Source organism: Hyunsoonleella flava (assembly GCF_004310325.1).
In the GTDB taxonomy this organism is placed as follows: domain Bacteria; phylum Bacteroidota; class Bacteroidia; order Flavobacteriales; family Flavobacteriaceae; genus Jejuia; species Jejuia flava.
Genome location: NZ_SIRT01000007.1, coordinates 1 through 115,343, shown reverse-complemented (window position 1 = coordinate 115,343; position 115,343 = coordinate 1). Strand labels below are relative to the sequence as shown.

99 protein-coding genes and 2 tRNA genes (1 of these 101 running past the window's edge) are annotated in these 115,343 nt (G+C 35.6%); 43 read left to right on the top strand and 58 right to left on the bottom strand.

Features of this window, described 5'->3' with window-relative positions:
- On the bottom strand, positions 1–452 hold the beginning of the coding sequence (thiL, locus tag EYD45_RS09805) for a thiamine-phosphate kinase (RefSeq protein ID WP_130964367.1). Its footprint begins 595 nt before the window's first position; only the first 452 of its 1,047 coding nucleotides appear in the window; it begins with the start codon at positions 450–452; the stop codon falls past the left edge of the window.
- Positions 453–605: 153 nt separating this feature from the next.
- Between thiL and EYD45_RS09800 the strand changes: the two genes are divergently transcribed.
- The 18 genes from EYD45_RS09800 to EYD45_RS09715 all read left to right on the top strand — a co-directional run bounded on the left by EYD45_RS09800 (position 606) and on the right by EYD45_RS09715 (position 16,757).
- On the top strand, positions 606–1,964 hold the full coding sequence (locus EYD45_RS09800; protein ID WP_130964366.1) for a choice-of-anchor B family protein: 1,359 nt from the start codon (positions 606–608) through the stop codon (positions 1,962–1,964).
- Between the two features lie 19 nt (positions 1,965–1,983).
- Positions 1,984–3,327 (top strand): hypothetical protein, encoded by a 1,344-nt coding sequence (locus EYD45_RS09795; RefSeq protein WP_130964365.1) that lies wholly within the window; start codon positions 1,984–1,986, stop codon positions 3,325–3,327.
- Positions 3,328–3,333: 6 nt separating this feature from the next.
- Complete coding sequence (locus tag EYD45_RS09790) at positions 3,334–4,098, top strand: MbnP family protein (protein WP_130964364.1); 765 nt, start codon at positions 3,334–3,336, stop codon at positions 4,096–4,098.
- 6 nt (positions 4,099–4,104) lie between these two features.
- Positions 4,105–5,172 (top strand): cytochrome-c peroxidase, encoded by a 1,068-nt coding sequence (locus EYD45_RS09785; protein WP_130964363.1) that lies wholly within the window; start codon positions 4,105–4,107, stop codon positions 5,170–5,172.
- A 130-nt stretch (positions 5,173–5,302) separates the two neighbouring features.
- On the top strand, positions 5,303–5,545 hold the full coding sequence (locus EYD45_RS09780) for a hypothetical protein (RefSeq protein WP_130964362.1): 243 nt from the start codon (positions 5,303–5,305) through the stop codon (positions 5,543–5,545).
- A gap of 255 nt (positions 5,546–5,800) precedes the next feature.
- Complete coding sequence (locus EYD45_RS09775) at positions 5,801–6,130, top strand: HesB/IscA family protein (RefSeq protein WP_130964361.1); 330 nt, start codon at positions 5,801–5,803, stop codon at positions 6,128–6,130.
- Positions 6,131–6,181: 51 nt separating this feature from the next.
- Positions 6,182–7,630 carry a Fe-S cluster assembly protein SufB gene (sufB, locus tag EYD45_RS09770; RefSeq protein WP_130964360.1) on the top strand — a complete coding sequence of 483 codons (1,449 nt, stop codon included), beginning with the start codon at positions 6,182–6,184 and terminating at the stop codon, positions 7,628–7,630.
- Between the two features lie 10 nt (positions 7,631–7,640).
- Entirely contained in the window at positions 7,641–8,060 is a 420-nt protein-coding gene (locus tag EYD45_RS09765) for a hypothetical protein (RefSeq protein ID WP_130964359.1), read from the top strand.
- Between the two features lie 94 nt (positions 8,061–8,154).
- Positions 8,155–8,907: a Fe-S cluster assembly ATPase SufC gene (gene sufC / locus EYD45_RS09760; RefSeq protein ID WP_130964358.1), complete on the top strand. Its 753-nt coding sequence runs from the start codon at positions 8,155–8,157 to the stop codon at positions 8,905–8,907.
- A gap of 80 nt (positions 8,908–8,987) precedes the next feature.
- Positions 8,988–10,301 (top strand): Fe-S cluster assembly protein SufD, encoded by a 1,314-nt coding sequence (gene sufD, locus EYD45_RS09755; protein WP_130964357.1) that lies wholly within the window; start codon positions 8,988–8,990, stop codon positions 10,299–10,301.
- A gap of 94 nt (positions 10,302–10,395) precedes the next feature.
- Positions 10,396–11,610, top strand: coding sequence for an aminotransferase class V-fold PLP-dependent enzyme (locus EYD45_RS09750; protein WP_130964356.1), 1,215 nt, complete (start codon positions 10,396–10,398; stop codon positions 11,608–11,610).
- Between the two features lie 155 nt (positions 11,611–11,765).
- Entirely contained in the window at positions 11,766–12,848 is a 1,083-nt protein-coding gene (locus EYD45_RS09745; RefSeq protein WP_130964355.1) for a zinc metalloprotease, read from the top strand.
- Between the two features lie 87 nt (positions 12,849–12,935).
- Complete coding sequence (locus tag EYD45_RS09740) at positions 12,936–13,730, top strand: META domain-containing protein (protein WP_130964354.1); 795 nt, start codon at positions 12,936–12,938, stop codon at positions 13,728–13,730.
- Positions 13,731–13,768: 38 nt separating this feature from the next.
- On the top strand, positions 13,769–14,191 hold the full coding sequence (locus EYD45_RS09735) for a SufE family protein (RefSeq protein WP_130964353.1): 423 nt from the start codon (positions 13,769–13,771) through the stop codon (positions 14,189–14,191).
- 66 nt (positions 14,192–14,257) lie between these two features.
- Positions 14,258–14,584 carry an SUF system Fe-S cluster assembly protein gene (locus tag EYD45_RS09730; RefSeq protein ID WP_130964352.1) on the top strand — a complete coding sequence of 109 codons (327 nt, stop codon included), beginning with the start codon at positions 14,258–14,260 and terminating at the stop codon, positions 14,582–14,584.
- A 35-nt stretch (positions 14,585–14,619) separates the two neighbouring features.
- Entirely contained in the window at positions 14,620–15,186 is a 567-nt protein-coding gene (locus tag EYD45_RS09725; protein WP_130964351.1) for a class I SAM-dependent methyltransferase, read from the top strand.
- Position 15,187: 1 nt separating this feature from the next.
- Positions 15,188–15,694, top strand: coding sequence for a DUF2480 family protein (locus EYD45_RS09720; RefSeq protein ID WP_130964350.1), 507 nt, complete (start codon positions 15,188–15,190; stop codon positions 15,692–15,694).
- A gap of 136 nt (positions 15,695–15,830) precedes the next feature.
- Positions 15,831–16,757 carry a DUF3078 domain-containing protein gene (locus tag EYD45_RS09715; RefSeq protein WP_130964439.1) on the top strand — a complete coding sequence of 309 codons (927 nt, stop codon included), beginning with the start codon at positions 15,831–15,833 and terminating at the stop codon, positions 16,755–16,757.
- Between the two features lie 259 nt (positions 16,758–17,016).
- On the opposite strand, the gene hflX is transcribed toward EYD45_RS09715, so the two are convergent.
- Positions 17,017–18,234, bottom strand: coding sequence for a GTPase HflX (gene hflX / locus EYD45_RS09710; RefSeq protein WP_130964349.1), 1,218 nt, complete (start codon positions 18,232–18,234; stop codon positions 17,017–17,019).
- Between the two features lie 50 nt (positions 18,235–18,284).
- Here hflX and EYD45_RS09705 point away from each other — a divergent pair, with 50 nt between their 5' ends.
- Positions 18,285–19,253 (top strand): endonuclease/exonuclease/phosphatase family protein, encoded by a 969-nt coding sequence (locus EYD45_RS09705; protein ID WP_130964348.1) that lies wholly within the window; start codon positions 18,285–18,287, stop codon positions 19,251–19,253.
- Here EYD45_RS09705 and EYD45_RS09700 read toward each other — a convergent pair whose 3' ends face one another.
- The 3 genes from EYD45_RS09700 to EYD45_RS09690 form a co-directional block, all read right to left on the bottom strand.
- Positions 19,254–19,631: a hypothetical protein gene (locus EYD45_RS09700; RefSeq protein ID WP_130964347.1), complete on the bottom strand. Its 378-nt coding sequence runs from the start codon at positions 19,629–19,631 to the stop codon at positions 19,254–19,256. It abuts the gene before it with no gap.
- Positions 19,632–19,675: 44 nt separating this feature from the next.
- On the bottom strand, positions 19,676–21,103 hold the full coding sequence (locus tag EYD45_RS09695) for a DUF5689 domain-containing protein (RefSeq protein ID WP_130964346.1): 1,428 nt from the start codon (positions 21,101–21,103) through the stop codon (positions 19,676–19,678).
- Positions 21,104–21,164: 61 nt separating this feature from the next.
- A complete protein-coding gene (locus EYD45_RS09690; RefSeq protein ID WP_130964345.1) occupies positions 21,165–23,966 on the bottom strand; it encodes a carboxypeptidase-like regulatory domain-containing protein in 2,802 nt (933 codons plus the stop codon).
- Positions 23,967–24,081: 115 nt separating this feature from the next.
- Here EYD45_RS09690 and EYD45_RS09685 point away from each other — a divergent pair, with 115 nt between their 5' ends.
- Positions 24,082–25,131, top strand: coding sequence for an endonuclease/exonuclease/phosphatase family protein (locus EYD45_RS09685; RefSeq protein WP_130964344.1), 1,050 nt, complete (start codon positions 24,082–24,084; stop codon positions 25,129–25,131).
- A gap of 4 nt (positions 25,132–25,135) precedes the next feature.
- Here EYD45_RS09685 and EYD45_RS09680 read toward each other — a convergent pair whose 3' ends face one another.
- From EYD45_RS09680 to EYD45_RS09645, 8 genes are all read right to left on the bottom strand, one after another.
- Complete coding sequence (locus EYD45_RS09680; RefSeq protein WP_130964343.1) at positions 25,136–25,576, bottom strand: hypothetical protein; 441 nt, start codon at positions 25,574–25,576, stop codon at positions 25,136–25,138.
- Positions 25,577–25,672: 96 nt separating this feature from the next.
- On the bottom strand, positions 25,673–27,022 hold the full coding sequence (locus EYD45_RS16750) for an endonuclease (protein ID WP_165453919.1): 1,350 nt from the start codon (positions 27,020–27,022) through the stop codon (positions 25,673–25,675).
- A gap of 81 nt (positions 27,023–27,103) precedes the next feature.
- On the bottom strand, positions 27,104–28,273 hold the full coding sequence (locus tag EYD45_RS09670) for a hypothetical protein (RefSeq protein ID WP_130964342.1): 1,170 nt from the start codon (positions 28,271–28,273) through the stop codon (positions 27,104–27,106).
- A 12-nt stretch (positions 28,274–28,285) separates the two neighbouring features.
- Positions 28,286–30,835 carry a TonB-dependent receptor gene (locus EYD45_RS09665; protein WP_130964341.1) on the bottom strand — a complete coding sequence of 850 codons (2,550 nt, stop codon included), beginning with the start codon at positions 30,833–30,835 and terminating at the stop codon, positions 28,286–28,288.
- Positions 30,836–30,998: 163 nt separating this feature from the next.
- Positions 30,999–32,618, bottom strand: coding sequence for a glucose-6-phosphate isomerase (gene pgi, locus EYD45_RS09660; RefSeq protein ID WP_130964340.1), 1,620 nt, complete (start codon positions 32,616–32,618; stop codon positions 30,999–31,001).
- Between the two features lies 1 nt (position 32,619).
- Complete coding sequence (locus tag EYD45_RS09655; RefSeq protein ID WP_130964339.1) at positions 32,620–33,936, bottom strand: M23 family metallopeptidase; 1,317 nt, start codon at positions 33,934–33,936, stop codon at positions 32,620–32,622.
- Positions 33,894–34,823 (bottom strand): tryptophan 2,3-dioxygenase family protein, encoded by a 930-nt coding sequence (locus tag EYD45_RS09650; RefSeq protein ID WP_130964338.1) that lies wholly within the window; start codon positions 34,821–34,823, stop codon positions 33,894–33,896. The genes EYD45_RS09655 and EYD45_RS09650 overlap by 43 nt, the downstream gene beginning before the upstream one ends.
- Positions 34,823–35,605 carry a DUF3108 domain-containing protein gene (locus EYD45_RS09645; RefSeq protein ID WP_130964437.1) on the bottom strand — a complete coding sequence of 261 codons (783 nt, stop codon included), beginning with the start codon at positions 35,603–35,605 and terminating at the stop codon, positions 34,823–34,825. The genes EYD45_RS09650 and EYD45_RS09645 overlap by 1 nt, the downstream gene beginning before the upstream one ends.
- 337 nt (positions 35,606–35,942) lie before the next feature.
- Between EYD45_RS09645 and EYD45_RS09640 the strand changes: the two genes are divergently transcribed.
- Positions 35,943–36,461, top strand: a complete 519-nt coding sequence (locus EYD45_RS09640) for a porin family protein (RefSeq protein WP_130964337.1) — start codon at positions 35,943–35,945, stop codon at positions 36,459–36,461.
- A 68-nt stretch (positions 36,462–36,529) separates the two neighbouring features.
- Here EYD45_RS09640 and hppD read toward each other — a convergent pair whose 3' ends face one another.
- The 5 genes from hppD to uvrC form a co-directional block, all read right to left on the bottom strand.
- Complete coding sequence (gene hppD / locus EYD45_RS09635; protein ID WP_130964336.1) at positions 36,530–37,687, bottom strand: 4-hydroxyphenylpyruvate dioxygenase; 1,158 nt, start codon at positions 37,685–37,687, stop codon at positions 36,530–36,532.
- A gap of 141 nt (positions 37,688–37,828) precedes the next feature.
- Positions 37,829–38,983, bottom strand: a complete 1,155-nt coding sequence (locus EYD45_RS09630; protein WP_130964335.1) for a homogentisate 1,2-dioxygenase — start codon at positions 38,981–38,983, stop codon at positions 37,829–37,831.
- Positions 38,984–39,364: 381 nt separating this feature from the next.
- Positions 39,365–41,605 (bottom strand): patatin-like phospholipase family protein, encoded by a 2,241-nt coding sequence (locus EYD45_RS09625; RefSeq protein ID WP_317127935.1) that lies wholly within the window; start codon positions 41,603–41,605, stop codon positions 39,365–39,367.
- Between the two features lie 45 nt (positions 41,606–41,650).
- On the bottom strand, positions 41,651–42,214 hold the full coding sequence (locus EYD45_RS09620; RefSeq protein WP_165453918.1) for a barstar family protein: 564 nt from the start codon (positions 42,212–42,214) through the stop codon (positions 41,651–41,653).
- Between the two features lie 42 nt (positions 42,215–42,256).
- A complete protein-coding gene (gene uvrC / locus EYD45_RS09615) occupies positions 42,257–44,050 on the bottom strand; it encodes an excinuclease ABC subunit UvrC (protein ID WP_130964333.1) in 1,794 nt (597 codons plus the stop codon).
- Between the two features lie 166 nt (positions 44,051–44,216).
- On the opposite strand from uvrC, the gene rimK reads away from it, so the two are divergent.
- From rimK to EYD45_RS09600, 3 genes are read left to right on the top strand one after another with little or no spacing between them, the layout of a single operon-like run.
- Positions 44,217–45,092, top strand: coding sequence for a 30S ribosomal protein S6--L-glutamate ligase (gene rimK / locus EYD45_RS09610; RefSeq protein WP_130964332.1), 876 nt, complete (start codon positions 44,217–44,219; stop codon positions 45,090–45,092).
- Positions 45,093–45,104: 12 nt separating this feature from the next.
- On the top strand, positions 45,105–46,076 hold the full coding sequence (locus tag EYD45_RS09605; protein WP_130964331.1) for a succinylglutamate desuccinylase/aspartoacylase family protein: 972 nt from the start codon (positions 45,105–45,107) through the stop codon (positions 46,074–46,076).
- Positions 46,077–46,082: 6 nt separating this feature from the next.
- Complete coding sequence (locus EYD45_RS09600; RefSeq protein ID WP_130964330.1) at positions 46,083–46,646, top strand: 5-formyltetrahydrofolate cyclo-ligase; 564 nt, start codon at positions 46,083–46,085, stop codon at positions 46,644–46,646.
- On the opposite strand, the gene EYD45_RS09595 is transcribed toward EYD45_RS09600, so the two are convergent.
- From EYD45_RS09595 to panC, 10 genes are all read right to left on the bottom strand, one after another.
- Positions 46,643–47,266, bottom strand: coding sequence for a lipoprotein signal peptidase (locus tag EYD45_RS09595; protein WP_130964329.1), 624 nt, complete (start codon positions 47,264–47,266; stop codon positions 46,643–46,645). The genes EYD45_RS09600 and EYD45_RS09595 overlap by 4 nt on opposite strands.
- Before the next feature lie 65 nt (positions 47,267–47,331).
- Entirely contained in the window at positions 47,332–47,715 is a 384-nt protein-coding gene (locus EYD45_RS09590) for a TraR/DksA family transcriptional regulator (protein ID WP_130964328.1), read from the bottom strand.
- Positions 47,716–47,719: 4 nt separating this feature from the next.
- On the bottom strand, positions 47,720–51,124 hold the full coding sequence (gene ileS / locus EYD45_RS09585; protein WP_130964327.1) for an isoleucine--tRNA ligase: 3,405 nt from the start codon (positions 51,122–51,124) through the stop codon (positions 47,720–47,722).
- Positions 51,125–51,248: 124 nt separating this feature from the next.
- Positions 51,249–55,484 (bottom strand): LamG domain-containing protein, encoded by a 4,236-nt coding sequence (locus tag EYD45_RS09580; RefSeq protein WP_130964326.1) that lies wholly within the window; start codon positions 55,482–55,484, stop codon positions 51,249–51,251.
- Between the two features lie 136 nt (positions 55,485–55,620).
- Positions 55,621–59,688, bottom strand: a complete 4,068-nt coding sequence (locus tag EYD45_RS09575; RefSeq protein WP_130964325.1) for a LamG domain-containing protein — start codon at positions 59,686–59,688, stop codon at positions 55,621–55,623.
- 307 nt (positions 59,689–59,995) lie between these two features.
- On the bottom strand, positions 59,996–61,354 hold the full coding sequence (radA, locus tag EYD45_RS09570) for a DNA repair protein RadA (RefSeq protein WP_130964324.1): 1,359 nt from the start codon (positions 61,352–61,354) through the stop codon (positions 59,996–59,998).
- A 2-nt stretch (positions 61,355–61,356) separates the two neighbouring features.
- A complete protein-coding gene (locus EYD45_RS09565) occupies positions 61,357–62,505 on the bottom strand; it encodes an alpha/beta hydrolase (RefSeq protein WP_130964435.1) in 1,149 nt (382 codons plus the stop codon).
- 72 nt (positions 62,506–62,577) lie between these two features.
- On the bottom strand, positions 62,578–63,537 hold the full coding sequence (locus EYD45_RS09560) for a lysylphosphatidylglycerol synthase transmembrane domain-containing protein (RefSeq protein WP_130964323.1): 960 nt from the start codon (positions 63,535–63,537) through the stop codon (positions 62,578–62,580).
- 4 nt (positions 63,538–63,541) lie between these two features.
- Entirely contained in the window at positions 63,542–63,892 is a 351-nt protein-coding gene (gene panD, locus EYD45_RS09555; RefSeq protein ID WP_130964322.1) for an aspartate 1-decarboxylase, read from the bottom strand.
- A gap of 13 nt (positions 63,893–63,905) precedes the next feature.
- Positions 63,906–64,757 carry a pantoate--beta-alanine ligase gene (panC, locus tag EYD45_RS09550; RefSeq protein ID WP_130964321.1) on the bottom strand — a complete coding sequence of 284 codons (852 nt, stop codon included), beginning with the start codon at positions 64,755–64,757 and terminating at the stop codon, positions 63,906–63,908.
- Positions 64,758–64,865: 108 nt separating this feature from the next.
- On the opposite strand from panC, the gene EYD45_RS09545 reads away from it, so the two are divergent.
- The 7 genes from EYD45_RS09545 to odhB all read left to right on the top strand — a co-directional run bounded on the left by EYD45_RS09545 (position 64,866) and on the right by odhB (position 78,283).
- A complete protein-coding gene (locus EYD45_RS09545) occupies positions 64,866–65,675 on the top strand; it encodes a glycogen/starch synthase (RefSeq protein ID WP_130964320.1) in 810 nt (269 codons plus the stop codon).
- A 27-nt stretch (positions 65,676–65,702) separates the two neighbouring features.
- On the top strand, positions 65,703–67,451 hold the full coding sequence (locus EYD45_RS09540; RefSeq protein WP_130964319.1) for a DUF4270 domain-containing protein: 1,749 nt from the start codon (positions 65,703–65,705) through the stop codon (positions 67,449–67,451).
- Positions 67,452–67,609: 158 nt separating this feature from the next.
- Positions 67,610–69,457 carry a glutamine--fructose-6-phosphate transaminase (isomerizing) gene (gene glmS, locus EYD45_RS09535; protein ID WP_130964318.1) on the top strand — a complete coding sequence of 616 codons (1,848 nt, stop codon included), beginning with the start codon at positions 67,610–67,612 and terminating at the stop codon, positions 69,455–69,457.
- 205 nt (positions 69,458–69,662) lie between these two features.
- Positions 69,663–72,506: a TonB-dependent receptor gene (locus tag EYD45_RS09530; RefSeq protein WP_130964317.1), complete on the top strand. Its 2,844-nt coding sequence runs from the start codon at positions 69,663–69,665 to the stop codon at positions 72,504–72,506.
- Positions 72,507–72,517: 11 nt separating this feature from the next.
- Positions 72,518–74,062 carry a G-D-S-L family lipolytic protein gene (locus tag EYD45_RS09525; protein ID WP_130964316.1) on the top strand — a complete coding sequence of 515 codons (1,545 nt, stop codon included), beginning with the start codon at positions 72,518–72,520 and terminating at the stop codon, positions 74,060–74,062.
- A 227-nt stretch (positions 74,063–74,289) separates the two neighbouring features.
- Positions 74,290–77,031 (top strand): 2-oxoglutarate dehydrogenase E1 component, encoded by a 2,742-nt coding sequence (locus tag EYD45_RS09520; protein WP_130964315.1) that lies wholly within the window; start codon positions 74,290–74,292, stop codon positions 77,029–77,031.
- A gap of 34 nt (positions 77,032–77,065) precedes the next feature.
- Positions 77,066–78,283, top strand: a complete 1,218-nt coding sequence (gene odhB / locus EYD45_RS09515; RefSeq protein ID WP_130964314.1) for a 2-oxoglutarate dehydrogenase complex dihydrolipoyllysine-residue succinyltransferase — start codon at positions 77,066–77,068, stop codon at positions 78,281–78,283.
- Positions 78,284–78,351: 68 nt separating this feature from the next.
- Here the strand turns inward: odhB and EYD45_RS09510 are convergent, their stop codons facing one another.
- From EYD45_RS09510 to EYD45_RS09475, 8 genes are all read right to left on the bottom strand, one after another.
- Positions 78,352–78,792, bottom strand: a complete 441-nt coding sequence (locus EYD45_RS09510; RefSeq protein ID WP_130964313.1) for a LexA family protein — start codon at positions 78,790–78,792, stop codon at positions 78,352–78,354.
- 138 nt (positions 78,793–78,930) lie between these two features.
- Entirely contained in the window at positions 78,931–79,410 is a 480-nt protein-coding gene (locus EYD45_RS09505) for an ExbD/TolR family protein (RefSeq protein ID WP_130964312.1), read from the bottom strand.
- A gap of 21 nt (positions 79,411–79,431) precedes the next feature.
- Entirely contained in the window at positions 79,432–80,037 is a 606-nt protein-coding gene (locus tag EYD45_RS09500; protein WP_130964311.1) for an ExbD/TolR family protein, read from the bottom strand.
- 2 nt (positions 80,038–80,039) lie between these two features.
- Positions 80,040–80,474 carry a hypothetical protein gene (locus tag EYD45_RS09495; protein ID WP_130964310.1) on the bottom strand — a complete coding sequence of 145 codons (435 nt, stop codon included), beginning with the start codon at positions 80,472–80,474 and terminating at the stop codon, positions 80,040–80,042.
- A gap of 21 nt (positions 80,475–80,495) precedes the next feature.
- On the bottom strand, positions 80,496–81,272 hold the full coding sequence (locus EYD45_RS09490; RefSeq protein ID WP_130964309.1) for a MotA/TolQ/ExbB proton channel family protein: 777 nt from the start codon (positions 81,270–81,272) through the stop codon (positions 80,496–80,498).
- A gap of 74 nt (positions 81,273–81,346) precedes the next feature.
- Positions 81,347–81,434 (bottom strand) — tRNA-Ser (locus EYD45_RS09485).
- A 75-nt stretch (positions 81,435–81,509) separates the two neighbouring features.
- Positions 81,510–82,541 (bottom strand): asparaginase, encoded by a 1,032-nt coding sequence (locus tag EYD45_RS09480; RefSeq protein WP_130964308.1) that lies wholly within the window; start codon positions 82,539–82,541, stop codon positions 81,510–81,512.
- Positions 82,538–83,305, bottom strand: coding sequence for a TatD family hydrolase (locus EYD45_RS09475; protein ID WP_130964307.1), 768 nt, complete (start codon positions 83,303–83,305; stop codon positions 82,538–82,540). Before EYD45_RS09475 ends, EYD45_RS09480 begins: the two co-directional genes overlap by 4 nt.
- Positions 83,306–83,388: 83 nt before the next feature.
- Between EYD45_RS09475 and EYD45_RS09470 the strand changes: the two genes are divergently transcribed.
- The gene (locus EYD45_RS09470; RefSeq protein ID WP_130964306.1) at positions 83,389–83,832 is read left to right on the top strand and encodes a retropepsin-like aspartic protease family protein; all 444 of its coding nucleotides are present in this window, start codon (positions 83,389–83,391) and stop codon (positions 83,830–83,832) included.
- Positions 83,833–83,885: 53 nt separating this feature from the next.
- The gene (locus EYD45_RS09465; protein WP_130964305.1) at positions 83,886–84,515 is read left to right on the top strand and encodes a response regulator; all 630 of its coding nucleotides are present in this window, start codon (positions 83,886–83,888) and stop codon (positions 84,513–84,515) included.
- A gap of 501 nt (positions 84,516–85,016) precedes the next feature.
- Here EYD45_RS09465 and EYD45_RS09460 read toward each other — a convergent pair.
- From EYD45_RS09460 to EYD45_RS09445, 4 genes are all read right to left on the bottom strand, one after another.
- Positions 85,017–85,292, bottom strand: coding sequence for a F0F1 ATP synthase subunit epsilon (locus EYD45_RS09460; protein WP_130964304.1), 276 nt, complete (start codon positions 85,290–85,292; stop codon positions 85,017–85,019).
- Between the two features lie 81 nt (positions 85,293–85,373).
- Entirely contained in the window at positions 85,374–86,882 is a 1,509-nt protein-coding gene (gene atpD / locus EYD45_RS09455) for a F0F1 ATP synthase subunit beta (protein WP_130964303.1), read from the bottom strand.
- A 167-nt stretch (positions 86,883–87,049) separates the two neighbouring features.
- The gene (locus tag EYD45_RS09450; RefSeq protein ID WP_130964302.1) at positions 87,050–87,715 is read right to left on the bottom strand and encodes a 50S ribosomal protein L25/general stress protein Ctc; all 666 of its coding nucleotides are present in this window, start codon (positions 87,713–87,715) and stop codon (positions 87,050–87,052) included.
- 27 nt (positions 87,716–87,742) lie between these two features.
- Entirely contained in the window at positions 87,743–88,684 is a 942-nt protein-coding gene (locus tag EYD45_RS09445) for a ribose-phosphate pyrophosphokinase (protein ID WP_130964301.1), read from the bottom strand.
- A gap of 146 nt (positions 88,685–88,830) precedes the next feature.
- Between EYD45_RS09445 and EYD45_RS09440 the strand changes: the two genes are divergently transcribed.
- Positions 88,831–88,912: transfer RNA gene (locus EYD45_RS09440), tRNA-Leu, on the top strand.
- Positions 88,913–89,408: 496 nt separating this feature from the next.
- A complete protein-coding gene (locus EYD45_RS09435) occupies positions 89,409–92,645 on the top strand; it encodes an Eco57I restriction-modification methylase domain-containing protein (protein WP_130964300.1) in 3,237 nt (1,078 codons plus the stop codon).
- A 403-nt stretch (positions 92,646–93,048) separates the two neighbouring features.
- Here EYD45_RS09435 and EYD45_RS09430 read toward each other — a convergent pair whose 3' ends face one another.
- From EYD45_RS09430 to EYD45_RS09375, 12 genes are all read right to left on the bottom strand, one after another.
- Positions 93,049–93,300, bottom strand: a complete 252-nt coding sequence (locus EYD45_RS09430; protein ID WP_130964299.1) for a hypothetical protein — start codon at positions 93,298–93,300, stop codon at positions 93,049–93,051.
- A gap of 28 nt (positions 93,301–93,328) precedes the next feature.
- Positions 93,329–94,321 carry a DUF3871 family protein gene (locus EYD45_RS09425; protein ID WP_130964298.1) on the bottom strand — a complete coding sequence of 331 codons (993 nt, stop codon included), beginning with the start codon at positions 94,319–94,321 and terminating at the stop codon, positions 93,329–93,331.
- Positions 94,284–95,192 carry an AAA family ATPase gene (locus EYD45_RS09420; protein WP_130964297.1) on the bottom strand — a complete coding sequence of 303 codons (909 nt, stop codon included), beginning with the start codon at positions 95,190–95,192 and terminating at the stop codon, positions 94,284–94,286. Before EYD45_RS09420 ends, EYD45_RS09425 begins: the two co-directional genes overlap by 38 nt.
- 98 nt (positions 95,193–95,290) lie before the next feature.
- Positions 95,291–95,632 (bottom strand): hypothetical protein, encoded by a 342-nt coding sequence (locus EYD45_RS09415; protein WP_130964296.1) that lies wholly within the window; start codon positions 95,630–95,632, stop codon positions 95,291–95,293.
- A gap of 189 nt (positions 95,633–95,821) precedes the next feature.
- Positions 95,822–96,931 carry a hypothetical protein gene (locus EYD45_RS09410; protein ID WP_130964295.1) on the bottom strand — a complete coding sequence of 370 codons (1,110 nt, stop codon included), beginning with the start codon at positions 96,929–96,931 and terminating at the stop codon, positions 95,822–95,824.
- A 19-nt stretch (positions 96,932–96,950) separates the two neighbouring features.
- On the bottom strand, positions 96,951–98,021 hold the full coding sequence (locus EYD45_RS09405; RefSeq protein WP_130964294.1) for a GYF domain-containing protein: 1,071 nt from the start codon (positions 98,019–98,021) through the stop codon (positions 96,951–96,953).
- Between the two features lie 100 nt (positions 98,022–98,121).
- The gene (locus EYD45_RS09400; protein WP_130964293.1) at positions 98,122–98,514 is read right to left on the bottom strand and encodes a hypothetical protein; all 393 of its coding nucleotides are present in this window, start codon (positions 98,512–98,514) and stop codon (positions 98,122–98,124) included.
- 373 nt (positions 98,515–98,887) lie between these two features.
- Complete coding sequence (locus EYD45_RS09395) at positions 98,888–99,718, bottom strand: DUF5131 family protein (protein ID WP_130964292.1); 831 nt, start codon at positions 99,716–99,718, stop codon at positions 98,888–98,890.
- 139 nt (positions 99,719–99,857) lie between these two features.
- Positions 99,858–100,913 (bottom strand): AAA family ATPase, encoded by a 1,056-nt coding sequence (locus EYD45_RS09390; protein ID WP_130964291.1) that lies wholly within the window; start codon positions 100,911–100,913, stop codon positions 99,858–99,860.
- Between the two features lie 4 nt (positions 100,914–100,917).
- Positions 100,918–101,202, bottom strand: a complete 285-nt coding sequence (locus tag EYD45_RS09385) for a helix-turn-helix domain-containing protein (RefSeq protein ID WP_130964290.1) — start codon at positions 101,200–101,202, stop codon at positions 100,918–100,920.
- A gap of 97 nt (positions 101,203–101,299) precedes the next feature.
- The gene (locus tag EYD45_RS09380) at positions 101,300–102,076 is read right to left on the bottom strand and encodes a hypothetical protein (protein WP_130964289.1); all 777 of its coding nucleotides are present in this window, start codon (positions 102,074–102,076) and stop codon (positions 101,300–101,302) included.
- A 9-nt stretch (positions 102,077–102,085) separates the two neighbouring features.
- Positions 102,086–103,342 carry a tyrosine-type recombinase/integrase gene (locus tag EYD45_RS09375; RefSeq protein ID WP_130964288.1) on the bottom strand — a complete coding sequence of 419 codons (1,257 nt, stop codon included), beginning with the start codon at positions 103,340–103,342 and terminating at the stop codon, positions 102,086–102,088.
- Positions 103,343–103,613: 271 nt separating this feature from the next.
- On the opposite strand from EYD45_RS09375, the gene EYD45_RS09370 reads away from it, so the two are divergent.
- The 4 genes from EYD45_RS09370 (at position 103,614) to EYD45_RS09355 (ending at position 106,650) form a co-directional block, all read left to right on the top strand.
- On the top strand, positions 103,614–104,471 hold the full coding sequence (locus EYD45_RS09370) for a YicC/YloC family endoribonuclease (RefSeq protein WP_130964287.1): 858 nt from the start codon (positions 103,614–103,616) through the stop codon (positions 104,469–104,471).
- Positions 104,472–104,513: 42 nt separating this feature from the next.
- Positions 104,514–105,098: a guanylate kinase gene (gene gmk / locus EYD45_RS09365; RefSeq protein WP_130964286.1), complete on the top strand. Its 585-nt coding sequence runs from the start codon at positions 104,514–104,516 to the stop codon at positions 105,096–105,098.
- 9 nt (positions 105,099–105,107) lie between these two features.
- Complete coding sequence (nadD, locus tag EYD45_RS09360) at positions 105,108–105,686, top strand: nicotinate (nicotinamide) nucleotide adenylyltransferase (RefSeq protein ID WP_130964285.1); 579 nt, start codon at positions 105,108–105,110, stop codon at positions 105,684–105,686.
- A gap of 67 nt (positions 105,687–105,753) precedes the next feature.
- Entirely contained in the window at positions 105,754–106,650 is an 897-nt protein-coding gene (locus tag EYD45_RS09355; RefSeq protein WP_130964284.1) for a sugar phosphate isomerase/epimerase family protein, read from the top strand.
- 97 nt (positions 106,651–106,747) lie between these two features.
- Here EYD45_RS09355 and lysM read toward each other — a convergent pair whose 3' ends face one another.
- Both lysM and EYD45_RS09345 read right to left on the bottom strand, forming a co-directional pair.
- Positions 106,748–107,233, bottom strand: coding sequence for a peptidoglycan-binding protein LysM (gene lysM, locus EYD45_RS09350; RefSeq protein ID WP_130964283.1), 486 nt, complete (start codon positions 107,231–107,233; stop codon positions 106,748–106,750).
- Positions 107,234–107,413: 180 nt separating this feature from the next.
- On the bottom strand, positions 107,414–108,355 hold the full coding sequence (locus tag EYD45_RS09345; RefSeq protein WP_130964282.1) for a nicotinic acid mononucleotide adenyltransferase: 942 nt from the start codon (positions 108,353–108,355) through the stop codon (positions 107,414–107,416).
- Between the two features lie 130 nt (positions 108,356–108,485).
- Between EYD45_RS09345 and EYD45_RS09340 the strand changes: the two genes are divergently transcribed.
- Positions 108,486–109,487: an NAD(P)H-dependent glycerol-3-phosphate dehydrogenase gene (locus EYD45_RS09340; protein WP_130964281.1), complete on the top strand. Its 1,002-nt coding sequence runs from the start codon at positions 108,486–108,488 to the stop codon at positions 109,485–109,487.
- Positions 109,488–110,046: 559 nt separating this feature from the next.
- Here the strand turns inward: EYD45_RS09340 and EYD45_RS09335 are convergent.
- Positions 110,047–110,442, bottom strand: coding sequence for a hypothetical protein (locus EYD45_RS09335; RefSeq protein ID WP_130964280.1), 396 nt, complete (start codon positions 110,440–110,442; stop codon positions 110,047–110,049).
- A 78-nt stretch (positions 110,443–110,520) separates the two neighbouring features.
- Here EYD45_RS09335 and EYD45_RS09330 point away from each other — a divergent pair, with 78 nt between their 5' ends.
- Both EYD45_RS09330 and EYD45_RS09325 read left to right on the top strand, forming a co-directional pair.
- Positions 110,521–111,243: a hypothetical protein gene (locus tag EYD45_RS09330; RefSeq protein WP_130964279.1), complete on the top strand. Its 723-nt coding sequence runs from the start codon at positions 110,521–110,523 to the stop codon at positions 111,241–111,243.
- Positions 111,236–111,679 carry a pyridoxamine 5'-phosphate oxidase family protein gene (locus EYD45_RS09325; RefSeq protein WP_130964278.1) on the top strand — a complete coding sequence of 148 codons (444 nt, stop codon included), beginning with the start codon at positions 111,236–111,238 and terminating at the stop codon, positions 111,677–111,679. Before EYD45_RS09330 ends, EYD45_RS09325 begins: the two co-directional genes overlap by 8 nt.
- 72 nt (positions 111,680–111,751) lie before the next feature.
- Here EYD45_RS09325 and EYD45_RS17020 read toward each other — a convergent pair whose 3' ends face one another.
- The 3 genes from EYD45_RS17020 to EYD45_RS09315 all read right to left on the bottom strand — a co-directional run bounded on the left by EYD45_RS17020 (position 111,752) and on the right by EYD45_RS09315 (position 114,555).
- On the bottom strand, positions 111,752–111,883 hold the full coding sequence (locus EYD45_RS17020) for a hypothetical protein (protein WP_262708606.1): 132 nt from the start codon (positions 111,881–111,883) through the stop codon (positions 111,752–111,754).
- Between the two features lie 165 nt (positions 111,884–112,048).
- Positions 112,049–113,068 carry a phenylalanine--tRNA ligase subunit alpha gene (gene pheS, locus EYD45_RS09320; protein ID WP_130964277.1) on the bottom strand — a complete coding sequence of 340 codons (1,020 nt, stop codon included), beginning with the start codon at positions 113,066–113,068 and terminating at the stop codon, positions 112,049–112,051.
- A 146-nt stretch (positions 113,069–113,214) separates the two neighbouring features.
- Entirely contained in the window at positions 113,215–114,555 is a 1,341-nt protein-coding gene (locus EYD45_RS09315) for a deoxyguanosinetriphosphate triphosphohydrolase (protein WP_130964276.1), read from the bottom strand.
- A gap of 162 nt (positions 114,556–114,717) precedes the next feature.
- Between EYD45_RS09315 and EYD45_RS09310 the strand changes: the two genes are divergently transcribed.
- Complete coding sequence (locus tag EYD45_RS09310) at positions 114,718–115,098, top strand: carboxypeptidase-like regulatory domain-containing protein (RefSeq protein ID WP_130964275.1); 381 nt, start codon at positions 114,718–114,720, stop codon at positions 115,096–115,098.
- The last annotated feature ends 245 nt before the right edge of the window (positions 115,099–115,343 follow it).

Below are 115,343 nucleotides of genomic sequence, written 5' to 3'. Positions count from 1 at the left end.
CCCAATGCCGTAACTGAAATTAGCAATCCAGTTGTCGAGGAGGTTGTGTCTCCGCCAACTACATCAATATCATAAATCTTAGCTGCTGTTTCTATACCTGCATATAGCTCTTCCAACGCTTCTAAAGGAAACCGATTGGATACGGCAATTGATACGGTAATTTGTGTTGCCTGCCCATTCATAGCATAAACATCAGATAAGTTTACCATTACCGCCTTGTACCCAAGGTGTTTTAATGGCATATAACTTAAATCAAAATGCACACCTTCCACCAACAAATCAGTTGTAACTATTACCCGTTTATCCTCAAAATTCAATACTGCCGCATCATCCCCTATACCTTTAACAGTTGATTTCTGGTTTATTTTGAAGTTTTTAGTGAGGTGTTCTATAAGTCCGAATTCCCCAAGATTACTTAATTCTGTTCGTTGCTGATTTTTATCTTCTATCATGTTGCAAAAATAAGAAGGCTTTTTAATTTTACTTCAGATTTAAACCATTTAATTTTAATACGTTAAATTTGTTTAGACCGAAATTGAACATTGCAATATTTAATGTGTATTCAACGTTTTATTTAGGTTTTGAAAAAGAAAAAATTGCTCCTTATGCCTATTTTAAAAAAGATAAAAAAAGTCTATGCTTTTGCCTTTGTTGTTTCTTTAGTGTTCTACTCTTGTAACACTGAAACTGTAGAACCCGTGATTATCATTGACACAGACAACGACGGGATTGCCGATAATATTGACAATTGTGTTAGCACACCTAATCCAAATCAAGAAGACGTTAACAACAATGGTATTGGAGACGTTTGTGACACTACAGAAACAACCGCTGTTGTAAAATGTGAAGGAGGTTTTGCTGGTATTTACCCCTGTAATGGATATGATTTAGTACTTAATATCCCTCTTGAAACATTTGGTGCCGCTGCGGCCAACGATTCTTGGGGTTGGACAGACTCTGATACCGGTAAGGAATATGCCCTTATTGCCACAGACCGAAACACTGCTTTTGTGGATATTTCGGATGTAGAAAATCCTGTCTATTTAGGTAATGTTCCAACAGCTACTACGGCTAGTCCATGGCGTGATGTAAAGGTTTATAATAATCACGCATTTATTGTTGCCGATAACAATCAAGGGGAAGACAGCCATGGTTTGCAAGTATTTGATTTAACCCGATTGAGAAACGTAAGTAATCCTCCCGAAACTTTTGCTGCAGATGCACGCCTTGAAGAAATAGGACGAGCACACAACGTTGTTATCAATGAGGAAAGCGGTTATGCTTATACCGTTGGCGGAAACAGAAACTCTACTTATGCTGGTGGGCCTATTTTTATCAATATCCAAAACCCTAAATCTCCTGTTATTGAAGGTGGATTCGCTGAAGGTGGTTATTCTCATGATGCTCAAGTTGTAACTTATAATGGACCGGACAGCGACTACACCGGAAGAGAAATATTAATTGGAAGCAATGAAAACGAAGTAGTTATAGCTGATGTTACCGATAAAAATAATCCAGTGAAAATTTCAACCATATCGTATGCAAATGTAAGGTACGCACACCAAGGGTGGTTCACCGAAGATATGAGGTATTTTATTTTGGGTGATGAGCTAGATGAAATTAGAGTTGGAAACAATACCAGAATTATCACTTTTGATTTTACCGATTTAGATAACCCATTATACCATTTTGATTATCTGGCATCCAACCCCTCAATAGACCATAATGGCTACATTAAAGGCAACTCTTATTTTCAAGCAAGTTACAGAGCTGGTTTGCGGGTATTAGACATCAGTAACATAGACAACAAATCATACGTCGAGACCGGTTACTTTGACACCTACCCCGAAGATGATGCTACTGCCTTTGATGGCGCTTGGAATGTATATCCTTATTTTGAAAGCGGAAATATTGTTATTAGCGATATTAACCGAGGGCTCTTTGTAGTTAGAAAAAGTGAATAACCACTTGATTCAGCTTCAAATGAAAATCAATAACCCATATCAATTTTATTCAGTTCTAGCATTTTTTGCTTTGCTGCTCAATTGCTCAAATAATGATGACAATGCCTCGGAATCTCCTATTTTAAAAACCACAGAATTTGTCAAAACCCTCGGTGGGAGTTTAAATGAAAGTGCGCAATCTGTCGTTAAAACTTCAGATGGTGGATACGCCATTTTAGGTTATGTACAAAGTATGGACGGCGATGTTGTAAACAAAACAAATTCATCCTTTGATTTTTGGGTTTTGAAATTTGGCCCGCATGATGCTTTGCAATGGCAAAAAACCTATGGAGGAACAGATGACGACAGGGGCCATGATATTATTCAAACAACAGACGGAGGATACGCCATTTTAGGTTACAGCAAAAGCACAGATGGAAATCTTTCTGACAATGCTGGAGCCAACGATTTTTGGTTATGCAAACTGGATGCCTCTGGCAATATATCTTGGCAAAAATCCTTTGGTTTTTTAGGTGCGGATATCGGATATGCCTTAATCGAAACCAACGATAATGGTTATTTAATAACGGGAGTTTTGGATGTATCTGCTTCAGGCGGCCAGGGCAATAGTAAAACCTCAGGAATCTTACATGCCGGAGGTGATTATTGGGCCATAAAGCTTGATGCAAACGGCAATAAACAATGGAGTAAATTTTTTGGAGGCACTTTTACCGACACCCCTTACGGTGTAGTACAGACCACAAATAACAACTACATCATTGTTGGGTCTTCTGATAGTGATGATGTGGACATAAAAAACAATAAAGGTACGTATGACTTTTGGGTAGTAAGTATTTCCGAAACTGGAGATTTACTTTGGGAAAAATCCTTTGGAGGCTCCGAAATTGATGAAGCATGGGGCATTGTTGCTTCTAATGATGGGAATTTCATTGTTGCTGGTGATACAAGAAGTAAGGATAAAGATGTATCCAACAACAATGGTGCAGCCGACATTTTTATGATTAAAATAACCCCCAACGGAGACCTAGTTTGGGAAAAATCCTTTGGAGGCACAAGCTTTGACACGGCAAGAGCCATTTCAAAAACTTCAGACGGAGGCTATCTTATCTCCGGAAGTTCGCGCAGTTCAGATGAAGACATCTCCAATAACAACGGTCAAAATGATGCCTTGGTCTTAAAACTGGACGGTAATGGCAATCTGAAATGGCAAAAAAGTATCGGTGGCTCAAATATCGATTTGGCCTTTGACGTTACAGAATTAAACGACGGTTCTGTTATTGCTGTTGGAGAATCCAGCAGTTCAGATATAGATATTTCAGAAAACAAAGGGTTTTCAGATCTTTTAATTTTCAAAATAAAATAAGCTTCTATGAAAAGATTTGTTTTAATAATTTTAATCACAATTGCATTTTTGTCGTGCGATGACACCGGCAATGAAATAATCCCAAGCACAAACATTGTTTTCAATTTTACGCATAGTTGGGATGGCACCGAAGTAACAAATGCAGATTTCAATACCATCAAATTTACTAATGAAAAAGGGGATAATTTAAGCATCACCAAATTACGTTATTTAATATCAAGAATAACATTTATTGGGGCTGCTGGAGAAGAACTAAAGCTATCTGGATACAATTTAGTAGACGTAACAAACAACTCTGGATTAACCTACGATTTGCAAAATGCAGTGCCTTCAGGAAGTTATAAAAATGTAAAATTTACCTTTGGCTTTAATAACAGTGATAATTACAATAACAATTATCAAGACTTAAACTCTGCCTCTTGGAATGTACCTGAAATGCTTGGTGGAGGCTATCATTACATGCAGTTAGAAGGAAAATTTGAGAATAACACAAATGCAGAACAAGGCTATGCTTATCATGCGATTAGAGCCGTTGATAATTCTGGAAGCTCTCCGGTGTTTCAGGATACTTTTTTTGAGGTAAACTTAGGAGCTGTAGATCTTACAAACAACTCAACTATTACCATTGAAATGAATATTGCCGAATGGTTTAAAAATCCATATACTTGGGATTTAAGTCAACTCAATAGTGCATTGATGCCAAATTTTGATGCGCAAGTTTTAATGTTTGAAAACGGACAAAATGTATTTAGCCTAAAATCTATAGATTAACATTTTTTGAAAAAAAAGGTTTTAAATATTATCGTTATTGTTAGCTTCATATGTGCTTCTTGTACAGATGAAAGTGTGGAAAGTTATGCGCCTACACCAAGTGCATTAGATACTCCTAAGCTATTTGATGACAATATTATTGCACCGGTTATTCCAAATGATAATGCGCAAACCCTTGAAGGTATAGCATTAGGCAAAAAGCTATTCTTCGATCCTATGTTATCAGGAAATAATACTCAGGCTTGTGCTGATTGTCATGCACCACAAAATGCCTTCAGCGATGCCGCAAGATTTAGTGATGGCATTGACGGTAGCTTAGGCAAAAGAAATTCAATGCCTTTGTTTAATCTTGCGTGGAATTATGATGAAAAATTCTTTTGGGATGGCAACACCTTTAGTTTAGAACACCAAGCCTTTGTGCCAGTAACCGATCCGTTAGAAATGAAAAGCTCTTGGAGCGATGTTACCCAAAAACTACAAAATCATCAAGAATACCCATCACTTTTTGAACAAGCTTTTGGTACTTCAGAAATTGATTCTACTTTAGTTACCAAAGCGATTGCCCAATTTGAACGCACATTAATTTCAGCTAACTCAAAATTTGATAAGTTTCTTTTGGGTGAAACCGAACTAACTCCTGAAGAAACTAACGGATTTAATGTGTTTATGGATGAAGCCAGGGGCGACTGTTTTCATTGTCACGGTAGCGATAAAAACCCACTTTGGACAGACAATGCATTTCACAACAATGGTTTAGATGAAACCTTTACTGATTTAGGATTAGGAGCCGTTACCGGAGATCCGGCAGACAATGGTAAATTCCGCACTCCGTCACTTAGAAATCTGGCATTTACAGCACCGTATATGCATGATGGTCGTTTTTCAACCTTAGAAGACGTTATCAATCATTACAGCGAAGGATTAAAAAGCTCTCCAACCATTGATCCATTGATGAAAAAAGTAGCTCAAGGCGGTGTTGGTTTAACCGAAAAAGACAAAGCTGATTTAAAAGCATTTTTGCTTACCCTTACCGATTACGACTTCATCAATAACCCAGATTTCAATCAAAATTAAAATCGAAATAAAGTCTTACTTTGAAAGATTCTCTTAAACTATAATGTATTTCGTCGAAAAAATATACATTTTATCGGTTTTATGCATTCGTTTTACGATATTGCAAGTCCCCAAATCTATTATTTTAAAAATGTTTGATGAACCTATAAATAAGTTTTGTGCCATGTTTGGGCATAATTTCAAGCATGTATCAAATATTGATGATGAGACAACAGAATTAGTCTGCAAATGTTGCAATAATCATTTTATTTCTACTGATGGTGGTAACATCATGAATCTTTCGGTGGCTAGCGACACACAATCTTTTGCTAATTACTTCAAAACCAAAAGAACATCTAGATTACATCAATTTTTAGGTTTCAAATTAAAATAAGCTTCATTTCTCAATTTTGGCTTTTGTAATTTACCTTGTAAAGAATGCATTTCTTGTTATTACATTGATTTCAAAAGCACTAGAAATAAAAAAACTCCCCCTTTACATATCATAACAAAAACCTATAAAACTATATGCTAATATAATGTTAGGATATATTAGTTTGCGGGACTTATATCGTATATTTGTCCTCTATTTAGAAACTGTCTTAATAAAAATTGTTAAACCAGTACTAAATTTAAATAGTAAAACGAAATGATAAAAGTCTCAGATACAGCTAAAAAAAAGGTGGTTGAACTTATGACAGATGATGGTTATAATGCGACTACTGACTACATACGTGTGGGTGTGAAAAGTGGTGGTTGTTCTGGTTTATCTTATGATTTAAAATTTGATAAGGAGCAACAAGAAGGCGATAAGGTTTTTGAAGATAATGGTGTTAAAATAATCGTTGATAAGAAAAGTTTTTTATACCTAATTGGTACAACCCTAGAATATTCAGGAGGTTTGAATGGCACTGGGTTTGTTTTCAACAATCCAAATGCTAATAGAACTTGTGGTTGTGGTGAATCGTTTTCGCTATAAAACCCCGTCCAAACCTTCCCAAAGGGAAGGCTTTAAAAGAACTAGAAAAATATGTCAAAATATACAGAAGACGACTTAAGAGAAGAATTAAAAACCAAGGAATACGAGTACGGTTTTTATACGGATATTGAATCGGATACCTTTCCTAATGGATTGAACGAAGATATTGTTCGTGCCATTTCACAAAAAAAGGAAGAGCCAGAATGGATGACCGAGTGGCGCTTGGAAGCGTTTCGTGTTTGGCAAGCCATGGAAGAGCCAGAATGGGCAAATGTTAATTATGAAAAGCCCGATTTTCAAGGAATTTCATACTATTCTGCGCCAAACAGTAAGCCAAAATACGATAGTATAGATGAAGTAGATCCAGAACTTTTGGCCACATTTGACAAGCTTGGTATTTCTTTAGATGAACAGAAAAAATTAGCTGGCGTAGCAATGGATGTGGTTGTTGATTCTGTATCTGTTGCAACGACGTTTAAGAAAACTTTAGCTGAACAAGGCATCATATTTATGAGTATTTCAGAAGCTATCAAAGAGCATCCGGAGCTTGTAAAAAAATATATAGGTACTGTTGTACCACAGAAAGATAATTTCTATGCAGCTTTAAATTCTGCTGTGTTTAGCGATGGTTCATTTTGTTACATTCCAAAAGGTGTGCGTTGCCCAATGGAATTATCTACATATTTTAGAATCAACCAAGCGGGAACTGGGCAGTTTGAAAGAACGCTTGTAATTGCCGATGAAGGCAGTTATGTAAGTTATCTTGAAGGTTGTACTGCTCCAAGTCGTGATGAAAACCAGTTACACGCCGCAGTTGTTGAATTGATTGCATTGGACGATGCCGAAATAAAATATTCTACAGTACAAAACTGGTTTCCAGGAAATGCAGAAGGAAAAGGTGGTGTTTACAATTTTGTGACCAAACGAGGGTTGTGTGAAAATAACGCTAAAATTTCATGGACTCAGGTAGAGACAGGTTCTGCCGTAACGTGGAAATACCCTTCTTGTGTTTTAAAAGGTGATAATTCGGTTGGTGAGTTTTATTCTATTGCCGTTACCAATAATTACCAGCAGGCAGATACAGGAACTAAAATGATTCACTTGGGAAATAATACCAAATCAACCATTATTTCTAAAGGAATTTCAGCTGGAAAATCACAGAACAGTTACCGCGGATTGGTTCAGGTTAACTCCCGTGCTGAAAATGCACGTAACTTTTCGCAATGCGACAGTTTATTGATGGGTAATGAATGTGGTGCACACACATTCCCTTATATAGAAGCCAAAAATAAATCAGCAAAAATAGAACATGAAGCCACAACCAGTAAAATCGGTGAGGATCAAATTTTCTATTGCAACCAACGCGGAATAGATACCGAAAAGGCAATTGCATTAATCGTAAATGGTTTCAGTAAAGAGGTGTTGAATAAGCTACCAATGGAATTTGCTGTTGAAGCTCAAAAATTATTAGAAATAAGTTTAGAAGGAAGCGTAGGTTAAATTATCAATTATGAAAAAGACATTCATTTTATTGATTTGTTTCTCTGCATTTTTAAGTTGTAAAAAGGATATGAAATCTGAGAAAGCAGACGATACAATTTCTACTGAAAGCGAAGAAAGAACGGCCAAACAAAGTGATGGCTTAACACTTTTAAAAGGAGATTATGTTTATCATGGTGGTGCAGCAGTTTTGCAAACGCATGCTGAAATTTATGGCGTACTACCCACGCACAACTTTGACCAACTTAATAAGAAAGCTGAGAAATTGAAAACAGAGCCAACCGATATGGTTCAGGTTGAAATACGTGGTAAAATTAGCAACGAAAAACACGAAACGATTCTTTGGGAAAACAAGGTGGAAGTTGTTGAAATTTTAAGCGTAAAACCAAATACTGAAGAAAAAAATAATATTATAAAATTAGGAAGCTAACAACAATATTCAAACAACAAATTCCAAATCGCAAAAAACAAATTGTTTCGTTTTTTGGAATTTAGAGTTTTAATTTTTGGAATTTTAAATAACTATGTTAAAAATAAATAATTTACACGCAAGTGTTGAAGACAAAGGTATCTTAAGAGGTATTAATCTTGAAGTGAAACCAGGTGAAGTACATGCTATTATGGGACCAAATGGTTCTGGAAAAAGCACCTTGGCCTCGGTAATTGCCGGTAGAGAAGATTACGAAGTAACTGAAGGAAACATCGTTTTTGAAGGTGAGGACATAGAAGAATTGGCTGCTGAAGAGCGTGCTCATAAAGGTATGTTTTTATCATTCCAGTATCCAGTGGAAATCCCAGGGGTTTCTGTTACCAACTTCATGAAAACCGCTATCAATGAGTCCCGTAAAGCCAGAGGTTTGGACGAAATGCCTGCAAAAGACATGTTGAAATTGATTCGTGAAAAATCCGAAATGCTAGAAATCGATAGAAAATTCTTGTCACGTTCTCTAAACGAAGGGTTTTCAGGAGGAGAAAAGAAACGCAATGAAATTTTTCAAATGGCAATGCTAGAGCCTAAACTGGCTATTCTTGATGAAACCGATTCAGGATTAGATATCGATGCACTGCGCATAGTAGCAAATGGTGTAAATAAATTAAAAAGTAAGGATAATGCAGTGGTCGTGATTACACACTACCAACGTTTGCTAGACCATATTGTTCCAGATTATGTACATGTTTTACACAACGGTAAAATCGTTAAATCTGGTCCAAAAGAGTTAGCTCACGAACTTGAAGAGAAAGGTTACGACTGGATTAAAGAAGAAGTTGGCGCATAGCGCCAGTAACCAGTAAGCAGTTGCGGTTGACAGTCATGGAACACTGAATACTGAATACTGAATACTGAATACTGAAACACATGGATTTAAAAGAAAAATTAGTTTCATCATTTTTAGCCTTTGAAAACAGCGTTGATGTAGATACATACGCTCATGACGTTAGATCAAATGCTATAAAAATTTTTGAAGAAAAAGGGTTTCCCTCCAAAAAGGAAGAAGCTTGGAAATACACGTCTTTAAATAGTATTTTAAAGGAGGATTACAGCGTATTCCCGAAACAGGAAAATGCGTTGGAATATCCACAGGTGAAAAAATACTTCATCCACGATATTGATACCTACAAAATTATCTTTATCGACGGAAAGTATTCATCACATTTATCCCAAACCACGCATGACGGCATAGATGTATGCTTGATGTCTGCTGCATTAAGCAAACCAAAGTATCAGTTAATAATTGAAAACTATTTCAATAAAGCTGCTGAAAAAGATAGCTTATCAGCACTAAACACAGCGTTCTCTCAAGAAGGTGCATACATTCATATTCCAAAAAACAAAGTAGTAGAAAAACCAATTCAAATCATCCATTTTTCTACTGGAAATGAGTCGGCTACCATGTTACAACCTCGCAATTTAATTGTAGTTGACGAGAATTCTCATGTGCAAATTATCGAGCGTCACCAAAGCTTAACAGACAATCCTGTTTTAACTAATAGCGTTACCGAAATATTTGCAAATAAACGTGCCATTGTAGATTATTACAAAATTCAAAACGATAAAGAAACCGCTTCTCTGATAGATAACACGTTCATCAAACAAAAGCGCGAAAGTTTGGTATCAGTGCACACTTTTGCTTTTGGCGGAAAATTAACCCGTAATAATTTGAATTTTTACCAAAACGGAGAGCGTATCGATTCTACCCTAAAAGGCATCACTATTATTGGAAACAAGCAACATGTAGATCATAACACTTTGGTGCATCACATTGAACCAAACTGTGAGAGCCACCAAGATTACAAAGGTATATTTGGTGACCGTTCTACAGGTGTGTTCAATGGAAAGGTGGTTGTAGAAAAAGAAGCCCAAAAAACCAATGCGTTTCAGGCCAATAACAATATTTTAGTAAGCGACAAAGCTGCTATAAACACCAAACCACAACTAGAGATTTTTGCCGACGACGTAAAATGTTCACATGGTTGTACCATAGGTCAGCTAGACGAAAGCGCCATGTTTTACATGCGCTCTCGTGGTATTCCTGAGAAAGAAGCCCGAGCGCTTTTAATGTTCGCATTTAGCAATAATGTACTCGAATCTGTTAAAATACCCGAGTTAAAACAGCGTATCACAAAGATTATCGCCAATAAATTGGGTGTAAATATCGGGTTCGATTTGTAAAATTTTTATTTGAAGCTATTTCCCGCTATCCGCTATATCTTTTTCTCGTACCTCAAAAAAGGATGCCGCTGCTATCGGGGCTAAATTATCTGCCATGTTCAATGTAGAAACCATACGACAAGACTTCCCGATACTTTCTCGAAAAGTAAACGGAAAACCTTTGGTGTATTTTGATAATGCTGCAACCTCGCAAACACCACAGCAGGTAATTGATGCTATTGTAGATTATTATTCAAATTACAACGCAAACATACATCGTGGTGTACATACGTTGAGCCAAGAGGCAACCGACTTATACGAAACTTCGCGCCAAAAAATACAAGCGCATTTTAACGCAAAGTTCTCACACGAAATTATTTTTACATCAGGCACTACCCATGGCATCAATCTCGTGGCCAATGGGTTTTCGTCCTTCCTAAAAAAAGGCGACCAAATTATGGTCTCAGCCTTAGAGCATCACAGCAATATTGTGCCTTGGCAAATGCTATGCGAGCGCACAGGAGCTAACTTGAAAGTAATTCCCATGAATGAAGATGGGGAATTAATCCTTTCAGAATTTGATGCGCTACTATCAAAACATACTAAACTGGTATTCGTTAATCATATTTCAAACGCTTTAGGTACAATCAATCCTATTGAATATATTATTGAAAAATCGCACGACGTTGGCGCAGCTGTTTTAATTGATGGTGCGCAATCTGCACCACACTTAGCACCTGATGTTCAAGCTTTGGATGTTGACTTTTACGTTACTTCGGCTCATAAAATGTGCGGTCCAACGGGCATGGGCATGCTTTATGGAAAAGAGGAATGGCTCAAAAAATTGCCACCCTATCAAGGTGGTGGCGAGATGATTGCAGAAGTTACTTTTGAAAAAACAACCTACGCAGATTTGCCACATAAATTTGAAGCTGGCACACCTAATATTTGTGGTGGTATCGCTTTTGGCGCTGCCATAGATTATATGAATAGTGTTGGTTTTGAAAATATTGCCAATTACGAAAATGAGTTACTAGAATACGCCACAGAAAAACTTCTTGCAATTGATGGCTTAAAAATATATGGGACTTCAAAACATAAAACCTCAGTCATTTCCTTTAATTTGGAAGGTATTCATCCATACGATGTTGGTACCATTTTAGACAAATTGGGAATTGCCGTTAGAACAGGCCACCATTGTGCGCAACCCATAATGGACTTCTACAAAATCCCAGGAACTATTCGCGCTTCATTTGCGTTCTACAATACCAAAACTGAGATTGATGCCTTGGTAGAAGGTGTAAAAAAAGCTAAAATGATGCTTTCTTAACTTAAGGCATTACACTTTTTATGCATTTCATCGGTGTATTATAACATTCTTTTAAAAAAAAACTATTAGCTATGATAATTTTTCAAAAAAAACGTTAATAACATAACAGAAAATAATTATATTCACCATCGACTAATTCAAATAATTATTTTTAAATGAGAAAAATTCTTTTAAGTATGGCTGCCATAGCCTTACTATTCACATCATGTGAAAATGACAAAAATGAAATTAACGAGGAACAATCTGTAGAAGTTGACATGAGCGACTTCTATCTATATACAGATACAGGTGACGACTTACTTTCAAAATCTTCCAACAACAAAGACAAGGTAAAACAATGTTACACCATGAATGTTTTGAACAGGCAACTTGATGCTAACCCTGGTCTAGCAAAAAAAATGTACGATATAGAGTATCATACTCGTGCTTTTATTGCTGGAAAGAAAGGAGGTAATGGTAACGGCAACGGTGGTGGAAACAACGGTGGCGGTGGCGGAGAACCAGAACCGCCTATTGATGATGGACTGGGAGTTATTAACATCCCTGTTTATGTTCATGTGGTTTACAGCAATTCTAATGAGAATATTGGTAATGCACAAATTGCTTCTCAGATTTCAATTTTAAATGATGATTTCAGGAAAACAAATAATGATGCTAACCAAGTGCCAAATGAATTTGCTGGTGTCGCAGCTGACGCTGAATTCACATTTACATTAGCAAACACCTTTAGATATGCTGATTCTAGAACTTCTTGGGGAACGAATAACGCTGTGAAAAGTGCTTATCCTCCAGTAACTCCAGAAACACACCTTAACATCTGGGTGTGTAATATTGGCGGTGGTATTTTAGGCTATGCACAATTTCCTGGAGGAAACTTAGCCACTGACGGTGTAGTTTGCTCACCTCAATATTTTGGAAACGTAGGATTTGTCTCTGCTCCTTTTGATGGCGGTAGAACCATGACCCATGAAGTTGGGCATTATTTAAACCTTCGCCATATTTGGGGAGATGGAAGATGCAGACAAGATGATTTTGTTGCTGATACTCCTTCATCTGACAGACCAAATTATGGTTGTCCATCTTATCCAACAGCACACTGCAGAAGCAATGATATGACAATGAATTACATGGACTATGTTAATGATGATTGTATGTACATGTTCTCTGAAGGACAAAAAGCTAGAATGCGTGCAATTTTCGCGACTGGTGGTCCTAGAGCATCTTTCGCTGGTAACTAATTGTAAATAATATATATTTATATTTAATTAAAGACGTCAATTTTTGGCGTCTTTTTTGTATGTTAATGTTTAAATAAACATCAATACATGAAACATATAACAATACTAATTAGTATAGTAGTTTTACGATGTTGTTGGGGACCAACAGAATATCAGTTAATGCAAGATTTACAAAACAGTGATACAATTTTGAAACAACTTAACGGTAAATATAACATTACCAACTTAAACCAAGAAGAGGTATCTTCTTTTAAGCTTAGTATATCATTTGACGATAGCACTAAAAAAGTCTCTGGCTTTTCAGGCTGCAATCGCTTTTTTGGCTCATACACCTTAAATGAAAATTCACTAAAGTTTAGTCCTTTAGGAACTACTAGAATGTTATGCTCTGAAGATGAAAATGACATTGAAAACAAACTTTTAAAGGCTTTTGAAAAAGCAGATAATGTATTTTTTTTAGAAAATGGGTTTTCACTTTTTAATAAAAAGAAACCATTGCTTTCCGCAACAAAAATTCCTGAAAAAAGCACACTAAGTCTTGAATATTCTGCCGTTTCACGAGGTTCTTACAAGCATATCAAAATAGATAAAGACACTATTAGCTTTTCTAAAAAAAGAAAATCAAAATCTTTAAAGATTGCTTGTGATGCAATTTACTGGAACACCTTAACAAAGCTCTGTGATGATTTAGATATTGAAAACATTTCAAATCTAGAAGCGCCAAGTAAAGCATTTCAATATGATGGTGCTGCTCTTGCGCATCTTAAAATTATTTCCAATGGAGAAAGTTATGAATCTGCACCTTTTGATCATGGTAATCCCCCAAAAGAAATAGTAGCCTTAGTTAAAGAAATCTTATCATCAGCCGAAAACATTGAATAGCAATATTTCTTGTTGTATTTTTGCATAAAATTGAACGTATGAGTATTGAAGACATTCAAAACGAAATTATAGACGAATTCTCAATGTTTGAAGATTGGGAAGAACGCTATCAATACATGATTGATTTAGGGAAAGATTTACCCTTAATTGACGACCAATACAAAACCGATAACAACATCATAAAAGGGTGCCAAAGTAAGGTTTGGGTTCACGCCGAAATGAATGACGATAAAGTAGCGTTTACAGCAGATAGTGATGCTATTATCACTAAAGGTATTATTGCCATTTTAATCAGAGTGTTTTCCAATCAGCATCCAAAGGATATTATTGATGCCGACACTAGTTTTATTGATAAAATTGGTTTAAAAGAACATTTATCACCAACACGAGCTAATGGTTTAGTAAGTATGGTGAAGCAATTAAAAATGTATGCCATAGCATACCAAACACAATTAAACTAAGTTTAATCGTTGATGCGTTTAACCGTTTAAACGATTCAACAAATAAACGTTTAAACATTTAAAAAAATGAGTGAAACAACAATAGATACAGCCGAATTAGGTGAAAAAATAGTAAATGTTTTAAAAACAATTTACGACCCAGAAATCCCAGTAGACATTTACGAATTAGGATTAATTTATGACGTTTTTGTTAACGAAGACTATGATGTAAAAATCTTAATGACTTTGACAACTCCTAATTGCCCCGTAGCAGAAACTTTACCCTTAGAGGTTGAAGAAAAAGTAAAGTCATTAAATGATGTAAATGATGCCGAAGTTGAAATCACTTTTGATCCACCATGGACTCAGGATTTAATGAGTGAAGAGGCGAAATTAGAGTTGGGGATGCTTTAAATCAGAGTTGTTTTCAATCTCAGTATATATGAACTATGAAGACCGAGTACTACCATACGACAGAATCTGTTGCTGAATACATCCAAGCAGCCAAAGGATTTGATGGTAAAGCCTTAATTGAAAAGTTAAAAAAAGTCTTGCCAGAAAAGGCTACAGTACTTGAAATAGGCTCCGGTCCTGGAAAAGATTGGGAAATACTTAGTAATACATTCACAGTAACTGGTTCTGATAATTCTGATGCGTTTCTAAACTATCTGAAACAACAACATCCAGCTGGTGAGTTTATAAATGTAGATGCTAGTAAACTGATAATAGATAAAACTTTCGACGGTATTTACTCTAATAAAGTAATGCATCATTTAAAAGACGATGAATTAGAACGATCAATTAAACGACAATTGGATATTTTAAATCCAAATGGGATTATTTGTCATTCCTTTTGGAAAGGCGAAGGGTCTGAAATATTTAAAGGGTTCGTAAATTATCATGATGAAAGTAGTTTGAATACAGCTTTTACTAATCATTTTGACATCATATATCTTGAATCATATGCAGAATTTGAAGAAAATGATTCACTATTACTAATTGCAAAGAAAAAGTAAAATGGCAGATGATATTATAAATCGCGTAGCAAACAGTAAATTAGTTACTATAGACCTTGAGGATTTTTATCCTGAAGGGAAACGCATACTATTTGATATTAAAGACTGGCTATTTGAAGGTTTCGTGCTCAGAGAAAAAGATTTTAGACAGCAAGTTTCTGAATTTGATTGGAGTCAATATCAAGATACTTATATTGCATTAACTTGCAGTACAGATGCCATTATTCCAGGTTGGGCTTACATGCTTTTAAGCATTAATTTAGAACCTTACACAAACAAAGTGATTGTTGGGGATTTAGAACAATTAGAAACTTCTATCTACCAAGATATCATCAATAACCTTGATATTTCTGCATATGAAGGCAAACCAATAATTGTAAAAGGCTGCTCTAACAAACCTGTACCACAAAATGCATATATCATGCTGAGTAATAAATTAAAAACTGTTGTAAAATCAATCATGTATGGAGAAGCTTGTTCTTCTGTACCTCTTTACAAAAAGAAATAATAAAGTGACTTCTTTACTTTAAAAGCGTCTAATGTTATAGAAAACAATGATTTTTATGTATTTCAAATCATAAAAAATCAACTTAACATTTGTTAAAATTAATTTATATTTGCCCACATTTTAAAAACTAACAATGATGAAAAAATTAATCTTTTTCGCAGTATTATGTCTTAGCGTTTCTGTTATAAGCGCACAAACAAAAGAAGAACTAGAAACCCAAAAAGCTGAAAAACAAGCGGAAGCTGATGCAGCTCAAGCGGAAGCTAATGCTCTACAAGCAAAAATTGACGCACTTCCAGGATGGAGAAAAGGTGCTTTTGGTACTATTGGTGGTAGCTTATCTAACTTTAATAATTGGTATGCACAAGGTGCTCCAAACAACAGTTCTGGTAATATTGGTTTTACAGTAAATGGTTTTGCTAACTTAATTCAAGAGAAATTCTTTTGGAGAAATGCATTAACTACCAATTTAAACTGGACCAAACTAGATAATAAAGATATTAGTACTGACAGTGACAGTTTTGAGCCAACTACCGATGTATTTAACATATCTTCATTATATGGTAGAAACTTAAGTAAAACTTTAGCTGCTTCTGGTTTAATGGAATACAGAACTACCATTCTAAATAACTTTAACGATCCTGGTTATTTAGATGTTGGTATTGGTGCTACATGGACTCCAATAGAGAATTTAATAGTTGTTGTACACCCATTAAACTACAACTTTGTTTTTGCTGATGACGATACTATTTTTAATTCATCTTTAGGTGCTAAGATTGTAGCAGACTATACACGCCAAATTGGTGCTATTGGGTTTAAGACTAACTTATCTGCATTCCAAAGTTATGAATCTGGCGATTTGTCTAACTGGACATGGACCAACTCTTTTAGCTATACACTTTGGAAAATGATTGGTGTTGGTTTTGATTTTGGATTAAGAAACAACAAACAAGAAGCTTTAAACTACGCGATTAATACTTTGGGTAATACTGGTGAAACTTTTGATACTGTTGATAACGATTTACAGACTTACTACACCTTTGGTTTGAGCTACAAATTCTAACACTAATTTACACTTAAAGATTTTAAAAAAAACTATAAGTTATACTTTATAAAAAATGCGCTTCTCTTTTCCGGGAAGCGCATTTTTTGCGTTAGGGATTGCAGTGACAGCTTTTGGCGAGGCGCGCATCGAGCCAAAACTATTAACGGAAAGCCCGACCCGACGACGTATATATCAGTAATTGTAAGACATTAACATCTCGGGGAACGCCCAACTTCTCTTTATATTTCGAAACAAATTTGAAATACTCGAAGTACCATTACTTCATATCCTCATAGTTATAATCAGGGTACAAAAAGTGATTGTATGGAAAACGTGTAATGTGAATTTCTCTAACTTCATCATAAACACGCTTTTTGAAATCTTCTAAATTACTTTTATTGATGGCAGAAATAAATAGTGCATTGTTGCCTACTTTACCCATCCAAGTACTTTTCCACTCTTCTAAAGTATAGTGTTTCTTGGTTTTTTCGGCTTCTAATTCATCTTCATCAATAGGCTCTGGCTCGTAAGCATCAATCTTGTTAAACACCATAATGGTTGGCTTATCACTACTTTTAATTTCACCTAAAATCTTATTGACTGAGTCGATATGTTCCTCAAAATTAGGGTGTGAAATATCCACCACATGCAATAACAAATCGGCTTCGCGAACCTCATCAAGTGTGCTTTTAAAACTTTCCACCAATTGTGTAGGCAGCTTTCTAATAAAACCTACCGTATCACTCAATAAAAATGGTAAATTTTGAATAACCACTTTCCTCACCGTAGTATCAAGTGTTGCAAACAACTTGTTTTCTGCAAATACCTGGCTTTTACTAATGGTATTCATAAGGGTGGATTTCCCAACATTGGTGTATCCAACTAGAGCCACACGTACCATTTTTCCTCGGTTACCACGCTGTACCGACATTTGCTTGTCAATGGTTTTAATCCGTTCCTTTAACAAAGCTATTTTATCACGAACAATACGTCTATCTGTTTCAATTTCTGTTTCCCCTGGACCACGCATACCTATACCACCTCGTTGACGTTCCAAGTGCGTCCACATCCCTCTCAGTCGTGGCAACAAATACTCGTATTGTGCCAATTCTACTTGGGTTCTGGCATAACTGGTTTGGGCACGTTGGGCAAAAATATCAAGGATTAAATTGGTTCTATCTAATACTTTACAGCCTAAAATTTTACTGATGTTACGTTCCTGAGTTGCCGATAATTCGTCATCAAAAATGGCAGTGCTAATTTTGTTTTCCTCCACAAAATGCTTCACCTGATCCATTTTCCCGGAGCCAATAAAAGTTTTAGGATTGGGCATATCCATTTTTTGGGTAAAGCGCTTTATGGCATGTCCACCAGCTGTAAATGTTAAAAACTCCAGTTCGTCTAAATATTCCTTTAGTTTTTCTTCATCTTGGTCTTTTGTAATAATACCTATTAAAACCGCCTTTTCTAAACTAACCTCTTTCTTTTCAATCATGCTACAAAGTTACATAATTGTACTCATTATTATTTTTATATTTTTGGCACATGACAGACGACTTTGATGATATTCCCGTTCGCCACGACATGCAGACCGTAGCATTTTACAACATTGAAAATTTATTCGACTTAAGAGATAGCAGATATACCAATGATGGCGACTTTTTACCAGACGCCGTAAAACGATGGACACCTAAACGCTACAAGAACAAACTGCGTAAAATTGGCTTTGCCATTTCGAATATTGGACGAAAGGAAACAGGAAAACCTCCTGCCATTGTTGGGTTAGCAGAAGTTGAAAACTCTAAAGTCCTTAAAGACTTATTGGAGTCTAAGCATTTAGATGATTTAGATTATGACTATGTGCATTTTGATTCTTTAGACGAACGCGGTATTGACGTTGCTATGCTCTATGACACTAATGTTTTTAAGCCATTACACACCGAAACTTTTTCAGTGAGTTTAATCGATGAAGATAATATGCCCGATTACACGCGTGATATCCTGCTTGTTGGAGGAATTTTGGATGGAGAAAACGTGTATTTCATTGTAAACCACTGGTCATCCAGACGTGAAGGACAGAAAGAAACCGAATATAAACGTTTGGCGGCCTCTGAAAAGGTTAGCGAAATTATTTCTACTATAACACAAGAGGATAAAGATTCTAAAATTATGATTTTAGGAGATTTTAATGATAATCCGCAGAATGAAAGTTTAAAGCGATTAGTGGAAGACCATAGTATATTTAATCCTTTTGAAACTTTGCGTTCCTTTTCTCGTGGTACTGTAAAGCATAAACGGCAATGGTTTTTGTTTGATCAAATTTTGATTTCCACCAACTTTTTTAAGAGTTCAAAGGACGAATTTGAATTCTTTAAAGCTAATATTTTTGATGAGGAATTTTTAAAGTTGTTTAGAGGTCCTTTTAAAGGATCTCCCTTTAGAACCTATGTTGGTAAAAAGTATAAAGGTGGTTATAGCGACCATTTTCCTGTTTATGCCATTTTGAAGAAGTGATTAGGCTGCTTGAGAAAGTACGTAGCCTAAACCTAAAATAAAAACAGGTAGTAGCCATAGTACCCAGATATTGTATGTCTGTTTTTTTCGTTTTAACATTTTTGCGTTAAGTAAATTTCTTTTTTTTCCGCTGTATTGCATCCAATTTTTGAAAAACACAACTATTACAATCAAAACAAATAAAATCCAAGCTTTGGAAGAGGACATAGTATTTACATGCATCTGCCTAAAAAAACCAGCAAAGAAAATACCTAAAAGCAGTAATAAACTACATTGTAAGAATGACACATAAAACGTAGCAACTTTAATGGCCTTTTTATACTTTTTAGCCTTATAATATTGGAATATGTTTATAAATAGGATATCGAATATCGTCATAAAAAATTTTACAGTGTCAAAGGTAAGACTAAAGGTGAACTACCTTATTCCACAAAATCCACACTAACATCATCTAGTTCATAAATACCATCAAAACTGTCCTGTCCACCACCAGTATACTTAAAGGCGATATGAATCGTCCCTGAAAGGCAGGATAAATCTACCGTTCTAGAAAGTAACCATTCTACAAAAGAATCGGAATCTTTTACAACATAAGCATCACTCAAAATCTTCCATGTGGCATCTGCAACACCATCTTCGGTACCATCCCAATCATCAGCATAAAACACTTCCATGTAGCTGCTATCTGCACGACTGTTTGACGTTTTAAAACGTAATGTTTCTCCGTCTTGGGCATCCAAATCAAATTCTGGTGTAATGAGCCAACCAATATTACTGGTGTCTCCAGAACCACCAGATTGAAATCGACATGAACGACCCAAAGAGGCATTTGTAGAAGTCGACGACCAGCCTTCCCACGCCTCTGAACCCGCTTCAATATAATTCGTCCAACCATTGCCTTCAATCGGGCGGTTGTTACGTTGGGATTCAAAATCTTCAAAAAATAGATTTCCTGTACCGAAGCTTGACGCTATACCACACGAAAACTCCTCTGGGTCACAACGTTCAGTGCTTTCAAAATTAATATCAGCCGAACTTTTAGGAAGTATCACACTAAAATCATCCCTAAAATCGCGACTGTAAACACCTATCATACTCCCATTACCCTGAGGCACTAAAAGAGATTTAAAATCTGAAAACGTACTGGTTTGCATAATAATTTGAGCACCAGAATTACAGCTTTCCATCAAACGTAAACCATCAAACTCATCAAACGATTCACTAGCAAAAGTGGCGCCTAGTTCAAATCTATTGAGTTGCATATTATTTAGCTGAATTAGCGTGCTTTCATCAGCTTCGGTTAATTCTGGGATACTCACTACCTTAGGCTGAATTTCATTAATCTCATTGGTTCTTAGTACAATATCACGATACTCTGCAGGTTGAATTTGCCCTACATTTACCCCGTCTTCTCGCCCAATAGTTACCACACCATTCGATGCGCCAACCGCTAAACCTTGTAATTTCACTATAACTTTTTGCCCAAACTGGTAGGTATCCGACAAACTGCTTTGGTTAATATCAATTTTGAACCCTAATCTGGGGTCATTATCAGGGTTACTATCATCTGTTTTATTTTGGATAATGAGTTCTTCAAAAAAGTTTCCACCTTTATCTGAGGATACTACGTAGCCTTCAATATAAATATCATCTTCAATAACTGCCAGTGCATTACCACCATTAACAGCTTGTTCATAAAGCGATGTGATAGCTTTAAAAGTTGTCAGCTTTTCTACTGGAACCATTGGGTCCTCACTTGTGATATTTGGCACTCCAAAATCATCATCTTGAACGCAAGACCATGCTAACAAAACTAGCACTCCAACTAAAAGGTTATTAAATTTTTTCATAATATTATAATTAAACCTCAAGCCCCTCCTAACCCCTCCTCTGGAGGGGGTTAAAGGATGCCTAGAATCTATAATTCACATTTAAAAAATACGTAGCGCCCCGACCATACCAATATTTTGAACCAAAAACTGGCGTGTCCAGAGCTTGGTCATCTCGTAATTGTCTAAAATTTGCATTTCTCCCTTGCTCAAAACCACCTGTTTTAAACACCTCATCCAAAAGGTTATTCACACTTGCAAAAACACTAATGTATTTACTACCAATTTTCCAAGATTTACCACCTATAAGATTCACCACCATATAGTCATCAAAACGTTCTTGTTGCAATAATTCCCTAGCCAAATCTTCATCATAATCATTAAATACATTGCCATCAAAATCTGTGGTAAAGTTTGAAGAACGCGTTAACGGACTTATATCGATATATGTATTTGTAAAAAAGTTTGCCGTAGCTCCAAACCACCAAAAATCTGGATCGCGATATTCAAACCCAACAGAATACGCACGATGCGGTCCCGCTGCAATTTTATAATCTTTTAAATTTGATGTTCCAAAATCTTTAAACCCATCTACAAAACCAGCAGCAACAGATTCGTCATCCGCCTCGGTGGTTAAAAATAAATTGGGGTTGTTGGCATAAGTAAATTGTCCTACAGAAGCTACACCTTTCAACTTGATGGTAGGTGTTACTTGTGCCTCAACACCTAACTCCCCACCAATATGTTGTTTATCAATACCCTGTAATATTTCCTGGATAAAAGCTACATTATCGCCGCCAATACCATCTGCAAAGAAGAATGAAATCTCATTTGCATCTCGAATCTTAGTATAGTAGCCAGTTATTTTAGCTTTTATAATTGGTGAACGGAAAATATAACTCGCATCCGCAGACACTATTTTTTCCTCCGTAATATCTGGCACTACATTATGGTTTTCTCTTGAATTGGAAAACGTGTTTCTTAATGATGGTGCTCTAGTAATGTATCCACTGTTTACATTCACTAAATGTTTTCCTGAAATTTTATAAGTTAATCCGCCTTTAGCACCAAAACCGGTGAAGGTTAACTTATCGCCTTTACCTAAAGAGTTATCTGGAAAAGCGCCATTTTGGTATAGACCTTCTCTTTGATATTGGGTATTTGCTACGCTTCCTGACAGAAAAAAATCTAATTTATTATATCTAAACTGCGCTTGGGCAAACCCACTGACGACATTGGCAAATAAGTTATAGTTATATTTAAACTTATCACCCACTCCTACAAGTCGGTTTCGGTTTTGCAAATCGTTTTGTGCTTCATCAACATCATCAGCAAACTGATCGATATCCAAATAGGTGTCTGCCCCTAGCAAATCCAAAACCTCAGCAAAATTTTCTGATTTAAGGGTTTGAAGACTCAAACCTGCGTTCAAAATTATATTGTCATTCAATTCAGAATTTAAAATAGAATTGAATGTAAACTGGGTATCATCAACGCGATCTTCGTAAAGTGCATATCTAGCATTTCCGCCAGTTTGCGCATTCGAAATATTAGCTTCGTATAAAGTATTCCAGTCTATTTGACCATTATCCTGAAATTCCTGTAATGCCAAATAGGCAAACTGTAAATCGTCAGGAAAATTACGCTCAAAATAACTTGGGAGCTTTTGATAATAAGTAGGACTAGGATTGGCACCACCACCTTCTGGAACGCCATTTACCAAGTCGGTTCCATTATTATCCAAGCGGCTATTTCCTAGTTTTCCAAATTGGTATGCAACGTTAGTATTTAATCTAGTTTTTGAAGATAAATCCCAATAGTGGTTTAGCATAAAAATGGGTTCCTCCACCTCTTTTATGCGCGAATTTCGTTTTTCACCATCTTGCCAGCCCCAATATTCATTATACTTGATACCTTTTAAATCGAAAACTTCCTGTGTATTTGGTGACGATTTCCCTCTTCGATTTGGCGCATAAATACCTGTAAAACTCAAACTATGGTTATCATTCAACTTCTTTTCAACAGAGAGGAAAAAGGAATTTGCATCATATATCGTGGCATCCTGATAGCCTTCATTTCCCCAGCGCCTTCCAATGGAAACGGTATATGCCCAATTGTTTTTTAATAATCCAGAAGCATAGGTCGCCATTAAGCGGTTGGTATAACTCCTATTTGAAGACGAGTAGGTTAAGCGGCCACCTTGTCTTGCCTGGGATGCTCTTACGTTGATGTTTGTAGTTCCTAAAATCCCACCAAAGTTATAATCGGATGGTGCTAAACCTGTAGTTAATTCCTGATTTCGCATAACATCGTTCAATCCGCCCCAATTACTCCATTGGGGTCTGCCATTGAATAACTTGTTCATGGGAATACCGTTAATAAGTACACTTCCATTTTCAGAATCCAATCCTCTTAACCTGAAAAACGACTGACTAAACTCAAAAGCTGCTGTTCTTTGAAACACATCGAGAGAGGATGATAAAAGCCCAGTAATATTGTCCGCTCCTACGGCATCATTATCCAACTCATCATCAGAAAGCGTGATGGTAAATAAATCTTGACTTTGCGATAAGTCGCGTTCCAAAGTCATATCACTAATATCCACCGTTCGTCCTTCATTTACAATAATCGGAAAACGTTTGGTAGTATATCCTGTCTTAGAAATTTTAAGAATTTGCTCCCCAAAAGGTACATTCACATTAAAAAGAAATTCACCTTGAACATCCGTGAGTACTGCTAATTCAGTACCTTCTAATTCTACAGTAACATTCAAAATAGGTTGAAATGACACTGCATCCTTTACACTACCTTTAACAGCAGTCTCCTGAGAAAAAAGGGAAATTGAAAAAAATCCGAATAAAAAAATGAGGGTTATTTTATTCATAATTACCTTTAAGACACCAATAATATGAAAAAGTAACTGATTGATTCTAAAAAATTTAAATCATTAAGCTAACTTTGGCTTGGGTTTTGCACTAAACAAACTGCAATTTTTAAGAATGAATTTTTTTAAACTTACCTTATCTGTTATTTTTTTGAGTGTCGTCATTAATTTGAATGCTCAAGATAAAAAATTCAAAATACACACCATTGCGTTTTACAATTTAGAAAACTTATTCGACACTATAAATGATCCCCTAAAGTTTGATGAGTATAGCCCAATAATGGGATTAAAAACGAAACGTGAGGAAGCCTACCTACAAAAAACAAGAAATATGGCCCGTGTGATTTCTGAAATTGGAAAAGATGTTACACAAAATACTCCTGCTATCCTTGGTGTTTGCGAGGTTGAAAACAGAGACGTTTTGGAAGACATTGTAAATGACGCACTTTTAGTTGAAAAAGATTATGGTATTGTGCATCATGATTCGCCCGATGCAAGAGGAATTGATGTAGCGTTACTATATCAAAAAAGCCTGTTTACTCCAATTCACACCTCTACCTATGAATTGAAAATTTATGATGATCAAGACGGAAAACGCATCACTACAAGAGACCAACTGGTAGTAAGCGGTCAATTGGAAGATGACGTTGTTCATATTATTGTGAATCATTGGCCTTCACGACGCGGAGGTGAAGCAAGAAGTAGGCCTAAACGTGTAGCTGCCGCAAAACTGAACAGACGTATTGTGGATTCACTTCAAACTCAAGATCCGTATGCTAAAATATTTATCATGGGCGACATGAATGATAATCCGAATAACCCGAGTTTAAAAGATGCATTAAAAACCCAAAGAAAACGTAAAAAAGTAGGCTTCAAAGGGCTGTATAATCCTTATGAAAACTTTTTTCGAGATGGTTTAGGCACAACAGCTTATCGTGACAATTGGAGCTTATTTGACCAAATTATCATATCAAAACCTCTAATTGAAAAAGACTATTCATCATTTAGATATTACAAAGCAGGTATCTTCAACAAAAACTATTTAATTACAACCAACGGAAAATATAAAGGCTATCCCTTTAGAAGTTGGAATGATGCTGGATTCAGCAATGGCTTTAGCGATCATTTTCCTGTGTATATGTACGTGATTAAAGAGTTAGACTAACATCTTAACCCAACCATGTGCTCCAAGGAATTCTTGATAAGAACAATACTAAAGCAATGGTATAGAAAATCGCAATTGTTTTTAATTTAGGAGCAGATGTTAGCTTCTTCTTGTGCTTAGAATAACCTATAGTTATCAGTGCTACGCCAATAATATTAATTAATGGATGCTCTACTAAATACAAACGATTTATTGCATCTTTCATAACACCTCCCATTCCCAATTCACTAAAAAGAGCTAGTTTTGGCGATACAAAATATAAAATTAAACCTATGAGTAGTTGAATGTGTGAAACAATGAGTGCAAACAATGAAATCCTAAAATCTGTAGCACTGTACTCTTTACCTGTAATTGATTTAAACAACGCGTTACCTGTTGCAAGAATTAAAATTAAAAGCACTAAATATGCCCAATAGGAATGTAATACTTGAATAGTTTCGTACATGATTCTTAAATTTTAGAAGTTCAAAAATAATGATTTTAATCCATAAAAAACCGCTTCCTTATAAGAAGCGGTCCGATTATTTCTATGGCATATCACTTATTGCCATTTGTTTTCTGCAGCTGCACCGCCCCATATAAGCGTTGCTAAATATGGGTTATCGATAAATGCGTTTCTGTTACCTTGAGCGGCATAAATAACGTTATTTCGTTGCATCTCAAAATCAGAAACAGGATCTTCTCTATTCCATTTTAGAAATAGTTCAACAGAACCTACTTTTTCAAACGTTTCGCCATACCTCACATTCAAATATAATATCATTCGAGCTACATCTCCTTTCCACTCATCTCCAGGATACCAAGTTTCTCCAATTAGCTTATAATTACCACTAGAGTCTGCGAAAGGATAATTTAATCTATCGCTGTTTACGGTAGCATCACAAGATCTTAAGTGGTGTAAATCGGTTACAGCATCAGCTGCAACTAATCGAGATTGTGGATATACATGCTCTGTATTAAACGTTTGAGGTGAATATGAATTTGAGCCAGATGTATACTCTTCCCAGTATCTACTTTCTCCCGAGTACATTAGAATAACGTTATTAGCGTTCGCCAAATCTTCATCGGCGTTATATAAATATTGATGTCTTTGACCATAAGATAGTATTGTAGTATGATTTGAAACTGTATGAGATTCCAAATTGTCAAACATAATATCTGACACGTCTGTAAACGTGAGGCCAGAATAATAGGATTGCAGATTGGAAGGAATATTAAAACTTAAAGCTTGTACAACAGTGATGGTAACGGTTGCCGTTGAGCATGAATTGTCTGGAGTATCATCATCACAAATGGTATAAGTAAATGAATCTTCCCCTAGGAACCCACTTCCAGGTGTATATGTTACTGTTTTGTCTGCATTTAGAATAACACTTCCTTGCGTGCTAGTATTATCTATAGATATTAAAACGGCATTATCAGTAGTATCGTCATTTATTAGAAGTTCATCAAATATGGTTGTAGAGCTTTCAACCACACTGAATGCGTCATTATTAGCGATGGGGTTTCCTTCGTCTGTAACTGTAATCGTTACTGTAGCAGTTGAACAGTTTGCAGGACTATCATCATCACACAATGTATAGGTAAATGTATCTTCACCTACAAAACCTGTTTTTGGCGTGTAAACATATCTTGTTCTTTCATCTACCACAGTTCCTCCAGCAGTTGTTGTGGCATCAAAAACAGTTACCCGAGCGTTATCTACTACTGTATCATTATTCAATAAAGTAGTCAGAAATAACTCTGTATCTTCTTGTGTTGTTGCAGTGTCATTTACTGCAACGGGCACACCATCATCTTTAGGTTCTTCTTTTGGAGGCGTAGTATCATCTCCACCACTACTGCAAGCAAAAAAAAGAGCACTTGCAAACAATAAAATATACTTTTTCATAACAACAATAAAGATATTGAATTTTGAGGAAAAAAAACCACCTCGGAATGAGGTGGCTTTATATGTTTTTGAAATATCAGTCTATTGGTATACCCAAACACCGCCTTTTTTTATAACGGCTTTTGATTCGTTACCTGTAGAACCTGTAAAGACCACATAAGTTAGTATGTACTTTTGACCTTCTTCTGCATTAGGATCTCTTGTGTCTAAAACTACATTGAATGCTTCTAATAGCATTGCATCAGTCCAGTAATTTGAACTACTAGATCTTCTATCAAAACTACCAAAGAAACCGACGTTATCGGCCGGACCTTCATAGATAGACGCAAATTCACTAGAAATTAATGCAATATCATCTCCTGTTAGCGTGTACTTAATAGTGTTATCTGGTATCCATGTAGTCCCATCGTGACCAAATTGTAATTGCTGACTAATAACATTATTATACTCAGACCAAACTGCTCCATCGTAAATAAAGTATTTTACATAGCTATATGTTGTTCTATCATCTGTACGTCCATCTCCATCTACATCATCAACATCAGTAACAAATAGCTTGTACATAGTACCAACGATATCGCCTGCAGCGTTATCTACAAACTTTAACTTCTCTTTCAACAAAGCTGGTATTTTTTCAACTGCTTCATCTTCGCTTGAAAAGTTTGGAAATCTAAACCCTAAAGCTCTGTATTCATCATCGGTAAAGCCCATCATTTTTTGCCACTCACCCTCAATATATAAATATCCATCATTAAATGTATCTGTTTGGCCTACTGCAAAATAATCGTAGGTTAAGGACACAAGAGTTCTATCTTCTGGATTTGGAAACCTAAGTTCCAAAAGTTCAATCATTTCTGACTGACTATCAAAATTTGAAAATCTGTGACCTAAATCATCATAATCTTGGTCTGTAACTTCATATACTATTAAACTTCTTTCATCTCTTTTAGGAAAGAACAAATCATATGTTACCAACGCACTAGAATTATCTTTTAATGCTGGAAACCTATCGGATAACAAACCTGGAATTAATTCCTTCGCTTGATCTTCTGAACTAAAGTTAGGAAAACGTAGCCCTAAACCACCATCATCTTCATCATCAGTATAATCATCCTCTGTAAGGGTATATTCTATATCACCAGAAATAGGTACTGCATTAGCATCTATGTCTTCATAAAGCTCATCTAACGGCTCACACCCTACAAAGGTAACCGCTAGAATTAATGTCATTGAATAAATTATTTTTTTCATTTTCAAAGTTTTTTAGAAATTAAGTTTTGCACCTAAATTGAAGGTTCTACCAAATCCAATCCAAACCAACGCCGTATCAGCAGTAGATCCTGATCCATCTTGGGCATCTGGAATGTATTCTGTATCAAATACGTTATTCATTCTGGCTGTTAAAGTAGCATCAAAAGGTCCAAATTTGAAACCATGTTGCATTGCAACATCAAACAATCCAAAAGAAGGCATTTTCCAAGCATCAGGACCCGGTTCATTTCTATCGCTTGGATCGAAACGTGCATAAATATCAGCATTGTATACATAATCTACAATAAGTCTTGTATCTAAATTAAACTTGTAATTAGTACCCAAACCAAATGTTGTTTGTGCGGCATCAGAAACATGTACGTCTTTAATAAAAAGATTAACTGTTTCAATAAGCTCTTGCTCTTCATTAAACACTTGTACATCAGTAACATTTTTAGCCCATCTCCAGTCTCCTAAAGATGCCATACCGTTTATTTCTAGCCTATCTGTTGCTTTGTAAACAAAATCAACCTCTATCCCTTGATGGATTGCGTTAACACCTAAAATATTTGCCGAAGCTCTAGTACCATCTGGCTGCTGGAAAGAAAATATCTCTGTTCTATCATTCCAAAGCGTTCTATACAAATTCACATTGGCAGCTAATTTTTCACTTCTATAACCATAACCCAATTCATAACTTGTGATTTTTTGGTTTGGTGCATCCTCATTGATATTGTCATTACTGAAATTCAGGAATACATTATCAAACTCTGGAGCTCTTTCGAAATAGCCTATGTTAGCAAATACATTATGATTACCATCTATTCTGTAGTTCGCACCACCTTTAATACTTCCCCCAAGGAAGTTATAACGATCTGTTTCTTGTAGAGGATCTGAATCCAAGTAATTAAATCTATCTACTCTTTTGTAAGAGGTATTTGAAACTGCGGCAGCAACAAACGCATTGAAGTTTTCAGTTATATCATATTCCAACTGTCCAAAAGCTCCAACCCATCCTACATGACCATCGTTGTCATAATTTATTTTATCACCAACTCTTGCAGCATTATTTGGGTTATTTGCATCATTGTTATCTAAAAAGTATTGACCGCCTAATAAATTAGTTACCTCTTGGAAGTGAATCCCTTTATAAGACCTAAAGTCTAAACCAACCTGTAATACCATTTGATCATTTAGGTTAGTTTTTAAGTTTGATAACAATCCATACCAATTGTGGTCGTTACGTGAAGCTCTTAAAATAGTTTCAGAACCTAAAGCTCCAAGAGCCTCATTCTCGTCCGCTATTTTATCAAAATTAATTGGTCCATAAAGTCCATCTCTATATTCGCTGCTTCCGTCGGCATTAAATGTGAATTTGTTTACACCTCTAATACCACCACCACCTCCGGTTCCGAAGGATACATAAGCCGATGAGTTAATAGACGTATTGTCATTCAAATTCCAATAGTGGTTTAACGAAATTTGTGGCTTATGGTAAAAGTTATCTTCTTGGAATGTTACCTGACCATTGTAGTAACCCCAATCTGCATTAAACTTTCTGCCTCTTTCACTATTTCTATAGGTTTCAATAAGCTGTCTGTTCTGTCTTTGACCATGTTGCTGTTTTGCACCAAAAGCAGAAAACGCTAACTTGTGTTGGTCATTAAACTCTTTTGAAATGTTTACAAAATAAGACACACCCGAAAACTGAGTTCCATCCACATAACCATCTCCAGTGGTGCTCGCAGCGGATACCGTAGCAGCAAAACCATTATCCATTAAACCAGTAGAGTACGTTACGCCATATTTGGTGTAACCGTCATTACCTACTGATGTCATTACATTACCTCCTTCTTCAACATCTGTAGTTTTAGTAATGATGTTAATCGTACCACCAATAGAAGGTACTGCAATTTTAGCTGCACCTAAACCTCTTTGCGTTTGCATTGTACTAGTTACATCACCTAAACCAGCCCAGTTACTCCAGAAAACACGACCGTTTTCCATGTCGTTTACTGGAATACCATTTATCATTACCGCAACGTTTACAGAGCCAAAGCCTCTCATTCTAACTTGACCGTCTCCAAAACCACCACCAGCTTTTGTTACATAAATACCTGGAGTAGATTTTAAAATTTCAGGAAATTCTTGTGATCCTAGTTTTAATTCAATGTCTGCTGCTTTTACAGTAGATACCGCTACAGGTGTCTTTCTATCTACTGCAACAGATGCAATAATTTGAATTTCTTCAAGCCCTACTTGGCTTGATGCCATTTCAACTTTTCCTAAGGCAGCATTACCAGAAAAAGAAATTGTTTTAGAATTGTAACCAATGTATGATATTACAATTTCACCAGAGTTTGATTGTGTGGTAATTGAAAAATTACCATCAAAATCTGTAGTAACTCCGTTTGAAGTACCTTTTTCAATAACATTAGCACCAGGAAGCGGTAAATTGGTTCCAGCTTCCACAACAGTACCCGTTATAGTACTTTGAGCTATAGCAACAGTCGTAAATAACGAAACTATTACCATAATCAGTAAATTAGTCGTTTTTTTCATAATTTTTGAAAAATTATTTAATAATTTGAAATTAGTCGAGGCAAAAATACTGATAATTAGAAGATAAACATTAATCAAATGTTAAGAAATTTAACAGTTGTTATTAACAAAAAAGCACCGATATTCACAATATCAGTGCTTTTATTAACAATTTTACAGTGATTTAAGAATTTTGCCGATAATAGTTCAAAAGATTAGAAGTTGAGCTATCATGTTCATTTTGTGCTTCTCCACTAAATTCTTTTAGTATTTTGCTTGCCAGTTGCTTACCTAACTCTACACCAAACTGATCGTAACTAAAAATATTCCAAATCACGCCTTGTACAAATATTTTATGCTCGTACATGGCAATGAGTTTACCTAAACTTTCAGGTGTTAACTTATTGATGAATATGGTATTTGTTGGTTTATTGCCTTCAAAAATTTTAAAGGGTATGATCACCTCTTTTGTGCCTTCTGCTATAACTTCAGCTTCAGTTTTCCCGTTAAGAAGAGCCTCCGTTTGTGCTAAAAAATTTGATGTGAGTTTGTCATGGTGGTCTTGATTTCCATGAAGTGATTTTACAAACCCAATAAAATCTGCCGGAATCAATTTGGTACCTTGATGTATCAATTGAAAAAAGGCATGTTGGGAGTTGGTTCCTGGCTCTCCCCATATCAATGTTCCAGTTTGATAATCAATTGGGTTGCCATTTCTATCAACGCTTTTCCCATTACTTTCCATAATACCTTGCTGTAGATAGGTGGCAAACTGATTTAAATACTGAGAATAAGGAATAACTGCCTCACTTTCGGCTTTAAAAAAGTTATTGTACCAAACACTTATCAACCCCAAAACAACAGGGATATTCTTATCAAAATCTTCATTTTTAAAATGCTCATCCATTTTGTTAGCTCCGTTCAAAAGGCTTGCGTAATTATCGTAACCAACGGCCAGACTTATGGACAACCCAACGGCACTCCACAAAGAGAAACGCCCACCAACCCAGTCCCACATTGGGAAAATATTGCTACTATCTATTCCAAAGCTAGATACGGCATCTAGATTTGTTGACACCGCTACAAAATGTTTTGCTATATCTGCTTCACTAGCAGATTCTAAAAACCACGATTTTATAGTATTGGCATTTGAAATCGTTTCTTGTGTAGTAAATGTTTTTGAAACGATAACAAACAGTGTCGTTTCAGGGTCTAGCTTCTTAATCACTTCATTTACATGATCGCCATCTACATTACTTACAAAATAGGTGGTTAAATGATTTTTGTAAAATTGCAATGCATCTACTACCATGGCTGGTCCTAAATCTGAACCACCAATACCGATATTCACTATATGGGTAAATGGTTTACCTGTGTAGCCTTTTCGTTCTCCATTTACCACTTCATTCGTAAAGCCCTCTATTTTTTGCTTTACCTTATGAACTTCAGGCATTACATTTTTACCGTCAACACTTACAACTGAAGATTCTGGAGCTCTTAAGGCGGTGTGTAATACCGCTCTCCCTTCAGTTTGGTTTATAATTTCTCCTGAAAATTGACGTTCAATTGCTTCTTTTAGCTTTACATCATCTGCCAATTCCAATAGATATTTAAACGTTTCTTCGGTAATTCTGTTTTTTGAAACGTCAACATAAAAATCGTCCCATTTGATAGTAAATTTATTTGCCCTGTCTTCATCCTTAGCAAACAAATCTTTCATTTTTATATATTGAGCCTCAGCAAAATGATGTTCTAATTTCTTCCACGAAGGGGTTTTAGTTGGGTTTACACTTGGTAATGCCATGTTATGAATTGGATTGGTAAATTACAGTTTGAGGTTCCTCTTCTGTAATCTGAGGTTTAAAATTTATATTATCTAGCTTGTATTTTATTGGTTGAATAAACTCCAAATACTTTATTTTTAAAGAATCTGAAATAGGTTTAGCTTCTGGTAGCTTCTGTTTAAACGGATCAACCTGTTTCCCGTTTTTCCAAAACCGATAGCAAACGTGCGGACCACCAGTATTTCCTGTCATTCCAACTTTTCCGATGATATCTCCCTGTTTCACAAATTGTCCTACCTTTACAAGACGTTTGCTCATGTGCAAATATTGCGTTTCGTAAGTAGCATTGTGCCTAATCTTTACATAATTCCCATTACCTCCTCTACGTTCAGATTTTGTAACTGTTCCATTAGCCGTTGCCATAATAGGCGTGCCAATGGGCGCCGCAAAATCGGTGCCTCTATGTGCTCTAACACGATAGCCGTAAACCGCTATGCGTCGCCTTAAATTATATCGTGATGAAATTCTACTAAACTTTACGGGAGCTTTTAAAAAGGCTCTTCTCAAATTTTTGGCTTCTTCATTAAAGTAATCTACGATACCTTTTGTGGTATCCGTCATAAATTCAAAGGCATAAAATGGTTCATGGTTATGCTCAAAATATGCAGCTTTTACTCGATCAACACCTGTGTAAATCGTATCGTCAATATATTTGTCGGTGTAAATCACTTTAAACCTATCACCTTTTTGTAATCTTCTAAAATCAATAGTCCATGCATAAATCTCATCGGCCATTTTATAGGCTAAACGCGGACTTAAACCTTGTTCTTCCAAAGTTAGCGATATATTGTCCTCAATAACCCCTGTGGCTACTTTTTCAACATATTTAATAGGCTTTCTACTTCTGTAGGCTTGAATAGAATCTTTAAAATTTATCACTACATAATCTTCCAAATTAGGCTGATAAATAAAACAAGTTGCTGTTTCCAGAGAATCCTTAGCACACAATAGCGTGTATGGCTTACCTACTTGTAAACCCCTTCTAATATCAAAGGTATCCTTTGCTTTTTCAGCTATATTGAAGATTTTTGGATAGCCTACATTGTTGCGCTCCAGAATAATTCCGAAGGTATCACCATTTTTTATGGTATCGCGCTTCACAATATAATCGTCCATGTTAAATCCAAATTCTATTACAGGTTCGGGTTCCTCCACAATGGCCACCTCTTCTTCTGTAATTTTTGGAGCAGGGTCGTCCTTACATCCTAAAATTAGAATCGCTAATAAAAAAAGTATTAAATATTTGTTCCCCAATCTTCTATTTCTTTTGCAGTCCATAAATCTGGAAAAAATATTCGTTTTTGATATTTTGGGTGCATATACTTTACCCATTCACTACCGCCAGTAGCTTCGGCTGTTTTGCCCCCTATATTTAAATAATGATTTGCTGTATTATAATGTGCCATTACCCATTTTACATTCACGGTATAATCGTAATGCCTCATGGCCTCTATTAAACTTTTATCCTCTTGAGATGCCTTTGGCAACTCCTTAAACTTACTCCACAAATTATTCTTGTGATAAAATTTTGTGAATGTAATAAATTCGGCTTTGTAGCGCTCCTCAAAAGCAGATAAAGTGTACGTTTTTTTACCGGTTTTAAAATCTTTACCTGCAGCTTGCCAGTACAAATGCTCAAAAGCGTTTTCATAAGACGAATTTCTATCTATAGTAGCTCTAAATCGCTTATCTATCAAATTAATCAACTCGGTTGAGGCAAACTCCACTTTTCTATATTGCGCACTTTGAAAACCACTAGCTGGCGTTAATGTAGTTCTGAACTGATTGTACTGATCCACATCCATTCCATCTTTCATAATACTAAATGAGGACGTTAGCACATCAAAATAACGACTAATTCGCATTATTTTTTCTGTAAAGATTTTTGTGTCTAAATCATCAATATCATTTTCCGCAACCTGTTTAATCTCAGAAAGTATCATCTTAAATAGCAATTCGCTAATTTGATGATACATAATAAACACCATTTCGTCCGGAAAATCAGTTCTTGGGTTTTGAAGATTTAATAATACATCCGTTTGGATATAGTCCCAATAACTAATGGGCTTACTATGCAGCAAACCTTCTAAATGAACGTCCAAATCTTGATCTATAGACTCGTATTTTTTTTTAAGCTGGTTGGTTATGTCTGAGTCTGGATTCATTAATTATTAACAACTATTTGAAACGGATGCTTAAGCCCTTTAAAGGCTTCCAGATCTGCTCTAAGCGACCCCACAGCCAAATCTGCCTTAATGCGCAAAGGTAATTTATTTTTGTCTTTTGAGACCCATAGCGTCAAACTTTCTTCCTCCTTAAAAACGCGGCCCGCCATTACATAAGGTCTAAATTTTAAACACCTTACATCCCCAAAATCTGTATCAATAACTTCTTCTCCTAAATACTGCAACTTAAAACCATAATTTTCCTCATCAAAAAACATATCTACCTTAAACTCATCACCAACTTTCAGTGTGCTAATATCAATGCTGTTTCTTAAATAATAATATGTCGATACCATATCTTGAATATTCGGTTTGGTATCAATTACTTTTTTTGTTTTGTGCTTCTTGTTATTTACATGGGCCTTTTGGTTCTCATGGTCAAAATCTATCTCAATATCTTTTGTATGCCCACCCTCGTCAATGTTGCGCACAAATTTATAAGGCATAATAGTTTCTTTGTCAAAATAACTTTCATATCTATCCTTCACCTTAAAAAACCATTTTATCATACCCGTTGTCCAGCCTTTACCAACAACATGGTACACGTCTTTCTCTCCAATTTTAGAATCCTTAACCGTAAGCGTTGCATTTCCAGCCTTTAAAAAACCACTATAGCTCATCTTGAATTTAAACCATTCGCCGTCTCCAAAAGCGGATTCTTGCTGTGCAACCAAAACTTGCATAGTTCCAAAAGCAATTATTATAAGTAGTACCTTTTTCATCATTATTTGGGTAATTATAATGTAACTTCTTCAAGCACATTTTATTGTTTTTACGTAAGAAATTACAATTACTATTCCAAAAATAGAAATTTTATCCAAAACCCGCGGTTCACAACTGTTATAGTTATGTTAGAAAACACGTCATCGATTATTTTTTTGGGCGTTCCCCTGCGGGTCGGGCTTTCCGTTTCAAGTCCTTGCACCTCCTGCGTCGGGCTGTGGGCTTTACTCTACAATCCCTAACGCACATATCCGCAAACGTCTCTTTTTTACACCAACATGCTCACATTTTTGCTTTGGTTCGATGTACTAGTGTAATTAATTAAAACCAAAACTTATGAGACGACACACATTAACAATTTGTCTAGTGCTTTTAACAACATTTACGTTTGCGCAAGATTTCAATCTTTCGGCAACAGCAGGGTACTTAAACATCAATTCCATTTTTAAGGTAGATAGCGAAAAACGCGATTTAGACTTTAAAAGCAACGGCTTTTATTTTGGCGCACAGAGCGAAATAAACCTAGCCGATAAAATTGATTTACAACCCGAAATAGCTTTGGCTCTTAATGCTGAAGGAGATGCCATATACATTGGCGCATTGGGTAGCTACCAAGCAACCCAAGAATTTAGTGTATTATTTGGCCCAACCCTAAACGTTATTCTAGAAGATGTAGCCAACGGCTACCAAACACTAGGTATTTTTCTTGGCTTTGGAGGTAGCTACGATATTACAGAAAAAATATATGCACAAGCCAAATACAATGTACAACTAAATGATTATTATACTGGAAGTGCCGATGTAAGCTCTAAAGTAAACTTCCTGATGATAGGTATTGGGTATAGATTTTTATAATTAGTTTGAGTTAGTTTGTTGAAAACGGCACGATGAAATTAGTCATAAAATCGTGCCGTTTTGTTATCCTATAACGTACCTCTTTTGGCCTGCTCCCGTTCAATCGATTCAAAAAGTGCTTTAAAGTTGCCAGCTCCAAAACCTCTAGCGCCCATACGCTGGATGATTTCAAAAAACAAAGTTGGTCTATCTTCAACAGGTTTTGTGAAAATCTGTAACAAGTAGCCTTCCTCATCAGCATCTATCATAATGCCTAAACTTTTTAGGGTTTCGATATCTTCTCGCAATTCATGACTAAATTCTTCCAAACGTCCAGGTACTGCTCTATAGTATTCATCTGGCGGAATGGATAAAAACTCCACACCTCTACTTCTTAATTGCGAAACCGTATTGATTATATCATCTGTGGCTACAGCGATGTGCTGCACGCCAGCGCCTTCATAAAAATCTAAATACTCCTCAATTTGCGACTTCTTTTTACCCTCAGCAGGCTCGTTTATTGGGAATTTTATGCGTCCATTACCATTGCTCATCACCTTACTCATCAATGCTGAATATTCGGTATGGATTTGCTTATCATCAAAGGATAAAAAGTTCTCAAAACCCATCACATCTTCATACCATTTTACCCATGTATTCATTTGCCCCCAACCTACATTGCCAACCATATGGTCTATATACTTTAACCCAACAGGCTCTGGGTTGTAATCTGACTCCCATTTTACAAACCCAGGCATAAAGGCGCCATTATAGTTTTTACGCTCCACAAACATATGCACCGTCTCCCCATAGGTATAAATACCAGCACGCACAACTTCACCATCTTTATCGGTTTCCACAGTGGGTTGCATGTATGATTTTGCCCCTCTACTGGTGGTTTCTTTATAGGCTTTTCTTGCATCCTCTACCCAAAGCGCTATCACTTTTACACCGTCGCCATGTTTTACAAGATGGTCGTTTATGGGCGATTTACTGTTTAACGGTGTAGTTAACACCAATCTAATTTTGTCCTGCTTCAACACATAGCTCACCTCATCTCTGGATCCTGTTTCCAAACCTTTATACGCATAGGATTGAAACCCAAAGGCTGTTTTGTAAAAGTGTGCTGCTTGTTTTGCATTCCCAACGTAGAATTCCACGTAGTCTGTTCCAAGAAGTGGCAAGAAATCCTGTGCCCCTTCAAATATTTTTTCTAAACCGTAGTTTACTGATTTTATGTCTTTCATGTCAAAAGCCCCTCTTAATCTCCCCATAAGGGGAGAAACTCAAAACGGGAATTTGAGTGTTTGTTTTAAAATTATTTTTTATGTTTCATTTCACTTCTAAGAGCTCAGTTCCCCTCCTTTTGGAGGGGTTAGGGGAGGCCTCTATAACCACGACGTATGGTATGTGTCATCTGCAATTTTCATTGCATCTTCGGTTACCATCAATGGCTTGAATGTATCTACCATCACTGCTAACTCTTCTGTTTCGGTTTTTCCAATGCTACGCTCCGTAGCTCCTGGGTGTGGGCCATGTGGAATACCTGCCGGATGCAATGAAATATGACCTGCCTCTATATCATTTCTACTCATGAAATCGCCATCCACGTAATATAGCACCTCGTCACTATCAATATTACTATGATTGTAAGGCGCTGGAATAGATTGTGGGTGATAATCATATAACCTGGGTACAAAGCTGCATACCACAAAAGCATCCGTTTCAAATGTTTGATGTACTGGCGGTGGTTGATGAATGCGCCCTGTAATCGGTTCAAAATCATGAATTGAAAAGGCATACGGATAGTTATACCCATCATACCCAATCACATCAAAGGGATGCGATGCGTAAACCATTTCAATAATATCATCTTGCTTTTTTACTTTAATTAAAAAGTCCCCAGACTCATTATTGGTTTCCAGCTCTTCTGGCCTTCTAATATCGCGTTCGCAAAATGGCGAATGTTCCAACAATTGCCCAAACCAATTTCTGTAGCGTTTTGGCGTATAAATGGGTCGTCTGGATTCTACAATAAAAAGGCGATTGTCCTCTGTATCGAAATCAATCTTGTAAATAATACCTCTTGGGATTAACAAATAATCGCCATATTTAAAATCGAGATTTCCGAGCATGGTTCGTAATTTTCCTGTGCCTTTGTGTACAAAAATCAACTCATCGGCATCGGTATTTTTATAGAAATAATCTGATGTGGACTGTTTTGGCGCTGCCAGCTGAATGGCACAATCGCTATTGATAAGTACCGTTTTTCTACTTTCTAGAAAATCGTTCTCTGGTTTTATTTGAAACCCTTTTAATCGGTAGGATTTTATATTATTGGCTTTTGCAATTTTTGGCGCAACACTGAATTGGTTTTTTATTTCCTTTACCTGTGTTGGCCGTTGTTCGTGGTAACTGTTGGTAGACATACCATCAAAACCTATGGTGCCAAATAATTGCTCGTAATACAAACTTCCGTCTGGTTTTCTAAATTGTGTGTGTCGCTTGGGAGGAATACTCCCTAATTTATGATAAAATGGCATTGTTTTAATTTTTAACTGTTGTCCTCGATTAAAGGCTAACTGAATGTTACTAAAGATAATAAATTAAAAGCATTCCTTTCCGGTAGGAATCGTGATTCTTGGGAATGACAAAAACGCCTGCTTATTCAGGATTTCTCTTGATAAGATAGTGAAGAAACTGTAATAAATCTTTGAATAAAAGCATCATACGTATACAAATATCGTAAAAAAATAGGAATACTTGAATTACTAAAAACAGCAAAGATGCTACTGTGCTTTTTGCATAATACTAAATTAGCAGATTTGCCCGCGTTAGGGATTGAGGGATTTGTTGAAGCTCCCCGACACAGGAGGGAGCGACTCCCGAAAGCCCGACCCCTTGCGGGTAACGCCCAAATAACATTAAAACCAAAACCCTACATTAAAATACCAAACGCTATCGCGCTGCTCTGGTGAATAACTATATTTTATTTGAATTGGTCCGATAAAGCTTTCTAAAGCATAGCCCAAAGCGTAGCCCCTATAATCTGGCAATGTAAACCACTCGCCTGTTTCAAAAATATCGTCGTCAACATTGGCCCAATTGCCTTCTAAAGTAATGTGATGCTTATTAAACACCTCATAATCCATACTAAAATAAGCTTTTACATAACTGTTCCCCGTAAGCGAAATGAAATCGTAGCCATAAAACGGAATGAAGTTATTTATGAGATTATTTCCATAACCACCAAGTGCAAAATCCAAAGTTGTAGTAGATTTATCACCCAACTTAAACCCGCCTCCTGTTTGCAAATTGAAAGACACTTTTGGAGATACGCTAAACGCATATCCCATTGTAGCACTGGCAATGGAAAAGCTTTCGAAATCTTCGTTAAAACGTGATGCAAATAAATAGGTATGGAAATCGCCATTAAAAAACACACCTCTTTTTGGAAAATATTTATTATCGTAAGTGTCTAATTTTAATTTTCCAAATGCACTGAAATAATCGGTACTTTCAAAAACAAATTCGTCCTGATTGGTGTTGGCAATCGTTTCAGAAGTTACTTCCAAACGCTTGTGTTCTGCCCCAAGACTTAATGCAAAATCCTTTCTAAAAAGCGTTTGAAGATAAAACTGATTGGTTTGGTCATGAAGTGATGCATTCACTTTATTTAAGCCCGTACTTGTAATTTGAGTATCGTCCAACAACAACTCTGCATTTACATCTTTTTTAAAGGCGTTATACCTTGAACGTAAACCCACACTCCAATAAAACCCTTTATCGATTAAATAATTAAAATCGTAACGCACATTGTCCCCAAAAACCATATCTAGCGAGATAACATCATTACCAAACAATAGGCTCTTTTTTGTAAGATTTATCAAAGCACCGCTTTTGTACAAATCGTCATAATGAACGCCTAACTTTAAAAAGGTAGTCGTCTCAGTTTCATTAACCTCGGCCAATAAATCATAAGTGTCCTTTTCATCTGTTGGTTCTAAATCGTAGTAAAAGGAATCAAAATTATTGGTGGCTATCAAACTGTTTAAGCCTTTTACAACGTTTTTGTAAGATACTTTTTCACCACCTTTCAGTTTTAATTTTCCCAAAATATAAGAGCGTGTATATTTGCTGTTTCCTTTTACTTTGATGTTTCTTATTTTGATACTATCTCTTACTACTTTTTTAACAACGCTATTTATATTTGAGTTTTTAGCTTTAGGCAGTTGTTTTAAAGCTTCTATATTTTCAATTGCTGCCTTCGCACCATTGGCAATAATGTTATTCCCTTGATTAAAAGATACCACATTAAAATCCTTAATATCGGGTTTGATGTAAATGTCTGTTTTCGGTGCCTTTAACTTCATATCATTTATAGTTCTGAAGTTATTAATTTGAATGAGTACATCAGGAGCAGACGTTAATTCCTCAATATTTAACAACCCATCCTGAACATCCACCCCAATAATGATATCCATTCCTTTTGCTCTCAATTCATCAATGGGATAATTATTTACCACACCGCCATCAATTAGTATTTGATTATCAATTTTTACAGGTTGAAAAAGCGAAGGCAATGCGCCACTTGCCATAACAGCATGCGTTAAGTTCCCTTTGTTGAGTAGCACTTGTTTACCTGTTTCTATATTGGTTGCAATGCAGAAAAAAGGAATTGGTAGATTTTCAAAATCATTAATATCACTTACATGTAACATTAATTTAGATAAGAGATTATAGGTGTTTTGGCCTCGGGATAATGCCGATGGCAATTTTAAATTGAAATTATCAAACGGAAGTGTGATGGCATACCGCTCAGCATTATTACGTTCATAAAATGCTTTGGAAGCTCTCGGTAAATCGTCGCTTATGATTTTATCAAAATCGATACTATTAAAAATAGAATCTAGCTCTTTACCCGTATACCCCGAAGCGTAAAGTGACCCTATAATAGCACCCATGCTCGTTCCTGCCACATAATCTACTTTTACCCCTAATGTATCTAGCACCTTTAAAGCCCCAATATGCGCTAACCCTTTTGCACCACCACCACTTAGCACTAAACCGACTTTGGGTCTGGAGTTGTCTTCTACTTGATTTTGCGCATTCGCGGAAAACGTTATGAGTAGCAATAGGGTTAATATTGTGGTTTTAATTTTCAAATTTTGATTTTCATTTCTATATTTTGAATTCTAGAATTGATGTTTTTAGATGGCTTTCATACGCTCGATAAAAACTGCGATTAGGAGAGAGGTTTCATTATTTTTTCTATCAGCGTTAAACCATTCAGATGGATTCCAAATTGGACTTGTCCCCCCGAGTTCAGGAAAGTCTAAATCAGGATTGTCTGATTGTATAAGCCCGATTAATTTTTGTCCTGTCAAAAGCCAAATTCTAGATTCTCTTGCTATGATATCAAGAATAGCTTCAGCAAACTTCACATCCTCTTCTACAAAACTATCATAACTTCTAAAAACTAAAACTAATCCTCTGTGTTTTTTGTTGTACATATCAGTCAAACAATCAGCAAACGCATTCATATTCTCTCCATAATAATCAGGAAAATTAAGCGCGTCTTTCAATTTACGATGAGCGTTTTTTCGATTCCAATTTCGGCAATTCATTTCTATAACCTCGAAATTTTTATTGTTAAACCAATTCAAATCTTTATCAAGAATTCCATTTTTGAAATACTTACATATTGGTCCGTCTTTAAGAATTTCTATGTCTTTCCCTATTTTATCTTCTTTCAATTCCATTAATCGTTTCAAATTCAAGAGTTTTGTCATTTTGAAGTATAACCAAAACCAAACTCACTTCCCATGATAATAATTATAAACCTTTTCAGCCCTAGACACCCCAACAACACCCTCCAATTCATCTAACTTTGCATGCGCCACTCGTTTTGCCGATTTAAAATACTTTAACAACTCCACAACTGTTTTTTCGCCAATTCCTGGAATGGTTTCCAACTCTGTATTTAACGCACTTTTACTGCGCTTGTTGCGGTGGTGCTCAATTCCAAAACGATGTGCTTCATTTCTTAATTGCTGAATGATCTTTAGCGTCTCGCTTTTCTTATCTAAATATAGTGGAATTGGGTCATTTGGATAAAATAATTCTTCCAAACGTTTTGCAATGCCGATAATGGCAATTTTACCTCTCAATCCTAAAACATCTAAACTTTTTAGTGCTGATGACAACTGCCCTTTACCTCCATCAATAATAATTAACTGCGGTAAAGGCTGGTCTTCTTCCAGCAAACGCTTATAACGCCGATGCACTACTTCTTCCATAGTAGCAAAATCGTCCGGTCCTTCCACCGTTTTTATGTTAAAATGACGGTAATCCTTTTTACTTGGTTTTCCGTTTTTAAATACTACGCATGCCGCAACTGGGTGTGTTCCTTGTATGTTGGAGTTATCAAAACACTCAATATGCCGTGGCTCTTCACTTAAACGTAAATCCGCTTTCATTTGTGCCATAATACGATTGGCATGTCGATCTGGATCTACAATTTTCATCTGTTTAAAACGCTCCATCCTGTAATACTTAGCGTTTCTTAAGGACAAATCCACAATATGTTTTTTATCACCCAATTTAGGTACGGTTACCTTCACATCCTCACCCAAATCCACTTTAAAAGGCACGTAAATTTCTTTTGAATTGGAGTTGAAGCGTTGACGAATTTCCGTTATTGCCAATTCTAAAAGTGCTTTATCGGTTTCATCCAGCTTTTTCTTCACTTCTAAGGTATGCGAACGAATGATAGAACCATAGGACAGTTGTAAAAAGTTAACATAACCATAACTTTCATCACTCATAATTGAGAACACATCCACATTGCTGATTTTTGGGTTTACAATGGTGGATTTGGCTTGATAATTCTCTAAAACCTCAATTTTCTCCTTTATTTTTTGTGCTTCCTCAAACTGCATATTTTCAGCAAGTGCTTTCATCTGAACCCGAAACTGCGATAAAGAATCCTTGAAGTTCCCTTTAATAATTTCCTTTATGGTCTTGATATTATTATGATATTCTTCCTCGGTTTCCAAGCCTTCACAAGGCCCTTTGCAATTTCCCAAATGATATTCTAAACACACTTTGTATTTCCCTGCCTCTACTTTTTCCTTGCTTAAATTGTAATTGCAAGTTCGTAATGAATACAAGCCCTTTATCAAATCTAGCAGGGTTCTAACCGTTTTCATACTAGTGTAGGGTCCAAAATATTCGCTACCATCTTTAAATACGCGTCGCGTGGAAAACACTCTTGGAAAACGTTCATTTTTAATACAAATCCATGGGTAGGATTTGTCGTCTTTCAACATCACATTATAACGCGGTTGGTACTTTTTTATCAGGTTATTTTCAAGAAGTAATGCATCTGTTTCAGTCTCTACAACTATATGCTTAATTCTAACAATCTTTTTAACCAGAACCCTAGTCTTGCCATATTCATGATTCTTAGTAAAGTAAGAACTTACCCGTTTTTTTAAATTTTTGGCTTTACCAACGTAAATGAGTGTATCATCTTTATCATAATACTGATAAACTCCAGGTTGATTTGGTAGGGTTTTTAGCTGTATCTCTAAGTCCGGGGTATCCATTACCGTAAAGGTATATTAAATAGAGAAAACCTAAAAAATTCCTTACTGTTTTTGTTATATTGCACATAGAATGCAAGTGCCTAGAGTTTTAAGTGTGCTAAAACGCTTAAAGTTATCCCCAATTAACTTGAAAAAACTTTTAACTTAAGACACTTTAAGTGCTTTTATGAACATAGTTATCCTCTCAAGAAACTCAAATTTGTACTCTACCAACCGACTCGTGGAAGAGGGCGAACATCGTGGACATCAAATGGAAGTGATTGACCCATTGAAGTGCGATATTATTATCGAAAAAGAAAAGCCCACTATATTTTACAAGGATCGGTATTTAGATTATGTTGATGCCATTATCCCAAGAATTGGGGCGTCGGTTACTTTTTTTGGATGCGCTGTGGTACGCCAGTTTGAAATGATGAATGTGTTTACTTCGGTAACATCTGATGCCATTATTCGTTCGCGTGATAAACTGCGTAGTTTCCAAAGACTGTCTAAGGCAGGTATCGGTATGCCAAAAACCGTTTTTACGAACTATTCCCGTGATGTTGAAAAAGTACTATCGCATGTTGGTGGCACACCAGTAATTATAAAGCTTTTGGAAGGCACACAGGGCTTAGGCGTAGTTTTAGCTGAAACTAGAAATGCTGCAGAATCTGTTTTGGAAGCGTTTAATGGTTTGCAGGCTCGAGCCTTGGTTCAAGAATATATTGGAGAAGCCAAAGGCGCAGATTTAAGGGCTTTAGTTGTAGATGGACATGTTGTTGGTGCCATGAAACGCCAAGGAAAGGAAGGCGAATTTCGGTCTAACTTACATCGTGGCGGTTCTGCAGAAATTGTCCGACTTACAGAAGCTGAAATAAAGGTAGCAATGAAAGCTTCACGTGCATTAAAACTGCCTGTTTGCGGGGTTGACATGCTACAATCTAATCGAGGGCCGCTACTTTTAGAAGTCAATTCCACACCTGGATTAGAAGGTATTGAAGGCGCCACAGGAAAAAACATTGCAAGAAGTATCATAACCTATATTGAAAGAAATAGACATTAAAGTTTAATTTGAATGACTGCTGAAAAGAAACCCCTTATCATTCTAGGTACTGAAGTACACCCTGGAGAGACTAAAGAAGTAAATTTTGATGTTGCTAACCTGCATACGGCATCCCCCATAGATGTTCCCGTAATTATTAGTCGATCAAAAAAAGAAGGCCCTACCGTTTTGTTTACCGCAGGTATCCATGGTGATGAAGTAAACGGTGTTGAAATTATAAGGCAACTGATTGCTAAAGGCATCAACCAACCGAAGTGTGGTACAATAATTTGTATGCCAGTGATTAATATTTTTGGCTTTATCAATTTGAAGCGCGAGTTTCCTGATGGCCGCGACTTAAATCGAGTATTTCCTGGAAGCACTGGAGGCTCTCTGGCTAGTCGTGTTGCAAATAAACTTATAAAAGAGGTCGTGCCTCATGCCGATTTAATTATTGATTTTCACACGGGAGGCTCAGGGCGGTTTAATGCGCCACAATTACGTTATACAAGAGACCAAAAAAACCTTGACAAACTAGCCGAAGTTTTTGGAGCCCCTTTCGTACTATATTCCAAAAATTTAACAAAATCCTTTAGAACATCATGTACAAAACTCGGTAAGGATTTATTGCTTTTTGAAGGTGGAAAATCATTTCATATTGATGATGTCGTAACCAATTCAGGTGTTAACGGCTCAAAACGTATTTTGAAACATCTGGGCATGCTAAAAACGGTTTTTAAATCCTCCAAACCTAAAAAGAAATGTGTGTTTATTACTAAAAGTAAATGGCAACGCGCTAAATATTCTGGCATGTTCAAAGCTTCAGTACCCGTGGGTTCAAAAGTTGAAAAAGAAGAAATTATAGGTAATATTACCGACCCTTATGGTAAGTTCAACTTTTTTGTAAGAGCCCAAAATTCTGGTTATGTAATTAATGTGAATGAGCTACCTATAGTATATCAAGGCGATGCCCTATTTCATATTTCTACTGAAGTTAAATCATAATCAAAGATGCTAAAAAAAGAACTTCGTAAAAGATATAAAGCACTACGGAACAAGCTTACGGATGAACAGATTGAAGATTACAGTATTGCTATTGCGAATCAGTTTTTAAAGTTACCCATTTGGGACTATTCATTCTATCATATTTTCTTATCCATTGAAGAACAAAAGGAAATCAACACCGACTTTATTTTGAATATTCTATCAGGAAAAGACAAAAATATTCTTGTTTCGAAAAGTGATTTTAAAACCCGAGAAATGACTCATTTTCTCTTGACTGATAATACGGTTATCAAAAAGAATAACTACAATATTCCTGAGCCCGTTGAGGGTATTGAAATCTCCAATGATAAAATTGAAGTAGTTTTTATTCCTCTTTTAGCGTTTGATAAACATGGTAACCGTGTTGGTTACGGCAAAGGGTTTTATGACAAATTTTTAAGCCAATGTAAACCTGAAACAATCAAAATTGGTTTGTCCTTTTTTGAAGCTGAAGATGAGATTAGTGATGTTTTTGTGGATGATGTTGGGTTGGATTATTGTGTATCACCAAATAAATTCTATCAATTCTAATCCTTATTAGAAAAAGCCCGCTTATTAAACACAATCAACATAATAAACCCTGTACTTATTGCCATATCTGCAATATTAAAAACAGGTTCAAAAAAAGTAAAGAATTTACCTCCGTATTTTGGTATCCACTCAGGCAAGTAGCCTTTATACATAGGGAAGTAAAGCATATCAACTACTTTACCGTGTAGCAAGGTATCATAACCGCCTTCTTCAGGTAAAAAGGTTGCAATTTGTCCGATACTATCATTAAAAAAAATACCATAAAATACTGAATCTATAATGTTACCCATGGCGCCTGCAAAAATTAGGGCTACTGCAATTATCAAAACTCTAGAACTTCTCTTTTTGGTAGCACTATATAACCAATACCCTATCCCAACGATAGCAAACACACGAAATAAGGTTAAAAACGTTTTTGCAGTTCTATCAGACATAAAAGGTAAAATATCACTAATACGAGTTCCCCAAGCCATCCCTTCGTTTTCAATGAAATAGATTTTAAACCAACTTAATACTTCAACACTATCATGAAGTGCGAAATGCGTTTTTACATACACTTTACTTATCTGGTCGATAAGTAAAATGATGATGATTAAAATAATGGATTTTTTAAGAGACATTTTATTAAAAAAGAAACGTCTCGTTTTAAAAAGCGAGACGTCTTTGATTTTATCGTTGAATCAGACTACTTCTGCATATTCTTAGCCTCAATACTTAAGGTAGCATGCGGTACTAATTCTAATCTTTTTTTATTGATTAGTTTGCCTGTAACGCGACACACTCCATAGGTTTTATTCTCTATTCTTATTAAAGCATTTTTTAGATCGCGAATAAATTTTTCTTGACGAATAGCCAATTGCGAGTTAGATTCTTTACTCATCACAGCACTGCCTTCATCAAATGCCTTGAACGTGGGTGATGTGTCATCGGTACCGTTGTTGTGGTCGTTCATGTAAGCACTTTTAATCAATTCTAAATCATGTTGTGCTTTTTCAATTTTTTCTTGAATCAATTTTTTGAATTCTGCCAATTCACTATCAGAATATCTAACGTTTGTATTTGAAGCCATAATGTTAATGTTTTGTAATAAATAGTTTGGTATTTACATCATCAAAAGCAATTTCGATACCATTATTTATTTGGTCAATAATTTCAAGTTCTTCGGTTAATGTTTCGGTTTTTATATATTCTATATTGGAGTCTACAGCTTGTTTAATCTGCTCGTCCTTTTGTAATTTTACATCAATTCTGTCGGTTACTTCAAACCCAGAATCTTTTCTTAAATTTTGAATACGGTTTACCAGCTCTCTTGCAATTCCTTCTTTCCTTAACTCATCTGTAATAGTTACATCCAAAGCTACGGTAAGGCTACCTTCATTTGCTACCAGCCATCCTTCAATATCCTGAGAGGTAATCTCAACATCATTGCGTTCTAAAGTAATGTTTTTTCCGTTTATTTCAACGTCAAAATTTCCATTTTGCTCGATTTTGTTAATATCTTCAGATGAAAAGTTCATTACTACACCTGCAATAGCTTTCATATCCTTTCCAAAACGAGGCCCAAGCACTTTAAAATTTGGTTTTATTTTTTTGACCAAAATATCAGAAGCATCTTCCAACAGCTCAATTTCCTTCACATTAACTTCGTGCTTTATTAGATTTGATACCGCCAAAATCTCTTCCCTTTGCTGATTACTATCAATTGGAATCATTATTTTTTGCAGCGGTTGGCGCACTTTAATCTTCTCTTTAGCTCTCAACGATAATACTAAGGAAGATATTGTTTGCGCCGCTTCCATTTTGCGCTCTAAACTTTTATCAACATAAGATGCGTCATATACAGGGAAGTTTGCCAAATGTACACTCTCAAAATCCTCTTTTTTGGTAACCGTATTTAAATCCAAATACAACCTATCCATAAAGAACGGTGCAATTGGCGCGCCTAATTTCGCAATCGTGATCATACAAGTATACAAGGTTTGATACGCTGAAATTTTATCTGTTTGGTAATCGCCTTTCCAAAAACGCCTTCTACTTAATCGCACATACCAATTACTTAAATAATCTTGTGTAAAGTCTGAAATTGCCCTTGCAGCTTTTGTAGGCTCATAATCTGCATAATAGGCATCTACTTTCTGAATTAAGGTATGTAATTCAGATAGAATCCAACGGTCTAATTCTGGACGTTCTTCTAAAGGAATATCAGCTTCAGCATAACTAAATTTATCTAAATTGGTATATAAACTGAAGAACGAATACGTATTATAAAGTGTACCGAAAAATTTACGTTTTACTTCTTCTACACCATCCAAATCAAACTTTAAATTATCCCAAGGATTAGCATTACTAATCATGTACCAACGTGTAGCATCCGCACCGTAAGTACTTAATGTTTCAAATGGGTCTACAGCATTTCCTAAACGTTTGGACATTTTTTGTCCGTTCTTATCCAATACCAATCCGTTAGATACTACATTTCTATATGCAATAGAATCGAATACCATAGTTCCTATAGCATGTAACGTGTAGAACCATCCGCGTGTTTGATCAACACCTTCCGCAATAAAATTTGCTGGGAATGTAACACCATCATCTATAAATTCTTTATTTTCAAAAGGATAATGCCATTGTGCGTAAGGCATAGAACCAGAATCGAACCAAACATCAATTAAATCGCTTTCGCGTTTCATAGGTTGTCCTGACGGAGAAACTAATGTAATCTCATCAACAATATTCTTATGTAAATCTAACTTCGCATAGTTGTCTTCAGCATTGTTTCCTACTTCAAAATCATCAAAAATATCTTTTTCTAGGACTCCAGCTTCCACTGCTTTAGCCATTTCTGATTTTAATTCTTCTACAGAACCTACGCATAATTCTTCTTTACCATCTTCGGTTCTCCAAATTGGTAGTGGAATTCCCCAGTAACGCGAACGTGATAAATTCCAATCGTTTGCGTTGGCTAGCCAATTACCAAAACGTCCTTCTCCTGTACTTTTTGGTTTCCAGTTGATGGTCTGGTTTAATTCGTGCATACGATCTTTAACATCGGTTACTTTGATAAACCAAGAATCTAATGGATAATACAAAATAGGTTTATCAGTACGCCAACAGTTAGGGTAACTGTGCTTATATTTTTCAACCTTGAAGGCTTTGTTTTCTGTTTTTAATTTGATTGCAAGCTCAACATCAACTGATTTTTCAGGTGCTTCACCATCAGTGTAATATTCATTCTTTACATACTTGCCTGCAAGTTCTTTTAATTCTGGCCTAAAACGCCCTTGTAAATCTACAAGTGGCACTAAATTTCCATTATCATCCTTCACTAACATTGGTGGCACCTCAGGAGTAGCTTGTTTTGCCACCAAGGCATCATCTGCACCAAAAGTAGGCGCTGTATGCACAATTCCTGTCCCATCTTCAGTAGTTACGAAATCCCCAGAAATGACTCTAAATGCATTTTCAGGATTATCATTTGGAAGTGCATAGGGCAACAATTGTTCATAAGTTATACCGACTAAATCTTTACCCAGAAATTCTTTAACTACGAAAAACGGAATTTTTTTATCTCCAGATGTATAGTTTAATAATTCTGATTTTTCTTCAACCTTATTGAATTTTCCTGAAAATTGATAGTTCACTAATTTTTTCGCCAAAATCACATTAATCGGCTCAAAAGTGTATTGGTTGTAAGTTTCAACTAAAACATAATCAATTTTAGGACCGACAGTTAAGGCAGTGTTACTAGGTAAAGTCCAGGGTGTAGTGGTCCAAGCTAAAAAGTGAATATCACCTTCATTTTGTAAAAATTCTGGAAGCGAATCTGGTTTTGCTTTAAATTGAGCTACTACCGTGGTGTCAGTTACATCTTGATATGTTCCAGGTTGATTCAACTCGTGGGAACTTAAACCTGTTCCTGCTTTTGGTGAATACGGTTGAATGGTATAGCCTTTATACAACAATTTCTTATCGTATATTTGTTTTAACAACCACCAAACCGATTCCATATATTTAGGCTCATAGGTGATATAAGGGTCGTCCATATCTACCCAATACCCCATTTTCTCCGTAAGATCATTCCACACATCGGTATATTTCATTACCGCCTTTCTACAAGCAGCGTTATAATCTTCAACCGAAATTGTTTTGCCGATATCCTCTTTACTGATGCCTAATTCTTTTTCCACGCCCAATTCAATAGGCAAACCGTGCGTATCCCAACCAGCTTTTCGCTTTACTTGGTACCCTTTCATAGTTTTATAACGTGGAAAAATATCTTTAATAGCTCGGGCTAAAACGTGGTGCACTCCTGGAAGTCCGTTTGCGGATGGCGGCCCTTCGTAAAACACATAAGGTTCGTTGCCTTCTCTTGTGGTTACACTTTTTTCAAAAACATTGTTTTCTTTCCAATAGGTTAGAATGTCGCTAGCCAATTTTGGTAAGTCAAGTCCTTTATATTCAGCAAATTTCGTGCTCATTTATGTGCAATTCTTATAAGTTCGCGAATTTAATGAATTATCACGAAATTGATTTATTTAAAAGAAAAAAAAGCTAAACAAATTGTTTAGCTTTTTTCATCAGTAGTTGGTTATATAGGGTTAATTAATTCTTCACTAATTTTTTAGTAATCACCTCATTACTGTCCATCCTCATCACTGCAATATATGTACCGCTTGTGGTGTTGGGCAGTTCCAGTCCGTTGCCCAGGGCTGTACCGTCCACATCCTGAAGCTCCATGATGGACTGCCCCCTGATGTTGTACAGGGTGAACCGCGTCACATCCCCATTGAGCTGTTTTGCATATAGCCTGTTCTCATCCCTGTCATAGTACACATAGTTCTCCTTTGCTGTTGCCTCATCGGTACCCAGTGTCGTAGATTCCGACTGGAACACGATCTCTAGCCTATCGTTGAACATGCCCTGTGCAGAGATAAAACTATAGGGCTGGCCGTTCCTTAGGTCGAAGTAATCGCCCGTGAGGTTGTCCCTTAGGTAAATTTCCTGATCCTCAGGCATGTTCTCCATATCCGATATCTCTATCTCAAACCCGTGGTCCCCCGATGACCTGAAGTTCAGCGGCACAACCTTGTCCGCCGTTATTTCGCCATAGGCCTGTATGTTCATGTTCTTGCCTTCCATGGAAAGGTTAAGGTCGTTGTTGCTCGCATCGTGGGTCTCCGCATCGTAGCCGTAGTCATAACCGTCCGTGGTCTCTTTACTGAAGCCCAGCAGTAGCTCCCGTTTCGTATCCGGGCCAGTTACCGATCTGAACTCCAAGCGTATCTTCTGGATGCTGTCTTTTAAAGTTTCTGATTTGGATTGATTTGATTTCCCTTTCTTGTTGCCGCCCTTCATGAACACCGAACCATTGCTGTAACTGCCATCGGCATCGGATTCCTTGATGAAGATGCGCTGTCCGTTGTTGAACTCCACATCGCCATCGGCTATGATCTCCGTGATGAAGCCCTGGCCAACCGGTAAATATCGCGTTGGCACCTTGGTGCCCTCAAGTCCACCTGTAGATGCGCCCTCAAGCCCAATGAACTGTGATGCCCTTACGGCCCCAGTTTTGTTTATCTGTGCGTAACCGCCATTGTAGGCATCCAAATTATGAGAATTACCGCTCCATTGCTGCCATAGCTGCAACGTGCCGTCTATCACCCCTACATTATCGTCTATAAACTCATGTACGTCCAGTGCCGATGGGTATGGGTTGCCTAAAAGGAACTCCGTCTTGCTCGTGCCCGCTACCGATCCCGCTCCACCACGGTCCTCAACGGTCACAAGGATGGTCCCGTTGTTGGGCTTGCCCTCAAAAATGTACTGCTGCTCAGACAATGGTACGTCCGTACCCTTCTGCGTGTAGCCCACTCCAGGGCTTATGTTACTGTTCTGGGTAATCTGCGCCCAGTCGTAATAAGTTATACCGTTTATATAGGTGTAAAGCCAATACGTGCTGATGCGGCCACTTGCACCGTAGGACGGCGTAAAGCTAAAGTTGAAACCGGACTCGTCCTTCAGCATGCGTATATTGAACGGTGAGTTGTTTGTGTTGTTGGCAGAGGTATTGTTGTCCCTGTAGCTCGTGGCACGCAAGGTGCCTATCGGCGAGGACCAATAGTTGTACCAATAGGCACTAGGCGTACCTTCTTGCCTTCGTAATATCTTGCCCTGGGATGAGGTCACCAAATCACTTGTCTCCGTCTGTACCAACTGACTGTCTCCCAATAAATCTATAGTGCCGCTTAAACTTAAATACCATGTATTTTCAATAGAATGGTCACTTGCAATTGTTAAAGTTGCTCCAGAATCTACAAGTAAACTTGAAAATGTTATGTCTTCATCAACTGTAACGTCATTTGCTATTTGTACAATACCATGTTCATTAATGGCTGTCTGGTCTTCAATATCCCAAACATCGCCATGTGCCCATGTAGACTGAGAAGACCATGACCCTGAATTTGAAGCCAAATAAGGCATAGGTGCTGTTTGCTCCTGAGCTGTTTCAATATAATTGATATAGAGTAGATTTCCATAGCTTGAATAATCCTCTGTTCTTCCAGTGACAATATTAGTCATCGGGTAATAGGCAATCAAATTGCTCCATGGTATGGTATTACTTGTACTGGTGTCGTGTATTGGCTTAATAACCATTTTACCTCTCACAACTCCTCCACTTTGTTCTATTTCTTGATATACCATTTGACTGATTTGACTGGATACAAGTGCTATATCAAACACCCTTATCTCATCAATATCACCTTTGAAATACAATTGGTCGGCAACACCCTCCGTAGAAAGTCTACCTACTTCAAAATTACCATTTGAATTTTCTGTATTTTCGATTACAGCCCCTGTATTGCTAACATTTGCAGAATTAAGTGCTTTACCATCAACATAAATTTGAACCAGACCAGTTGAACTATCATATGTCCCTGTAACATGATGCCACTCATTGAGATTAATAGCACTACATGAAACCGTTACCTCTGTATTTCCCTGGGTTTTTACAGTAAATTTTGGAGTGTTTCCATTTTCTAACCATAGTTTACATCCTGAGTCCTCTCCAACTATGACCATATCTGTTGTGTTACCTGTATCTGACTTTACCCAAGCCATTATGGTAACTGCACTTAATCCATCAATAAAAGCATCTCTGGATAAATAATCATCAACACCGTCAAAATCTATAGATGCAATTGGGGGTGGGTTAGGGCTAAATAAGTCTCTATAATCTAAATCTCCTCCAGACATTAAATCTCCATCGTTATCAGGTAGAATGGATAAATCTGTTGGATCTTCAATATCTTCGTTTACATCCCAATTTACGTCATTAACAACTGTTGTTTCAAATGCATCATCCAATCCATCATTATCTGTATCAGTACCAGTAGTAGTATTTGCCATACCATTTTCCTGTATATCATTATAGTTGTCATTATCAGAGTTTAAATCAATAAAATCTGGCACTTTATCATTATCTGTGTCTTCTGGATATATTCCAGCTCCATATGCTAAATCTATCCCCGTTACGGGATCAATAGTTCCAGTAGGTAAAATGTAGCCAATAGTTGGTTGCCCTTCAACATTATCAGGAATACCATCATCATCTGCATCTAAATCTAAATGATTAAAAAGTCCGTCATTGTCTGTATCCTCTCCTCGAACAATATTTAAAGAATTAGCATTGAAATCTAAAAATTGACATTGTGTAAATGACATACCAAATTGTCTTGTTGAGCCATATGTTCCTGTTTTTATAGCTTGCATGCGCATGGTAAAGGAATTACCAACAAATTGATAATAAGCTCTTAATACTCTTAACGTAGAAAAACCAGGTCCTTCTTGTAAACCTGATGCACTTATCTGTATATCTCCTGCACCTAAATCCAACACCTCTAAAGATGAAGGGTTATCGATACCATAAGCAGCCGCATCATGATAAACCACTGATTCTTTTAACCCACCGCTTCCGTCGCAGTCCCAGGTTATTCCATTAACTCGAAAAATCTCAGATGATGGTGTGGTGGTTCCAGCATCTACAATTGTAAACCTAAAAGTCGCACCTGGTTTTCCAGTTGCTGCTGCGGCAAATGTTAATTCCGTTTGTAAATAGGTTGGGTTGTCTACTGTATCATTATCTATGTTTGAAATAGAAGTACCCGTTAATTCCGTAATTTCCATTAATACATCGTACCCTTGAATGGAATTACCAAACCTATAAACTGCTCCAACAGTATCTATTGGCCCAGAACTCGCTGCAGCATCATAAACACCATTTTCAAATGCCAATTCTGGCAATGTACATTCAAATCTGTTTTCTCCCAGGTTTTCAATAGAATCTGGAATACCATCGTTATCATCATCATAATCCAAATTGTCTATTATACTGTCGCCATCTGTATCTGGCTGTGCACTACAAGTAGCATCCCCCCCAGACACATTAAAGTATATATTTTGCCCTGTAGTATTTGCGCCGCTACCGTTATTGTTTATAACCTCGGTACCAGCTACTGAAACTGAAACATAACTGGAACTATCCCACCCGTCGTTTGCTATATCATATAATTTGATGTAGTAGTTATTACCATTTGCAACACAGCCTAAATCATATTTGGACCCATAATCTCCTGTTGGTCCTTGTTGAGAAGTTACATAGCATTGATTGTCATCACATATGGTAGCAATTAAGTCGTTTGAAGTATTATATACCTCAAGTTTATTTTCGTAGGCATCATTATCCCACACCACAATTATTTGCACATCGGAATATTGCGAGAAACAAAAGTTAAACGCAAAACATACCAAAAACAGACTGAAAAGTAGTTTTAGTTTCATAATTAATAGATTTGGGCAAATCAAAATTACCTTATTACCAAGTAGTTATACGTTTTTTTCGTTTAACTTTTAAAAAAATCTTTTAACTACAGTTTTATCGTTGAAATGCATAATAATTTGCATTGTTATTCTTTTTTTATGGTTTCACTAATTTTTTAGTAATCACCTCATTACTGTCCATCCTCATCACTGCAATATATGTACCGCTTGTGGTGTTGGGCAGTTCCAGTCCGTTGCCCAGGGCTGTACCGTCCACATCCTGAAGCTCCATGATGGACTGCCCCCTGATGTTGTACAGGGTGAACCGCGTCACATCCCCATTGAGCTGTTTTGCATATAGCCTGTTCTCATCCCTGTCATAGTACACATAGTTCTCCTTTGCTGTTGCCTCATCGGTACCCAGTGTCGTAGATTCCGACTGGAACACGATCTCTAGCCTATCGTTGAACATGCCCTGTGCAGAGATAAAACTATAGGGCTGGCCGTTCCTTAGGTCGAAGTAATCGCCCGTGAGGTTGTCCCTTAGGTAAATTTCCTGATCCTCAGGCATGTTCTCCATATCCGATATCTCTATCTCAAACCCGTGGTCCCCCGATGACCTGAAGTTCAGCGGCACAACCTTGTCCGCCGTTATTTCGCCATAGGCCTGTATGTTCATGTTCTTGCCTTCCATGGAAAGGTTAAGGTCGTTGTTGCTCGCATCGTGGGTCTCCGCATCGTAGCCGTAGTCATAACCGTCCGTGGTCTCTTTACTGAAGCCCAGCAGTAGCTCCCGTTTCGTATCCGGGCCAGTTACCGATCTGAACTCCAAGCGTATCTTCTGGATGCTGTCTTTTAAAGTTTCTGATTTGGATTGATTTGATTTCCCTTTCTTGTTGCCGCCCTTCATGAACACCGAACCATTGCTGTAACTGCCATCGGCATCGGATTCCTTGATGAAGATGCGCTGTCCGTTGTTGAACTCCACATCGCCATCGGCTATGATCTCCGTGATGAAGCCCTGGCCAACCGGTAAATATCGCGTTGGCACCTTGGTGCCCTCAAGTCCACCTGTAGATGCGCCCTCAAGCCCAATGAACTGTGATGCCCTTACGGCCCCAGTTTTGTTTATCTGTGCGTAACCGCCATTGTAGGCATCCAAATTATGAGAATTACCGCTCCATTGCTGCCATAGCTGCAACGTGCCGTCTATCACCCCTACATTATCGTCTATAAACTCATGTACGTCCAGTGCCGATGGGTATGGGTTGCCTAAAAGGAACTCCGTCTTGCTCGTGCCCGCTACCGATCCCGCTCCACCACGGTCCTCAACGGTCACAAGGATGGTCCCGTTGTTGGGCTTGCCCTCAAAAATGTACTGCTGCTCAGACAATGGTACGTCCGTACCCTTCTGCGTGTAGCCCACTCCAGGGCTTATGTTACTGTTCTGGGTAATCTGCGCCCAGTCGTAATAAGTTATACCGTTTATATAGGTGTAAAGCCAATACGTGCTGATGCGGCCACTTGCACCGTAGGACGGCGTAAAGCTAAAGTTGAAACCGGACTCGTCCTTCAGCATGCGTATATTGAACGGTGAGTTGTTTGTGTTGTTGGCAGAGGTATTGTTGTCCCTGTAGCTCGTGGCACGCAAGGTGCCTATCGGCGAGGACCAATAGTTGTACCAATAGGCACTAGGCGTACCTTCTTGCCTTCGTAATATCTTGCCCTGGGATGAGGTCACCAAATCACTTGTCTCCGTCTGTACCAACTGACTGTCTCCCAATAAATCTATAGTGCCGTTTAGCTCAAGGTAGTTAGATACATTCAGCTGTAAATCTTCTGTCCCATTACCAACGGTAAAGATAATATCTGAGTTATCTGACCAGTCTTTTTCATCAACAATTACCGTCAATGCATGTATTCCTTCCAGAGCACCAGGGCTACTGGGCTGACTTAAAGATGTAGTAAGCGTTACGCTGTTTCTTAGATGATATATGCCCCATGTATAATTTTCATCTGAATTGGAAGTATTTTGAGATAATTCGTCTCCAGGTAACGCCCATACGTTTCCATGCAACCATGTACTCTTGTCATGCCAGTTTCCAGCTTGTACTGTTGTAAATGGCATTGGAGCTGTTTGGTCTTGCAAAGTAGTAATATTATGCAGCATCGCTGAATTATTGTTACCTGAAACATCAGGTAATGTAGCACTTACAACATCTGTCATAGGGTAGTATAACTCTAAATCGCTCCAATTACGTGAGCATACCTGACCAGGAGTGACCGCCCCTTTCAAAACACCTCCGTCATTCTCAATTTCTTGAAATACTATTTCTTGAATCTCTTCTTCAGAAAGCAATGTATTAAAAACACGTACTTCATCAATACATCCATCATAGTAAACAGAGCTACTTTCGTTTTCTCTACCTAACATAAATTTTTCAGATTGTCCAGTTAACTCACTATAAAACCCTACTATGTCGTGTCCTCCAGGATATCCTAGGTTGCGTGTATGTACCCATTTTCCATCAATAAACATGCTCGCCTCATCATTAACAAAATCAACAGTAGCAGTTACATGTCTCCATATGCCTTGTTTTAATCCGTTTGATCTTGAAAAATTTGATGTATGCGAGCCTCCTACTGAAGTTTTAAACCTTCCTGAAAACTCTAATTTAGACCCTGTTGCTTTTAATTCTAAAGCATTATCTTCTCCAAAAAGAAAAACTGTAGAGGTGTCTCCGTCACTTAAATCGTTCTTTATCCACCCCATTACAGTAACACCATTAGTATTACTCTCGCTAAAGTTCGACATCAATTCTGTACCAACTACGTAATCATCAACGCCGTCAAAATCTATGGTAGCTATTGACGGTGGATTTACATTGAATATATCTCGATAATCTAAATCACCGCCTGTTGTTAAATCGCCATTAGTATCTGGTAAAATACTTAAATCTGTAGGGTCGTCAATATCTTCGTTTACATCTAAATTAACATCATTAATCCCATTTGTTTCAAAAGCATTATCTAATCCATCATTATCTGAATCAGTACCTATAACTGAATTAGCCATACCGTTCTCTTGTATATCTGGAATACCATCATTATCACTATCAGTATCTAAATAATCTGGTGTTCCATCACCATCTGTATCTTCAGGAGTCATTCCTGTTCCATAATTATCCCACAATCCAGCATAAGGACCAGATGTATTAACTGTTCCACTTGGTTCCAAATACCCTGAAGTTGTTTGAATTTCTATATTATTAGGAATACCATCATTATCAGAATCAATATCTATTGGGGGCACACATACTAAACTATACGCAAACGTGTCTAAACCATGCGGCTCATGAGTACTAATTATTAATTGTCCAGAAATAACTATATGTCTAATTGAAACTTTACTCATTCCAGAATTCGATGTAATACCAAAAGTATTTTCAATATTTTGTCCAGCTATTACAGAAGTTTTTAAAACCCCATCAGCATCATATAAATTTATTGCCCCAACTGCATCATCTCCTATAAAATTATCATTAAAATAACCTACTAAATTACCATCAACATAAATCTCATAACTATTAACAGTTCCATTACCTGTAGTATCGAAAATATCAATCATATCAAAACTAAAAGAGCGGACTGGTGTTGTGAAATTAATATTTACAGTGTAGTAATCCCCTGCTTGAGCTCCAGTTTCTGGGTACACATAAACACCTTGACCAGAATTACCTGATATAAACCCTCCAGAGGTTGTTGTCCTCAAAACTGCTATTCTTGGAGAAGTGGTTCTACGATAGTAATTAGACTCAAAGTCTATTGTACCATTTGCAAATGTTCCAACACTTGTATTAGCACTTCCTGCTGTCCATGAACTACCTGGGAAACTATAGTCACTTGAACCATTTAGAACAATTAAAGCCTCTCCTTTAGAATAAACCTCTTGTTGAAAACCAGATTCTTGATACCCCAAACCATTAGTATTATTACCAATAGTAAAAATATTTAAACCATTTTTAGACCAAGTTACAGCATCTCCTTGTGGTGAAGCAGCTCCAGATAAAGGGGGACAAGTTGAAGTATCAATAATACCATCATTATTGTTATCTACATCAAAAGCATCTGCCACTCCATCATTATCGACGTCTTGTCCTTTTGCAATTTGAGGAAGAGATAATAATCCTATAAGCAGAATTATTAATTGTAATTTTAATTTCATAATTAATAGATTTGGGGCAAATCGAATTAATTTTATTTTAAATACTTAAACAGTTCAATATTAAGTACTAGATAACAAGCCAAAACTCGCCACATAATTTTATATAAAATGGATTAACGTGTGAAATAATACCTTGAGGGAAGAGTGTAAAATTATTTCACATATAAGTATAGCAATACCTATACCAGCGACAAATCTAGATTAAATTATCGACAAAAGCAACAAAAAATCGGACAAAAAGCGTGTTTTTGTCGATAAACAATGAATGATACGTTAATTTCTGAAAGATAAATTCAAACCTTATTCTTTAGATTATGATATCTACTAAATCCTCAATTTTAGAAATTAATTGAATTTTTATAGATGTATTTTTAAGTGAAATCTTATTGTATTTAGAAACAAAAATAGTAGAAAACCCTAATTTTTCTGCCTCTAAAATACGTTGTTCAACACGTTGTACTGGACGAATTTCTCCCGATAAACCAACCTCAGCGGCAAAACAAAAATCGTTCTGTAATGCTTCATCTTCATTTGAAGAAAGAATGGCCGCAACCACTGCTAAATCTATGGCGGGATCGTCAACAGTAATGCCACCCGTAATATTCAAAAACACATCTTTTGCTCCTAGACGAAAACCAGCGCGTTTTTCTAAAACCGCCAATAGCATATTTAACCGTTTTGCATTAAATCCTGTGGCACTACGCTGCGGAGTACCGTAAACCGCAGTACTTACCAGTGCTTGGATTTCTATCATTAACGGACGCATGCCTTCCAAAGTAGCTGCAATGGCGTTACCCGATAGTTCTTCATCTTTTTTAGAAATTAAAATTTCTGATGGGTTTGAGACCTCTCTAAGCCCTGACCCTTGCATTTCGTAAATACCCAATTCGTTTGTAGATCCAAATCGGTTTTTATGCGCTCTTAAAATCCTAAATACATAGTTCCTATCACCTTCAAATTGTAGCACCGTATCTACCATGTGTTCTAAAATCTTAGGTCCAGCAATATTTCCGTCTTTAGTAATATGCCCAATTAAAATAACAGGTGTAGCCGTTTCTTTAGCAAACTTTATCAGTTCGGTAGTACATTCCTTTATTTGTGAAATACTTCCAGAAGAGGATTCCACATAATCACTATGTAATGTTTGAATAGAATCAACGATAACGATATCTGGTTCTAATGCCTCTATTTGTTTGAATATATTTTGAGTTTTGGTCTCAGTGAGAATGTAGCAATTATTGTTTTCAGGATTAATACGTTCGGCACGCATCTTAATTTGTTTCTGACTTTCTTCTCCAGAAACGTAAAGTGTTTTATACGGTAGTTTTAATGAAATTTGAAGCAATAAAGTACTTTTGCCTATTCCAGGTTCACCTCCTAATAATGTTAACGAACCTGGGACAATCCCTCCGCCTAAAACTCTATTAAACTCATTATCTAAACTGTTTAATCGCGCTTCTTCAGAAACATCAATCTCTTTTATTCGCAATGGTTTAGAAACTCTTTTTTTAGCATTAGATGTTGTCTTCCAATCACTTTTTTCTGGTTTTTGCAATACCTCTTCGGCAATGGTGTTCCATTCTTTGCAGGCATTGCACTGCCCTTGCCATTTCCCATATTGCGCACCACAATTCTGACAAAAAAATGTTGTTTTTACTTTTGCCATAGCTAGTACCCGAAATCTTCTTTTATGGCATCGGCCAACTCCAAAACTTTATCTTTTGTTATTCCGGCAATTTCATCTAAAGTATATGCAGACTGGTAGGTTTTCATTGCTTTTTTTGGCTCTCCATTTTCTTCGTAAAATCGTCCTATATAATAATTTCCAAGTAAAGTTTTAGGGTATTGCTTTCTCGCCAGTTTTCCAAGAGCTTCATAATATTCAAATAATTCATTCTTTTCAATAGCAGCTGCAATCGCTCTAAAATCGTTTATAAGAATTGGTTTTTCTATGCCAAACAACTCGTTTATGGCTTGATACTTTTCTTCTAAATATAACACAGGAGAGATTTCCAATTCTAAAATTTCATCTTTATACTCTTTTTTGCTGATGGGTTGAAATACCTTAAAAATATTTTGAAGTGCATTTGGGATAGCATGTGCGGGCGCAGAATAATGTGTAGCATTTTCAAAGCTGTTGAAACTGTATGATACATTGTCATTTTCTAATGCGGATAAATCCGTGTGCAACGCTTCAGACATTTGCTTTAACGATTTGCTGTCTCCTTCAGCATTGGCCAAATAATAAAATAATTTAGACTCTAACTTAGATAAACTTTCAGGAATATATTCAAGCATATTAGGAGCTAATTCTGGACTAACCACGATATAACCTTGAAACAATGGCTTAGATTTTAAAAGATAGTAATTGATAAAATTTGCTGTATTACCATGACCAACGGCTACCCTAAAATTTGCAGTTCTGTAATTGGTTTCAATGTAAGGCACAAGCTCCATCCCTAAAAATTCAAAAAAGGCAGCTCCAGTTTCTACTGGAAGCGAATTTTGCTCTGAATACAAGCAGTCATCGTAACGCGTATCAACCTGATTAACCCCAACAACAATAGCTTCTGGCATATCTTCCCAATAGGAGTAATAATCTACATTGCCAGCTACTGCTTCAAATAAATAATCACCATCCAGCACAATAAAGATGGGATAACTCTTTTCTTCATTCGAGTTATATCCTCTAGGTAATTGAATTTTGATTTGTCTTTCTTCCCCTAATTTTGAAGACTGAATAGTTTCATATTTTACCTGTGCATTTATTGTGAAACAGAACAACAATAAAAAAACAAGACCAAGAGTTTTTTTCATCATGATAGCGTTTGAGATTTACAAGGGCAAGGTAATAAATTAAGATAGAGATTAAAAGCAAATATAAAATACCTATGCTGTCTTTTTTCTATTGAAAATGGGAAGGTAAATTAAAGACAGTCCTCCAAAAATGATAATCAACAAGGTTTGAGAACCCCACATAATCCAACCAAAGGCACGACTAGGGTCGTCCGGAAGATTAAATAGAGAGAACGCCAACACTATAGCTTCAGGATAAGAACCTATACCGCCATTAGTTGCCGCAATACTGAAACTTGCTGCTATAAAACCTATTAAAATAGCTGCAAAAGGAACATTGCTTGTTTCATCTAAAGCAAAAGATGTCACATAAAACATAAGGACGTACATCCCCCAAATAAAGAGTGTATGAAAAATAAATGCCCATTTCTTCTTCATTTTAAAAATACTTAGAGCGCCTTCAACCAAACCATTTACAAAGCTTTTGATTTTTAAAGCAATTTTTGATGCGCTTTTTTTAACGTATCTGAAAAAGAAAACGAGAAGTACCAAAACTCCTATCGCAGCTATTGCAATTTTTGAGGGGTCAAATTTTTCAACTAAAAAGCCATAGATAAAATCGAATTGCAGAAATAATGTTACGGCAATAATCCCCAGCATTACAATCATATCTGCGATACGTTCTGCCACTATGGTTCCAAAACCCTTTTCAAACGGCACCCCTTCATAATTTGTTAAAATTGATGCCCGTGCCACCTCTCCTGCTCTGGGAATTGTATAATTAATTAAATAGGTTGCAAAGACAGCCATGATACTGTTGCCTAATTTGATATTATAGCCCATAGGTTCTAACTGAAACCGCCAACGGTAAGCTCTTGATAAATGACTGAGCAAACCAAAGAAAACGCCTAAGAGAATATAGGTATAGTCGGCTTCTTCAAAATACTCAATAAGCTTTTCAATTGAAATTTGAGACAATGAATACCAAACCAAAAACACTCCCAATAATAGTGGGAGTGCAATAGTTAATATTCTTTTTATTTTAGGGTTCAACCTTTTATTTTAACAAGTTTGTGGTTTCATCAGGAAATACCAAAGATGGTTTAAACACTTTTGCATCTTCAATGTCCATGAACGCATAGGTTATCAGTATTAAAGTATCTCCAACCGAAACCTTCCTAGCAGCAGCGCCGTTTAAGGTAATCTCTCCACTTTTTCGTGGCCCTGGAATACAGTAGGTTTCTAAGCGCTCTCCGTTATCGTTATTAACAATTTGAACTTTTTCACCTTGTATAATATTAGCAGCATCCATTAAATCTTCATCAATAGTGATACTACCTATATAGTTGAGTTCTGCACCCGTGCATTTAACTCTATGAATTTTAGATTTTACTACTTGAATTTGCATGTGGCAAAGGTAATTAATTTAATGCGATATTATCAATAAGTCTAATCTCGCCAGCATATGCAGCTATAAATGCTCTATACTTTTTTTTGTTTGATTTTCGTTTCACTGGTTTTAGGGTTGATGTGTTGGCTATTATAAAATATTCTAACTCCAACAAATCGTGCTTTTTAAACTGATAATCAACCCATTCCGTTACTTTACTAGCACTTTTTGTGCCAAATTTTGTTTTGGCAGTTTTTAACGTTTTATAGATAAAAGGTGCAGCAGCCAAATACTCAGGTTTTAGTCTTGTATTTCGCGAGCTCATGGCTAAACCATTGGCTTCTCGGTGAATTTTACAACCAATAATTTTTACAGGTAATCGGGCCTTTTCAACAAGTTTTCTAATAATTTGGAGTTGTTGAAAATCCTTTTCTCCAAAATAGGCTTTATTTGGTTTTACGATTTCGAAAAAGCGCTTCACAATGGTACCAACACCATCAAAATGCCCGTGGCGAAATTTACCTTCCATTTCAAATTCCAAGCCATCAAAATCAAACGCTTCTGATTCAGTCTTGCCTTCATAAATATCATCCACTGTTGGTGCATAAACAATTATGGCATCCTTACTCACCGTTTTCAGTAATTCTACATCTTTTTCTAGGGTTCTTGGGTACTTATCTAAATCGGTTTTATTGTCAAACTGAGTTGGGTTCACAAAAATACTAACTACCACTAGATCGTTTTCCTTTAAAGCCCTAATTACCAGTTGTAAATGGCCTTCGTGTAGCGCTCCCATAGTCGGCACCATCCCAACAGATAATGCCTCGGATTTTAATGCTTCAATCGCACTACTGATTTTATTTTTTTCAGTGTAAATCTTCACTTTTTTACAAAAATTAATGCGTGCAAACTTAAGATTTTACGGGGACTTTGCATAAAATTTTGTACTTTTGCGTGTTTTTATTTTTGAATCTTCAAAAGCAAACCATATATGAAAGATAAGAGGATATTGTATGTATCATCTGAAGTAGTGCCTTATTTACCTGAAACTGAAATTTCTTCAATGTCATTCGAGGCTCCGAGAATGGTTAACCAACAAGGTGGTCAAATTAGAATTTTTATGCCAAGATATGGCAATATTAATGAAAGAAGACATCAATTACATGAGGTTATTAGATTATCAGGAATCAATCTTATAATTAATGATTTGGATATGCCTCTAATTATAAAAGTAGCATCCATACCAAAAGAACGTATTCAGGTTTATTTTATTGATAATGATGAATATTTTAAGAGAAAAGCAACCTTGACCGACGAAAACGGAGAGTTGTTTTCGGATAATGATGAACGTGCCATTTTCTTTGCAAAAGGTGTAATAGAAACAGTGAAGAAACTTAATTGGTCTCCAGATATTATACACATACATGGATGGTTAGCGTCATTATTACCTCTATACTTAAGAGAATATTATAAAGATGAGCCTCTTTTTAATGAGAGTAAAATAGTTACTTCAGTATACAATCAAAGTTTTAACAATACGTTAAACAAAGATATGGTCAATAAGATTAAATTTGACAACATAAATGAAGAAGCTATAAAGCCGTTAGAAGAGCCAACATACAATAATCTTATGCAAGTTGCTGTGGATTACTCTGATGCTTTAATTATGGGTTCTGAAGTTTTACCAGAAAATTTAGAAAAGTATATTAAAGATTCCAACAAACCAGTATTGGAATACAAAAGTAAAGATGAATTTGGGGAAGCCTACACACAGTTTTTTAACACTGAAGTCCTAGGTTAGTACACCAAATCGTCTCTGTAGAGATTTATGAAGAAGATATTTAAAGCCCCAAGCTGTGCTATTACCCTGTTTGTTTTTATACTAGCCGCAGTAAGTTGTGATAGCGAATACAGCTCTATTGAAAGTGATGTTTTAGGAGAGAATAATTTTAATTTTGATGCAAATCAGCTAGAAATACCTATCAAAACCTACAATAAAAATTTGTCAGGGCAACAAATTAATGGTTTAACTGGTTACTTACTTGGTTATTTTAATGACCCTATTTACGGAGAAACCACCGCAAGTATTGTTACACAGGTATTGCCATCAAGTTTTCAAACAAATACGGCAACCATGTTTGGCACAAACCCTGTGATTGAGTCTGTTACGTTAACCATACCTTATTTCAGTTCGCAAATAAGTGTAGATGCAGATGGAAAACCTTCATACCGTTTAGATTCCCTGTTTGTTAAGAACAATGATCCAGAAAATATTAAGCCTATAAATATTAAGGTTTATGAGAACACTTATTTCTTACGAAACTTTAATCCAAACGATCCAGAAAGCAATTCTCAAAACTATTTCTCTAAAGCTGATGCATCCATAAACAATACTGATAATTTTGCTAAAATTGAAAGTTCAACAATTAATTTTGATGAGCACTTAGGTCAATTGTTTTATAGTAGCACTTTTACCATATCTCCCGCTGCTAGGGAATTAAAAACTGGTACAGGTACAGATGCTACAACTTCTTATTTACCACCGGCTTTGGAACTTGAATTAGCTACCTCTCCAGAAAGCAAAACACGGTGGAAGTCATTAATATTAGATCAAGCAGGTTTGCCTACACTAAGTAATTCAAACAATTTTCTAAACCATTTTAGAGGTTTGTATTTAAAAGCCCAATCCATAGGAGCTGATGGAAGCATGATACTATTGAATTTTTTGGATAGTGGAGCTACTATAACAATAAACTATTCCAGTGAAGATGGAGATGATGCTGACAACGAACGAGATACTGGAAGCTATGTTTTAAATTTTAATGGTAATAGATTGAATACATTTATAAATAACTATAATTCCTTATTACCTACTACACCAAACACTACAGAAGGCGACGAAAACCTATATTTAAAGGGTACCGAAGGCTCTATGGCTGTTATTGAACTATTTAATGGTGCCGGTAATTGCGGTAGTAGCGCTCTTGAATGTTTTAAAGAGTTTTTTAGAAAAACAGATGAAAACGGCAATGTTTTAGACCCAGTAAATGAGCAATACCAACTTAAAAGACTCATTAACGAAGCGCATCTTGTTATTTATGAGGATGAATCTTTCATAAAACCAGATGATCCCAAAGACCCTAATGGTGAAGATTATCATAGACACGACAGATTATACCTGTATAATTTAGAAAACAACGCCCCTATTTTAGATTATAATACGGATGTTACAGCAGATGCCAGCAATCCTTTAGGTTCTAGAGTCTTTAGCTTAGGTCAGAGAATCACTGACGATAATGGTGCGTCTAGATACAAATTGAAAATTACAGATTTATTAAATACAATCTTGATAAGAGATATTGATGTTACTAAACTAGGACTAGTACTTACTAATAATGTTAATGTTAATTTAAATTCTGAGTTACTAAACAGTACAGATGATGTTACTGGTATTCCTTCCACAGCTGTTATTACACCAAGAGGAAGCGTACTACATGGCAGCAATACCACAGCTACCACAACTGATGGTACTAGTAAAAAATTACGCTTAGAAGTATTTTATACAGAATCTCAGTAACGCAACAAGTCCTAGAAAGACTAATTTTAGAATCTAATTGCAAGCTGAATCGGTTTTTATCGTGTAAAATAACACGTTTATATAAATATTACAGGTTATCAGTATTTATTTTTCATATTTGTAATCAATTAAATAACCCTAAAATCAAATAAGAAACTATGTGTGGAATTGTTGGATATATAGGACACAGAGAAGCATACCCAATTGTTATAGAAGGACTAAAAAGATTAGAATACCGGGGATACGACAGTGCAGGCATTGCCCTATTCGATGGTACGGATTTAAAAGTATCCAAAACCAAAGGTAAAGTTTCTGACTTAGAGGAGCGCGTGGAAACCCAAATTTCCAAATCTGGAAACCTAGGTATTGGGCATACGCGTTGGGCTACCCATGGTGTGCCAAATGATGTGAACTCACATCCTCATGTTTCTAATTCGGGTGACCTTGTAATTATCCACAATGGTATTATTGAGAATTACGAGTCTCTAAAAAAAGAGCTTATCAAAAGAGGATACACGTTTAAATCAGATACAGATACTGAAGTACTTATAAATCTTATAGAAGAAGTTAAGACTATAGAAGGAGTTAAATTAGGTAAAGCAGTTCAAATTGCTTTAAATCAAGTTGTTGGAGCATATGCAATTGCCGTATTTGACAAAAACAAACCAGAAGAAGTTGTGGTGGCACGCCTAGGAAGTCCACTTGCGGTTGGTATAGGCGAGGATGAATTCTTTATTGCGAGTGATGCTTCTCCGTTTATAGAATATACTAAAAATGCGATTTATCTTGAGGATGAAGAAATGGCTATTATTAGATTCCATAAAGGTATTAAGGTCAGAAAAATAAAGGACGATTCTTTAGTTGACCCATACATCCAAGAACTTCAGTTAAACTTGGAGCAAATTGAAAAGGGAGGCTATGAACATTTCATGCTAAAAGAAATCCATGAGCAGCCAAAAGCTATAACTGATACATTTAGAGGGCGATTGTTAAGAGATGAAGCCATCATAAAAATGGGCGGAATTGAAGACAACATGAAAAAGTTCCTCAATGCTAATCGCATCATAATTGTAGCCTGTGGAACGTCATGGCATGCAGGACTAGTGGCTGAGTACATTTTTGAAGATTTAGCACGAATTCCTGTGGAAGTGGAGTATGCATCAGAATTCAGGTATAGAAACCCAGTTATTACAGAAAATGATGTACTTATAGCAATCTCACAATCTGGAGAAACTGCAGACACGTTAGCCGCAATTAAAATGGCAAAGTCCAAAGGTGCATTTGTATTTGGCGTATGTAACGTTGTGGGATCCTCAATTGCCAGAGAAAGTGATGCAGGAGCTTATACGCACGCTGGTCCTGAAATAGGGGTTGCATCTACCAAAGCATTTACAACACAAATTACAGTTTTATCACTAATTGCATTACGTCTTGCTAGAGCAAAAGGCACTATTTCAAGTTCTGATTTCCGTCGCTATTTATTAGAAATGGAAATGATTCCTGAAAAAGTAGAAAAAGCTTTAGAATCTGATGCACATATCCAAGAAGTTTCTGAAATTTATAAAGACGCCGCTAACTTCTTATATCTAGGTAGGGGCTATAATTTCCCTGTTGCACTTGAAGGCGCATTAAAATTAAAGGAGATATCATATATTCATGCTGAGGGCTATCCTGCAGCAGAAATGAAACACGGACCAATAGCACTAATTGACGAAAATATGCCAATAGTAGTTATAGCTACTAAGGCAGAACACTATGACAAAGTAATTAGTAATATTCAAGAAATTAAATCTAGAAAAGGTAAAATCATAGGAGTAATAACCGAAGGGGACACCATAGTTAGAGATCTTGCAGACCATGTAATTGAGGTACCTGATACGATCGAAGCTTTATCTCCATTATTAACAACTATTCCGCTGCAATTATTATCATACCATATTGCAGTAATGTTAGATAAAAATGTGGATCAGCCACGTAATCTCGCAAAATCTGTTACTGTAGAGTAATATTTTTCTGAATGAAGTGATAAATCAAAACCTTTATTCTATTTTATTTATCCTTATTTTTCGCACTATTTTTTTATTAAAAGTGTAAATTTTAATGCATTTTTTTATTAAAATGTACTATGCGCGCATAATTTTTTCATATTTTTAGCGCGAACTTGCTTATTTATAATAGTAGGCTAACTCCTAAAAAAACTAATTTTAATAGATGAAAACAATTCTAAAACTTACTTTGTTTTTGTTTTGTGCTGTATCATACACACAAACAACAATCTCGGGAACCGTTAAAGATGATAGCGGTCAACCCATCCCAGGCGCCAACGTTATAATAGTTGGCACCACTACTGGAACAGTTACAGATTTTGATGGTGGTTTTACTTTAACTACAAATCAAAACCCACCCTTTACTGTTCAAGTGAGTAGTGTTGGCTTTGAATCATTTTCACAAGAAATAACGTCCAATAGTCAAAATATTGATGTTATTCTTAATGAAGGAACAGCTCTAGATGAAGTTGTTATTTCAGCCTCAAGAACTCCAGAGCGAATTTTTGAATCTCCAGTCACCATTGAAAGGTATGGTCTCAAAGCAATTAAAAATACTGCCTCGGCTGAATTCTACGACGGACTGGAAAACCTAAAAGGCGTTGATATCAACACTAACAGTTTAACGTTTAAATCTATCAACACAAGGGGTTTTGCAACTTTCGCAAATACACGTTTTATGCAACGTGTGGATGGAATGGATAATGCCGCTCCTGCACTAAACTTCCCCCTTGGTAATTTGCTTGGTATGGTTGAGACGGATGTACAAAGCGTAGAGTTACTCCCTGGAGCAGCCTCTGCTTTATACGGTGCCAATGCGTTTAACGGTATTTTATTTATGACAAGTAAAAACCCTTTTGACCACACAGGGATTAGCGGTTATATTAAAGGAGGCGTTACATCACAAGAAGCTGCTGGAAATAATGAGTATAAAGACTATGGCATAAGAGCCGCACATAAGTTTAGTGATAAATTTGCGGCAAAAGTAAACTTTAGCTACTTACAAGGTACGGATTGGGTTGCAAATGACACCAGAGGTAAAGATAGAAGCAACACATTTATCAAGCCAAATAGTACTCGTGAGAATGATATTGATTATGATGGTGTTAATGTTTACGGGGATTTGGTAAGCACTAACCTAAGGAATGTTAAAGAGAGTCCTACATTTTTAGCTAATTTACCTAATCCTGCTTTGGCTAATTTGATCCCTGATGTTAATGTAAGTAGAACTGGATATGACGAAGCAGACCTTACAAATTACGATGCAAAAAGTATAAAGGCCGATTGGGGATTATTCTACCGCCCTTGGGAAAACGATTTTGAAATTCAATACGTGGGTAAGATAGGTTCTGGTTCTACTATCTATCAAGGTTCAAATAGATATTCTATTAAAAATTTCTTTCTACAACAGCATAAAATCGAAGTAAAGAATGACAATTTCTTCATTAGAGGATATGTAACAGCAGATAATGCTGGGGATTCTTACGATATGGTTTTTACTGGTGTAAACATCAATAGACAATGGAAAAGTGATGACCAATGGTTTGGAGAGTATGCAGGGGCTTTTATACAAGGTACTTTAGCTGGTTTAAATGCAGACCAAGCCCATGCTGCTGCAAGACAGGCAGCAGATACTGGGAGATTTGAACCTGGAACTCCAGAATTTCAACGTGCTTTTGAAACTGTAACTAACGATCCTGATATTTTAACAGGAAGCCAATTAAAAGATGAATCTAAAATTTATCATTCAGATGCTAATTATAATTTTAGCCACTTAATTGATTTTGCTGAAATTCAAGTAGGTGGGTCTTACAGAAAATATGTTTTAAATTCATTCGGATCTATATATACTGATGCTGAAAGTGAAATCCCATACTCTGAAGTTGGTCTCTACACTCAAATTCAAAAGAAATTTTTAGAAGATGATCGTCTTAAAGTAACAGCATCATTACGCTATGATAAATCAGAGCTTTTTGATGCGTTCTTTTCGCCAAGGCTTTCATTAGGGTATAACATTGGTGAAGATAACAACCATAATATTAGGGCTTCTTTCCAAACTGGTTTTAGAAACCCAGATACTCAAGCCTTGTATATAGGTTTCAATGTAGGTCCAATAACATTAATTGGTAGTGCATTTGATAATCCAGAGCGTTTTACTAGAACAGTAAGTGGAACGCAGATATCACCTACAGGTCAAGCAATTTTGGGTACCGATACATTTACATATAATGGTACAGGAGCTTACAACAACTCCTTTACAAGAAGCTCTGTAACTGCCTTTGCAGCCTCACAAAACCCAGCAGATTTGCAAATTGCCAATCCAGAATTGGTTAACCCTGAGCAAGTGAGCTCTTTTGAAGTAGGGTATCGTGGTAAAATAGATAGAGTTATTGTTGATTTCAGTGCTTACTATAATCAATATCAAGACTTTATTACTACTGTAGATGTGGTTAATCCGTTTTATGGTGATGTAGAATTATCTCAGACTTTTCCCGTTGGTGGCAACCCAACACCTCTTGCTGTTATAGCATTAGCTAATAATGATTTCCAAGCTTACAGAGCATATACGAACACTACGGAAGAAGTTAATTCTTATGGAGCTTCATTAGGTGTGTCTACAAAAATATTTGGTGATTACGATTTAGGCATGAATTATACATATGCTAAACTAGACTTCGACAGACAGGCTAATTCTGATTTTCAAACAAACTTTAACACACCAGAGCATAAGTTTAAAGCTACTTTTGGTAATACAGATTTATTCAAAAACTTTGGTTTTAATGTAGCTTGGAGATGGAGCGACAATTATGTTTGGGAAGCCTCTTTTTTAACTGCAGATGTACCAGCATATCATGTTCTTGATGCACAAATAAACTTTAGAGTACCAAGTCTCAAATCATCTTTCAAGGCTGGAGCTACAAACCTTTTAGGAGATGAATACTTTACAGCCGCTGGAACTGGATTTATTGGATCGCAGTACTATGTATCTTGGACAATTAATAACCTATAAATAAAAAAACTATGAAAATTAAATATATATGGCTTTTCACACTGTTAATTGGTTTTATATCATGTGATGAAGTAGAAAGCCCAATTCCCGAAGCTGAAGCACTTCCAGAATTAACATCTGGATCAGCAGATTTTTCAAATTTTGTTGCCGTTGGAGCTTCATATACTGCTGGATTTTCAGACGGAGCTTTGTTCAAAGCAGGACAGGAAAATTCGTTTACGAATATGCTATCACAACAATTTGCAAAAGTAGGTGGAGGAGCATTTAATCAACCTTTAATGAATGATAATATTGGAGGATTACTTATTGGTGGTATGCCAAATCCTAGATTTCAACCAAGATTATTTTTTAATGGCGCTGGTCCAGTAAGATTACCTGCTACACCAACTACAGAGGCTACAAGTGTATTATCTGGCCCTTTTCAAAACTTAGGGATTCCTGGTGCTAAAAGCTTCCATTTTTTATTTGATGGGTATGGAAATCCCGCGAATTTAGCTTTAGGTTTAGCCAACCCTTATTATGTAAGAATAGCTACCAGTCCAACATCTACTGTTTTAAATGACGCAGTAGCGCAAAACCCTTCATTTTTTACATTAACCTTTTTAGGTGGTAATGATTTCTTAGGGCATGCTACTTCTGGTGCAGATGACTCTAATCCTTTAACGCCAGTGGATGGTCCTGCTGGAGTTGGATTTTCAGCTTCATACACGGCGGTTGTAAATGCTTTAACTGCCAATGGTGCCAAAGGAGTAATTACTACACTTCCTGACCTAGCAGATATTCCATTCTTTACAACAGTACCAAATAATGCATTAGTTTTAGATGCTGCTACTGCTGCACAATTAACAGGAGTTTTTCAAGCTGTAAGTGGTATTTTTCTTCAAGGAGCAATATTACAAGGCGTTCCTCCTGCGCAAGCACAAGCTCTTGCTGCACAATATGCCATTACGTTTAATGAAGGGCCTAACAGATGGATTATTGACGTACCTGTTACACAAACCAATCCTTTAGGATTTAGACAAATGACTGAAGAAGAATTATTGGTTTTAAGTATAGATCAAGCGGCTCTAGCCCAAGGTTATGGCACAGTAGCTCTAACACCTGAAGTATTACAAGTTTTAGGTTTATTACAACAAGGCGGCACGCCAACACCACAACAAGCAGGCTTAGTTTTAGCCGCTGTAAACGGTATTGATGATAAAGATGCTTTAGACAGTGATGAAATTACAGAAATACAAACTGCTATTGATGGTTACAACGCAACCATAGAAAGTATAGCAAGTTCAAATGAAAACATTGCATTAGTTGATTTGAACCAATTATTGAAAGATGTTGTAAATGGAGTAAATTTTGATGGTTTTAATCTCACCTCGAGTTTAGTAACTGGTGGCACCTTTAGTTTAGATGGAATACATTTAAATGCGAGAGGTTATGCTTTAGTAGCCAAGACATTTCTTAAAGCTATAGATGAGACATTCGGTTCTAACTTTATAGAATCTGGAAATGTACCTAAAGCAAGTAATTTCCCAACAAATTATTCGCCAACACTTCAATAAATAAATTTTTACTTTTTAATATAAAAAACATCTTCATATCCCGAAGGTGTTTTTTGTTTCTAATAATACATTTCAAAACTATTATGATAAAAAATTAACGCTATTTAAAAGGTATTGTTAAAACTTATAGTTCAATCTACAAATGTGTTCAAACAACTATCTAATTTTATCAAAAGGTTGTATTTTTGAGAAATCTTTTTCATCTAATGTGAAAGCACAAGAATACAATGGATAAATTTTCCTTTTTAAACGCTGCACACACGGCATATTTTGCGGATTTATACGAGCAATACTTACAAAATCCCGATAGTGTTGAACCCAGCTGGAGAGCATTTTTTCAAGGTTACGATTTTGGTACAGAAAATTACGGACTTGATGGTGAAATATTAGAAGGTGTAACCACCCAAATACCTGAGCATATACAAAAGGAATTTCAGGTTGCCAGATTAATTGATGGTTATAGAGGCCGTGGTCACTTATTTACCAAAACCAATCCTGTTAGGGACAGAAGGACATATACACCAACTCTCGCAATAGAAAACTTTGGATTATCAGAAAGTGATTTAGATACTGTTTTCAATGCTGGTGAAGTTTTAGGTATTGGTGCTCAAACGTTAAGAAAAATTTTAGAGCATCTTGAACTCATGTATTGCGATTCCATCGGCGTAGAATACATGTATCTTAGAAATCCAGATGTTATTAAATGGTGGCAGGATAAATTAAATGTTAATAATAATCATCCTAACTATTCAGAAGAAAGGAAAAAATATATTCTTTCAAAATTAAACCAAGCGGTTACTTTCGAGAATTTCTTGCAAACAAAATATGTAGGGCAAAAACGTTTCTCCTTAGAAGGAGGTGAATCCTTAATACCTGCCATAAGTAACACGCTATACATGGCAGTGGAAAAATATGGCGTAAAAGAATGTGTACTAGGAATGGCGCATCGTGGAAGGTTATCTACCCTAGTTAATATTTTTAGAAAACCGCTACGCGAGTTATTTAGCGAATTTGACGGTAAAGATTTTGAAGATGAAAATATTGACGGCGATGTAAAATACCATTTAGGATTAACGCTTAATAAAACCTATCAAAACGGAAAATCAATTAAAATGAATTTGGTACCCAACCCTTCCCATTTAGAAACTGTAGGGCCCGTTGCTGAAGGTATTACACGTGCAAAAATTGATGATGATTACGATGGGGACGATTCCAAAATTATTCCAATACTAGTTCATGGTGATGCTGCCATTGCTGGCCAGGGCATTGTTTACGAAGTTGGGCAAATGAGCCAGTTAAATGGTTATAAAACCGGAGGGACCATTCATATTGTGGTAAATAATCAAATAGGATTTACCACTAATTATCTTGATGGGCGGTCAAGTACCTACTGTACTGATGTTGCCAAAGTAACCCTTTCACCGGTAATGCACGTAAATGCCGATGATGCTGAAGCTGTGGTGCATGCTGTAGAAATGGCGTTGGATTACAGAATGCGATATAAAAAAGATGTATACATAGATTTGTTAGGTTACAGAAAATATGGGCATAACGAAGGAGACGAACCTAGATTTACCCAACCAAATTTGTACAAAAACATTTCAAAACACCCAAATCCTTTCAAAATATATTCTGATAAGTTAATTGCGGGGAATACTATTGATAGATCTTACTCTGACGGCATAGTTTCAGAATTTAAGAACACTTTGGAAAGCGAATATGAAAAAGCTAAAGAAGCAGATTCATCAAAAGTACGTGAGTTTATGCAAGAGCGTTGGGATGGGTTTGAACGCAAAGGTGTTAACGCTATGCTAGAGAGCGAAAACACCACCTATTCTGAAGAACGCTTAAAGCATATTTCAAAAGTGGTTTCTACCGTTCCTGAAGGGCAAAAGTTTTTACGCAAAGCGGAACGGATTCTGCAAGGGCGCGCTAAAATGGTTTTTGAAACTGATACTCTAGATTGGGGAATGGCAGAAACGTTAGCCTATGGCAGTTTGATGGAAGAAGGGTATAATGTGCGCATCTCGGGTCAAGATGTAGAACGTGGAACATTCAGCCATCGTCATGCTATTTTGAGAGATGTTATTTCAGAAGAACGCGTAAACTTATTAAACACTAACCCAAACAATAAAGGCAAAATGGATATTTTTAATTCCTTTTTGTCTGAATATGGGGTACTTGGATTTGATTATGGATATGCCATGGCAAACCCAAACACATTAACTATTTGGGAGGCACAATTTGGTGATTTCAGTAACGGCGCTCAAATTATATTCGACCAATATCTATCTGCAGCAGAAGACAAATGGAAGGCTCAAAACGGTATTGTAGTGTTGTTACCTCATGGGTATGAAGGACAAGGTTCTGAGCATTCATCAGCAAGAATGGAACGCTATCTACAATTGTGTGGAACCGATAATATGATTGTTGCTGATTGTACCACACCTGCCAATATGTTTCACTTGTTAAGACGACAAATGAAACGTGATTTTAGAAAACCTCTTATTGTTTTCACACCAAAAAGTTTGTTGCGCCATCCTAAAGCGGTATCATCCATAAGTGAACTTGCCGATGGACAGTTTAAAGAAGTAATTGATGATACAATCGATACAAAAGCAGTTGAAAAATTGGTATTCTGTACTGGGAAGTTCTATTATGACTTATTGGCTAAACGTGAAGAAATAGATAATAACACCGTTGCTTTAGTAAGAATAGAGCAGCTGTTCCCATTACATTTAGATAAAATTCAGAAAGTAATCGACAAATATCCTAATGTCAAAAAATACGTTTGGGCTCAGGAAGAACCAGAAAATATGGGAGCTTGGAGTTACATGTTACAACGTATGAATTTAGTACAACTTGAAGTAAATTCACGACCATTTGCTTCGGTTCCTGCTCCAGGTTCTAGTACGCGAGACAAAAGAAGGCAACAACGTGTTATCAATAAAGTATTTGATATAGAATAAGAATAAACCGAAATACAATTAAAATTATTTACATATGATTTTAGAAATGAAAGTACCATCACCAGGAGAATCTATTACAGAAGTAGAGATTGCCGAATGGCTTGTAGAAGATGGTGATTATGTTGAAAAAGATCAAGCTATAGCTGAAGTAGATAGTGACAAAGCTACCTTAGAATTACCTGCAGAAGCTAGTGGTACTATCACATTAAAAGCAGAAGAAGGAGATGCTGTAGCAGTTGGGGCAGTAGTATGTCTTATAGATACAAGTGCTGAAAAACCAGAAGGTGGTGAAGCTCCAAAGTCAGAAGCCAAGGAAGAAAAAGCACCTAAAAAGGAAGCTTCCCCAGCACCTCAAACATCAGAAACGAAAACCTATGCAACAGGAACTGCAAGTCCTGCAGCTAAAAAAGTTTTAGCAGAAAAAGGCATTGATGCAAGCGCTATTAAAGGTACTGGAAAAGATGGGAGAATAACTAAAGATGATGCTGTTAAGGCTGTACCTTCCATGGGAACACCCTCTGGAGGAAACAGAAGCTCTTCTAGAAGCAAAATGTCTATGCTGCGTCGTAAAGTAGCAGAGCGTTTAGTAGAGGCTAAAAACACAACGGCAATGTTAACGACGTTTAATGAAGTTGACATGTCGCCTATTTTCGAATTAAGAAAAGAATACAAAGAGACGTTTAAGACAAAACATGGTGTAAGCTTAGGGTTTATGAGTTTCTTTACTTTAGCTGTTGTCAGAGCGCTTAAAATGTATCCTGCTGTTAACTCAATGATTGATGGTAAGGAAATGATTTCTTATGATTTCTGCGATATTAGTATTGCCGTTTCTGGTCCTAAAGGACTAATGGTGCCTGTTATGCGCAACGCTGAAAATTTAAGTTTTAGAGGTGTAGAATCTGAAGTAAAGCGTTTAGCCATAAGAGCGAGAGACGGACAGATTACTGTTGATGAAATGACGGGTGGTACATTTACCATTTCAAATGGAGGTGTTTTTGGAAGTATGCTATCTACACCAATAATTAACCCGCCACAAAGTGGAATTTTAGGTATGCACAATATTGTGGAGCGTCCTGTTGCTATTGATGGTAAGGTTGAAATAAGACCAATTATGTATGTTGCATTGTCATATGATCACAGAATTATCGATGGTAAAGAAAGTGTTGGCTTCTTAGTAGCTGTTAAAGAAGCTTTAGAAAATCCAGTAGAATTGTTGATGGATAATGATGTTAAAAAAGCTTTAGAACTCTAAAAAGCCTATATGATTTTAAATATCAAAAAGGCGAAACAAAATAAATGTTTCGCCTTTTTTATGTATCGCTATACCTTTTTTATAACATTAGTAACTATACCCCAAACCATAAAATTATTCTCTTCTGTAATCGGTATGGGTTCATAATTAGGGTTTTCTGGTTGTAACCAAACACCCTTAGCATTAACTTTCAGCCTTTTTACAGTGAACTCACCATCTAAAAAACAAACTGCAATTTTATTATGGGAAGGTTCCAAGCTTCTATCTATAACTAATAAATCGTTATCATCAAGCCCTGCCCCAATCATGGACTGTCCATTTACCCTTGCAAAAAAAGTAGCTTCTTTGTTTTTAATAAGTTCTCTATCTAATGACAATCGCTGTTCTTTAAAGTCATCTGCAGGAGAAGGAAACCCTGCAGATATTCCCATATCAAAAAACGGTACTCCCGAATGATTTAAGATTCTAGGGTTGAAAAAAGTAAGGTTTTGGGATTTGTGTAATAACATTTTGTATTGACTCTGAAAAATTACTATATAAAGTTAATAAAAATTGTATCCAATGGCTAGTCTTAAACACATACATCACATAAAAAAAGTCAAGATGCTATCTTGACTTTTTAATAAATATTAAGATTATTTTTCTTCTTATTGCATGTTCGATAAAGCATCACCCACACCTGTGGTGTAGTTTATTTTTAACGCATTTGTTTTTCTCAACTCCTGCTTAACATCCCCTACAATTCCCATATTGGCATCTTTGTCTACTTTAAGCGAAACTGTTAAAAAAGGAATAAGTTCTTCTCTTAGGGCAGCACGTTCGGCTCCAATAAACGAAATTATATCACCTACAGAAGCAAAATCATCATTAAGTTGAATTCTAGCTTCCGTACCGTATTGCTTGTAATTAGCACTCGGTTTCCCCATGTAAATGTAACTTACAGGGTTTTTCTTATCTAACTTCTCTACTTGATTTGCAACTGGCAGTGAATTTTTTATTTTAAGTTCGTTTTCCCTCATTACAGTAGCCACCATAAAGAAGAATAATAACATAAAAACAATATCAGGTAAGGATGCTGTATTAATTGGTGCTAATCCTCCATCTTTTTTCTTTTTAAACTTAGACATGTTTTATAAGTTTTAAATTATTTATTCAACTACTTCAGAAAGTTTTTGAGGAATCTCCAGTTTTATTTGGTCTATCAAATCTCCTAACTTCGTTTTATTACCAGTCCACCTTACATCATCATGTAATTTATTCATTTCTTGATAATTCATATTAGGAAACCCTTTTGAAGGACCAACTTCCAAAGCACGTCTGTTTCTCAATTCATTATACGCCGCTACCAACTCATTTTGAACAGATATATAAGCGCCATATGATGTCTGACGGTCATTCTTTAATGATATAATTGCTTTATCTGGATTGTCAGAGGATTTTGGATCTCTTGCGCCTTTACAGAAATCGCAAGTACCATCACCATTATTATCTAAAAACTCTACTGCTGCTTTTCTCAAATCCTTAATTTCCATAGGCTCATCCTCCACAAGCAATTGGTCATGCTTATTAATCAGAACCGTGAAAATATTTTTTTGCTTAATTATTGGCGGATCTGTTTCTTCAATAGGAGGAAGCTTTCGGTTAATTCCCGAATCTTTCTCAATGGTCGTAGTAACCAAGAAAAATATCAATAATAGGAAGGCAATATCGGCCATAGAGCCTGCATTAACTTCCGGTGCTGATCTTTTTGCCATAATTATTTAATCATTTTTTTAATTCCGTAAAACAACATCGATGCTCCAGCTATAAAGATAAGGAAGTAAAACAACCACAACCCTGCTCCTAATAACTTAGAGCCTCCAGCAGAAAGTGTACCACCATCTTTTAAAGGTGTTTCTACTCCCTGTGCAAGACCGAAATAGCAAATAAGTGCTAATAAGGCAAATAGCCCTAAACTTCTAAGTGTACGCTTAAGCGTATCAGGATTAGTAAATATATTCTTTAAGCTAAAGAGCACAACAAAAAGAATAACTAAGCCTAAAATGATATATGCAATAAACATAATTGAATCAACAGAGCCACTCGCATCACCCGCCTTTACAGCATCATCACCTGCCGAAATTATCATAGCCAGAAATAATATGGAGAGTACTCCAACTATGGCTAATACTATGGTTAATATTTTTTTCATAATAGTTACAATTTTAAATTATTACTTTTTGTGTTTGATAAGCATATCCATTAAAGAAATAGAAGAATCTTCCATATCATTAACGATGCTATCTATTTTAGCAATAATGTAATTGTAAAATATTTGAAGAATGATTGCCACTATAAGACCAAATACCGTTGTTAAAAGTGCTACTTTAATACCACCTGCAACCAATGTCGGGTTCATATCTCCTGCAGCTTCAATTTTATCAAATGCTTGAATCATACCTATTACCGTACCCATGAAACCAAGCATTGGTGCTAGTGCGATAAATAAAGAAATCCAAGATACATTCTTTTCTAGTTGTCCCATTTGAACGCCACCGTAAGCCACAACCGCTTTTTCAGCAGCTTCAATACCTTCGTCTGTTCTGTCCAAACCTTGATAAAAGATAGAAGCAATAGGTCCTTTTGTGTTTCTACAAACCTCTTTAGCAGCTTCTACACCACCAGAAGCCAAGGCGTCTTCTACATTTTGGGTTAGTTTCTTTGTATTTGTTGTAGATAGATTTAAAAAGATAATTCTCTCAATAGCAATTGCTAAACCTAGAATTAAACACAACAATACGATACCCATAAATCCTGGGCCTCCTTCAATAAAACGCTTTTTTAATCCTTGATGAAAACTTAGCTCTTCGTCAGCTGGTGCTGCATCATCGCTATCTTGAGTAGTTACAACAGTTGTTGCAGCAGTATTTACTGTTGCACTGGTAGTTGCATTTGCTGTTCCGAATGCCATCATTCCTGCAATGGCAAGGATAGAAAATAATCTTTTCATGTTCTAAATCTTAATTTTATTAGTTAAAGTGTTAAAGATATAAAAAATACAATTAAAAACTAAATATAATTGTGCAGAGAGGAAGGGATTCGAACCCTCGATACCCTTTTGAGGTATACACACTTTCCAGGCGTGCGCCTTCGACCACTCGGCCACCTCTCTGTGGCTTAATCGTATTTTTTAAGGAAGACCAAATAACAAAAAAAAAATCAAACGGTAAAACCTTTGCAGTTAATTTTAGACCATTTCTCCTCTAAGCGGCGTTTCAAACTTGGTTTTAAGCAGTTCAGCCGATTCATATTTACCCAATAAATACATTAGTTTGGTTAACGCTGATTCCGTGGTCATATCCTTTCCAGATATGACACCTATACGTTTTAAATGGCTACTCGTTTCATATTGCCCCATATTTACACTCCCTCCAACACATTGGGTTACGTTTATAATAGGTATGCCTTTTGAAATAGACTCCTTTAAAACATCAAGAAACCATTGGTCGGTAGTGCAATTACCAGACCCATAAGTCTCCAAAATAACGCCTTTTATATTTGGATTAGCAACAACACTTTTTACAAAGGATTCGGTAATCCCAGGAAAAAGTTTAATTATAGCAATATTACTCTCCAACCTTTTATGAACCTTCAAAGGCTCATTAGTGTTAATTTGAAATAAATATTGACGGTTAATTTTTAAATGCACGCCTGACTCTGCTAAACATGGATAATTTAAAGACTTAAATGCTTGAAAATGTTCCGCGTTAATTTTAGTGGTGCGATTACCACGGTACAATTTATATTCAAAATATAAACACACCTCCTTAATAACTGGCTGATTATTCTCTCGTAAAGAAGCAATTTGAATAGAGGTAATTAAATTCTCTTTAGCATCTGTTCTTAAATCTCCAATTGGCAATTGTGCACCTGTAAATACTATTGGTTTTGCTAAATTTTCCAACATAAAACTTAACGCCGAAGCCGTATAACTCATCGTATCACTGCCATGAAGTATTACAAACCCATCAAACTTACTGTAATGAGACTCAATAATGTCTGCTATTTGGGCCCAATATTCAGGATTCATATTACTAGAATCAATAGGGTGCTTAAAGGATATGGTCTCAATTTTGCAATCCAGCAGTTTCAATTCTGGTATTTGCTTTAATAAATTGTTAAAATTGAATGCATGTAGCGTCCCAGTTTCGGCATCCTTCACCATTCCTATGGTACCACCAGTGTAAACTAAAAGTATGTTTGGTTTAACAAGACTCATATTTTAAAAACATCTTTTGAATTTTGAGTTGTAATTTTTGCAACCTCTTCCTTTGAAACCTTATAAATTTCAGATATTTTTTCCAATACATTTATAATGTAGGCACTTTCATTGCGTTTGCCCCTGTAGGGTACTGGTGATAAATAAGGCGCATCGGTTTCCAATACAATATGCTTCAAGTCTATTTGATTTAAAAACTTATCTATTTTTCCATTTTTAAACGTTGAGACACCTCCAATGCCCAATTTCATATTGTAGGATATAGCTCGATGTGCTTGCTCCAAAGTCCCTGTAAAACAATGAAATATACCGAAAAGTTTATCATCTTTTTCACTCTCTAACACCTCGAAGATTTCATCAAAAGACTCCCTAGAATGAATTACTATGGGCAATTTATATTTTTTTGCCAACTGAATTTGATATTTAAATGCCTTTATTTGAATATCCAATGTGGTTTTATCCCAGTATAAATCAATCCCAATTTCTCCAACAGCATAAAACTTTTGTTTTTCCAACATGTCCTCCACATGCCGCAGCTCTTCCAAATAATTATCTTTTACATGTGTAGGATGCAAACCCATCATTAAAAAAACGTTTTCTGGGAAATCCTTTTCCAATTGAAGCATGGACAATGTATATGTTGAATCAATTGCAGGAATGAAGAATCGAGAAACGCCAAGCTCCAAAGCACGATGAATCATATCATACCGATCTTCATCAAAAGCTTCACTATATAGATGGGTGTGTGTATCAGTAATAATCAATTGTAAAATACTTAATTATGTTTAACCGTTTTATTTGTAAAAGTAATTGATTTTATAGATTATATTTGTTTAAAATTGAACTTATGGATGTCTCTCTTCAAAATTTTCTACTTGAAAAAGGCTATACTAAAATTAAACTAAGACTTACCAAAACGAATCATTTTGAAATAAAAGCCTCAATCAATGGGGTTAGAGGCAGATTTATTTTGGATACTGGAGCCTCCAGTTCTTGCGTAGGTTTTGAAGGCATTGATCTTTTTAATTTAAAAGTAAAAGACTCCAATATTTTGGCAGCAGGTGCAGGCGCTACGGATATGGAAACCAAAATGTCCAAGAAAAACAAAGTTAAAATTGGTAAATGGAACCATGATAAAGTAGTTCTGGTATTGTTTAATTTGGTCCATGTAAATACAGCCTTGGTAAATCATGACTCCAAGCCGGTTGATGGTATTATTGGTGCAGATATCCTAAAAAAAGGTAAAGCCGTAATTGATTATGAGAAAAAATATCTATATTTAAAATTGTAAATCTTCAAAGATTTACCCAATCAATTAATAGCAAATAATATCCCTAGACTTAAATGCACACATCTATAGTAATAGCTGATGACCATCCGCTAATGCTGAGAGGTTTAACAGACTTTCTTACTTCCAAAGGTTATAATATTTTAGGAAGTGCTGAAGATGGTAAAACTGCTTATAATCTTATAGTAAAACTTAAACCAAAAATTGCCATCCTCGACATTAGGATGCCTTTTAAAACTGGTCTGGATATAGCAGAATTGGTGCAAAAAAACGATTTACCTACCAAAGTTATCCTAATTACATTTGATAAAGAAGAGGAACTCTACGATCAAGCTTTAGAGTACGGGGTTTACGGCTATATTTTAAAGGAGTTTGCCATTGAAGAAATAGAAACTTGTATCGCTCATGTAGAAAATAATCAAGCCTATTTTAGTGAGGAAATTGCAGAATATCTTAATCACAACCAAAACAGCAAACCTGAAAAGTTAGAGCTTCTCACAAAATCTGAGTTAAAAATTGTGAGGCTGATATCAGAAAACAAAACATCCCAAGAAATAGCAGACGAACTATCCATTTCGCCAAGAACGGTTGATAAGCACCGAAGCAATATTGTGTCAAAACTTGAATTAGATTATAAACCTACTTCATTATCCATTTGGGCCAATTTAAATAAGCCTTATTTATAAAATACGTACAAGTACGTATTTTATAATTCTTTGATATGATTTACTTTTACAGTGCTATTAATTAGTTCTTAGGGAGAATTATTGAAAGTCCTAGATTGTAAAATCTAGGGCTTTCGCCTTTACGGTATATCCAACCTGTAAATAAAAATACGTACAACTGCGTATTTTTTTTTTGAAGTCTTACATATACCTTTACACAAGCTATTAATCAATTCTTTTGAGAGAGAATTACTTGAAACTCTGTATTGTAGTGATACAGGGTTTCTTTTACCAAACTCAAAAGAAACCCTAACTTAAAATTATTAATCCATTATGAAAACTACAGAAACTATCCTGGACACTTCATTTGCAATTGGACTCGCAATTTTAGTTGTTGCTACAATTGCAATAAACCTACTGGTTATTATTTTTTAAACTTTATTTCATTTTAGTTAGTTGAAATGAAAAACCCCAAAACATTGCGTTTCGGGGTTTTTTATATAATTAAGTTTTAAAAGTTTTTTAATCTGCCAGCACAATAATTTTATTGTCCTTCATTTCAATAGTACCAGCATTAATTGGCAGCCAAAATCCTTTATTCGTCTTTGTGAATTTTGATTCCACCTCTTCGTCTAAAGTTATGTTTCCAGATATTTTAACGTTACCTTCTTTAAGCAAAGAGACTATTGGTGCGTGATCTTTTAGCATTTCAAATTCACCATTTACTCCAGGAACAGCAACAGAATCTACTTCTCCGCTAAATAATGTCGCTTCAGGCGATACAATTTCTAAATACATAATTTTTCAGTATTCAGTATTCAGTATTCAGTACGCAATGTCGGCTTACTGCCAATTGCGACTGTAAACTGCTTACTAATTTTAAGCTTCAGCTAACATTTTCTCACCAGCTTCAATCGCATCCTCGATAGTACCCTTAAGGTTAAAAGCTGCTTCAGGAAGGTGATCTAACTCACCGTCCATAATCATGTTAAATCCTTTAATCGTTTCTTTGATATCTACCAACACCCCAGGTATACCAGTAAACTGCTCAGCTACGTGGAAAGGTTGAGATAAGAAACGTTGTACTCGACGTGCTCTAGATACAGCTAATTTATCTTCTTCAGATAATTCCTCCATACCAAGAATTGCGATAATATCTTGTAATTCTTTATAACGTTGTAACAACTCTTTTACGCGTTGTGCACAATCATAGTGGTCATCTCCTAAAATATCGGCTGTTAAAATTCTTGATGTAGAATCTAATGGATCTACCGCAGGATAGATACCAAGCTCGGCAATTTTACGAGACAGTACTGTTGTTGCATCTAGGTGAGCAAAGGTTGTTGCTGGAGCAGGGTCAGTTAAATCATCCGCAGGTACGTAAACCGCCTGTACAGATGTAATAGATCCTTTTTTAGTTGAAGTAATACGCTCTTGCATTGCACCCATCTCAGTTGCCAATGTTGGTTGGTAACCTACCGCAGATGGCATACGACCTAAAAGTGCAGACACCTCAGAACCGGCTTGCGTAAAACGGAAAATGTTATCGACGAAGAAAAGTACATCTTTTCCTTGTCCGTCCCCAGCACCATCACGGAAATATTCTGCGATAGTCAAACCTGATAGCGCCACACGTGCACGTGCTCCAGGAGGCTCATTCATTTGTCCAAATACGAAAGTTGCTTTAGAATCTAACATAGCTTTCTTATCAACCTTGGTCAAATCCCATCCACCTTCTTCCATAGAATGCAAAAAGTCATCGCCATACTTGATAATTCCAGATTCTAACATCTCTCTTAAAAGGTCATTTCCTTCACGCGTTCTTTCACCTACACCAGCAAATACTGATAAACCACCGTGACCTTTTGCAATATTGTTAATCAACTCCTGAATCAATACCGTTTTACCTACACCAGCACCACCAAATAAACCAATTTTACCACCTTTAGCGTAAGGCTCAATCAAATCGATTACTTTAATCCCAGTAAATAAAACCTCAGTGGATGTTGATAAATCTTCAAACTTTGGTGCTTGTCTATGGATAGGCAAACCTGCTTTTCCTGCTTTAGGTAAATCTCCTAAACCATCAATTGCATCACCAATTACATTAAATAATCGTCCATAAACATCTTCACCAATCGGCATTTGTATTGGAGCGCCAGTTGCATTAACTTCAGTACCTCTACTTAAACCGTCAGAAGAATCCATCGCAATAGTACGTACTGTATCCTCACCAATGTGAGACTGTACCTCTAGTACTAAAGTGGAACCATCTGGTCTATTAATTTCTAATGAATCGTAAATTTTTGGAAGTTCTGAACCTGCTGCAAACTCAACGTCAATAACTGGTCCTACAATTTGGGCAACTTTACCTGTAACTTTAGACATTACTTATGTATTTAATATTATGCGACTTAATTGATAAAAGCCTCTTTTAGTTTTCGCGTGCAAAGATATATTTTTTAATTTAAAATTAAAGTCGATTTTCAAGGTTTTTTACAATAAAAAAGCACCCCTTGTCTGGAGGTGCTTTTATCGTTTTATTTATGGAATAATTATTCCTGAGAAGCCTCTGCTGCTGGTGCTTCTGCTCCAGCTCCTTCAGCCGGTGCTTCTGCTCCTTCAGCTCCTTCTTCTCCTTCAACTTCTTCTTCGTCTTCATCATCAACAATTGCAGTTCTAGCCGTTTTAATCTGGCAAACCACAGTGTTATCTGAATGTAGAAAAGTATATCCTTCGCTTGGTAAATCACCCACCGCAACTTTATCACCTATCTTAAGAGGTGTAATGTCAATCTCAATAAAATCTGGTAAGTTTGCTGGAAGTGCTTTAATACGCAATTTTCTATTGTTTCTTCTTAAAACACCACCGTTTTTAACACCTTTTGAATTACCAACAAGTTGAACAGGTATGTTTAAAGCAATTTCCTTATCCTCAAACAGTTGATAGAAGTCTACATGTAAAATTCTATCCGTTACAGGATGAAATTGAATATCTTGGAGTACTGCATTTAAAGTTTCTCCATTGTCAAGCTCAATCACAACTGTATGCGCATTAGGCGTGTATACAAGTTTAGAGAAAGCCAATTCTGGTGCAGAGAAATGCACTGGCTTATCCCCTCCGTATAATACGCAAGGAACCTGTCCAGCATTACGTAAGGCCTTTGTTGCTTTTTTGCCCACGCTTTCTCTTTGAGATCCGTTGATTGTAATTGATTTCATAATTGATTTATATAATTGTTTATTAATTTACATTACAAATTTTGAGCTGATAGAACGGTTATGGTGTACCTTATCCATAACCTCGGCAAATAAATCTGCACAACTCAATACTCTAATTTTATCGTTTTCTTCTTTTAAAGGAATGGAATCTGTTGTGATTAACTCCTCAAGTTTAGAATCAGATAACCTTTCATAAGCACTCCCAGACAATATGGGGTGCGTACAAATAGCCCTTACACTAAGTGCTCCTCTTTCTATCATCAAATCTGCAGCTTTAGTTAAAGTTCCTGCTGTATCTACCATGTCGTCAACCAGCACAACATTTTTACCAGTAACATCCCCAATCAATTCCATATGGGAAATCACATTGGCCTTCGCGCGCTGCTTATAACATATTACCACATCGCTTTCCAGTGCCTTAGAATAGGCATAAGCTCTTTTTGAACCTCCCATATCTGGCGAAGCAATAGTTAAATTTGGCAAATTTAAACTCCTTAAGTAAGGCAAAAAGATGGTAGATGCAAATAAGTGATCCACCGGCTTTTCAAAGAACCCTTGAATTTGGTCTGCATGCAAATCCATGGTAATAATTCGAGTTGCTCCAGCAGCTTCCAACATTTTTGCCACTAACTTTGCTGCAATTGGCACTCTTGGTTTGTCCTTTCTATCCTGTCTTGCCCAACCAAAATATGGCATAACGGCTGTGATATGTCTTGCAGACGCACGTTTAGCGGCATCAATCATTAACAGCATTTCCATTAAATTTCTTGGGCTTGGGTGTGTTGATCCTATAATGAAAATCCTAGTGCCTCTAATAGACTCCTCGTAGGATGGCTGAAATTCACCATCACTATATGTAGAGGTTATAACGTTACCCAGTTCAGCTCCAAAAGCTTTGGCGATTTTCTCACCTAGCACTGTACTTTGTGTACATGCAAAAATTTTAGCTTCAGTTTTTACAACGCCCATGGTTAACTAGTTGTTATTTAGGATTTAAAAAGATAGGTTTTTAAAACGAGGTGCAAATTTATACATTTATTTCAACCTAAAAAGTATAATCTGGTTAATTTTAGTTGTAATTCAATAAAAAAAATTATTTTTGCTGTCCAAAATTTGCTCAAGTGGCGGAATTGGTAGACGCGCTGGATTCAAAATCCAGTTTCTTCGGAAGTGTGGGTTCGATTCCCACCTTGAGTACATGTAAAATCCGTAAATAGCTAACTACAAAGCTTTTACGGATTTCTTGTTTTTATAATTGTACGATTTATGTACGATTAAGCAACTTTTGTATACTATTCTTTTAGAGAGTTGGCGAGGTTTGAATCCCTTTTTCTTCGCTGAATAAAATCGTAATTAACAGTTTTTTAGTTGGTTATGATTTTTTAATTCAATATTATCCCCACATAAGTCCCATATTGATTTGTTTTTAAACTTCTTTTTGACTGTCTTATTAGAAGGCAGATGCTCTGTCCAGCTGAGCTAAGATGTTTTTTAGCCTTTGTGATTCCAGAGAACAAATGTGCTTGTTTTTGCTTCACTTTAACCTGTTAGTCTATGATAATCTTTTTGTTTTTAAGATAGTTAGTAAGCATAGCCTCAAATTACTTTTTTGTTATTTCTTAAATAAATTTAGCAGATTAAAAACTTTGGTTTTATTTTCACAGTGTGAAATAAAATGAGATTCAATTCGATAATGGGAATAGATAGTATATTAAGCAGTAAAGAATATGAATGCAAGCTTAGTGAGCACTTAACTACATTAATAATTAGGACGAAATCGGCTTCAACTGAGGCTGATGTTGCATTCGCCTTTGAATCTGAGATCTATTTTTTTGTCAGAACCTTGTTTAATATAGATCTAGAATTTAGAAAAGAGGCTGGTCAATCTTCTCTAAGACATAAGTTTACAGGAAGAATGGATGCTGTTTGTAACAATCTTGTTATTGAATATAAGAACAAAGGTAAATTGGATAGTGAGAATGATAAGAAGAAGGCGGAATCACAGTTGTCAGATTATTTAAATCAACTTTTAGAATCAGAAAAATTTGAATATCACGGTGTTTTGACAGACGGTATTAAAATCAAATACATTTATTATCAAGAAGGTATTTTACATTCAACGTCTTACAAGAATATCGATGAACAGGATCTTGATAAGCTCATTCGATCTCTTGTTGATGTGACTAATAAAAGATTTGTTCCCCAAAACGTAGTAAACGATTTTAAAATTAATACAAGGTCACAAACGACTTTGAAGCTTGCTAGAAGCTTATTTAACAAGTTAATGGAAAGCCCTTCAGATAAAACTTCAATGCTGTTCCAAGAATGGGAAGTACTTTTTCATCTGTCAGAGACTGACAAAGGGCAAAATGAAGATATTAAGAAAAGACGAGTTGCATTAAGTAAAGTGTTTGACTTAAATATTTCAGATAGTGAGACCGACTATAAGGCTTTATTCGCATTACAAACCACTTACGCTGTAATTGTTAAACTAATTGCTTGTAAGGTAGTAACAAAAATTGAATTTAATAAGAACATTGAATATTTTTCAGATTTAAGTGATATCGATTCAGATACTTTACGACAATTCATTGAATACATAGAAGATGGTTATGTTTTTCAAACCGGTGGAATTAGAAATCTATTGGAAGGAGATTTTTTCTCTTGGTACTGTGACGAAGAAATATGGACTCAGGAATTAGCAGGTTTAATACTTGATATAGTGCATGTCCTTGAAGGTTACTCAATTAGCTTTTATAAACATGGTTATACAACAATAGACATTTTTATCGATTTATACATGGAGATTATGCCTCCTGAAGTTAGGCATAGTTTAGGGGAATATTTTACCCCTGCTTGGTTAGCAGATTACGTTGTAAAGGAAAGTATTTCAACCGTCAACAAAAGTGATTTTCATGCAATCGATCCGTGTTGTGGAAGTGGTGTTTTTGTAATGTCTCTTATAAAAAACATAATTGGAGATACCGATGTGGTTGGTCTAAACACTAGTGAAAAGTCCAAATTGCTAAAATCAATAATCCAAAGAGTCAAAGGTGTTGATATTAATCCTTTATCTGTACTTACAGCTAAGGTCTGTTTTTATTTATCCGTAAAGCCTTTAATTAACGGTGATGATATAGAGATACCTATATATCTTGGTGATTCAGCTAATATACCAACTAAAGTTGAGCTGAATAAAGTAAACTGTTATAAGTATACAGTAAACACTAAACAAGAAAATATAGATGTGGTACTACCCAGCTCATTTGTTGAAAGTAGTGAGTTTTTTTCACAAATGAGTCAAATTCAAGCGATTATTAAAGCAGAAGATCCAGGTTTGGTTTATCAGAAGTTTGCTGATAACATTAATCAAAGTGATCTAAATGATGAAGTAACAGATAAACTCATCTCTCTTTCTAATCAATTAGTGAGATTGCACAAAAATAATTGGGATGGTATCTGGATTAGAATAGTTTCTAACTTCATGCTTGTGGCTAGAGTAAAGAACATAGATATAATTGTTGGAAATCCGCCATGGATTAAATGGGAATTTTTACCTCAAGCTTATGCTGAAAAAATAAAAAGTCTTTGTGTTGATAGGCATTTATTTTCAGGTCAAACTTACATGGGAGCAATTAGTTTAAATATTTGTGCACTTATAGCTAATGTAACAGCCTCAGCATGGTTAAAGGAAGGTGGTGTACTTTCGTTTTTGATGCCTAAGACTCTAATGACACAGGATTCTTATGCCGGTTTTAGAAACTTCTACATTGATGTACAGAATAACCAGCGTATGTATTTACAAAAACTTGATGATTGGACGGGTGCAGGTAATCCATTCATAGATACACAAGAGAAATTTATGACCTACTATTATCAACATCTAACAAAGGATTACTTTAAAGACGGTATACCAATTAAAGCTTTTAAGAAAAAACGAGGAATTAAGATAAGTAGTATAAACGAAAAACAGTCATTTAAGGAAGTAGGTGATTATTTTGAAATATCAGCTCCTAAAGCATACCAGATGGATCTTCAACGTACTGGTTACACTACCTTTGACGAGGAGTTTATTGATAGAAAGAATGACTTCAGCTCAATTATTGGTGAATGCGAATACAAAGCTAGAAGTGGTGTCGAATTTACACCTGCTGAAATATATTTCATAGAACCGGTAAAACCTGTTTCAAGAAAAAACGCATATTTATTCAAACCTGCTAAGTTTAAAAATTCTACTTATAAAAGCCTGAGCAACTTACCAGTTATGCTGGAAACTATGTTCATCCGTCCAGTTATTAAAGCCCCTGAAATAATTCCATTCGGTTTTAAAGAAAATTCAAATTACTGTATTTTCCCTTATGAGGAAGGAATTTCAAAATCCGCTGAACCTTCTGTGTTGGCAAAACACAGTCCTTCATTATTGAAATATTTCACAAATAATAAAGCAACAATAGGAAAACAATCTAAAAGGAGTTTGACAATTTCAAGAGGATCAGCATTTTATTCGCTATCTAAAGTCGGAGATTATACTTACTCTCCATATAAAGTAACGTTTAGAGATAACACTAAACTAAGTAGTGCAGTTGTTCAAGATATAGAAACTCCTTGGGGAGAATCAATTACACCTATTTGTGCCAAGCACTGTCCGTATATCAGTAAGGACAAGACAGGTAGGAATATTACTGAGGACGAAGCATATTATTTATGTGGAATATTGAATTCTACCATAGTAAGACAGTACTTCAAGTTTACCTATAGTACAAGGTCATACAGTATTAATTTTAATATAAAAATGCCATTATATGATGATACCAATAAGTATCATAAAAAAATTATGTTACTTGCACGATATGCTACTGCTAATGGCCCAAATGATAGTATTTACAGTGAACTGGACAGCAATTATTTAGCGTTGTGTAGGGAGAGCTAACCATTTGTTTAAATTACTATTTAGCTTCTTGCGTGGATATTTTACATAATGCAGTTGTAGTTTACAACTAGTTTGTACTATAACTACACATTAAGTAAACATAGCTTTGGCATGATATTAAATACTAAAAGTTATTGAACCCCTTTAGTAAAAGACAAAACCATGTGAATTATTCAACTTTAAACTACCAACATATAAACCTAACCTTATATATTACACTTCAAGGAACATAACTTTTTGTGTTATGCAGCTTCATAAATTAACTTATAAGATTAGGTCTTGATGTGCTGGTGATCTGCAGAGCAGATTTTCTCAGTGGTTTTATTATTATAGAGCCAAAACCGTCTCAGAAAATGTTCTATTTCCATAGAACCAAAAGATACAGCATAATGCTCTTTATCACTTATTTTGTTAGAATGTCAAAATAGTAGGTGTGATAGTTCTTACCATCTAAATGAAACACAATTCTAGCCCATGTGGTGATTTTCAATTCATTGCATTTCACAATCTGATTTTTACGAAAATCTCCAATATCTGCTATCACTTTTAATTTAAGTGGTGTTTTTAACTTTATAATTCTATTTTCTTCATTTACAACATAAATGATGTTTGGTGAGCATGATTTTAACAGCTCAATCAATTCTTTATTACTCATTTATAATAAAATATGTTAGATTAATGAATCACACTTTAGATTTTTGAAGAAAGTAGTTATGTTCCTGATTTTCTAACGCTACACCCAAATGATTTACAAACTCATAGGTGTTGCAGTTTCTGCTCAGGAAATTATCTATGTAATTGCTTTTAGTACTCTCAGTAAACAAATTGTACAAATTCCAGAGATTGATATAGCCTTTAGGATCAGAACTAAAATGCTCATCATCAACATAATTCTTAATTATTGTGTTGATTTGTGAATCTGTTGTCTTCAACTCAAACAAGTCTTGTTTTTCTTGCTTGTCTAGATGATAATAGAGTTTTATCTTACCTACTAAATGAGCAAACTGTTCTTGATTAATAGTGAATTGTTGAAATTTTCTTAATGCATCTATATGATTATCTTGGTTATAGCTTAAAAACAATTCTCTACTCTTGTTTTTTAATTCATCTATACTACTCACTCTTAAATCATCTTTCAAACCATCCGTAGCTATACATAGATTACAACAAACCATATTCTTAAATCCTATAAAGATTTTAAACTTTTCTATGCTTTTCTTAGAAAATAAATTCTGTTCTGAATAAGATCTTACACCACCAACCGTTAGATTGAGCTTTTGGTTATTTATATATACATGTACATGTGGTATTTCTATCATAAAAGCCATACGCTCGTAATAGATGGTCTTTTCATGTTCTAATAGTTCTTTAGCAGGTTTACCGATTGCTGAAGGTATTCTACCCTTGATAATGTGTGAGGTTCTGATATTAGGCATTGTAACAGTTCCTTTTGGAAACAATTGCTGTGCTGTGCTCCTCACTGTATTTACAAATTCGTAATGTGGTATGGTGCTTTCATTATCTTTTGCAAACACAGGAATAATGCAATCCTGCCTTAAATGGGATAGTGTTACCTGCTGTGTGTTTGCTTCTATAAAATTATTTTTCTCGTTGATAGATGATGATTCTATTTCTTGGCTACTGACCACCTGTTGGTTTATTGCTGTTAATTCCATTGTCTTTTATTGTTTTAGGATTAATTATTTGTTTGCAATCTACAATCTGAGTACTCTTTTCTATTTCAGATTTCCGTTCCATGATAAATGGTAGAATCTGCTGTTTTAAAGCACTGTGCTCTTGATATAAATGTCTCAATTCCTCAAATGTACTTGTAGACTGTATATCTTGTTTTACATCCTCCAGAGAAGTTCCTTGATTGCACCAGGTTTTTAATGTTTTGCCCGCTTCAGAGGTGATAATAAATTCTGGTTTTCCCTGGAAAAGATTCGTCCGGTCTTTACTGACCTTACACAAGTGATTTTCGTTGATGAGCTCAAAGTTTAATGTTAGCTCATATTCAAATCCTTCACTGGTTATCTCTTTGGTACCATGCTTAACCACCTTGGATTTACCATTGGAACCAACATCCATAGAATAATCTGTTTTACGTCTGGTTGTTGTAATGATGTGACATCTGGATTGCAGTATGGCATCAATGAATTTCTGGTGTCTGGGTTTCACCTTTGCCCAATCCTGGAATCTTCCTCCAAGTTGTTCATGTATTTGCAGACATCCTCCCTCACCTTGCCATTCATGAGTAATGGAATCTATAATAATCACTTCCATACCTGCTTTTTCGCATATATCTATAGCCTCAATGTATCTCTCTGGACTATATGGTGGAAATAGATTGAGAACATTGAAACTCCCCAAATCTGAATACAGACTGGCTGAGGCATTCTCTGTGTCTATAACAGCTATTTTGGACCAATCTTGTGTCATTCCATAGGCTAATTGCAAAGCAGAATAGGTTTTACCAAATCCACTGGCTCCAGATATGCCTAAACGGAGTTTTACATTGTTAAGTTGTGTTTGTTGTAATTGCATGTTGTTTGTTTTTAGTTATACATATAATTGTTGTTTTTAGGAATAAAAAAGAGCCTATCGCATTAGCAATAAGCTCTTTCTTGTCAGGTGTACATTCCTTAAATCACAGCCATTTCTTCCACCACCTGTTCTTCCAAGTCCAAAGCAGGATCTACATATTCCCAACGATGAGTTAGCTGGATTATCTCACCTGTTTCCTCAATGGTGTATTCGTAAGGATCTGTTGGCACTTTTTTAACTGTGCCCTCGAACTCCATACCGATCATTGATGATGCAGTTTCTTCATCAAAGGTGGTTGCTACAAAGGCTGTCTTTGCTGTGAAGTACACTCTTCCTGTTTTCTTGCTTTTAACAGGCATAGCTCCTGATTGCACGATTAAGCCATAAAATTCTTCATCTTTAGAATTTCTTGCCTTCTTAATTTCTTTTACCGTTACCATAATAACATGATTTTTAGTTACAGCAGTTGTATTGAAGCCGGAATACCCAGCACCTGCCTAAACTACCGGAGGGGTTGGGCTAGAAGTACCGGGGGATGTTTAACATATAAAGTGTAAAAAAAATAGAAAAATTTTCAGAAAAAATAATAAAAATAAATGGACTAAATAATTAATATAGTTGAAACTAATTTATTGGATAACTTCACCACTTTCCAAAACTACTGCTGTTGGAAATAATTCAATTTTAAGTCTTCTCCCACTTAGTATTATATTTTTAATTTTATCATAATTGTGCGATTTAGGATAAAATATAAATGATATTAGATTTGGATCTTCAATACCAAACAATTCATATATGTTAACTTTTTCCAATGGTTCGTTAAAAGTGTAGAGAAAATTATTTTGGATTAGTAAAGTCTCATTAAATGTATCGCTAATTCTTAACTCACCTTTAAATTCTAAGATTTTATCATTTAAAAAATTTGCCTTAAACAATATTTTTTCAGCATTAATTACAAATCCTTTTTCAAGTCCTTCATCATATTCTAAAACAGGTTGTCCAAATTTAACCTCAATAACATCTTGAGGTTTTAAACCATTTTTAAGTCTGGAATATTCATTGCTTAGTAGTTCTGCATACTTTTTACTCCTAATTTCTAATGTAGCATTATTATATGATGAAATATTAGCTGGGAAGCCTAAACTATCTTGCCCTTTTATTGTTAATCTACCAAGCTCTAAAATGATATCTTCATTGTTAGAAGAGTACATAATCTTTTCACTCAAAAAAAGCCCTTCTTTAATCTCTACATTAACTCCATTTCCATAAGTTTTATCAAGATATGCTCTAATTTTATCAATATCACTTTTTTTTGCAATTACAGGGTAACCTTTACTATTTGAATCATTCAATTTATCGCTTACACTATCTTTATTTGAATTTATGGAATCAGATTTTTTTATAATCGAAGTTAAAAGATGATATGTGTAGTTTCTTAAAGGACCTGTTTTAATATCTCCACTATTAAAATTTACATTAACTAAAGCAGAAAAACTTCCAATCTTTAAATCCCTTTTATAAAAAGATCGAGTTTGTATAGTATCACTAATTTCTTTATTGATGGTTTGAACCTTTAAAACACCCCTATCAACTAATTCTGCTATTTTTGTTTTGTATTCATCATCCGTAATTCCAAAATCAATATCTAACAATAATCCATCTTCATTCTCTTTAGTATTGCATGAAAAAATAAAACTACAAACAATAAACAAGGTTATTATTTTTATAAAATAATTCATATTTCTTTAATTTATTTAATTAAAAACAGCCAAATTTTGCTTCTTTAATTACTTTATCTTTAATCAAGTTTTCTATTCTATAACTTTTTTTGATAGTGGGTATTACTCTGTAATTTGAAGGCAATCTTTGGGTAGACATCACCGATGTAGAAGTTGAACTATTTGCATCTAAATTAAAAATATGTAATTCTTTAGTATGGACTAATTTTTCATTACTGTCATAAAATTCAACTCTACAATCAAATTCCAAAACAGTAAAATCAATTTCATTATTATTTTTAATAGTAACATCTCCATCGGTCCATCCATAACGATCTCTACTTAATTTACTTGAAATTTCTAGGTTATCATATAAACCTGAAAGTCCTATATTAATCAGGTACTCAAAATCAGATCTCAAACTATTTTCGTGTATTATTTTACCTATTTCAACATCATCTTCGTTATCAGAAAAACAGCCCTTCTTTTTACCAAAATCATAAACTTTATCGTAAAAGGCATAGTTGATACCCCTAGAAGATTTAATATATGCATTTCCTTTTTCGTTCCCAATTAGCAAGTAAATAGGATAGCTATTATTCTCATTATGATTGTAAGTTGCATATACTTCAAAATCACCATCAGAATTAGAAGAAATATTATTAATTACACATGTATTTTGAAAATCAATACGACTACCAATAGATCTAAAATCTGGATATATTTCTTCAATAATATTATAATCTAGATTTTCCATCAAAACTGCGTTAAAAAATCTATTTGCTAAATCTCTAGATTTGTCTTCAGTTAATGAAAAATGTTGGTAAAGGAAAAATGAAATGATAATTATTAATACTCCAAGAAGTGAAAATTTTAAAATACTACTAGATTTTTTTTTATCATCACTTTTTTGAGTAACAACTTCTTTAGTTTTAACTTCTCTTTTTAATTCTTCTTCAACTTCCTGCAATTCTTCGTAATCTGACAACGGTGCCCATTTGGTTTTATCTTCCCTTAAAATCATTGTATCGAGACTCAATTTTCTAGATTTAATTTCATCCAGAGAATAAGGACCCAGCTTATCTATTCCATCGAGATAGTAATATTTCATATATGGTTTTTATCGAATGTTAGCTTCAAAAATAATATTAGTAGGTTAAAAATAAAATGAGGTTTATCATGCTTTTAATAAAGTACTTAGAGATATTAACCTATGTTCTTTTTAAATTTTTAATCTTCATTACATAAATAAAACCACCACTGCCACAATATTGCACTTTCATCTCAACCTTGTTACCTGGAATAAGTGTATATTTTAACAAGCTCAGATCGTAGTTAGATGTTAAATCTGTATCAATGTAACATTTATGTCTAACACCATTTTGATCCTGCATAACCACCTTGTAATCACTAAAGGAGCCTTCATCAGCACTAATTATGTAACCAATCATAGGCTCTTTAGCCATATTACATCCTTCTTTATTAGAAATAGTAATAGTTACTTCAGCTTTCTGATATGGAGGACCTGGTGGAACACCATAGAGATAACTATTCTCCTGAGAAAACAGAAAACTACAGAAGAAGATTAAAGCTGTTATGGACAATAGTGTTTTAAATCTAATTTTTAAAGTTAAAAATGTCATTTTTCATGTGAAATAGGTCAACTTTAAAGTTACTGTTTTTGGAAATATTTTTAGGCAATATTTATTTAATTCTACTCGAAATATAATTTTATTGCTATATATATTGTATTTTTTAATCTAGAACGTTAATTGCAAAAAACATCAAAAAAGGGGCTAGGTGCATACCTCTATTTTTCCTCACACAAATAGAATTTAGAAAATAACTTTAAAAGTTATAATAGTAATAAACAGATTTGGACACTTCAACTTTGCTATATCTCTGGAACATAAGGGAGAGTCGTAAATAAAAAAAAGGCATCGCATTGATGCCTTTTTACAATTTTTGATTTAAACTCTAGGTTAAAGCCAAGTGCTTGTCATAATAAACTTGTGGATACTCACGTATTATAAACTCCTCAGGAAATTCATCAATATCACCTCCATGTCGATCTTTAAGACCTAATTGTTTGTACTGATGGGTTCCCAACTGCTTTACAAAACAAGGTACACCACTAGATTTAGCACCTTTAATTAGGTTTCGCATCCATTCCAGTTCCATTTTACGGTATTTGTGTTCACCAATATTATTACCGCTTTCACCACCAATTATACACCAATCAAGAACTTGCATTCTCTCATCCCACGGAATTGGTGCTATGAGTGGCTCAAAACTAGCAAATGTTATACATGAAAAGTCTTTGAGATGCTCTAGCCGTCCCATCTGGTCTTCACTTTCAATGGAAACACCTAGCCAAACATTGTCTAAATCATCAAAATATTCAGGTAAGTGTTCTTTAATGCGCTCAGGTCTTTTGGTTAATATTTGATACGTATGCCGTGGTGTTTTTTTGATGATTTCCCAGGCTTCATCTCGCCATTCATCTGCTTCTTCAATAAACCAGTCTGACCATGAACACGTGAAAACCAACTCACCATCTTTCCATTTTAAAGGTGCATCGAACACTGTTTTACTTCTAACAACTGTTTTTGCATTTTGACCATAAATTGCTTTGTCACGATACATATAACAGTATTTACATCCTGGGGATACTTTTCTACACCCTTGCCATGGATTCCAAGTATAATTGGTCCATTGTATATTGGATTTTTTCATGGTTTTTATCTTTTTATTAGTTTTTAATTTATTTACATTTTTCTCAACCTTTATTATCTGAGTATATTTCATATTTGTTTTTGTTTTAAATTTTTAAAATTGCTTTTTATTAGTTTACTGGTTTAAACTAGTTTACTAAACTGTAATTAACGGTTTATTAGTTTATGTGCCTATATATAGGCACTAAACTAAACCGATAAACTAACCCGGTTTACGGAGGTTCCAGGGAAGATGATAAACTGTATTTGCCTTTGGGTTTGTCCTGATCTATCCATCTTTTGGATTTACATTCCGTAATAAAATATACGGCTTGATTAAGCCCTATGCTTTCTTTAAATAAAGCGATGTAAGAGCTTTGTATTTGTTTTTTTAGCTCACCGTACTTATATCCATTTTCTTTGCTAAAAACCTCCTTTAACAGCTTAATTTTGTCTTCATCATTAAGGTCTTTTAGCTTTGGTTTTCTATTACTAACACCTAACTGATCAACATAGCTATCTATTACAGTTGGTAGTCCGTCAACTATTGTAAATGCAAAATTCTCTGGAGCTATATCTCTGGAGTAATCAGCTTTAACAATAGAAATATCTTCATTGTTATTTGGTTTAGTAACTGAGAGTACAAGTTCAGCTTTGTTGATTAATTCTGTCCCTAAATGGCCTCTGGCAAAAGCATTACCCTTGTTTTGGTGTAATACAACAATAATATGTATGTTTAGCTCCTCAGTCCATTTAAGTAGCTTACTAGATATTTCCGTAGCCTGTTGTTCATCATTAATGGAAGTAACTAAATCTCTAACACCATCTATAACAACAAGTCCTATATTTGGATTAGTATAAATTACTTCTTCGATAACTTTATGCCGTTTTTTATAGTTCAGTCCTCTTAAACAATAAACTGCTAAATTTTCAGGATTTTCAATTTTGGCTTGCTTACAAATACGATGTAGAGCTTTCTGAACATGATATTTACCCTGTTCTGTATCAAAATATACTACCTCTCTCTTTTTCTTTGGAAGGTTACTTTTGAATGTGCCAAGTATTATGTTATCACTAATTGCTGCTGCAAGAGCAATTCCTACATAAAATGATTTTCTGCTTTTAGCTTTACCTGTTACGACACTAAAGTTGCCTAAAGTTGCAATAGTTGTAAAACCTCCAGATTTAAAGTTTTTTTGTTTTATTGCAACTTGTGGCTTATCGAACTTGTCACTATATCTAATTCTTAGCTTCTCTGCTAATAGTTGATATTTTTTGTTAGTAGCCATAACCCTACTTTTTTAATAAGGTTAGACACTCTAACAACTCACTTCGCTTATAATAGCGTCTTGCACCTATGCCATAGGCTTTCACCTTACCTTTATTTTGCCACGCCCAAAGTGTTGAGCTATTGATTTTCAGAAACTTACATGTTTCTTCTCTGGTAAGCAGTTCTTCTGTAAATTTTTTGGATTGTAGCTCCTTTTGAAGTTCTTCTACACTTTTCTTAACTGTTGTGCCTATCAGTTCTTGTAGTTGTTCTACTGATAGTTGTTGGAGGATAATACTATTTTTCATGACTTATGTTTTTTAATTCATAAGCCAAAATTCTAAATAAAGCTTCGGTACGACTTGCAGTACTGGTACTACTTCAGTACTATTTTTTGGATGGGTTCTATTCGGGTGGTAAACGATCCGTAAAATGCGGTATTACTGGAATTCCCTTTTCTTTACAATGATTTATTATTTTCATCATTTTATCACGTGAATTGAAAATGTTTTTATGAGCATTTGTGCTTTCTGTACTGTAATTTTTTAAAGTTGCTAATACATCCTTTTGCCACTTCTTATCTCCTAATTCCTCTGCAACCCTTGGTGCGGTATAGCTATTCTTTAATTGCATTATACCTTTAGAATCGATAGTGTAATATTTATCCATCTCGCCAGATGCTAACTTAACTCCAACTTTAAACCAGACTTCATCTTCATAAGTTTTTTTCTCTTCTAATAATTTGGTCTTTTTTTGTTTTTCAATAATGAAAGCTATTATCTTATTTGCACTTGTGATATAATTTTTAAGTTTCGTAACATCTATTTCAATCTTTCCTGGTATGAAGCCCTGTATCATCTCATCTTCATATCCTTTTTCTAATTCTACCCTATCTGTAACTACTCTAGTTTTTTCTATGGTAAAAATTTCATTAAAAACGGACTTGTTAGCCTTTTTCAAATCTGATATTACGGCGGTTATTGCCGGATTTACTCGTAGGTCTTTGGTTGTTTTATTTTTAAAGTAATCAGCGATTTTTGTTAGAGAGTTAAGATATTTGGTATAAGTGCTCAATTCTTGTTCTAGAAATGAAGTAACATCATTTTCAAAATATGCTTTTTTGTGATTTGATAATCTATTTTCGTATTTTTCTTTGTAATCTTCACGTGTACTGCTCAGCATATCCAATATTTAAAAGTATTTAGTTAATTCTAATGCAATATCCTTGTTGCTTTTGCCTATGTAATTTAGGAACATTTGCTCTGTTTTATGTCCTGTTACGTATATAAGGAACGATGTAGGTATTTCTCCATAAAAATTAGTGGCAAACGATCTTCTGCCAATATGCGATGTTACCAGTTCCCATTTTTCGTATTCACCAACCTGCTTTCTGTATGGAAACTTAGCACTATCATCAACTTTTTCAAGCTTACTGCCTTTTACTTTCTGCTTGATCTTAGCTTTTTTACATACCTTTTTGATGTAGTTGTTGTATTTCTGGCTTGAAATAGGCCTAGGGAACTCACCATCTCTTTCCTCCAATATCTTTAACACCTTTGGATGCAAAGGTATGGTCATGTTCTTGCCAGTTTTCTTTTGGGTAAACTCGATAAGGTGTTTGCCTTTTTCGATTCTGATCTGATCTTTGGTAAAACGCATAAAATCAGACACACGCTGACCAGTGTAACAGCTTATGATTAGCCAATCCCTTGCGTTTAACAAGCTCTCGTTAAGTTTTTTATCATCGAGTTTTTCTATCGCCTTTAGCTCTTTAGGGGTAAGGTATATTTTGTCAACCTTAACTTCTTTTAGTTTTATCCTATCTAATTGAGGGCTTATTTCTATGCCATTATACATTGCATGTTTACAGACTGCTTTTATTGTGTGTATCGCTCTGGAAATTGTGTTGATTGCATAACCCTTTTTCAGGCAAAAAGCCTCAAAGTTGGTTTTAAATGCACTGTCTATATCAATTAGTTTAATACTCCTACCAATACTGCTTTGGTATTTCTCAATTAAACCTCTAACAACTTTATAGTTTTTAAGTGTTTGTTCAGCCAGTTCGTTCTTACGTTCTTTTAGGTAAAAATCAAAATAGGGTAGAAGTTCCTTTGGGAGCGCTTTCGATTTTTTAGGCGGGTTGTAGTATAAATCCAATTGATTCGCCAACCAGGCCTTATCTATTGTCTCTAGATCAGCATCGTGAAAAGCTTTAAGAATATGGTTTTCAATTTTGTTAAGTTCCGCATTAACCTTAACCTGCTGATTCTTGATGTCTATGTCTTTTGGGCTCTTTTGGGAGTGATATTTATCCCAATATTGCTTTGAAACCTCAAGCTTAGTTTTGCCACCGATAACATGATTTGTATTATTGTGTGTAAAAAGCAGCCTTAAATTTAAGAAAGCCTTCTCCTTTTTTGAGCGATACAGGTAGTTTACAGCTGCCATACATTAATAAAAAAAGTTGTACGATTGTTGTACGATTGAACAAAACATTATACAAATTTATGCAAACTAAATCAAAAAAGGAAATTCCATTATATGCGTGAAAGTATTATTTTTATTGATGTTATTATAAGTTTTATAATGATTGAGCTTATTTATGTTTTTGGATAAAAGTACTTCCACCTTGAGTACAAAGGCCTTAACATTAATGTTGAGGCCTTTTTTATTTCATTCCTTAGTTTAATTACCTTTGCATTACCAAAAACGCACCTTTATGATTTATTCAATGACAGGTTACGGAAAATCTGTTTTGCAATTGCCGACCAAAAAAATTACGATTGAACTAAAATCCCTGAATAGCAAAAATCTAGACTTGAATGCCAGAATGCCTTCAATCTACAGAGAAAAAGAACTGTCTATTAGAAAACTATTGGCCAATAAATTGGTACGTGGTAAAATAGATTTTTCCATCTATGTTGAAGCTACTGCCGAAGACACCTCTACTCAATTAAACGCTCCGGTTGTGAAGCAGTACATGTCTCAACTGAAAAGTATTGCTGATGCAGATGATGTACAGCTTTTGGAAATGGCGGTACGTTTCCCTGATGCGCTAAATACAGTAAGGGAGGAAATAGACGAAACGGAATGGGAAGCCATTGAAGGTGGCATAAATGATGCCATTGATGCCTTGACCAGCCATAGATTGAATGAGGGAAAAGTGCTTGAAACCGATTTCAACAAACGTATTGACAGCATTGGTGCTATTCTCGAAAAAGTAATTGAAATGGATCCTGAGCGTGTTGATGGCGTTAGGGAGCGCCTTAAAAAAGGTGTAGAAGAGCTTAGGGAAAAATATGATGAAAATCGTTTTGAGCAGGAATTGGTGTATTATATTGAAAAGTTTGACATTACCGAGGAAAAAGTGCGCTTAAAAAACCACCTTAACTATTTTACTGAATCCATTAACTCCAAAGATTCCAACGGAAAAAAACTTGGGTTTATCAGTCAGGAAATGGGTCGGGAAATTAACACCATTGGTTCAAAAAGCAACTATGCACCCATGCAGCAATTGGTGGTACAAATGAAAGACGAGCTAGAAAAAATTAAGGAACAGTTATTGAATGTGCTCTAATTCAGTTTACAGTCGCAGTCGCAGTGAGCAGTAACATAAAATATGACTAAAGAAAAAAAACAAGGCAAACTCATTGTATTTTCAGCACCTTCTGGTTCTGGAAAAACCACCATTGTTCGGCATCTATTAGATATTGAAGATTTAAATTTAGAGTTTTCAATATCTGCAACGTCAAGGGATAAGCGTGGTACTGAAATAGATGGAAAAGACTACTATTTTCTCTCTGCTAAAGAATTTAAAACCAAAATTAAGAATAATGAGTTTTTAGAATGGGAAGAAGTGTATCGTGACAATTTTTATGGCACTCTAAAAACTGAGGTGGAACGCATTTGGGCAGAAGGAAAAAATGTGATTTTTGACATTGATGTTTCTGGTGGACTAAGAATCAAAAGGAAATTTCCAGAGGAAACTCTAGCAGTTTTTGTAAAACCACCAAGTATAGATGAATTAAAAATCAGATTGAAAAAGCGCAAAACCGAGAACGAGGACAAAATAAATATGCGTGTAGCAAAAGCTTCTGCTGAATTAGCCACAGCTCCATTATTTGACACTATTATTGTTAATGATAATTTAGAAAGTGCCCTAAAAGAAGCAGAAGAAAAAGTAAGCAAATTCATTAATTCTTAAGCTTAACGGATGAAAATTGGTTTATATTTTGGTTCTTTCAACCCAATTCACATCGGACATTTGGTAATTGCAAACCATATCGCGGAGCATAGCGATTTAGACCAAGTTTGGTTTGTAGTAACGCCACACAGCCCTTTCAAAAAGAAAAGCTCTCTTTTAGATAATTACCAACGACTAGAAATGGTATATCAGGCCACAAAAGATTACCCCAAACTAAAACCTAGCGATATTGAATTTAACTTACCTCAACCCAACTATACGATAAACACATTAGCTCACTTACAGGAGAAGTATCCTGATAACAAGTTTGCTTTAATTATGGGTGAGGACAATTTAAAAAGCTTTCATAAGTGGAAAAACTATGAGGTTATTTTAGAAAATCATCACATATATGTGTACCCAAGAATTTCTGATGACACTATAGAAACACAATTTCATAATCATGAGAAAGTACATTTTGTGAACGCACCTATCATGCAATTATCTTCTACATTCATAAGAAAATCCATTAAAGAAGGTAAAAATGTGCAACCTATGTTACCACATTTTGCCTGGGAATATTTGGATGAAATGAATTTTTATAAGTAAATTCAATAATTGGAATTATCAGCTAATTGTTTTTAAGGATTAGCTTTGTTTATAAAGATATTGAGTTATGAAAACCAGAAGAACTTTTTTAAAAAGTATGGCCCTGGCGCCACTTGCACTTAGCAGTAATTCCCTTTTGGCTCTTTCCAAAAACAAACCTACTAGCATTAAAAACAGGTTACAATATAGTATCAACGCATATTCATTTAATGCTAAGCTTAGAAGTGGCGAGATGACATTTTTTGATATGATGGATTTTTGCGCTGAGATTGGTATGGACGCTGTAGACATAACAGGCTATTATTTCTCATCCTATCCTCAAGTACCTCCAAACAAAGAACTGTTTGCATTAAAAAAAAGAGCCCTTGATTTAGGTTTAGATATTGCTTGGACTGGTGTAAGAAATAACTTTGTTACGCCAGATAGTAGTTCTAGAAATTCAGACAAAGTACTTATAAAAAACTGGTTAGAAGTATCGTCAAAATTAGGTGCAACGATTATGCGCATTTTTACTGGAAGAAATAAAAGTGATGATTTTACGAAAGATGAAATAAAGGAATGGCTTGTTAGCGACTACAAAGAATGTGCTGCATACGGAGAAGAACATGGTGTGATTGTGGGCCTACAAAATCATGATGAATTTTTATTTACAAGCGATGAAATAATAGATATTATACACCGTGTAAACTCTGAGTGGTTCGGTTTGGTTTTAGACTGCGGTAGCTTACCATCGGACAACCCATATGAAGAAATGCAAAAGCTTGCGCCTTATGCCAATTATTGGTTTGTAAAAGAGCATGTAAAAACTAAAGATAGCACCAAAGTACCAGCAGATTTAAAACGCATAGCTAAAATTATACAGGACTCTAACTTTCAAGGCTACGTGTCTTTTGAAAGCCTTCAAGAAGGCAACACAAAAGACATTATTAAAGACATGTTTAGCACGTTTAAATCTGCACTCTAAAAATCACTTCAAATAGGTAACGGTATTTATTACTTAGAAATAAAAAAAACCAACTCTTTCAAGTTGGTTTTCATAACATAAAATATGTAGGATGTTTTTAGTCTAAGGCAGGAATACGTAATACTTGCCCAGGATAAATTTTATCAGGGTCGGTAAGCATTGGCTTATTCGCTTCAAATATAACAGGATATTTCATGGCATTGCCATAATATGTTTTTGCAATCTTTCCTAATGTGTCTCCACTAACAACGGTGTGGAATTGTGCTTCTGGCTCAACATTTTCTACAGTCATTTGGTCATCAACAAAAGCAATTCCGTTTGAGTTTCCAACCACTAAAATTACTTTTTCCTTGGTGGCTTGGTCATAAGCAGCACCACTCACTGTTGCTGTTTCATCATCTATAAATACATTCAAGTTTTCTACTTGTAGTTGTAAGTCGTTAATTGTTTCTTCTAATTTTCGTGCAGCTAACTCCTCTAATTTAAGTTCTTTTGCAGCTGCCTCTGCAGCTTCTTCAGCATCTGTTTTCCCTATACCAAATACTTTTGCTCCTGCGTTTTTAATGAATGAAAATAATCCCATTTTTAATGTGTTTTAAGTTAATGATTAAGTTTGTGTAAGATAACATTTTATTGTTAAGGTAACACATAGTTAAGACACAAAACAACCGAATACGTCACAAATTATTCTAAAAACAGAAACCGCCTGAAGCAAGTTGCTTCAAACGGTTTCTAAACTAAATAACCAACCAAAATTTTTATGTTATACCCGTGTATTTTCTCTAGGGTTCTCTTTACGTTCGCTTTTGAACTTACGCTTTTTCTCTTTATTGCCTGAAGACTTATCTTTTGTGTTATCAGACTTTAAATACTGTATGTATCCTCTTCCTTGAAATTCGTATACAGTTTCAGATGAAGGATGAAACAACTCTATTGTTCCGTCATCTATAACGCTCAATTCAAAGAATTCATTGTCGAAGAAATCATAATCTAATGTTAAAGTTTTCAAGAGCTCATTATTAACAACATTTCCAACGCCATATACTCCAGTATAATCCCATATTAAATTGTTAGGGTTCATTCCAAATCCATCTTGAGAACTTCTAAAGGTAGAATCATTTCCTCCAGCTAAAAACTGCAAGTAATTCTCATTATCAAACTCATTTATCGCACCCATTTCACTGGTATATGTTTTCTCCCAAGCTTCATACTCCTGCAAAAAATAATGGATGTTATCGTAGAATACAAAATCATAGTCAAAATTTCTACGCTGATAACCTTCCAAGAAATATGATGTATCTGTATTTGGATTATATAATTCTATCGTATTGCCATCAACAACAAACACATCAAACGTTACAAAACCATCAATGTCGTGGTTTACATCCAAAATCATATTGTAGGCATCATACGATGCTACATCTATACCAAACCCATCGCCACTGTTGCCAATACCTACCAAATTATTATTGGCATAAACTACACCATTAATAAACGACACAGTAAATGCTTTTTGTAAAAAAGGCACTTCGCCAAATCCAATAGTTTGATTAATATCTACATACCAAAGTTCGTGCGAAGTAAGCACTTGATTTGCTGTTATTATTGGCTCATCTACAAAGTCATCAACGATAACCTCTGTATAACAAGATGTAAAAAGTGTTGACATCAACACAACGCTTAAAAGTAATTTTGCAGTCTTCATAATCATTCGTTTTAGGGTTTCTGTTTATGTAGATTCAAACAGCGTGCCAAAATATACGACCCCATAATGCAATGCTTCGTTTTTCTTTATTTTATGTACTTTTGAAAGACGAACAATTTTTTTAGTTTTTATGAGTAAACCTTTAAAGTATGCAGTTTTTGGTGCAGGGAGTTGGGCTACGGCAATCGTTAAAATGCTTAGCGAAAACTTAAATGAAATTGGTTGGTATATGCGCAGCGTGTATACTAAAGAGCATCTGTTAAGAGAACAGCATAATCCTAATTATTTAAGTTCGGTAGAGTTTCATTTAGAACAGCTAAAATTAAGTAATGATATTAACGAAATGGCTGATTGGGCAGATGTACTTATTTTTGTAATCCCATCCGCATTTATCCATACCGAACTAGAGAAACTAACTGTTGATATTTCCAGCAAAACCGTAGTTTCAGCAGTTAAAGGTATTGTTCCCGAAACAGGTTTATTAGTTGGAGAACACTTTAACGAACATTATAACGTACCATTTGAAAGTATTGCTGTTATCGCTGGCCCATGTCATGCCGAGGAAGTGGCGTTAGAGCGTCTATCTTATCTTACTATTTCCTGTTGGGACTCAAAAAAAGCACAACAGATTGCCGATAGTTTATCTAGCGACTACATAAACACCAAAATAAGCGACGATGTTATTGGTGTGGAGTATGGCGTAATGCTTAAGAATATTTATGCTATTGCCGCCGGAATTGCACATGGATTAGGTTATGGCGATAATTTTCAGAGTATTTTAATGAGCAATGCCATACGGGAAATGAAACGCTACATTAAAAAAGTTCATAAAATGAAACGCAACATCAATAACTCCGCTTACTTAGGCGATTTATTGGTTACGGGCTACTCAACTTTTTCCAGAAACCGCATGTTTGGAAATATGATAGGCAAAGGCTACACCGTAAAATCTGCACAAATGGAAATGAGTATGGTGGCAGAAGGGTTTTATGCCACAAAAAGTGCCTATGAAATGAATGAGAAGAATGAAAAAAAAGCTGACACACCAATAATCGATGCTGTTTACGAAATACTTTACCAAAATAAAAACCCGAAAAAGGTATTCAAAAAATTAACCGAGAAGTTAGATTAAAAAAAGCCTCCTCTAACTCCTCCAAAGGAGGAGAATACTCAACCATAAAAAGCACTATCTCTAAAAAAAGTTATATGGGAACTGCCTATTTGGGTAAAGCAAGGAAGTCGCATTCCTTAGATGGGATCAGACTATTCGTTATTCCAAGTATTCGTTCGTACCTCACTGTGGGCATCTCACTACCATCCATAACGTAAAACTCACCCCTAGACCATACAATGAGAGAAACACCGCTTTTATGCAAAATTTATAATAAAGGGAATGGGTATTAAAATAAAAAAGAAATATGTTGATAGTCAACACCTTAATCAATTCAAAGAATTGATCGTCAAGGCGCAGAATAGATGAAGAAAAGCTCCGAAAACAGGAGAACGCAGTTCGACGCGGAGTTTTCAAATCGGTTTTCATTCCAAATTATTTTAGGAATGAAAAATTCCTCGGCTTGAACTTGATTTTTTGGTTCGTTTTGCATCAAGGCAAAATGAACGTAGAAAAATACTATTAAACAGATACGTCAAAATCGATTATACTTCTAAAGCAAAATGAAATTTATAAACACTTACTTCACCAAAACACCTTTCACATCCATCAAAGGAATAGGTCGTAAGGCCTTTAAATTTATAGTGTTTTTTCTAAAGATGTACGTTTTATCAAGCATAGCATCACCTTCAAAGAAAGATACTTTAAAGCTATTGTTCAATTTAAACAGATCCTCCTGCATCAATTCTATTTTTGCGTAACTTTTTGCTGGAAGTTTGTCTATGCGCTTTCTAAAAACAGCTGTTTTCTTAGTTTCAGAATACCCTTCAGAAACGATAATAACCATCTCCAAATCAGTTTCCTTTTCATTTATAATATAAGCATTCCAATCTTCTGATTTGTACACATCGTTATACTCGTTTACAACAGCAATGTAAACGCCTTCAACTTTGGGGATTTCAATATCTTTTTTCAACCTCTATCAATTTTAAGGCACAAAAATAATCTAATTCGTAAAGTTTATGTAATTTTCAAAAAATAACACCCTTTATACATGGTACAATCTTCATTTTTCAAACTCACATTGGTTATATTTTTTCTAAGTTTTAATACCGTAATACTTGCCCAAAATTCTGATGAAAAAGCAATTGCTATTGCTAATAACATAGTGGAAGCTATGGGTGGACAAGACAACTACAACAACACCCGATTTATACAATGGGATTTTGGCAAGCGTAAATTGTACTGGAATAAATGGACTGGAGATGTACGGGTTGAAAGCCCTAAAGATTCATTGACCATTTTGGTCAACATCAATACACTCAAAGGAAAAGTTTTTCATAATGATAGACTACTTGAAGAAAATTCTGCAAAAAAATGGCTCACAAAAGGCAAAAACTGGTGGATAAACGATTCATATTGGTTAGTCATGCCCTGGAAATTGCAGGACCCAGGCGTAACCTTATCGCACTTAAAAACCGAGAAATTAGATAACGGGAATTTAGCCGATGTATTGCAACTCACCTTTAACGCGGTTGGCGTTACACCCGACAACAAATATTACGTATATGTTGACCAAACCGATAATCTCATAAAACAATGGGCGTTTTTTCCAAATTTTAATGATGAAAAGCCCAGGTTTACGATGCCATGGGATAATTACCAAAAAGCTGGAGATATTTTATTATCATTTAATCGTAGTGATTTTGGGCCTAAAAACGTTGTGGTAAAGCAAGATTTTAATGAGAAGCTATTCACAGATTTAGTTTATGAATAGTGACATTAAAAAATATATCCACCAAAGTGTATTGTGTTGGCTAGCCACCGCCAGTAAAGAAAACATACCGAATGTGTCCCCTAAAGAAGTTTTTACTTATTATGGAGATTATATCATCATAGCAAATATAGCTTCACCACAAACAATTAAAAACATTAAAGAAAACCAAAATGTTTGCTTGAGTTTTATTGATGTTTTGGTGCAAAAAGGCTATCAATTAAAAGGAAAAGCATCACTCATCACAAAAGAAAATGAGGCTTATTTTGCTATGGAAAAAGAACTTCTTGAGATTACTGAGGGCAAATTTCCTTTTTCAAGTATTACAAAAATTGAAGTGACAAGCTCAAAACCAATTATTGCGCCTAAATATATTTTGTATCCAGAGACTACTGAAGAAGAGCAAATTGAGAGTGCTAAAAAAGCTTATGGTATATAATTATCAATGCTACTTTCATTGGGCTCTACATACTATCTCGATAAGAGATTAGGGCACTCTAGCTTGGTAATACTAGTCTTTAGTTCTAAAATAAATGATAACAAACTGAATAAGACCGAAAATCCAATACAAAGGAAACCTTAAATAAGTGTACAATAAATTAAATGCATCATCTCCCGGACTTGCATGTAATTTTATTTCCATAAACATTGATATACAAGGCAAAAGAAAACCAAAAAGCAAGAAGAATAAAATTGGAAAAATACAACTCTTAGAATTTGGAAATTTTTTAATTAAACAATTAACTGTAATTAACATTAAAAAAATTGCAATATCAAAATACCCAAAATAGACATGAAAATCATCCACCTATAGCGCACTCTTAAACTGCTCCAAAAATCTTACATCATTTTCACTTAACAAGCGAATATCACTAATTTGATGTAATAACAGTGCAATACGGTCTATCCCCATACCAAAAGCAAAACCAGAGTATTCTTTTGAGTCGATACCACAATTCTCCAAAACATTAGGGTCTACCATACCACAACCCATAATTTCTAACCAACCTGTACCTTTGGTCATTTTATAATCGGTTTCGGTTTCTAAGCCCCAATACACATCTACCTCAGCACTAGGCTCAGTAAATGGAAAGTAACTTGGGCGTAAGCGTATTTTACTTTTGCCAAACATTTCAGTAGTAAAGTGCTGCAAGGTTTGCTTTAAATCTGCAAAACTCACATCTTTATCAATATACAAGCCTTCCACCTGATGGAAAAAACAGTGCGAACGTGCCGAAATAGCTTCGTTTCTATACACACGACCTGGAGAAATGGTTCTAATTGGTGGTTTGTTATTTTCCATATAGCGCACCTGCACCGAACTGGTATGTGTACGCAATAAAATATCTGGATTGGTTTGAATAAAAAACGTATCCTGCATATCGCGCGCTGGATGATGTTCTGGTAAGTTTAAAGCCGTAAAATTGTGCCAGTCGTCCTCAATTTCTGGACCCTCACTCACATTAAAACCTATACGCGAAAAAATATCGATAATTTGATTTTTAACGATAGAAATTGGATGGCGTGCACCAATTTCAATAGGTTGCCCTGGGCGCGATAAATCGCCGTAAACACCTTTTACTTCTTCTTTATCTTCAAGTTCGGCCTTTAAGGTATTTACTTTTTCTTCAGCTGTTTTTTTGAGTTTATTGATGGTTTGCCCAAACTCCTTTTTCTGGTCGTTTGCCACATTTTTAAACTCCGCAAAGTATTGGTTTAACAATCCTTTTTTGCCTAAATATTTTATACGGAATGCTTCAACCTCTTCTTTTGTTTGTGCTTTAAACGCCTCGGCTTCTGCTATAAGTTCTTGTATTTTATCTATCATAATAGCCTTAAAATGATGGCAAATTTAATTAATTTATCGGGATTTGCGTTAGGGATTGAGGCATTTGTTGAAGCTCCTCGACGAAGGAGAGAGCGACTGCCGAAAGCCCGACCCCTTGTGGGTAACGCCCATATAATTATTACTACCTAAAACGTTACACCCTCAATCTTCTTGAAATTTTGAATGGCTTTGCTATCGGAGAGTAAGGATACATAATGGCATACAGCAAGTAAACGTTGGTAAAGGCTGCTGTCGCTAAAATTTATGGTTTTGGGGAGGCGCTTGAGAATGAGCTCGTCGTAATTTGAAGCGGTGCCATTGAGACTGTTGTTTACGGCGTTGGTGTAGACTGTGAGGAGCTTGTTGATGATTTGGTAGCCGGCGATTTCCTTATCGATTACTTCTTCGGAATGGTAAATATTTTCGATACTGATTTTGATGATATCTTTTATTTGAGCTTCAAATTTGCTTTTGTCTAGCAATGCGCAATCGAAAGTACCGTCTAAAATAGCGTCTTCATTTTTCATAAAAATATCCACCGCATCATTAATGAGTGCACCAATTGCTAGTGCGCGGAGATAACCCACACGGTCTTCCTTATTGGAGAGCGCATAGTAATTCTCTGGTTTTATGTTATCACGAATAACTTTTGAAAGGTACTCTAGCGCGTATTCCTCGGGAATGAGTCCAAGGTTGATACCATCTTCAAAATCGATAATGGTGTAACAAATATCATCTGCAGCTTCTACAAGATATGCCAGTGGATGACGTGAGAAACTAAGATGTTTATCACTGCGTTTTACAAGTCCTAGTTCTTTGGCTACATCGGCAAAAGCTTCTTTTTCGGATTGGAACACCCCGTATTTTTTATCGGCGATATGCTTTGTTGGCCTTTTTGGCAGTGATTCTTTCGGGTACTTGGTAAATGCACCCAATGTGGCATAGCTTAAGCGGAGTCCGCCATCACGTCCTGCCCTACTTTGGGTTAGGATTTTAAACCCGTTGGCGTTTCCTTCAAAATCGCAAAGGTCTTGGTATTCTTTGTCGGTTAATTGGTCTTTATATTGTTTGCCCGCACCTGTTTTAAAAAACTCTCCTATAGATTTTTCGCCAGAGTGTCCAAACGGCGGATTTCCAATATCATGCGCTAAGGCCGCCGTGGCTACTATCGCTCCAAAATCGTTAGCTTGATACCCATGAACATTTTGCAAATGCGGATGTTTTTCTAATATTTTTTGCCCTACTTTACGCCCTAAAGAACGCCCAACGACGCTAACCTCTAAACTATGCGTTAGTCGGGTATGTACAAAATCGGTTTGCGACAATGGAATTACCTGTGTTTTATCTTGCAGGCTCCTAAATTCTTGCGAAAAGATGATACGGTCGTAATCTACTTCGAAGCCCAAACGGGTTTCGTCCTGTTCTTTTCTAAGTCTTTTATTGGTGTCGCCAAAGCGTTTTAAGGAGAGGAGTTGTTCCCAGTTCATAGTTTTGGATTAAGCTGAGGCAAGATACTAAATTCAATAAAAAATCTATTGCAAAATCTCTTAACATTAGGATAACATAATCATCATTTTAGGTTAATATTTTGATAACATCTGAATTACATAAAACTAGTTTATTTGTAGTGAATAAAAGTTATCTTATTTATGAAATATTTTCTATTTACCGTATTCTTGTTTACCGCTATGTTTACATCGGCTCAAAACGGAACTATCAATGGAAAAATAACTGATGCTGAAGAAGGTAATACTCCTTTACTTTTTGCAAAAGTGATTATTAAAGAAACTGGTGAAAAAGTAATGACCGACGAAACCGGTGCTTTTAAATTTGAAAACGTAAAAGAAGGCACTTACACGCTTGTTTGCAGTTTTACTGGTTATGACACTAAGGAAATTAAAACTGAGGTAACCAAAGAAATACATGAACCTGTTAAGTTAGCCCTTGCTGCTAGTACGGTTTCTTTAGATGATTTAGCTATGGTTTTTGCATCTTCTGAAAAAAAGGAAAATACGATTAGTAATAACTAACAAATCGTTAGTTCAATATTTAAAAAGCCCTTTGTGTTGTGACGCAAAGGGCTTTTTATATTAGTAATATTTGAAAAATAACGCTACCAAACAAACAGCGATATTTTTAAGTAAAACGGATTTTGGCAGGTAGACCCGCGTATTCTATGATTCGACCAAAAAAAATTTGTTAAAATTTAAGCTACGAACCTTAATGTATCCACATAAGGTGTTTGTCTTTGTATAACCGCAAAGATGCGAGCAAT

What these genes read in the sequence shown, in the direction of transcription:
- EYD45_RS09645 (WP_130964437.1), bottom strand. Translation starts at nt 35,605, where the DNA reads ATGAAAAAGGTACTACTTATAATAATTGCTTTTGGAACTATGCAAGTT.
- EYD45_RS09450 (WP_130964302.1), bottom strand. Translation starts at nt 87,715, where the DNA reads ATGAAATCAATTACAATCAACGGATCTCAAAGAGAAAGCGTGGGCAAA.
- hflX (WP_130964349.1), bottom strand. Translation starts at nt 18,234, where the DNA reads ATGATTGAAAAGAAAGAGGTTAGTTTAGAAAAGGCGGTTTTAATAGGT.
- radA (WP_130964324.1), bottom strand. Translation starts at nt 61,354, where the DNA reads ATGGCAAAAGTAAAAACAACATTTTTTTGTCAGAATTGTGGTGCGCAA.
- EYD45_RS09735 (WP_130964353.1), top strand. Translation starts at nt 13,769, where the DNA reads ATGAGTATTGAAGACATTCAAAACGAAATTATAGACGAATTCTCAATG.
- EYD45_RS16750 (WP_165453919.1), bottom strand. Translation starts at nt 27,022, where the DNA reads ATGAAAAAGTATATTTTATTGTTTGCAAGTGCTCTTTTTTTTGCTTGC.
- EYD45_RS09640 (WP_130964337.1), top strand. Translation starts at nt 35,943, where the DNA reads ATGAGACGACACACATTAACAATTTGTCTAGTGCTTTTAACAACATTT.
- EYD45_RS09565 (WP_130964435.1), bottom strand. Translation starts at nt 62,505, where the DNA reads ATGAAAAAAACTCTTGGTCTTGTTTTTTTATTGTTGTTCTGTTTCACA.
- EYD45_RS09595 (WP_130964329.1), bottom strand. Translation starts at nt 47,266, where the DNA reads ATGTCTCTTAAAAAATCCATTATTTTAATCATCATCATTTTACTTATC.
- EYD45_RS17020 (WP_262708606.1), bottom strand. Translation starts at nt 111,883, where the DNA reads ATGGAAATAAAATTACATGCAAGTCCGGGAGATGATGCATTTAATTTA.
- lysM (WP_130964283.1), bottom strand. Translation starts at nt 107,233, where the DNA reads ATGGGATTATTTTCATTCATTAAAAACGCAGGAGCAAAAGTATTTGGT.
- EYD45_RS09445 (WP_130964301.1), bottom strand. Translation starts at nt 88,684, where the DNA reads ATGGGCGTTGTAAAAACTGAAGCTAAAATTTTTGCATGTACACAAAGT.
- EYD45_RS09395 (WP_130964292.1), bottom strand. Translation starts at nt 99,718, where the DNA reads ATGAAATATACTCAGATAATAAAGGTTGAGAAAAATGTAAATAAATTA.
- hppD (WP_130964336.1), bottom strand. Translation starts at nt 37,687, where the DNA reads ATGAAAGACATAAAATCAGTAAACTACGGTTTAGAAAAAATATTTGAA.
- EYD45_RS09695 (WP_130964346.1), bottom strand. Translation starts at nt 21,103, where the DNA reads ATGAAAAAATTTAATAACCTTTTAGTTGGAGTGCTAGTTTTGTTAGCA.
- EYD45_RS09670 (WP_130964342.1), bottom strand. Translation starts at nt 28,273, where the DNA reads ATGAAAAAAATAATTTATTCAATGACATTAATTCTAGCGGTTACCTTT.
- EYD45_RS09430 (WP_130964299.1), bottom strand. Translation starts at nt 93,300, where the DNA reads ATGAGTAATAAAGAATTGATTGAGCTGTTAAAATCATGCTCACCAAAC.
- sufC (WP_130964358.1), top strand. Translation starts at nt 8,155, where the DNA reads ATGTTAAAAATAAATAATTTACACGCAAGTGTTGAAGACAAAGGTATC.
- EYD45_RS09605 (WP_130964331.1), top strand. Translation starts at nt 45,105, where the DNA reads ATGACTGCTGAAAAGAAACCCCTTATCATTCTAGGTACTGAAGTACAC.
- nadD (WP_130964285.1), top strand. Translation starts at nt 105,108, where the DNA reads ATGAAAATTGGTTTATATTTTGGTTCTTTCAACCCAATTCACATCGGA.
- uvrC (WP_130964333.1), bottom strand. Translation starts at nt 44,050, where the DNA reads ATGGATACCCCGGACTTAGAGATACAGCTAAAAACCCTACCAAATCAA.
- EYD45_RS09345 (WP_130964282.1), bottom strand. Translation starts at nt 108,355, where the DNA reads ATGAAGACTGCAAAATTACTTTTAAGCGTTGTGTTGATGTCAACACTT.
- EYD45_RS09525 (WP_130964316.1), top strand. Translation starts at nt 72,518, where the DNA reads ATGAAAATTAAATATATATGGCTTTTCACACTGTTAATTGGTTTTATA.
- EYD45_RS09745 (WP_130964355.1), top strand. Translation starts at nt 11,766, where the DNA reads ATGAGAAAAATTCTTTTAAGTATGGCTGCCATAGCCTTACTATTCACA.
- EYD45_RS09495 (WP_130964310.1), bottom strand. Translation starts at nt 80,474, where the DNA reads ATGAAAAAAATATTAACCATAGTATTAGCCATAGTTGGAGTACTCTCC.
- sufD (WP_130964357.1), top strand. Translation starts at nt 8,988, where the DNA reads ATGGATTTAAAAGAAAAATTAGTTTCATCATTTTTAGCCTTTGAAAAC.
- EYD45_RS09725 (WP_130964351.1), top strand. Translation starts at nt 14,620, where the DNA reads ATGAAGACCGAGTACTACCATACGACAGAATCTGTTGCTGAATACATC.
- EYD45_RS09750 (WP_130964356.1), top strand. Translation starts at nt 10,396, where the DNA reads ATGTTCAATGTAGAAACCATACGACAAGACTTCCCGATACTTTCTCGA.
- EYD45_RS09690 (WP_130964345.1), bottom strand. Translation starts at nt 23,966, where the DNA reads ATGAATAAAATAACCCTCATTTTTTTATTCGGATTTTTTTCAATTTCC.
- EYD45_RS09425 (WP_130964298.1), bottom strand. Translation starts at nt 94,321, where the DNA reads ATGGAATTAACAGCAATAAACCAACAGGTGGTCAGTAGCCAAGAAATA.
- EYD45_RS09490 (WP_130964309.1), bottom strand. Translation starts at nt 81,272, where the DNA reads ATGAAAAGATTATTTTCTATCCTTGCCATTGCAGGAATGATGGCATTC.
- EYD45_RS09795 (WP_130964365.1), top strand. Translation starts at nt 1,984, where the DNA reads ATGAAAATCAATAACCCATATCAATTTTATTCAGTTCTAGCATTTTTT.
- rimK (WP_130964332.1), top strand. Translation starts at nt 44,217, where the DNA reads ATGAACATAGTTATCCTCTCAAGAAACTCAAATTTGTACTCTACCAAC.
- EYD45_RS09545 (WP_130964320.1), top strand. Translation starts at nt 64,866, where the DNA reads ATGAAAGATAAGAGGATATTGTATGTATCATCTGAAGTAGTGCCTTAT.
- EYD45_RS09505 (WP_130964312.1), bottom strand. Translation starts at nt 79,410, where the DNA reads ATGTCTAAGTTTAAAAAGAAAAAAGATGGAGGATTAGCACCAATTAAT.
- EYD45_RS09340 (WP_130964281.1), top strand. Translation starts at nt 108,486, where the DNA reads ATGAGTAAACCTTTAAAGTATGCAGTTTTTGGTGCAGGGAGTTGGGCT.
- EYD45_RS09630 (WP_130964335.1), bottom strand. Translation starts at nt 38,983, where the DNA reads ATGCCATTTTATCATAAATTAGGGAGTATTCCTCCCAAGCGACACACA.
- EYD45_RS09765 (WP_130964359.1), top strand. Translation starts at nt 7,641, where the DNA reads ATGAAAAAGACATTCATTTTATTGATTTGTTTCTCTGCATTTTTAAGT.
- EYD45_RS09790 (WP_130964364.1), top strand. Translation starts at nt 3,334, where the DNA reads ATGAAAAGATTTGTTTTAATAATTTTAATCACAATTGCATTTTTGTCG.
- pheS (WP_130964277.1), bottom strand. Translation starts at nt 113,068, where the DNA reads ATGATAGATAAAATACAAGAACTTATAGCAGAAGCCGAGGCGTTTAAA.
- EYD45_RS09700 (WP_130964347.1), bottom strand. Translation starts at nt 19,631, where the DNA reads ATGACGATATTCGATATCCTATTTATAAACATATTCCAATATTATAAG.
- EYD45_RS09390 (WP_130964291.1), bottom strand. Translation starts at nt 100,913, where the DNA reads ATGGCTACTAACAAAAAATATCAACTATTAGCAGAGAAGCTAAGAATT.
- EYD45_RS09465 (WP_130964305.1), top strand. Translation starts at nt 83,886, where the DNA reads ATGCACACATCTATAGTAATAGCTGATGACCATCCGCTAATGCTGAGA.
- EYD45_RS09775 (WP_130964361.1), top strand. Translation starts at nt 5,801, where the DNA reads ATGATAAAAGTCTCAGATACAGCTAAAAAAAAGGTGGTTGAACTTATG.
- EYD45_RS09740 (WP_130964354.1), top strand. Translation starts at nt 12,936, where the DNA reads ATGAAACATATAACAATACTAATTAGTATAGTAGTTTTACGATGTTGT.
- EYD45_RS09730 (WP_130964352.1), top strand. Translation starts at nt 14,258, where the DNA reads ATGAGTGAAACAACAATAGATACAGCCGAATTAGGTGAAAAAATAGTA.
- EYD45_RS09530 (WP_130964317.1), top strand. Translation starts at nt 69,663, where the DNA reads ATGAAAACAATTCTAAAACTTACTTTGTTTTTGTTTTGTGCTGTATCA.
- EYD45_RS09330 (WP_130964279.1), top strand. Translation starts at nt 110,521, where the DNA reads ATGGTACAATCTTCATTTTTCAAACTCACATTGGTTATATTTTTTCTA.
- atpD (WP_130964303.1), bottom strand. Translation starts at nt 86,882, where the DNA reads ATGTCTAAAGTTACAGGTAAAGTTGCCCAAATTGTAGGACCAGTTATT.
- EYD45_RS09590 (WP_130964328.1), bottom strand. Translation starts at nt 47,715, where the DNA reads ATGGCTTCAAATACAAACGTTAGATATTCTGATAGTGAATTGGCAGAA.
- panD (WP_130964322.1), bottom strand. Translation starts at nt 63,892, where the DNA reads ATGCAAATTCAAGTAGTAAAATCTAAAATTCATAGAGTTAAATGCACG.
- glmS (WP_130964318.1), top strand. Translation starts at nt 67,610, where the DNA reads ATGTGTGGAATTGTTGGATATATAGGACACAGAGAAGCATACCCAATT.
- ileS (WP_130964327.1), bottom strand. Translation starts at nt 51,124, where the DNA reads ATGAGCACGAAATTTGCTGAATATAAAGGACTTGACTTACCAAAATTG.
- EYD45_RS09780 (WP_130964362.1), top strand. Translation starts at nt 5,303, where the DNA reads ATGTTTGATGAACCTATAAATAAGTTTTGTGCCATGTTTGGGCATAAT.
- EYD45_RS09720 (WP_130964350.1), top strand. Translation starts at nt 15,188, where the DNA reads ATGGCAGATGATATTATAAATCGCGTAGCAAACAGTAAATTAGTTACT.
- EYD45_RS09510 (WP_130964313.1), bottom strand. Translation starts at nt 78,792, where the DNA reads ATGTTATTACACAAATCCCAAAACCTTACTTTTTTCAACCCTAGAATC.
- odhB (WP_130964314.1), top strand. Translation starts at nt 77,066, where the DNA reads ATGATTTTAGAAATGAAAGTACCATCACCAGGAGAATCTATTACAGAA.
- EYD45_RS09600 (WP_130964330.1), top strand. Translation starts at nt 46,083, where the DNA reads ATGCTAAAAAAAGAACTTCGTAAAAGATATAAAGCACTACGGAACAAG.
- EYD45_RS09415 (WP_130964296.1), bottom strand. Translation starts at nt 95,632, where the DNA reads ATGGTAACGGTAAAAGAAATTAAGAAGGCAAGAAATTCTAAAGATGAA.
- EYD45_RS09480 (WP_130964308.1), bottom strand. Translation starts at nt 82,541, where the DNA reads ATGAGTCTTGTTAAACCAAACATACTTTTAGTTTACACTGGTGGTACC.
- EYD45_RS09520 (WP_130964315.1), top strand. Translation starts at nt 74,290, where the DNA reads ATGGATAAATTTTCCTTTTTAAACGCTGCACACACGGCATATTTTGCG.
- EYD45_RS09315 (WP_130964276.1), bottom strand. Translation starts at nt 114,555, where the DNA reads ATGAACTGGGAACAACTCCTCTCCTTAAAACGCTTTGGCGACACCAAT.
- EYD45_RS09420 (WP_130964297.1), bottom strand. Translation starts at nt 95,192, where the DNA reads ATGCAATTACAACAAACACAACTTAACAATGTAAAACTCCGTTTAGGC.
- EYD45_RS09325 (WP_130964278.1), top strand. Translation starts at nt 111,236, where the DNA reads ATGAATAGTGACATTAAAAAATATATCCACCAAAGTGTATTGTGTTGG.
- EYD45_RS09310 (WP_130964275.1), top strand. Translation starts at nt 114,718, where the DNA reads ATGAAATATTTTCTATTTACCGTATTCTTGTTTACCGCTATGTTTACA.
- EYD45_RS09680 (WP_130964343.1), bottom strand. Translation starts at nt 25,576, where the DNA reads ATGTACGAAACTATTCAAGTATTACATTCCTATTGGGCATATTTAGTG.
- EYD45_RS09370 (WP_130964287.1), top strand. Translation starts at nt 103,614, where the DNA reads ATGATTTATTCAATGACAGGTTACGGAAAATCTGTTTTGCAATTGCCG.
- EYD45_RS09410 (WP_130964295.1), bottom strand. Translation starts at nt 96,931, where the DNA reads ATGAATTATTTTATAAAAATAATAACCTTGTTTATTGTTTGTAGTTTT.
- EYD45_RS09355 (WP_130964284.1), top strand. Translation starts at nt 105,754, where the DNA reads ATGAAAACCAGAAGAACTTTTTTAAAAAGTATGGCCCTGGCGCCACTT.
- EYD45_RS09580 (WP_130964326.1), bottom strand. Translation starts at nt 55,484, where the DNA reads ATGAAACTAAAACTACTTTTCAGTCTGTTTTTGGTATGTTTTGCGTTT.
- EYD45_RS09435 (WP_130964300.1), top strand. Translation starts at nt 89,409, where the DNA reads ATGGGAATAGATAGTATATTAAGCAGTAAAGAATATGAATGCAAGCTT.
- EYD45_RS09800 (WP_130964366.1), top strand. Translation starts at nt 606, where the DNA reads ATGCCTATTTTAAAAAAGATAAAAAAAGTCTATGCTTTTGCCTTTGTT.
- EYD45_RS09500 (WP_130964311.1), bottom strand. Translation starts at nt 80,037, where the DNA reads ATGGCAAAAAGATCAGCACCGGAAGTTAATGCAGGCTCTATGGCCGAT.
- EYD45_RS09470 (WP_130964306.1), top strand. Translation starts at nt 83,389, where the DNA reads ATGGATGTCTCTCTTCAAAATTTTCTACTTGAAAAAGGCTATACTAAA.
- pgi (WP_130964340.1), bottom strand. Translation starts at nt 32,618, where the DNA reads ATGGCATTACCAAGTGTAAACCCAACTAAAACCCCTTCGTGGAAGAAA.
- EYD45_RS09460 (WP_130964304.1), bottom strand. Translation starts at nt 85,292, where the DNA reads ATGTATTTAGAAATTGTATCGCCTGAAGCGACATTATTTAGCGGAGAA.
- EYD45_RS09405 (WP_130964294.1), bottom strand. Translation starts at nt 98,021, where the DNA reads ATGAAATATTACTATCTCGATGGAATAGATAAGCTGGGTCCTTATTCT.
- EYD45_RS09380 (WP_130964289.1), bottom strand. Translation starts at nt 102,076, where the DNA reads ATGCTGAGCAGTACACGTGAAGATTACAAAGAAAAATACGAAAATAGA.
- EYD45_RS09655 (WP_130964339.1), bottom strand. Translation starts at nt 33,936, where the DNA reads ATGGACTGCAAAAGAAATAGAAGATTGGGGAACAAATATTTAATACTT.
- EYD45_RS09575 (WP_130964325.1), bottom strand. Translation starts at nt 59,688, where the DNA reads ATGAAATTAAAATTACAATTAATAATTCTGCTTATAGGATTATTATCT.
- EYD45_RS09540 (WP_130964319.1), top strand. Translation starts at nt 65,703, where the DNA reads ATGAAGAAGATATTTAAAGCCCCAAGCTGTGCTATTACCCTGTTTGTT.
- gmk (WP_130964286.1), top strand. Translation starts at nt 104,514, where the DNA reads ATGACTAAAGAAAAAAAACAAGGCAAACTCATTGTATTTTCAGCACCT.
- EYD45_RS09705 (WP_130964348.1), top strand. Translation starts at nt 18,285, where the DNA reads ATGACAGACGACTTTGATGATATTCCCGTTCGCCACGACATGCAGACC.
- EYD45_RS09715 (WP_130964439.1), top strand. Translation starts at nt 15,831, where the DNA reads ATGAAAAAATTAATCTTTTTCGCAGTATTATGTCTTAGCGTTTCTGTT.
- sufB (WP_130964360.1), top strand. Translation starts at nt 6,182, where the DNA reads ATGTCAAAATATACAGAAGACGACTTAAGAGAAGAATTAAAAACCAAG.
- EYD45_RS09385 (WP_130964290.1), bottom strand. Translation starts at nt 101,202, where the DNA reads ATGAAAAATAGTATTATCCTCCAACAACTATCAGTAGAACAACTACAA.
- EYD45_RS09375 (WP_130964288.1), bottom strand. Translation starts at nt 103,342, where the DNA reads ATGGCAGCTGTAAACTACCTGTATCGCTCAAAAAAGGAGAAGGCTTTC.
- EYD45_RS09665 (WP_130964341.1), bottom strand. Translation starts at nt 30,835, where the DNA reads ATGAAAAAAACGACTAATTTACTGATTATGGTAATAGTTTCGTTATTT.
- EYD45_RS09650 (WP_130964338.1), bottom strand. Translation starts at nt 34,823, where the DNA reads ATGAATCCAGACTCAGACATAACCAACCAGCTTAAAAAAAAATACGAG.
- EYD45_RS09685 (WP_130964344.1), top strand. Translation starts at nt 24,082, where the DNA reads ATGAATTTTTTTAAACTTACCTTATCTGTTATTTTTTTGAGTGTCGTC.